This window comes from Marinobacter sp. CH_CUG1437-1 (genome assembly GCF_037029655.1).
GTDB classification, from domain to species: domain Bacteria; phylum Pseudomonadota; class Gammaproteobacteria; order Pseudomonadales; family Oleiphilaceae; genus Marinobacter; species Marinobacter salsuginis.
In genome coordinates, this window is record NZ_JAYMEW010000002.1 from 114,635 (window position 1) to 228,334 (window position 113,700).

Consider the following 113,700-nt stretch of genomic DNA (forward strand, 5'->3'; position numbering starts at 1 on the left):
ACTTGATGAGATAAGGTTACTTCCGTAGTCAACTACGGAGTCAAGCAGCATGTCGGTTAAAGCCAATTCAATGACTATTGGCGGCTTGGCCAGGGCGGCCAACGTAAATGTAGAGACGATCCGCTATTACCAGCGGCGTGGTCTGTTATCGGAACCCAAGCGGCCTCCGGGTGGCATTCGACGCTACGGTTTCGCCGATATTGATCGGTTGACCTTTGTGAAAACGGCGCAGCACCTGGGTTTCAGTCTCGATGAGATAAGCGACCTCCTACGGCTGGAAGATGGCACCCACTGTGAGGAAGCCAGTGCGCTCGCCGAGCACAAGCTGAAGGATGTGCGTGAAAAGATCGAAAGGCTGGTCAAAATTGAGATGGCTCTGAGCGATATGGTCAGTCAATGCCACGCACAGCCGGACAGCATCGCGTGCCCGCTCATTGCTTCGTTACATGAGGGAGGTATTGGGACAAGAGGCCAAAAGGGTTAGCTTCTGAACCAATCAACCTCTTGGGTTCTACCCGGTTTCCAAGGACGGCTTTAAAACGTCCGTGGACTTACCCCGGTGCAGTAATTGAAAACCAGAAAGACCTTTTCAGCGCGCGGCTCAAGATGGGATCACCGGACGTATACCGCTTTTTGGTCAATTCGATTGTTTCTGAATGTCCGCTTTTGTTTAGGTGGCGCATGGGATGCAAGATGGTCGCAAAGCGAACGTTCAGGCAAATAGATTTTGGAATATGCGCAGTAGACGGGTAGGCACTCTGCGAATGATCGTGATAACCGGTAAAGACGTGATAGCAAGGTGCCAGGCCGAATCTTGGCACCTTGCTATCGGCGTTACTCACCAAGAGTTCGCTGTTTCCAGAGATAAAAGAGCACAGGAATCACCAGCAGCGCCAGAATGACAGCGGAAATCATACCGCCCACCATAGGTGCCGCAATCCGGCCCATCACCTCCGACCCTGTACCGGTGCCAATCATAATGGGCACAAGCCCCCCGATAATGGCGGCCGCCGTCATCATGATTGGCCGAACCCGCATACCGGCACCGTGTAGTACGGCATGGCGGAGGGTTTCTCGCCTTGGCGTCAGCCCTTTGTCATCACACGTTTCCAGCATTGCGTTATAAGCCTGATTCAAATACACCAGCATGATCACCCCAATCTCTACCGCAACGCCGGCCAGCGCAATGAAACCGACACCGACGGCTACCGAAAAATTATAACCAAGCAGATACATCAGCCAGATAGCACCGATCATCGCAAACGGTAGCGTGCCCATAATAATCCCCACTTCGGCAAAACGGCGGAAGTTAAGAAACAGCAGGATGACGATGATGGCCAGCGTTAACGGCACCACATAGGTCAGTTTTTCCTTCGCACGGAGCATGTACTCATACTGACCAGACCAGTTGATTGAATAACCGGGAGGTAGATCCAGCTCTTCACTCACGGTAACCATGGCCTGTTCAACATAGGTGCCTACGTCGACACCCTCAATATCCACAAAGGTCCAGCCGTTCAGGCGGGCATTCTCACTCTTAATGGCCGGCGGGCCATCCTCCACGCCGATCTCCGCCACATCTGCCAGGGCAATGCGCTGGCCGGATGCGGTCACGATGGGCAGTTGCTCCAGCTTCTCGGGCGAATCCCGGTAATCTTCCGGGTAGCGCAGATTAATTGGGTAGCGCTCAAGCCCCTCGATGGTTCTGGAAACGTTGATGCCACCAATAGCGGAGGCCACTACCTGCTGAACATCTGCGATATTCAGCCCATAACGAGCGGCACGCTCACGATCAATATCCACCTTGATGTAGCGACCCCCGGCGACTCGCTCAGAGTAAACGGAGGCTGTACCGGGGATGTCGACCATGACTTCCTCAAGGCGTTTACCGATGTTCTGAATGACGGTAAGGTCCGGACCGGCAATCTTGATGCCCACCGGCGTTTTAATACCCGTTGCCAGCATATCGATGCGCGTGATGATCGGCATAACCCAGGCATTGGTTACCCCCGGGAACCGAATCAGAGTATTGAGCTCCTGCTTCAGCTTTTCGGTGGTCATGCCTTCCCGCCATTGATCCCTCGGCTTGAGCTGGATGAAGGTCTCGATCATCGTCAATGGCGCCGGATCGGTAGCGGTATCCGCCCGCCCCACTTTGCCGAACACGGTTTCGACTTCGGGTACGGTGGCAATCAGCTTGTCCGTTTGCTGCAACAGTTCCCGAGCCTTACCAATGGAGATGCCCGGGTAGGTGGTGGGCATGTACATCAGGTCGCCTTCATCCAGTGGCGGGATGAATTCACTGCCGATTTTGGTGGCTGGCCAAAGGCCCACAGCCAATACCAGCAACGCAGCAATAACCGTCGTTTTCGGGAAGCGTAACACCAGCTTCAGAACCGGCATATAAACGCCAACCAGCAGGCGGTTCACGGGGTTCTTGTGCTCCGGCAGCACCTTGCCGCGAATGAAATAGCCCATCAGCACCGGCACCAGCGTCACCGCCAGGGCCGCACTCGCCGCCATGGCGTAGGTTTTGGTGAACGCCAGGGGAGAAAACATCCGCCCTTCCTGCGCCTCCAGGGCAAACACCGGCACAAAACTGACGGTAATGATCAGGAGCGAGAAAAACAGCGCGGGCCCGACCTCAGAGGCTGACCGTGCAACGACTTCCCATCGGTTCTCAGACGTTAACGGGGTTCGCTCCATGTGTTTGTGCATGTTCTCGATCATTACAATAGCACCATCAATCATGGCGCCGATAGCGATGGCAATCCCCCCGAGTGACATGATGTTGGCATTGATGCCTTGCCAGTGCATGACGATAAAGGCAGCCAGAATACCCACCGGAAGGCTGAGAATCGCCACCAGCGACGAGCGCACGTGGAACAGGAAGACGATGCACACCAGGCCCACCACCAGAAACTCTTCAAGCAGCTTGAAGCCGAGATTATTGACCGCCCGCTCAATCAGACCAGAGCGATCGTAAACCGTCACCACCTCGACGCCTTCAGGCAAACTGGATTTCAGGTCTTCCAGTTTCGCCTTCACGCCATTAATGGTTGCCTGAGCGTTCTCACCAAAGCGCATCACCACAACACCGCCGACGGTTTCACCTTCCCCATTCAGTTCGGCAACCCCACGCCGCATCTGCGGGCCAACTTCAACGGTGGCCACATCTTTCAGCAATATGGGGGTACCGTTGTCATTGAGTCCTAATGGAATCGACAGAAGATCCTCACGGGACTTTATATAGCCAGACGTGCGCACCATGTATTCCGCCTCGGCCATCTCGATGACGGAGGCGCCCACTTCCTGGTTGCCTCTCTTGATGGCGTTCTGGATGTGAGCCAGAGGAATTCCCAGCGCCCTGAGTTTTTCCGGGCTGACCTTGACCTGGTACTGCTTCACCATACCGCCTAGCGCAGCCACCTCAGAGACACCCGGCACCGTTTGCAGTTCGTACTTCAGGAACCAGTCCTGCAGGCTGCGCAACTGGCTTAGGTCCTGGTTCCCAGTGCGGTCTACCAGCGCATACAGGTAAACCCAGCCAACTCCGGTAGCGTCTGGCCCGAGCTGAGGCCTTGCAGAGTCTGGAAGGCTGGGCGCAACCTGGGACAGGTATTCCAGTACCCGGGAGCGGGCCCAGTACATGTCGGTGTCTTCATCGAAGATCACGTAAACATAGGAGTCACCGAAGAACGAGTATCCCCTGACCGTTTTCGCGCCCGGTACCGAGAGCATGGCTGTCGTCATCGGGTAGGTCACTTGGTCTTCCACCACCTGCGGCGCCTGGCCCGGGAAACTGGTTTTGATAATGACCTGCACATCGGACAGATCCGGCAGAGCATCCACCGGCGTTTGTTTCAGCGAATAAAGGCCGAGCCCTGTGATAAGCAACGTCGCCAGCAACACCAGGAAGCGGTTACGAATAGACCAGTGAATAATAGCGGCAATCATGACTCGCCCCCGCCATGGCTCATGGTGCTGTGATCCATGCCTTCATGATCCATCCCCTGCTCATCCATATCCTGAGGGGATGACATCCGTTGGAAGTCCGAGGTTTTGCTGGATTCCGAATCGATCAGGAACTGGGCGGATGTGACCACCGTGTCGCCTGGCGAGAGGCCATTGAGTATTTCCGCATACTTGTCGCCGACGCGCCCAACGGTCACGTTAACCGACTTGAAGGCGCCCTCTTCCATCGCCAGAACCAGTCGGTCGCTCTGTCCGGTGCGGATGACCGACTCCCGTGGCACCAGAAACTGCCGCTGTCCCCGTTCGCCCTGAACATCCAGGCGAGCGAACATGCCTGGCATCAGGACACCATCATCGTTATCAAAGCGCATCCGCACTTGCGCCGTTCGGGTTTTCGGGTTCACTTCGGGGTAGACGTAATCCACGTTTCCGCGCCACTCGCGACCGGGCATGTAATCCAGTGTCATCTGCACCCGGTTACCAGCCTCTACGGCGGAAAGCTGGCTTTCAAACACTTCGCCGATCACCCAGACCTCATCCAGCGCGGCAATCGATAAAACCCGGTTTCCGGGCTTGATGAACATACCCTCACGAACATTCAGATTCTCGATCACCCCGGAACCCGGAGCGTAAACCGTCATGGTTCTCTGCACTTCGCGGTTTTGGCGCAGTTGGCCGATCAGACCAGCCGGTACGTTCAGCGCCAACAATCGCTCGGTAGCAGCATCAACCAGTCTCTGATTGCCACGGTTCATCGCGAGAAGCAGTTCTTCCTGCGCATTCACAAGGGTGGGCGAGTAAAGCGTGTACAAAGGCTTGCCTTGCTCAACAGGCTCGCCCTCGGCTTTGACATAAAGCGCTTCGATCCAGCCTTCAACACGAGGGTGCACATGGGCCATCTCGTCTTCGTTGTACTGCACGTAGCCTACGGTAGTAATGTTGTTAGGCAGGCGCCCCTGAATCACCGGCTCCGTTCGAACCCCAAGGTTGTTGACGACCGTTGGTGAAATTCGGACCGTGCCGGCTGGATCCTCAGCTGACCCACCCTCCTCGTATACCGGGATTAGATCCATCCCCATCGGGGATTTTCCGGGTTTGTCACTTTTGAAATTGGGGTCCATCGGGGCTACCCAATGCAGCGGCTCCTTTTGGCCAGAAGCAGTCATTTCAGCTGCAGGCGTCGAAGTCGCGCCAGTGTCAAGCCAGTACGTGGCCCCTGCACCGGCGAGGCCGCCGAGCAATACAAAGCCCAAAGGGCGAGCAAAATTAGCCATGATGGTCAGTCCTGGTAACGATTCAGTGAAAAGGAAGGTATGTCGGAAGTGTCGGACGTCAGATAACGGAAACTCGCCAGATTCTTGGCCCGCTCGGCCATCATCTGTATCAATTCAACCTGGGTATTAAGCTCTGCAATTCGCGCTCGTACCGCTTCGGCGAAGTCGCCGTCATCGTTGTTGTAAGCAGTCAATGCTGCGCTTGCCTGCGCCTCCATTTGCGGCAGCAGGGTCTGTTCATAGAGCTCTATGCGGTCATCCAGTCGTTCGATCCGGGCCACGGCCGCACGGGCTTTGGCCTGAAGTCCCCGGATCTGCAAAATACGTTCTGTTTTTGCCGCCTCCAGTCGCGCCACTGATGCATTCAGTTTTCGATCCTGCCGGTTGCCTGTAAAGATCGGGAGATCAAAGCCAATGCCTACAGAAAACAGGTCGGCCCTGTCCTGACCGTTTGGTGCCCGCTCCCTGTATCCATATTGTGCAGATACTGACCATTCCGGCTTGTAGGCCTGGCGAGCCAGGTCAACGTCAACACTCTGGGCATCAATCAACTGATCAGTCGCGCGGATTGACGGATGACGGATCAGTGCCTCTGCGGATGTTTCAGCCCAGCCCAGAGGAAACACTCTCAGCAACTCGTTGGGTACATCTTTACTGACAGCCAGCTTGGCTTGGTCCGGGCCTATCCACTCTGCCAGCGCCTCGCGGTTCGATGCCTGTTGCAAATGCAGCACCGTCAGCCGGTCCTCAAGTCGCGTCAGTTCCAGCGAGGCACGGATTACATCCTGCTGCCTGGAACCTATGCTTGCTGAGGTATACCCGGCCTCGGCGACATCCTCTAACTGCTGAAACAGAGCACGATTATCTTCAATCAGTTCGATGCTTTGCTGGGTTCGCCAGACCTCAAGCCAGAGATGCGCTACCGATTCCATGACCTGCGCCCGGCGGTTCTCGCGCCGAAAAGGCTGAACGCCTGCCATTTCCTGCTTTTTTTCACTGGCCAGCTGACGGCTATCACCTCGCGGAATTTGCTGGGTAAATCCAATGGTGGCCTGAGTCATTGCCTCCTGTCCGGTATCGAAAGTATCCGTGGGCAAATTCGCGGCACCAAGCGTCATCCGGGGGTCCGGGAGTGCCCCATCGGCAACAGCTTCTTCCAACAGCGCATCTTGCATCTGCACACTCTGACGCAGCCACGGATCGTTCTCGATGGCCGCATCAATCGCGCCGGTTAACTCAAGTCTGGTTGCCGTCCAAGCGGGCAAACTGGTCAAAACCAGAGCACCGAGAAAGGCCGGCTTTATAAGGTGAGGAAGAAATGACAACGTTATATCTCCATTGAAATGTTTCTGAATCGCAATCTTATAGCGCTTATCTGAAACCAAACTGAATTGCAGAACGAAAATGCACAATTTGATTTATATCAAGATACTGTTATTCCTGAAAAAAATTACTTTATTTTAAATTTTCTTGTTTCTTTCAGGATCAATTCAGAAACCGATGTTTTAATTAAATCACCAACCAACTAGGAGGTGTAAAAATGAAAAATTTACTTATATTTGCAGCAGCAGTTACTGTTTCAACGTCCGTACTCGCCGGAAACATGTCAGACAGTAAGGACATGAAGGCCATGCACAGCCAAATGATGGACAAATCATCCATTGAAGAAATACTTAAGAATGAAGAGATGCAGCGCTTACACAGAGACATGACACGTAATGCGATGTCCGAAGGGGGCTTTGAGGCTCGCGTGCAAATGATGACGGAAGAAGGCCGGGCTTATCACAAAGCTCTGAAACAAAGGCAAAAAAATACCGCAGGGTAATCCCTGCGGTAAAGTCAACTCGTGGAGACGCAAGCGTCGGCTGGCTCGGGCTTCGAGCAGTCGACGTCCTGATCACGCTCAAGTAAATCACAGAAAACTGAAACTGAACTGAATTTATTGAACGGTTTAAGGCAATTAAGGAGAGCATCATGAAAAAAATCATTATCGCTGCCGCAGCTGCCACTTTATTTTCTACCATGGCCACTGCCAATTCAGGATTGGCCGATCGGATTAATGAAGCGCGCACTTACCCGAACAAAACAGTCGACACGAAAACCAGAATGATGACCTGTATGAAATACATGCAATCTCAAAAAGATATGAAGGGGTCAAATATCAATCAACAAGAAATAAGATCAGGTAGAAATGCACATCACAATCATACTTAAATAATTCCAGAACGTCAGAGCAAAATCAGTAGTCGACTGTCTCTTAGAACGACAGTCGACTATTTATTCAATTTTTAACATCCAGAAGATACTTTATTTCACTTCCACGGCGCTTCTTCATTTGGCTCTCAGAGTCAACCATCCAAGAAACATCCATTTGACAACCAGGACCGTTATCAGTGGCAAGAAAACCCATTGTGCAAGAGGAAGTACCCCTGTGCCTGTCCATGTGACTACCGACAATAACTCGCTATAATTCCATCTTAAACCTGCCGAACCATCCAGGCCTCCAGGTCCAGAATTCGGTTTCGATACGCATGGTGAAACGGCCGTGGTTGCTGTCCGACCACAGGGTGGCCTCCATCCCCTCAATCAATGATTCCGCCGAGGGCGCACCACCCAGCGCATTGCCCGGAAAAACACTTAGAAAAGCCACCACCCATAAGCATTTCATACACTGGCTCCTTGAGTTAATCGTCTGATTACCCAGAGAAATCAGAGCCCACTCCTTTCAGACCACGCCTCATAGATCCGCTTGTCCCATTTGCTCTGGAAATAGGCGATAGCGGCTTTTTGATCGTCCCTGGAGAGCTCGTCTGCGAAGGCCGGCATTTTCCCACCCATGGGGGCGCCACCTTGACTAATTGTACCCATCAGCGTGTCGAAGGAATGGTGCCAGGCATGGCCTGTTCCGTTGAGCGGTGGCGGCGGGTAAGAGCCATCCTTCAGAGCCTTTTTCCAATTGAAAGCGCCTTGGGCATTGCCGCCATGGCAGCTTGCGCAGTTGTCGTCGAACACCACTGCGCCGCGCTCGACCTCAGCCTGTGTGTACCAGCGGTCATCCACCGCCTGTTTACCGCAGCCGCTGATCAGTGCGACTGCAAGAACGCCTACTGAGATAGTTGCCCCATGCATCATTCTTGTTCCTCGATTTCCTTGCGCCTCAAATTCCTCAATTGCGGAATAAAACGGGGAGTTCTGGCTGCATAGGCCCGCCAATCGGAGCCGAACGCTTTTTCTGTTTCACGCTCCTCGTGAATAGACAGGCGCGAGTACATCCACACCAGCACCGGGAACATGGCCAGCGTCAGCAGAGTTGGCCACTGCAGCAGAAAACCGAACATGATGAGCACGAAGCCGGAATACTGGGGGTGGCGAACGTGGGCATACAGGCCGGTTGTGGCCAACTGCCCTGCCTTTTGCGCGGCATACAGGGTACGCCAGCCAGCCGCAATCAGATAAAACCCGAGGCCAATAAACACTGTGCTCAAGAGATGAAACGGCCCAAAGTGTGGGGAACCCTTCCAACCAAACAGCATTTCCAGCAAGTGGCCACTGTCGTGAGCCAACCAGTTCACGTCGGGATACTGGCTCTGCAGCCAGCCGGAGAGGAAGTAGAGCGTCAGCGGGAACCCGTACATCTCGGTGAACAGTGCCACCAGAAACGCGCTGAAGGCACCAAACGAACGCCAGTCCCGGCGGGTCTGCGGTTTGAAAAAACTGAAGGCGAAGAATATGAAAATCGCCGAATTCAGCACCACTAGGCTCCAAAGGCCATAATCCGATGCACCATCAGTCATCACGCTGCTCTCCACTCTTTCCCGGTTTCTCTGCCTGGTGGTTATGTCCTCCATGTCCTCCGTGCCCTCCGTGCATAAAAATATGGATCAGCGGACAAGCAAGCAGTATCAGCCAGGGCAAGGCGCCAAGCAGATGAACCTTGTGTTCTCCCCAGAGTAGAACCAGTGCGATAACGGCAAACATTGCCAAGGTAATTTTAAAGCGTCGATCCATGAGCGGTTCCTTTGCGAAAAAGCCAGTGTCAGAACAGGGTACTAATGGGCCTCAAGGGATATCTGATGGCCTATGCCGCTCAGCGCGATCTCATCAACCACATCGAGGGATTCCGGGTCGAGCACCCAAAGCTTGTTCTCTGCCCGACTGGTCACCAGTAGCTGGCCATCGTAGGGAGAGACCGCAAGATGATAGGGCGCAGGAGCCAGCGGCCTGGTGTGGCGGGCGCCGCTGGCTAGCTCAATCCGGACCACCTGGTTGCCGCCCTGGCTGGTGGCATAGAGGGTCTGGCCATCTGCGCTCAAGCCAACGCCATGGGGCGCCTCCCCAACCTCGTACCGGTTCGCCACCGCGCCTTTGGCAAGCTCAAGGACAAGAACCTGGCCGGATGCAGCATCATTCACGTAGAGCCGCTGGTTGCCGGGGGCAAGCACCATATGCTCTGGGTTGCCGCCAACTCGCAAATTGCGCTCGACGAACCAGTGCTCGGTATCCACTTCGCTGACCGTGCCATTACCGGTATTGCTGACCAGAAGGGATTGGCCGTCGTCGGTTTGCACCAGATAGTTGGGGGCCGGCCCCGTCGCCACAGTTTTGACCAACTGACCGGAATCCAGATCCACAACGCTGATACTGCCACTAGCAGGATGCGTGGAAACGGCATAGCGACCGTTGGAAGTCACCAGCACATGGTGCACCGGCCCCGGCACTTCCAGTTTGCGGTCAATCGTCTTTGTGGCCGTGTTCACCAAATAGAGCAGCCCGGTACTCCCTGCTTCCAATTCAGTAGACTTCCCGCCCCCATGATGAGCGGCGTGTTCATCTTCTGAAACGCCTTCGGGGCGACTAACCGGCTCCTGACGATCATGCGCCGACAAACTACCCACCACCAGATGCCGGCCATCCGGGGTCAGTGCCGAACCGTGGGTATTCAGTGTGCCGCCAATGGACGACGTCACCTTGCGGTTTTCCAGATCAATAACGCCGACGGCATCCGCTGTGCCCATGGGAACAAATGCCCGGTTTGTGTCTGCGGCCACCATCAGCGAAAAACTCATAGCGACACTGGCCGTAATTCCAGCAATCCACTTCTTGCGCAACGAATGTTTCATAGCGTGCCCTTTTTGGTCAGAGGGTTTCAGTAAGATTTCCTCGCCCGGTAAGCAAGATCCCGAACAGGCATGGTCATTACTTGGCAGTCCATCACACCAAGCTGAAACAGGCCTGAAAACAGTTGCGAAACATGCATCCGTTTGACCAGAATCAAGGTGGAACGATTCACAATAACCTTGGACGACCAATGCAAGACGTGCCCCAGGAAAACCAGCGAACAACCAAAACCCAAGCCGACCAGCTCAACCGGCAGTGTTACTGCATCACCCTTGACCGAAAAGCGCTCACTGACAGCCTCCGGAAGCAGTTTTCAGACACTGGGAACGAGGCGCCGGCCACTCCCGAGATCCATCATCTCTTTTCAAACACGCCGGTTTTTGTTCCCCAGGCTGACATCGCGACGATGGAGCGGATCGTTCAGGCGATCGAATCCGCAGCCGAGCTTCCGCCCTATAAGGAAAGAGCTCTGTCCTGGGCGCCGGACATCGCCGGATTTGATCCAGGCCCCATCGGGGCCTTCATGGGCTACGACTTTCACCTGGGCCCAGACGGCCCTCAGCTAATCGAAATCAACACCAACGCCGGCGGCGCATTTCTGAACACGCTGCTGGCCCGAGCTCAACACCGATGCTGTGACCCATCCCAGCAAACCGCTGACACCAACCGAGCACTGAATGGGTTCGAGGACGCGGCATTTGCCATGTTTAAACAGGAGTGGCAAAGGCAAGGTCGCAACTCAACGCCTCGTCGCCTGGCCATCGTGGACGATGCGCCAAAGTCCCAGTTTATGTTCCCGGAATTCCAGCTGGCCCAACAGTTATTCCAGGCCAGAGGCATAGAGACCTTGATTCTCGACCCATCGGAGCTTGAGTATCTCGATGGCGCCTTAAGCGCCTACGGCATGCCTATCGACATGGTGTACAACCGGCTGGTGGATTTTGCCTTGGAGGCCCCGGCTCTTGGGGCACTGAGGCACGCCTACCTCGACGGCGCGGCGGTCGTAACGCCCAATCCCCGCGCCCATGCGCTTATGGCCGACAAACGGAACCTGACCCTGCTATCTGATGCCCATACCCTGCGCGACTGGGGACTTAGTGAAGCCGAGGCAGGATATCTGGACAGAGCCGTACCGAAGACCTTGCTGGTTTCAGCAAGTGATGAGGCGGAGTTGTGGAACAACCGGCGTAAACTGTTTTTCAAACCGGTGGCGGGCCATGGCAGCAAGGGTGTCTACCGGGGCGAAAAGCTGACCCGCCGCGTTTTCGAAGAGATCCTGAAGGGTGATTACATTGCGCAGAACTTCGTTCCGGCCGGAGAACGCACCCTGAGAGTGGATGGCACGGTCACCACCAGAAAGGTCGATATCCGTTTGTACACCTATGCCGGGCAACATCTGCTTGCCGCTGCCCGTGTGTACCAGGGCCAGGCCACCAACTTTCGAACGCCGGGAGGTGGCTTTGCGCCCGTCTTTGAGGTGTGAAGGTGAGCCTCAATTGGAAACATTCAAAGGGATTAAGCCGTCAGCAAAAGTGCTCGGATCTCATAGATCCTGCATTCGGCCAACCTGACGAGCCAGTCTCATCGACTCATTTTCCTCCATCGCCAAAAGAGATTCGAACAGCTCTTTTGCTTCTGGAATTTCGGCTTTTCCAATCAGCGTTTTGTAGAGATCAATAATCTGATCATGAAAGTCGAACACTTCCCGGCAGATACCATCAAAATCAAGCTTCGCGTAAGGCTCGTCGCAGGTTCGATGAGTTTTGATCGGATTATGGGACAGGTAGTCGTACACCCGAGTTTCCAGTGCCTTCTTATCCCCTTGGTGCTCAAACTCGTTCACGATCCGCTCTATTTCCGATTCATGATCTGCCAGATAATCCAAAAGCGCACGGGCCCGTTCTTCCTCGTGCTTTGTTGCGCAATGGGACAGACAGCTCGCCAGATGTGAGTGCAGATCGCGCGTCCAGTCGATCAGTTGTCCAAAAGTCTTTATATCCATATCTTTTTTCCTTTTTTCTTCTCCACAATATGACTGACATCAAATAGGTATCCCGTCGTCAAATGAGGAGTCCTATTTGCATTTCCAGTGTTCAGTTGGGCTATGCGCTCGCCTGGCTAATTCGCTAATCCATTGCAAACCGCAGGCACTGCAGCAAATCGACGCCTCTACCGGCTTCAGATCGATTCCACAACCTCAGAGAGCATATCCCTGACCTTCCCGGCAACCTGCTTGAGCTCGTCATTATCGATGGCGCTCATGGAAGCCAATGGATCCACTGCACTTACCTCAATGCCCTCCGAAACCTCACGAAGAATAACGTTGCAAGGCAGCATGGCACCCACGCGAGGCTCCACACCGATGGCTTCCCACGCCATGCCAGGATTGCAGGCCCCGAGAATCCGATAGGCCTGCATATCCTTGTCCAGCTTTTTCTTCATGGTGGCTTTGACATCAATTTCTGTCAGCACACCGAAGCCGTGATCAGTGAGGGCCTGACGCGCTCTTCTGTCCACGTCCTCGAAATCGACATCTTTGATAACTCGATCGATTGTGTATGACATAGCTACCTCCAATGATTCAGAAGTTCATTACTTTGACCCGAGTTTCACCACCCTCAAACGCAGCGCATTCACAATCACGCTGACCGAGGACAGCGACATGGCGGCCGCTGCAAAAATGGGCGACAGCAGTATCCCGAAAAACGGGTACAAAACCCCTGCCGCTATCGGAACACCGGCGGAGTTGTAAACGAAGGCGAAAAACAGGTTCTGACGGATATTGCGCATGGTCGCCAGAGACAAACGGCGCGCCTCGACAATGCCCATCAGGTCGCCGCGCAGCAGCGTAATGCCGGCGCTTTCGATGGCGACATCGGTCCCGGTGCCCATGGCCACACCGACATCCGCCGTTGCCAGTGCAGGCGCATCGTTTACGCCGTCACCCGCCATCACGACAACACGGCCTTCGTCTTTCAGGCGCTGGACGATCTTGCCCTTATCTTCCGGCAGGACTTCCGCTTCCACTTCATCGATATGCAGTTTTCGGGCAACTGCTTCAGCTGAAGTGCGGTTATCGCCGGTCAGCATGACCACCCGGATGCCGTCTTTTTGCAGCGCGGAAATAGCGGCTTCGGTGGTTTCCTTGACCGGATCGGCAATCGCCAGCAACCCTGCGACGTTTCCGTCGACAGCAGCAAAAATCACGGTAGCACCATCTTTTCGGAGCTGGTCGGCGTCGCCGTCAAATCGCGTGGTGTCAACATTTTCCGACTCCATGAGAAGGCGGTTACCAAGTAGCACCCGCTTGCCGTCTATTCGACCGGTAACCCCTTTACCATTCGGAGAGTCAAAGTCTTCCGCATCCGGAAGCTTCAGGTCCATGCCCTTGGCTTTATCGAGTATGGCGTGAGCCAGTGGGTGCTCACTGCCTTTCTCCAGGCCGCCTGCATAACGCATGAGACTACTGTCATCGAACCCGTTGGCCGCGACAAGCCGGGTGACTTGCGGCTTGCCCTCTGTCAGCGTGCCGGTTTTATCCACCACCACGGTGTCCACCTTCTCCATACGCTCCAAGGCTTCCGCATCGCGAATCAGAACGCCACTTTGAGCACCGCGTCCGACACCCACCATGATGGACATGGGCGTCGCCAAGCCAAGTGCGCAAGGGCAGGCAATGATCAGAACACTGACCGCTGCAATCAGCCCGAACGCCATAGGCGGTGCGGGTCCAAAGAAGGACCAAGCAATAAAGGCGACAATAGCAATCACAATAACTGCCGGCACAAACCAGCCTGCTACCTTGTCAGCCAGCCCCTGGATCGGTGCGCGGCTACGCTGGGCGCTGGCCACCATCTGGACAATCTGGGACAGCATGGTATCGCGGCCAACTTTGTCGGCCCGCATGATGAAGCTGCCCTGCTGGTTTATGCTGCCGCCGATCACCTGGTCGCCGGATTTCTTGCTGACCGCCAGGGGCTCGCCGGTCACCATGGACTCATCCACGTTGGAGCTGCCTTCAAGCACCTCGCCGTCCAGCGGCACCTTGTCACCGGGGCGCACCCGCAGGCGGTCGCCCACCTTGACCTGATCAAGCGACACATCGGATTCGCTGCCATCGTCGTCCAGTTTTCTGGCCGTCGCCGGTGCCAGATCCAGCAGGGCCTTGATGGCACCAGAGGTTTTCTCTCTGGCGCGCAATTCCAGCACCTGCCCCAGCAGCACCAGCACCACGATGACAGCAGCCGCCTCGAAGTAGACGGCGACCGACCCGTCTTCCTGCCGGAAGGCGCCTGGGAAGATCTGCGGCGCCAGGGTCGCAACCAGGCTGTAGATCAGCGCGACGCCGGTACCAATGGCAATGAGCGTAAACATGTTCAAGTTACGGCTAACCACGGATTTCCAACCCCGGACGAAGAAGGGCCAACCGCACCAGAGCACCACAGGCGTTGCCAGCACCAGTTGAATCCAGTTGGACATCTGCGGGGCTATAATGTGATCGAGTCCGGTGAGGTGCCCACCCATCTCCAGCACCAGTACAGGCAGGGCCAGCACCAGGCCGATCCAGAATCGGCGGGTCATGTCTTTGAGTTCTTCCGAAGGCCCGTCGTCCAGGCTTACCTGCTCGGGCTCCAGGGCCATGCCGCAGATTGGGCAGTCCCCTGGCCCTTGCTGCCGAATCTCGGGGTGCATGGGACAGGTATACATAGTGCCCGGCGCTACCGGCTCTTGCTGTTTCTTTTCCCAATCGAGGTACTGCTCAGGGTTCTCGTCGAATTTGGACTGGCAACGCGACGAGCAGAAGTACCAGGTTTTACCGCCATGCTGGCTGCGGTGTTCCGCGGTATGCGGATCCACTGCCATGCCGCAAACCGGATCCTTGGCGGTGTGCTCACCAGGTTCTTTATCGGTGTGGTGATCGTGGTCATGGGCGTGATGGTGCTCAGCCATTGCGATCTCCTTTTTTGTCGGCGGGCCAGTCTGCAAATGCAATAAAATACAGCAGAACCAGATTGACGATGGGGATCAATATCAGCACACCCATCCACCCCGGATACCCGGTGCGCTGACAAATACGCCAAGCCGGAATGACCACCACAATGGCAATCACCAGCATCCACAGCCAGTGGCCTGCCCACATGGTATTCCCGAACATGTTATCTCCCATCATGGCAATAGCCTCTCTTCCTGATTCAGATTAATGATGATGCGCATGACTCTCTTCCTGTTTCGCTTGCGCCGATTCCGGTGATCTTTTAAGGAAAATCTGCTCGAATACTGCAATCACGATCATGGTCACGACTGCCACGCTGATAACGAACGGGTCCGTATTAAGCTTTACCCAGACGAAGCCGCCCAGCGCCAAAAGATCCAACAAGATGGCTGTTGCTGGCACCCAGGTGTTGGCCTTAATGTCTTTGCGTAGATAACGGAGCACACCCCAGTGAATGGCAATGTCCATAATCAGATAAAACACGATACCCAACGCAGCAATGCGTGACAGGTCAAAGAAGGCGGTCAGAATCAGACCCAGGACAACGGTATACACCAGTGTGTGTTTCTGAATGCTGCCGGGCATCCCGAAATGCCGATGAGGAACCAGTTTCATCTCCGTCAGCATGGCCAACATGCGGGACACAGCAAATACACTGGCCAGAATTCCTCCCGCCGTGGCCATCATGGCAATGGCGACAGTAAACCAGACACCGTAATCGCCGAGAGCAGGTCGCGCAGCAGCCGCGAGGGAGTAGTCCTGCGTCTCGATAATCTCAGCCAGTGACAAATTACTGGCCACGGCAAATCCCACCAGCGTGTAGATCACCACACAGGCGGCAATGGAAATCACGATGGCGCGCCCAACGTTTCGCTTTGGGTCTATTACTTCCGAACCACTGTTGGTGATGGTCGTAAAGCCTTTGAACGCAAGAATGCCCAACGCGGTCGCGCCCAAGAAGTTGCCCAGCGTTCCGGCTTCACCGGGCTCCGAAAAATCAACCGAGACTGAGTCGGCAATCCAGATCCCGACCAGACCGAAAATCAGTATGCCGCCGATCTTAAGAATGCCTATGAAAGACGCCACCCCTTGAATCATCCGGTTACCCAGAAGATTGATCAGAAACGCGGCCAGAATCAGTGAGACGCCAAGAATGGGCACCATGCGGCCACTGTCATCCCCGCCAAAAAGTTGCATGGTGTAAGAGCCAAAGGTCCGGGCCAGGAAGCTCTGGGCGATGACCATGGAAAAGTACATCAACAGGGCGTTGAAAGCCGTTGGCAGCCGGTTTCCGTAGGCTTTATGCAAGTACATGCCAATGCCCCCGGCGGACGGGTAGGCGTTGGAGATCTTGATGTAGGAATAGGCGCTGAAGCTCACAATCAAGGCCGCCGCGAGAAAGGCCAGCGGGAATAGAACACCGGTCATCTGGGCCATTTGCCCTGTCAGCGCAAAAATACCGGCGCCAATCATGACGCCGGTACCCAGCATCACCGTCCCTGGCAGAGTGAGACTACCTTCCTGGTAGCGAGTGCTTCGATCTTCCTCCCTGCTCATTCAATCTCCTTTATTTTTTCATGGGTGGAATCTTGGAACAGCAGAACGGCTCATGCTTGGCATTTGCCCGGACGTTGTCGTCGGTAAACCGGTACCACGCCAGTTTGCGCCGGGCCCACCATCCGGATTTTAATCGGCCACCGTAGGCCTTTATCAGTTCCAGTAATTCATCGACGGACCAGTGGGTTCCATCGTACGTCACCTGCAATGTGCCATTTGGCCTACGCTCGGCGAAATCAACGCAGGGGTGGTGATTCAGATCGTGGATGAGTCCCTCCCACTGATCCTCTCCAAGCCCCTCGACGGCCATTTTTCGGCCCAACAAAAACTGCTCCTGATTGGTTGCTTTGTGTGCTTTGGTCATGGGGCGACACCTCTCTTCCTGATGACTTCTCCCTGTATCAAAACACTTCAACCTGAACTGCGACTGAAAATGGACACAGGCTTTCGGTGGATTTGAGTTACATCAAATCATAGACGAAAAAAGGCCATGGGTTTCCCATGGCCCTTCAGCATCAGAATGCGATTCGAGCGCCGATTACGGCAAACCAATCTTCTGTGCCGCCGCCGCTCGCCTCGGCCAGGTCGGCACTATCGCCATACTTACGCTCGTGCACCACACCCACATAAGGCGAGAACGCACGGTCTATCAGGTCGTAGCTGAGCCGGAGGCCGGTTTCGGTGGAAACCAATCCTTTGCCGACACCAATCTCTTCATCCTCACTGAACGCTACCGAGGCATCCAGAGTTGCCGCCAGGATCCAGTAATTGGTGAACAGCAATTCGTACTCAGCGTCCAGTTCGGCTGACGTATCACCATCGTTGCTGACGTACAGGTTTGCATCGATCTCAAACCATTGGGGCGCCAGGCCGGCGACACCGAGAACGGCGTATGTCCGGTCCGGCCCTTCCGGAGTATCGAAACGCACGCCCGCTTTGGCGTCGAAGAACTTGGAAATGGGGATCTGGCCGACCAACTGGTTTTCCAGCGTTTCGTAGGCCTGCTCCTCTATTTCGTATTCGCCGGTTGTGAGCAACCGGACTTTAAAATCGTCAGTGCCATAGAAGGCATCCGCATTCCAGACGCCCAGCTCCTCGTCATCGTCGCTGTAGCGGTACTCAAATTCCTCGAATTGAACACCCCAGGTTGTGAGCGGCTGTTTTCGAGCGGTCGTGTCGGAGATCATTTCCTGAGCTGTCACCGCCGTTGAGACACCAATAGAGGCAAGGAAGCTGACTGCGACAATTGATCGAATACAGCTCATACCTCACCTCCATCTTTGGCAATCACGTCTGTTTTGGCCTGCGTCGACTCTGGCCCACCTTCAACAATGACCTTGCGGAACATACCAGCGGCCGCGTGATAGGAAAGGTGACAGTGGAACGCCCACTGACCGGGCTCGTCGACCTCGGTTTCCATGTAAACCGTGGTGCCTGGCTGCACACTGACCGTGTGCTTGATCGGGTTCAATTGGTCTGCACCAACATCGAGAATGGACCACATACCGTGCAGGTGCATAGGGTGAGTCATCATGGTCTCGTTCACGAATTTGAAGCGAACTCGCTCACCGTATTTGAGACGAATTGGGTCTGCGTCTTCGTACTTGACGCCATTAATGCTCCAGGTATAACGCTCCATATTGCCGGTCAAACGAAGCTCAATTTCCCGGGTCGGTTCGCGGTCTTCATACAGTGGATCTTGGGCCTTCAGGTCAGCATAGGACAGGAACTTGCCGCCATTGGCTGCCGTGGGTACAAGGCCACTTCCCTTGGCGTAAAAGGGGTCGCTTTGGCCGCCTTTTCCCATCGCCATGGAACCATGATCCATGCCTTCCATGTTGGAATGATCCATTCCGGACATCCCTTCTGAGCTATTCATATCCATGTCGCCATGATCCATACCGGCCATGTTGCCATGGTCCATGCCGGGCATACCGCTCATGTCTGCCATAGTCAGGCGCGCCGGATCACGCAGTTGCGGAACAGCCGCTTCCATACCTTCTTCGGGGGCCAACGTTGCCCTGGCATAGCCGGAACGCCCCATGGATTCAGCGAAAATGGTGTAGGCCTGCTCATCTTTCGGGCGGACGATCACATCATAGGTTTCCGCCACACCGATCCGGAACTCGTCCACGTTAACGGGCTGAACGTTGTTGCCATCGGCCTGTACAACCGTCATGTCCAGACCGGGAATCCGTATGTCGAAGTAGGTCATGGCCGAGGAGTTGATGAACCGCAGCCGGATGCGTTCTCCGGGCTCAAAAAGGCCAGTCCAGTTCTGCTCGGGACCTTTGCCGTTGATCAGGCCCGTAAAGCCCTGCAAGTCCTCAACGTCCGCTTTCATCATCCGCATGTCACCCCAGGCCATGCGGTCCCGAATGGTGTTCATCAGACCGTTTTTGGACGCGTCCGAAAAAAACTCCCCCACGGTTTGCTGCTCACGGTTGTAGTAATCCGGTATCATTTTCAGGTTGCGCATGATGCGGTCACCGGAATGGGGGTGCTTGTCAGTCAACTGCACCACGTACTCGCGGTCATAACGAAACGGCTCACGTTTTTCCGGTTCGATCACAATGGCACCATAGGCGCCATCCGGCTCCTGAAAACCAGAGTGGCTATGGAACCAGTAAGTGCCTGCCTGCTGGATAGGAAATTCATAAGTAAAGGTTTCACCCGGCTTGATGCCCGGGAAACTGATACCAGGCACACCGTCCTGGTTAAAAGGAAGGATCAGGCCGTGCCAGTGAATGGACGTCATCTCATCCAGGTTGTTGGTCACGTTGATCCGGACGTTCTCGCCCTCCTTGAAACGCATTACCGGTCCCGGAGATGCGCCGTTGTATCCAATGCCTTCCTTCACAAAATCGCCGGTATCAATTTTTACCCGGTCGACCGTAAGGTCGTACTCACCGGCCATAACCATGGCTGGCATCAGCAGGCTCAAAAGCCCTGACAAAAAGCGTGTTTTCATCTGTGTTGCTCCAAACTACACGTCATTGAAGCCGGGCCGAGAAACGTGTCTCAGCCCCGCGCTCGCGGACCTCAGTTAAGCGAGTTACTCGAAATTGACCTCACCGTACATCCCGGCCTGATAGTGGCCCGGCACGTTGCAGGCAAATTCGATATTGCCTTTATCAGAGAACTTCCAAACCACTTCTTTACTTTGGCCCGGTTCCAGCAAAACACTGTTTGGATCGTCGTGTTTCATGGAATGGCCATTCCCCATATCCATATTCATCATGTCGTGGTTCAGCTTGCCGCCCTGGATGACGCCATGCTCAACCATCATCATCATTTCCTCTTGATGAGCTTCGTGCATGTCGGGAGTGCCAACATTGAACTCATGGACGAGGTTTCCCTTGTTCTCCACCACGAAGCGAACGGTTTCACCCGGCTTTACACTGATTTCTTCGGGTTCGTAGTAGTTGTCGTACATCTCGACAGTTATGGTTCGGCTGGCCTCCGACGCTTTGCCAGGTTCACCGCTTGTAGCGCCGTGCCCGTGGCCACCATCATGGGCGCCAGCCGCAAACGCTGTTGCCGACATTGAAAGCGCCATACCCGCTACGAATAGTTTTGATGCATTCATCTTTTTATCCTCTGTAAAATAAAACTCGCGAAAACACTGCTGGATTGAGCCCCAATCTTGAGCAATGTCCAGAATCGGTTGTTACCTTCTCTCACTAACCTGAATTCTTTCTGAAAAACTCGAACTATTTTCCGTTCAGGCTGAATTCAGGTTAATCAGTCACACTTTCGACCGCGGACCATACAGAGAAGGAAAAACTCATGCGTTTACTGCTCGTCGAAGATGACCGCTTGCTTGCTGAGGGTCTGGTCAGGCAGTTGGGAAAAGCAGGTTTCAGCGTTGATACAACTCCCAGTGCCCGAGAAGCCGTCGTTCTGGGTGAGCAAGAGGATTACCGTGCTGTTGTTCTGGACCTGGGTCTACCTGATGGCAACGGGCTGGACGTATTGAGAAAGTGGCGAACGAATCACGTCAGCTGTCCGGTCTTGATTCTGACCGCGAGAGGCGATTGGCAGGATAAGGTTAACGGCTTGAAAGCCGGGGCAGACGATTACCTGGCAAAACCTTTTCAGACAGAAGAGCTAATCGCACGCCTCAACGCACTCGTGCGTCGAAGTGAAGGAAGGGTCCATGCTCAGGTTAAAGCCGGCCGCTTTGAACTGGACGAAAACCGCCAAAGCCTCAAGATGGACGACGGCGTGGAACATACACTTACCGGCACCGAATTCCGGCTGCTACGTTGTTTGATGAGCCGCCCTGGCCACGTCTTTTCCAAAGAACAACTAATGGAACAGCTTTACAACTTGAATGATAGCCCGAGTGAAAACGTCATTGAGGCGTATATTCGGAGGTTAAGGAAGCTAGTGGGCAGCGAAACCATCTCAACACGACGCGGCCAGGGGTACATTTTTAATGCGATTCCTTAAAAAGCCTGCGTCCGTAAAAGGAACCTTGCTTGCGCTGTTACTGCCCGCCGGAATTGGTCTAATGGGGGTAGCGTGGTTGGTCCATGGTTTGCTACTCGACCGAATGTCCCGGGAGTTCGTTGAAAGCCGACTGAAAGATGAAGTCGCTTTCCTTGAACACCAGATTCGCGACGCGAATGGTGAAGTTGACACTCTCCAGACGGGCGATTATTTCCAGGATGTTTTTCATCATGCCTTTGCCATACATACACCCGAACAGACCATCATTTCACCCGATACTTGGGAGCCCTTGTTAACGCCTCTGATTGAAAACGAAGAAGACGGAACCGTTCGCGTAGAAGATGCCGAAACCACTGATACTCCCTTAGACATCCTCGCCTACCGAAAGTCTTTTCAGGTCGGTGAAACACCCATCGTCGTAATCGTTTCTGAAGATCTGGGTGCGCTGAAACGCAGCCAAGCTGCACTTCATGCCTGGACCGCCGTAGTATCAGTTCTGTTGATTATGCTCTTGGTCGCCGTGCTCTGGTTCGGTATCACGATGTCCATGCGACCGGTTGTCACACTCAAAGCCGCATTAAAAAGACTCCAGGACGGAGAGATCTCCCGAATCAACGTTCAGTCGCCAGAGGAGTTCCACCCGCTGGTTCTTCAACTAAATCAGTTGCTGGACTCCTTAGATCAGCGACTGGAGCGCTCCAGGGACGCTCTCGCAAACCTGTCTCATAGCGTCAAAACCCCCATCGCAGCCGTCCGGCAGATACTGGAAGACGACACACGTCCCCTCGACACTACTCTTAGGCACCAGATGGTGGAGCGACTAAGCGATATCGATAGGCAATTAGAGGCTGAAATGCGTCGAAGCCGTTTTGCAGGGCCCCAGATTGGGAAAAGCGCCTACCCCATAAAACAGGCACGGGATCTTTTGTGGATGCTCGGTCGTTTATATCCGGAAAAGTCGTTTGAACTATCGAGTTCTCTGCCTGAAGACAGCCGATGGCCGATAGAAGAACATGATCTTAATGAAGTATTGGGCAACTTACTGGACAATGCTGGCAAATGGTCTTCGAGATGCGTAGAGCTCTCTGTGGAACAAGGCAGCGGCTTCAAGCGAATAGTTGTTGCTGATGATGGCCCAGGGGTTAATCACAAGGATTTAGCCAGTTTGGGCCAAAGGGGTCTGCGGCTAGATGAGCAAACACCTGGGCACGGTCTCGGCCTTGCTATCGTTCGAGATATAGTGACTCGCTATGAAGGTAAAATCAGCTTTTCGACTAAGTCCTGTAGCGGTTTACGCGTTTCTATCGAATTATTAAGATAAAATCGAATGTTCGCTTTTGTTTAGTAGCAGACCGATCGTAGCGTTCGGCGGAGGCCGTAGGCCGGCAAGGTCAGGTATCGGTGGACCTATGAGAAACACATAGAAACTGCTTTTTCTCAGTGGCCGACGCCGGGCAAAAAATTGAGGCCTGGAGAACGTTCTATAATCAAGTCAGACGCCACTCCGTTCTGTGATATAGCCACACTCTCTGACTAAGCCCGAAAACGCAAGGTTTTATGCCACCTGACGCTGCTATTAAAAGCGGATTTTTCTGATAATGAATTGTACTTAAACGGCGTCAGGGTCAAATCAGAAGGCTACCCGTTGATTTGAGACTTCCACATGATCTGAAACACCAGGGGCGAATCCTTCGTGACACAATGCTTAATGAAACTCGACGCGCTTAATCATTTCATGGTCCGAGACTGTCAGCGCCTGTTCGTAAATCGCGGTGGACGCCAGATGTTTGTGCCCCAGAAGCCGAGCGACAGCGCTGAGTGGACACCCGTGCACAAGCAGGTTGATCGCGAAGGAGTGTCGAAACGTTGTGGCGGTAATCCAATGGGCGGGGAAATCGATAGCGTCCGCGAGCCGATGGATGTGACGATTAAGGGTCTGTGGTGCGATTGCAAACAACCGCTGTGTTGCTCGGAAATGGCCGCCGCAGAGGTATGTTTGCAAGCGATCCTGAGTCCACTCATCTATCAGGGGCACGCATCGCTGCCGGCTTCGAAGCGCCGTCAGTTTCCCGGGTCTACCCGCCCCTGTTCTTTTTGCCTTCAGTAATACGTCAAACCGATCATTGCCCCCAAGGATGCGTTCCGGCGTGAGTGCGAGCACTTCCGAGACCCGTGCTCCGGTGCTCCACATAATATCGATCAGGAGCCGGTACATGGGGTGCTTGTCGGCCCGCAATAGCGCGAGCACCTCCGGCATCAATAGGTAATAAGGCATCGTCTGGCTGCTGCGGACGACCGCCGGCCTCATGCGAATCAGTTCGTCCCAGTCGATGATGACCTTCTGGATCGGGAACAATTGTTCGCTGCATGCCAGAGCCTCTGGCCCAATATCGCACGTGTAACGCATGTGTACGTTTTTCCCATAGGAAACGGTGCGCGTTTAAACCGTTTTCTAATGAGCCTCCCCAAAGAACTGTCTACAACCTATTGTAGCGCATTGTTTAAAAAGAGGTTTTCATGTTGGTATATTATTCAGCTTTTTGAGTAAATCGAATGTGCCCCGCTCTATTTCGGTGGGACCACTGGCGGCAAACTGACGGCATGACATCAGGGAGGGCTAGTCATGCCAAAACCTAAACCTAAACCGAAACCGCGACCCGCTGTTCGTGTTGATACGCTCGAACCGCGCCAACGGGCTACCCGGCAATCTATGCGCATCGCCACGGAATTTTCTGTCCAGTGGATGCTCAAGCACCCCTACCGCAGCGAGTTTCATTGTCGGGCGGAACATCTGTACGCCGGTCTACTCGAGGGTGATCCCGACGTACTTTCCTATGTGCCGCAACCCTTCACGTTTCAGGTCGGGCGTGCCAGGTACACCCCGGATTTTTTCGTTCAGGCCAAAGATCGATCCTTCGTGGTCGAACTAAAGCCCGAAGGGAATGCCGATACCAGGCTAACCGAACCGACAGCCCAATATCTCAAACGTTATGACATCGATTTTAAGGTTGTTGCCAATGAGTCCGTCACCGAGCGGGCGATCGAAGCGGAGAACTGGCTGGAGATTGTTCGGTCGTTGCATGTCCATCGAGAATTACCGACCGAACGCGAGGAACACCGGTTGTTGGAGACCTTTTACAACGAACCGGAGTGTGTCCTTGGAGATGTGATCAACCCAGGTGATCGCCGCGCCTCCTCGGATAGAGAGATGGCTTTGTTTAGGTTGCTGTATCGGGGGCTGCTGCGTGCCGAGCTGTCGAAACATCCCCTGGATTTCAACACCAAGGTCTGCCTGTCATGAGTTGGCGTCAAAGGCTCGATCAGGAACCTTCCTTACGGTCTTTTTCCGAATGGCCAGCGATCGATTATTCGTTGATTCCGCCAGAGCGGCGCTCTGTCTTCTTGAGGAATCGGCGTGTCGTTTCAAAGGTGCTGGCCGGTCATACTCTGCGAGACGTCGCTCAAAGTGATGGCTTAAGTACAGGTCGGGTCAGTCAGCTCCTTGAACGCTGCCTCGGCGGAAACCTCGACGAACCACCCTTCCTGACCGAAGGCCTGCTTCCCTACGTTCAGTTGACTCCACCGAAGCGGATCAGCCCTCTGCCTACGCTTCAAGCAAACTCGGCCTGTACGGGCGCGTTTAATCAGTTGCTGTCCGAACTACCGAAACTAAAACAAGAACTTGACCGGGCCATTGACGCGGACTTTAGGCGCCAGGTCGCCTCCGAACGTTTGACGGCCACATCCTTGCACAAACGATTTCTCTTCAAACTGGCCGCGCTCAATTGGCCACTGGATTGTTATCCTTACACTACGTCATCACGCGGCTATGAATCCGTCCGACGCTACTGGCTATTACGTAAGCAGGGGCTCAAGCACGCGACCTATCGCGATCAAAACGCTGTTCCTGCTGAATCGCCTTCCCCAAAGACTTTTCGTGCTTTGTCGACCATTCAAATCGATGAGCACTTAATGGACGTTCATTCCCGGATTTCGATGGAACTGGGCGGAGAGCTGATTCATTTGCGGCTTTCCCGCTGCACACTGATGCTGGCCATCGATGTTGGGACCCAGTGTGTGTTGGGATTCAATCTGGTTCCAACCGCCACCTCCAATCAGCAGGACATGCTGGAACTGCTTGAACGTTGCCTGAACCGAAGGAACCCACTACGGTTCTCAACGCCGCAATTTCACGCACCTGAAGGGCCCGCCTTCCCCGCAGAATTGGCTCCTCCATTGGCGCTCAGCTTCGGAACTGTGCTCTTTGACAATGCTTGGATGCATCACAGCAACTCGGTCGTGAATTTTCTGACCAATACAATGGGGGCGGGCGTTCGTTTTGGATACCCGGCCCTACCCAAGTCCCGCGCCTTGGTCGAACGGGTCTTTAATTTCGTCGAACAACGTCTGGGACATCGGTTCGATTCCACCACAGGCTCCTTTCCGACGGACTCGGTCAAGGAGTCACAAAAAAATGCAAAACTTCCCCCAATGGTGACCTTTCAGACTTTGGAGGAAGCGCTCTATTTGACGCTGCATGAGTTCAACCATCGCCGCCGACCTCACCTGGGAGGTTCGTCACCGATGGCACTCTTCCGACATCACCTCCAGAACCATTGGGTTCGCTATTTTGCAGAAGCGCAGTCCGCGGAGTACCGCCCCCTGCTCTCGCAGAAACGGCTTATCGTGCATCGACCGCAACCCGGTGGTGGCACACCTTACGTCTACTTGGAATATTGCCGCTACCGAGGACCAGGGCTTGTCAGTCTGCCGCCAAGCCAATCTCACGTTTTCGTTGAATACGATCGTCGTGACATTCGGACGATTCGCGCAAAAAGCGTTAAAGGCCAGGAACTGGGGGAGCTTCAGGCTCCGCAGAGCTGGCGACGCTTCCCCCATTCGGTTTCAACACGTCGATTACTGTTCAAGCAGAAACGGGTTTATCGAGACGATCAGCACGATCCTTTGTCCGGGTATTTTTCCGACCTCCTAGAGAACAGAGAAAAACCGAAAGTGGCGTCACAAATCCTACGGATTTATCAAGAAATGACGAACGGCGGCCATTTGGAATTTGCCAGCCATCCTGAACAGCCACCTTCACACAACCCAGAACTGCCAATCGAGTCTGACAAGGCTCCACGACCAGAAATGGCGCCCGAGCACCGTTTCAAATGGTCGCCAATGACGACATCGTTTCGAGAAGGAGATCAATCATGAATTCCATTGCAAAAGTCGACCCGCAACACCCCTTGCTACATCCATGGAAACTTGTACTCGACACACCGGCCATGTCTCAGTTGCGCGAGGACCTGACACAATGGCTTTGGACCGGAATTCCCGGGGCTGTGGTTGCCGGGCCAGCCCGGGTGGGCAAAACAACCGCGTTAGAGCAGGTGTGCGATCAGCTGGTCGATCGTACTGACTCCCCTATTCCAGTGCTAAGAGTGAGCATCCCCTTGCGCGATCAATCAACCGTGTTGTCCGTATACCGGCAACTTTGCTGGTCAGCAGGTCTCAGCGTGTCCAACCGTGACAGAGCGGACCAGCTGGCTGACCGCTTCATTCATTGCATTTGCGATACCATGTGCGAGGCCGGCGTCGCCCAGGCACTGCTTGTTGTGGATGAATGCCAGCGCTTGTCGCCGCGACAGTTCAACGTGTTCGCTGAACTCTACGATAAACTCCGATCCATTGAACGAGCACTGCTTGTGCTCTTTGTTGGCAACGATGTTGAGACCTGGTCCTTGATCAACAGCATGGATCCGGACTGTTTTGCACACCTCCACGGTCGATTTTTTCGCATTCGAAGGCTCTATCGGGGCATCGCGTCCGCTGACGAAGTGAAATATTGTCTCGCCCAATACGATCGGCTCCAGTTTCCCCCGAAATCTGGTAACACCTTCGTTGCACAGTATCTGCCTGATGCTGTCAACTCAGGTTTCAGGCTCGCCGGTGCAGCGACAATATTCTGGAGGGTTTTCCGAGGATTCCAGAAGGACCACAAGCTCGACTCTTGGGGGATGCAATCTTTTTCTATTACGACCAACACCTTGTTGACCGATTTCTTGCCTCGCTATGGCGCCGAGGCTTTGGATGATGACATGGTAGAGGAGGCTGTTCGGATGTCTGGATTGATCCCGTCACTCGTGAAGCCCCTCAAATAGGCGTCGGCGTGGCTTTTACCGAGGCACTTCCCCTCAATTCAGGTTCTTGGATGAGAAAAGCCTGCCAGAGCGATTACGCTACCGCTCGTCAGATCCTGGTGGCGAATCCCGGCTTGTCACCGCTTCGGGTCGGCAAAGCGCTTGGAAGCGATTTCCCAACGCCCAAAGCGATCGCGAGTAACATCGCGCGTCAATGTCCGGCCTGCGCATGGCGCTTGTTCCATTCCGATCTCTTCCGGTTGGAATGGGTGACGGCATGCCCTCTCCATGGCGAGCCCTTGGTCGCTCTGTGCCCAAAATGCGAGAGGCCCTGGCCGGACATCCACTCATTGAAGTTCAATGACTGCGAAGTATGCGGCTTACCTAATGTTGCCGAATTGCCGGGACGAATGATCCCCGATTCCGAGATGGGAGCCTTTGAAAGGCTAAGCGCGTTCCGCCACTCTCCGGCCCCGGGTTTAGAGCTTGGGAAGGTATGGGAGTGGGCGGATCAGTTGGATGCTTTATACTGGCAGAATCGCCAGGTCAAATGTTGTTTTTGCCCTGTGACGCCGGAATCGCCCTACTTCCCCGCTTTTCAGGCTTTTTGGCATCCAGAATTTACGCCCTGCGAGTTAAAGACACTAGGCGTAGAGATGGCCGAGGTTCCCATCCGGGAATTCTCCGCTCCGGTAATGCCGTGGCGTGCGCCTGAGATCTCTGAGCGAACGTGGTGGCGTCACAATGGGAAAATCGAAGGGTTGATAAGGTCGCCCCTTCCAAAAAGAATTGCGATCATAGGGCGAGTAGCTCGCGAGATTACCTTATGGATTCGGCGGAACGCGCCCCACAATCACGCTCTACGAGTCGGCCATTTCACGGGGACTCTGGAAAGTTACGTCGAAAGAGGGGCAGTGCCCTGCCCTTTTTGCCTGGCGTTCAGCATGTGGTGGAGCGTCGTCACTCAGCGCTATTGCAATCCCAAAGGTGCATTACGGTCTGCACACCTTATGTTCACAGCAAACCTGCGATATCGGCCTTGGCCGGCACTCCTTGAACGAGTGGTGCTTGAGGCAAGAGAGCCGTCTGATCTGCGAGGACAAACACAATTTTTCAGGCCTGCCCTGTGGTTTCAGCAATGGTTCTTTGAGCGCAGTCTGAAGCTGATTTTCCGCGAAATGTTCGACCTTTCGTCTTTCCTTGTCAATCGGTTCGTGGCCTGTCAATCAGAGCAGAATCCTACCGCCTGGGACCCCAAAAACCATTTCCATGGCGCAACCAGCTCCAGTGCGATGCTGGCATTGGCGATGGTAAAAGATCGAATCCTGGTTTGGTCTCCCCAAGAAGACCCGCTTGAAAACCTCGTGCCGACTACTCCAGAGCAGTTGCCTACCATCGATCAAGACGGCTTGTACATCGATTCTCCGTTATGGGGGCTCAAATGGACGGTGGACAGAAAAGAGCTATGGGGGCCAGAAATGTTCGTGAAGACCTTTGAGCAGGTAGCAATTACCCTCCAGGAGTTTGGTTGGGACCGGGGCTGGTACCGATCAAGTTGGTATCGCCTCCAACTTTAAAAGCAACCGTTAGTCAGAAAGGATTGAGTTCAAGGCCCACTTATAGACTGGGTCATCTTTACCTAGTGGTTGCGCCTTTTCATCGAAGTACTTCCGGGTCAATCGAAGCCCTTCTGTTCCGGTCATCATCAGATCCAAGGGAGAGCGGCCATCAAATGGGAAATCACTATTTGGGCGGCGAAGGTGCTGCACTGCTCGTTTTGGATCGGAAAAGCAAATATAAACGGCTATCAATATTCCCAGCACGTAACTTACTTTGATTTGGTCTAAACCACGACCGCCGGAATCTCTGTCGATCCCTTGTGAGGCAGCCGAGAACAGCTGGTATTGCTCATCCGCCGACAGTTCGAGCTTTTCAGAAATCCGACTTGCGAGTTTTTGGCAGGTAACTTTAATTTCGGTCATTTCTTTCAACTCCCCGGGACCGGTGTTCCCAAGTCGAGTTGCATCAGGGCGAAGGCTAGTTTCTCTTCGGCGTAACAGGATTGAATCATAGCTTGATCTCCCGCTCAGAGCTCTATCATGCCCGAATCCCCAGTTTCGCGTAGAGCATTTTTAGGGTGGGGTCGCTGTGGATTCCCCCACCCTAAACTACAACATGCGCCCCAAAACATCTGTCTCTTCAGGGAATGCTTGGATTTCGGCAGGCGTCATTCTGGGAGAGGAAGCACCGCGCCGAATGTAGGCTTCGTTTTTTTGGAGTAAATAATTTATGCCATTGGCCTTTTGAACTTCGACAACCAACACATATTTTTTGTCATCTTCGATCAGATAGGTATCGAAGCACTGGTTCTTTACCAGTGATTCTTGCAGCCGTTTTTTGACTGCATTTTGATAGAACCTAACACCCTCTTGAAGATCACAGTTGTAGTGCCGTTGACAGCCTTCATTGATTCCGATGATGCCCGTGTCGTCATCCACACCGATAAACAGCTTACCTCCTTGGTGGTTGGAAAACGCGCAAACTGTTTTTTCAAGTTCCAAGGCCTTGTTATTTTTGCATGCGACAAGGTCAATGTACGGCTTAAATTCGCAATGTTCACTCTCTCCCGATTTAATAATCTGCAACAACTTGGCCATATCAACGTTGGGATCAGATTTAACCAGTCGGTACTCCCATTCGGATGAAGAACGGTAGTCAACAATCTCATCACCGTCAGTTACCAACCACAGCTCAACAGATGAAGCCTTTTCCCGCTCAAACTTGAACTTCTCGCCGCGTTTGATTTGCACTGGCTTACCGTCAATTTCTCCGACCAGCATAAGCTCAGCTGCACTTTCACCACGACCATCACTGAATAAGGCTTCCCGATCAGACAGGGTTATGTGCCCCCGCCGGTCTGGAATTTTGATGGACAGCTCGCCTTTACGCCCGTCACTATTACCGTGAAACGTATCCAACCCAAGAAACTCTCTGGCGTATTCGAGAGCAGACATGTGAAAAGGAAGTCCATAGGCGATGAGCTTACTGTCGTGGAAGTACACATCTGAGCACACCCTGCTTGTAAAACACCTTTCTGGTGAGAGGCCTTTGCTTGCATGACTAGGAGTCAATGACTCCGTCCAATTCGCATTTCCTCGTTCGAATACCACGTCAGCCAAGCCAGGTATCGAGAGTCGACCCTCTTCACTGAGACCAGCGATCAAATCTAACGGGGTTATCTCCCCACTGAGCCCGCTGATAAACCGAAAATCTGGGTAATGCTGCTGGCAAGTTTTCGCTTCCTGCTCATCGCAGTCATCGTTTTCGTAGAAAGTCAGCGTGCCCATTAGTAACGACCAGTCGCCGGTGTGTCTGGTGAGAACACCCTGAAAAACAAACGGAAGGGAGGTGTCTAAGTCGACAAACTGTGCCATACGCTCAATTAGTTCAGCTTGTCCGAAGTTTGATATTTGCTTTAACGACATAGATTGGAGAGTCTGACCCGATATTTTTTTTGAACCAACAGCATACGCCCAACTAGTGGGAATCAAAACCGTTGGCCAGAGCCACTACCGAGCTGGACGACGAATTTAGCACTTGGTGTGGAAACCCAAGTGAGCGCTCTATTCTGGGATTTACTTTAGGTTTGTTTAGGACTTAATGTGAAAATCAGGCGCTAACTAGTTGAGTTTTGATTAGGGAGGTTCAGTGCTTTCTGAAGTCGTCCATACAGTCGTTATACTCTACCAACCCAACTCACCCTTCCGGCTTTCAGGTGTTCGTTAATGAAGTGGTACCGGCGGCTGTTTCTGTTTTCCCTGTTGTTATCCTTGATACCGCTTGGACCGGCTGCGGCCAATCAGGAAACTATTCGGATCACTACCGGCCAGTGGCCTCCCTACCTGGATGAGAATCGGACGGATGGCGGCTTTCTGGCGCAGATTATCCGTGAGGCGTTTGCCTCTCAGGATATTGATGTTGAGTTTTCTTTTTTCCCCTGGTCGCGTGCGTTAGCGCTGGTGAAATCCCGCGAGTACCAGGCGTCGGCCGTCTGGTCATGCACTACAGAAAGAAAGCGCGAATTCCTCTACTCAGCACCGATTTTGCCGTACCAGTACGTTTTCTATCATCGTCAGAAAATGCCATTCGATTGGGATGCCCTCTCAGACCTCAGGGGTATGAATGTCGGGCTAACCCAGGATTACAGCTATGGCGATACACTCAGCGGGGCCATCGAAAGTGGTCTGGTAAACGCCGATGTCACCACGTCAGATATCGCCAATTTCCGGAAGCTATTGCTAGAAAGAATCGATCTTTTTCCGATGGATCCGATCGTTGGTGAAGCAATGCTTGCCGAACAGCTTGGTCCGGAGGCCAGAGAGAGCCTGGAGTTCCATCCAAGGCCACTAAGAAGTGCCCTCTACCATGTTCCGTTCTCGCGTGACGATCCGGAGGCGGGTCGCCTGAAGCGAGCCTTTGATCGGGGGTTGGCAAAACTTCGTGAAAGCGGCCGCTATCAGGAGATTATTGAAAAAGCCCTGAAGGCTCACAGTTCCCCGGCGGCCGCCGAAATACTGGAAGACAAACTGGTGAACTGGGATGAGGATCCCAGCACTTGCGGTTAGGCGTCCGGATCGATTTCCTCGACCACACTCTCGGCATGCCTCGTTGCCAGCTCTTCCAGCGTCATGTATTCACATTCTTTTTCGGCCATAAACGCGTCCGCCGAGTCGATGAGAATGTTGTCATCGCGCATGAATCGCCGGCCCAGCAGCGCCGGATAGGAGAATTTGCCGCGGTCTGTCAGTGAAAACTGTGTGGTATGGGTGGTTCCGGCAATGCAAAAGTCCATCATGACCACGTAGCGCTTCTGGGACGGCGCGCCTTTGCGCTTGATCAGTACGGTTCGTTCCACCGGCCTTTCAAATTCGAGGATCACGTCTTCGTGGTCCAGTTCGCCTTCGGTGGGCTGATCTTCGTGGTCACCAAGCGGGATCTGAAAGCTCACCCATTCGACGCCATCCTTTTCGAAGGGTTCGACGTTTACAGCGTGCAATGATGAGGTTTTTGCGCCGGTATCCAGCCGTGCCTTGAGACGAAGGCTGGTGTCCTGCATGACTACCCATTCCACGTAGCCAAGCGTTTCCGGTGGACGCTGGTCATTTTTGGCCTCCGATTCGGCGGAAAGCGCCATCGTTGATGGCAAAACCAATGCTGCGGCCAACAACGCCCTTTTAAGAACCTTCATTCAATACCTCCTGCAAATTCCTGTAAATCCGGGAAAAAAGATAGAAACCTGAATTCCAGTTCGTCGTGGTTTTCGCGGACCTCCGTAATAATGCCGGCGAATTCGTTTCTGAAGCGTATGCGTCCCGCAACCCGGTCCAGAGCGTGCCCGATGTTCTCAAGGTCCTCGTAGGCTCCAAACCAGTCATTCCAGACCATGCTTCGGGTAACCCGGGCCATCTTGTCCGGCATCAGATACTCATTTTGCTGCAACTCATTGTAAATACGGCGAATAAACGCCTCTCGCTCAATGTCACTGAATTGGTCCCAGTGCTTGAGAAGAAAATGGTCGTAGAGGATATCGAGTGCAACCCCGGCAAATCGGCGTCTCTGACGTGAGAACACCTGCTTGCTCGCAAGTACATCCGGATGCTGATCGGTAAAACTATCCACCGCCCGGTGATGGCGAACGCCGTGTTTTACCGAGTCCGGGAGTGCCGAGAGATCGACACCCCGGGTAAAGTCACCGAGGATGCTCCCCACCCTTGCTTCAGGCGAGTCCGGCGCCAGAAATACATGAGCCAGATGGTTCAAACAGTCTCCCCGGTGGTCTGGTCTCAGAAGTTGAATTGAATGCCGACACCCAGACCATCGATTTCAGCATCACTGTCTTCATAGTAACGCATGTACTCGAGGTTGCCGGACAGGTTCGGTGCAAATTCCATATTCATACCGATGCCGTAAGAGACATCCGTTTCATCCTCGGTGGCCGTGCCAAGGAACGAAGAGGCCTCGAGTTCAACCCGGGTGAAGCCGAGTATGGCGTAGGGCGTAATCGGCGATTCGTTGGCCAGATTGAACGTGGCGTAGCCGCCGAAGAAATTGTCCAGTGAATAGTCGACGCCGCCGACGCGCTCATCATCCACTCCGAAACCGCCACGGGCTTCGATCCCCAGGTAAGGCGTCGCCATTACGCCCACCTTCGCAGAGAGAGTGCCGACATCGGCATCGGCGTTATCGCTTTCCAAATTTACGAAGGTGTAGTTAAGGCCTGTATACAGTCCGCCAACGCCAGACTTGTACATGTCCTGGGCCGAAGCCGTGCCGGCAGCTGCCAGACCGGTCGCAAAAATGACGGCAATTGAACGTACGTGTTTCATTCTGGTATCTCCTTAACCGAATCATTCGGTGTACATCGCTGAAGTTGCACCAGCCTCACGGATTTTTCCATCGGAAAGATCCGCATTTACGCGTTATTTACACCGATTTAATTCGCCGGTAATTTCAGTATCCGCGCGGTGTTACCTTGCGGAAGCCGGAACCCACAGGTATTCTGACGCCGTCTCCCGGTATCAGCTGGCTCGAGCATCCATTGAGAAATCTCTACCCCGTCATTTTTATTGTCAGCGTCATGTTTGTGCTTTTGAGCATTTTCATGACTTTGCCTGTCATTTTACTTGCGGGCTCCGAGACGCCGAATGCCATGGCGTTTGCGGAATCGGCCGCTATTGTCTGCGGCCTGGGCATCCTCGGGATGGCCGCCACCTACAGCAAGCCACGGGATCTCAAACCGCGCTACATGTTTGTGCTCACGGTTTCTTCCTGGTTCATCATCGCACTCTTTTCGTCCCTTCCTTTCTATCTGAGCGACCTTGGAATTTCCGCCGCGGACGCTTTCTTCGAGGGCACCTCCGGGATTACCACCACCGGGGCAACTGTTCTCAGTGGCCTGGACGACATGGATCGGGATCTGCTGATCTGGCGTTCCATTCTGCAATGGATCGGCGGCATCGGGATTATCGGCATGTTCGTTGCGGTGCTTCCGTTCCTTCGCGTCGGTGGCATGCGGCTGTTTGCCACGGAGTCCTCGGAGTGGACCGACAAGGCATTGCCGAGAATGAAAACTCTCAGTCGCGGTCTGCTGGTGGTTTACCTTGTTTTCTCGATCATCGCGGTGGTCACCTACTACTTCTCTGGCATGACACTGTTCGATGCCTTTAACCATGGCCTGACCAGTATTGCCACCGGCGGCTTCTCCACGTCGGATATGTCCATGGGTAAGTTCAATGATCTGATTCTCATGGAAGCGACGCTGTTCATGATAATCGGCAGCCTGCCCTTCTTTCTCTTTGTGCGCGAAATGCATGGCCAACATGGCGTGCTTTTCAGGGATCAGCAGGTTCGGCTCTTCCTGGCCATCCTGTTCTTCGTGCCGCTGTTGTTGACCCTCTACCGCTGGATGGTGTCTCCGGTACCTTTTGATCCCATCCACAATTATGCGTCGACTCTATTCAACGTTACTTCGGTGGTAACAACCACGGGCTACGCGTCCGAGGATTATTCAGCCTGGGGCCCGCTGGCATTCGTGTTGTTTTTCTTCCTGATGTTCGTGGGTGGCTGTTCAGGATCCACCGCCGGCGGTATGAAGATTTTCCGGTTCCAGCTGTCCCTTATTATTCTTCGTGAACAGCTGATGCGGCTTCTGCACCCGCGAGCGGTGCTTACCCGGAACTACAACGGGCGGGCAGTGAGCGATGAGATCATCTCGTCCATGATTGCCTACACGTTTATATTCCTGTTATGTCTGCTGTTGATTACGATTGCCCTCGCCGCAATGCAACTGGACTTCGTAACCGCACTGTCAGGCGCCCTCACCTCGCTGACCAACGTTGGCCCCGGTCTTGGTGACATCATCGGTCCGGCCGGGAACTTTGGACCACTGCCCGACGCGGCGAAATGGGTCCTGTCTGTGGGAATGTTGATGGGGCGTCTGGAAATTCTGAGTGTTGTAATCGTTCTTTCGCCCGCGTTTTGGCGAAGCTGACGCTTACTTGAGCCAGAGTATCGCCGGATTTTCCAGCGGCAGGTTCAGGCGCTCATCACGCACTCGGAGCCTGGGTGTGTAGTGTCCTTGCGGCCTTGAGGGCACTGTGCACTCGTATAGATAGGTGTGTGCAGAACCGCCCAGGGGATGCTTCATTTCCATCGCCACCACCGTTCTGGGCCCCTGCTCTGATTCTTCCGCCACCAGGTCAACGGCAATCCGCTGCTCGTCGATTCCATCCAGGTAGACTTCCACTTTGCAGAACAGGCCGTCTGGGGTTTCAATGGCATTGAAACTGTTGAACCTCAATCGAGGCCAGTGCTGCGCGATTGCGTTGCATTCCGCCAACAGTTCCTTCGAGGTTTCCATCGTCCGGTTTCTGCCTTTTTCGGCCATGGGCAGGTAAAACTGCTCCACGTACTCTCGCACCATGCGATTGGCAGAATACGCAGCTGTCAGCTGGTCCATGCTGGCACGCATTCGCTTCAGCCATTGCCGGGGAATGCCCTCTTCGTCCTCATTGTAGAAGTCGGGAACGACCTCTTTTTCAAGCAGATCAAACAGTTCACTCGCGTCTGAAAGGTCGTGGTCGTGATTGTTGGAGCCACTGAGTTCCCTGAACGTAGCGCCGGGTCGAATGGCCCAGCCCACATCCCGGTTCCAGGCCTCCGCCCACCAGCCGTCGTACTGGGACAGGTTCAGGCCACCGTTCACCAGTACTTTCATACCACTGGTGCCGCAGGCTTCCCAGGGGTGTCTCGGGCAGTTGAGCCAGACATCGACTCCCTGAACCAACTGATTGGCCACACCCAGGTCGTAGTCTTCAATGAACACGACCTTGCCCTCCACATCCGGTCGACGTGAGAATGCTTTCCACCGGCGGATTATGTCCTTCCCGACGAGATCATAGGGATGAGCTTTGCCGGCAAGAACGATCTGGAGTGGGCGGTCCCGGCTTGCCAATAGCTTTAGCAGTCGGTCCTGATCCTTGAGCAGGAGGTCCGGTCGTTTGTATTCGGTAAAACGCCGGGCAAAGCCCACGGTCAGGGTTTCATGGTCCAACAACAGCCCGCAGGCAGCAGCATGGTCGAAGCCAGGATTCTGCTCGCAGTGCTGGCTTGAAAGCCGTCTGCGAAGGTAGCCGACCAGCCGTGTCCGCTGCAAACGCCTCATCTCCCACAACGCCTCATCGGTGATGTCGGTCATTGGGCAGGATTTCTGGAGTGGTCTGCGCCATCTGTCCTTGCCGCAGGCCTGTGTCCAGATGGCATCGGATTCCGGTGAATCCCAACTGGGCGTGTGAATGCCATTGGTTACATAGTCTGCGGGAATATCTTCTGCCGGCCAGCGGGGGAAAAACGGCTGAAAAATGGTCTGGGTGACTTTCTGGTGGATTCGGCTGACCCCATTAAACCGTCCGCTCATGTTCAACGCCAGCAGGGCCATGTTGAGCTTCTGGCTGCAAGACTGATCTTGCGAATCCTGGTTTTCGCTGCCCAAATCCATCAACTGGTCGATATTGAGGTCGCGCCCCTCCAGCCAGGGAGCCAGGTACAACCGGAGCAGCGATCGGGAAAAATGATCAAAGCCAGAGGCCACCGAGGTGTGCGTGGTGAACAGATTGGTTGCCCTGGTCGCGGTACGGGCGAGCTGGAAATCGGCGCTGTATTGATCCTGCCAGCTGAAGGCCCGTTCAATCAGTGCCAACGCGCAATGTCCCTCGTTCAGATGGCACAGTCTAGGCTTTCGGCCCAGCTGTTTGATCAGGCGCCAGCCACCAATGCCAAGCACCATTTCCTGTTGCAGGCGTTTTTCCGGGTCGCCGGTGTATAGCTCACTGGTAATCCCCCGGTCGCCGGGTTCATTCCGCGGGTCGTTGCTGTCTAGCAATAGCAACTCGCAGCGTCCAACCTGGGCCTTCCAGGCGCGTAGGCGAACGTTTCGCCCCGGGAAAGGCACAACCACCCTCACCCACTGGCCTTCGTCATCTCTTAAGGGGGAAACCGGCAGCATCGTTGGGTCGTTGTAGGGATAGAATTCCAGTTGCTCTCCATCGGTGCTGATGGCCTGGCGGAAATAGCCCTGCTGGAAAAGCAACCCGACAGCCATCACGGGCACACCAAGATCGCTCGAGGCTTTCAGGAAATCCCCCGCCAGGACACCCAGTCCGCCACTGTACAGGGGCAGAGATTCGCTCAGCCCATATTCCATGCAGAAATAGGCGATGCCCTCACCAAGATCCCCGGAGCATTCCGACGTATACCAGGTATCAGCCTGAATAAACTCACTATGTGCTGATATCTGGTCACGGTAGCGTTTCTGGAAGTCAGAATCGGCGGCCAGTTCTTCAAGCCGGTCGCCGGAGACACTGTTCAGCACCAGCCAGGCGTTCCGGGTGGTATCCCAGATTTCCTCATCAAGGGCGCGCCAAAGCTCATCAGTGCCATGGTGCCAGGTCCATCGTAAATCGAGGGCCAGCTGAAACAGACCGGCCAAGGAGTCCGGCAAGGATCGCGTGGTATAAGCTGCCAGCGTCAAAGTAGGACTCCGCTCAGGTTGGCCGGTATATTAGAGGGAGCTCCATGAGAGATCTCCCCCATCAATTCAGAAGGCTTGCTGACGACGAACCGGAAAATAATTGACGGGCATATGGTGCTTTTTTAGCCATTGCACCAGAGAGGAGATGGTGAAGCTGTCGTTCTCAACTCCCTCAAAGTCGACACCCAGCCCCCGGTCGGATTTGCGGACTACGTGTGCCTTGAGGCGACGAAACCGCTTTTCCTGCTGGTCTGGGAAACGAAACTCAAGCTCTACCGTCTGGTTTAACTGCACGTCCGTGTAATCGGTCGCGATGAAGAGCCCTCGTTTGGACGCATCCCGAATCTGTCCGGTGGCCACCGGCATCCCTCGTTTGTATACCAACAGGCCAAGTTTTCCCTGAACGCGTTTACTGAGTCTGTGTTCCATGTTTCCCCCCCGGTGACTCATCAAGAACGGCAATTGTTGATACTGCCTGTGTTTTATATCGAAGGTTTGCGAGCGCCTCTTTGATGCTGATCAAAAAATGGTCAGTCTTGGGGTAGACGCCCATGTCGCCGTACCGCATCAGAGATGATTTTGGACAGATCTTCTTCAGGAAAATTCCAGTCCAGCTGCCAAACCCAGTTATTTGTAATGGTGCCCGGCGTGTTGAACCGCGCCTCCGTTCCGAGGCTCAGAAAATCCTGCATTGGCACAACCGCGAGAGTGCAAACGGATCGGAAAGCGGCCTCAATAACTGGCCACGGCATACCGTCACCGGTGGTACCCAGGTAGTCATCCACATAGCGCCGTGTATGATCGTCCAGGCTTTGGTACCAGCCGAGCGTGGTGTCATTGTCGTGTGTGCCGGTGTACACAAGATCCCGGGTGTGGTGGTTATGCAGAAGGTGTGGGTTATTGGGGCTCCCGTCAAATCCGAACTGCATAACGGTCATTCCCGGCAAGTGGAACCGTTTGCGAAGCTCTTCCACATCGTCGCCGATAATACCCAGGTTTTCGGCTACCAATGGCAAATCCGGGAACCGGTTGAAACAGGCCTGGAGAAAATGATCGGCTGGGCCGGGAACCCAGTAGCCAAATCTTGGTTGCGGCGTTTCGGCCGGAATTTCCCAGTAAGCTTGCAGGCCGCGAAAATGATCGATTCGGATCAGGTCGAAAAGATGACGCTGGCTTTCGAGCCTTTCCAGCCACCATTGGTAACCATCTCCCGCCATGGCCTGCCAGTTATAGAGCGGGTTTCCCCAGTGCTGTCCGTCAGGGGAAAAGTAATCAGGCGGTACACCAGCAACGACGGTGGGTTCGCCTCGGCCATCCAGTTTGAACAGATGTCGATTGGCCCAGACATCGGCACTGTCGTGGGCGACGAAAATAGGAATGTCTCCAAAAAGCAGGATGCCCTTGTCCCGCGCATAATTGCGCAGTGCCTGCCACTGATGGTTAAACAAAAACTGCTCAAACCGTATCCGGGCCAGACGTGTCTGGTTCTGGTCAATAAATGACTGCAGCTCGACGGAATAGCGGTCTCTCAGGGGCTCTGGCCATTGAAGCCAGCCCGGTGAATCCTGAACCTCCCGGATTGCGCAAAAAAGGCAGAAATCATCCAGCCAGTGGTCGTTTTTGGTCCGGAATTCCTCGAAAGCGGCCAGATCAAGGCCTTTCGGGGCTTCCCCTATGCCATCGAAAAAACGTTGGGCCGCAATGCCCAGTAGCTGTTGGCGGGATTCGGCAATGGGCTGGGCAATTTCTGAATCCACCAGCAGGCCGACCTGCAGCAGCTCCGCCAAGTCGATGAAATTCGGATTGCCCGCGTGGGCGCTGAGGGACTGATAGGGGGAAAGATCGGAATGTGTTGGGCCGATAGGCAGAGTCTGCCAGACGGTGATACCACTTGCGGCCAGAAAATCGACGAAGCGGCGGGCACCCGCCCCTAGCACACCCAGGGTGCCCGGAAGGCAGGTCGGATGCAGAAGGACACCCGCCCTTCTAACACTGAACAGGTCGTTGGCGTTGGCTGACGTCATGCCTGTTTTTCCGCGTCATGGCCCGGACGCATGGTTCCGCCCCGGGCTGGTTCTCCGCTGCCCTGGCTTAGCTGCTGGAATACCGAGGGCGGCGCCGGGTACCCGATCATTTCATAGAGGTTGACCAGGTGGCGGCGGAAGAGATGTTCAAAGTCACTGACGATCTGAGCCGGGTTGTAGTCGCCAAACCACCAGAACCAGTCGGAGCCTTCACAGATCGCCAATTGTTGCATGGCAGCCTCTTTTTGTTCTGAATTGAGGCTGCCGTTATCCATCACACGGTCAAAGTGGACTTTCGCCTCGCAGAGCAGATCCCAGGCGCGGTTCTTGTCCGGGTCACCAATCCAGGTAGAGAAAGTGCCGTAAATCCAGCTCCCGGCAACCAGATGTGGCAGCTTGATGGGCTCGGTGACGGGGTTGGCTACCAAATCACTGTAGGTGGTCAACTGCAGCTTGGGGTGGTTCGCCAGAACCCGATAAAGCTCATCCAGAAAATGAAAACCGTTTTCCGGGTAATACTCCCAGGCGTTTTCACCATCCATGATCACCGAAATCACCGGCCGTGTTTTGCCTTTTCCCTGACCGGCGATGTTTTCCATGTGATGAACAAGGTCGCCGACGGCATCCTTGGCGTGCCAGTCCGCGTAGGTAAACCCGATGAGATCAGACAGGCCGTCGTCCCGAAAGAACACGAACGTGCCCGATTCACCAAAGGTATACGGCCGATGAATGCCGTAATCGGGCAGTTCCGGGTTGGTTTCCCGCGCTCGGTTCAGGCTGTTGTGCACCACCGAATCCCCGCTGGCCGTCCAGCGGAATTGATGGTCCTCCAGCAAGCCCAGTGTGGCGGCGCTGAGGCCACCCTCTGACGCCCAGCAGCCGCATGGTTCAAGGCCGAAGAATCGCTGGAAGACGGTTTTCGCCTCTTGGAGCTGCCAGCCGGCCCGCGCCTCACCTCCCGGATAGTCACTGTGCGCCGGCAAAATGATGTCTGGCATGGCCTCCCTGGCGGAAGCCAGGTCGATGAGCAGAGGCAGCATGGCATGGGTGTAGGGGCTCACGGAGAGTTCAACCTGGCCCTTCTGGGCAAGATGGCGGTATCTCGGGCCGATGCCGGATAACACATCAAAGATCACGTCCAGCAAAGCTCGCCGGTCGTCCATCGAGAAATTATGGCCTTTTTCCTGAAGGCTCTGGATGCAATGGCTTTTCCTGCGAATCGTCTCCCCCATCCAGCCGAGGTGATACCAGACCAGCAGATCCGAGAGGAATCTGCGGGAAATATACCTCTGTAGCTCCGGTTTCCGGCGGAAGACGTCAGCCAGTTCCGCAAGACGCGCGAACGCAGGGTAGCGATTGATTATCCGCTCGCGGTTCGCCCGAAGGGACTTTTCCATCAGGCCAAGAAAAGCCGGTGTGCCGGTTTCGGGCAACTCCTCCGCGACAAGGGCAGCCAGCAGAGGATCACCGATCTCACCTGCTCCATGCCGCCAACGCTCGATCTGGATCAGATAGGTCTCGATCTGCTCAAGCAGAACGGGCGCGAAATTGACCACTGCCCTGGCCTCCGGATTGCTTTCCAGATGGGCAGCCATGTCGCTGTAATCCTTAATGGTATGCAGGTATACCCACGGAAACAGGAATTGATTGGTTCGCATGTCCTGATAAGACGGCTGGTGCATATGCCAGCAAAGTACTACCGGCGTTTTTGTGTCAGAGGCCATGGGGATAATCCTGCCCGAGCATCTCGGGCGTGATCAGCACAATACCTTTTGGAGAAACATGGAACCGCTTCCGGTCTTCCTCGGCATCAAAGCCAATCCGGGTGCCCTCCGGAATCCGGCAGCCACGATCAATGAGACAGTTTCGAAGGCGACAATGGCGGCCTATCTGCACATCCGGATAGATCACTGAATCTGATATTTCACTAAAGGAATGCACCATAACCTGCGAAAAAAGCAGGGAATGCTTCACCAGTGAGCCGGAGACAATGCACCCGCCCGCCACCATGGAATCCACTGCCATTCCGCGCCGGTTGTCGTCGTCGAACACGAACTTGGCCGGTGGCAGTTGCTCCTGATAGGTCCATATCGGCCAGTGAGAATCGTACAGGTTCAGTTCCGGGCTTATACTGATGAGCTCAAGGTTCGCCTGCCATAGGGCATCAACGGTACCCACGTCGCGCCAGTAGGCAGGTTTGTTCTCGACCGGGTTCCGAAATGGAAATGCCACCACCCGCAAACGTTTGATCACCGATGGAATAATATCCTTGCCGAAATCGTGGGAGGAATCGCCATCCATCTGTTGATCACGCATCAGCTCATCAAACAACACCTGGGTGCTGAACACATAGATGCCCATAGAGGCAAGCGCCTTGCCGGGTTGGCCGGGCATCGGCTTTGGCTGCTCCGGCTTCTCGACGAATTCAGTGACTCTGAGTTCATCGTCCACCGACATAACGCCGAATGCCGAGGCTTCATCGAGTGGCACCTCGATACAGCCGACGGTGATATCAGCATCGTTTTCCACGTGGTGGGCCAGCATCGTGCCGTAGTCCATCTTATAGACATGGTCACCTGCCAGGATCAGCACGTACTCCGGCTGATGGCTGCGGATGATGTCGAGGTTCTGGAGCACAGCATCCGCTGTTCCCTCATACCAGGAGGTTTCGATCCGTTGTTGTGCCGGCAGGAGTTCGACGAATTCATCCAGTTCCCCGCGGAGAAACCCCCAGCCCCGCTGGATGTGGCGAATCAGGGAATGAGATTTGTACTGGGTAATCACACCAACCTGGCCAATGCCCGAGTTGATGCAGTTCGAGAGGGGAAAATCAATGATCCGGAACTTGCCGCCAAACGGAACCGCCGGTTTGGCCCGCCATTTGGTGAGATCATGAAGGCGGGAGCCCCGCCCTCCGGCAAGTACCAGTGCAAGAGTCTGACGAGTGAGACGACTGACGAAACGCTTGGCCGTTTGCATAGCTGCTTCCCTGAAGAAAACCTTCCCTCGGACCGATCGTTCAACCGCTAGGGTTTGCCACGTTTTTGACGCCTTAAACGATATTAGAACACTAGCACGGAATTATGACGTAAACTTGTTTTGGGTCATTTTTTAAACAGGCCCTTTCGCGTCCAATGAACGGACGCCCAATGCGCTTTACCCGGTCAGGAACAGCACGGTCTATGGACAGTCCAACGCTCAGCGAATTTGACCTCCACCTCTTCGGCGAAGGCCGTCACTGGCACATTTACAATGTCCTTGGGGCCCACGTTTGCCGGAGCAAGGGAGTGGAAGGCGTTCGATTTGCGGTCTGGGCACCCCACGCCAGGGCCGTCAGCGTTGTCGGGGATTTCAATCACTGGGCCACCGGCGCCAACCCCATGGCCTCCAACGGGGACACCGGTGTCTGGTCCTGCTTTGTTCCCGGCATAGGTACCGGCGCTTTCTACAAGTACTCCATCACGACAGAAAGAGGCGACCAGCTTCTAAAAACCGATCCCTACGGGCAGGCCTTCGAATTGAGGCCCTCCACCGCCGCTGTTGTGACCGAACGCGGCCGTTTCGGCTGGGGCGACGGCGACTGGCTTGCCCGCCGTGGCCGCTGGAACTGGCAACAGTCCCCCATTTCCATTTACGAGGTGCATGCTGCCTCCTGGCGACATCACGGTTCCGGTCGCTGGCTGACATATAGAGAGCTGGCCGACCAACTCGTTCCCTATGTCCTGGAACTGGGCTTTACCCACATTGAGCTTTTGCCGGTAACGGAACACCCGCTGGATGAATCCTGGGGTTACCAGACCACCGGTTATTACGCCCCGACCAGTCGTTTCGGCAGCCCGGACGATTTCCGTTACCTGGTAGACCAGTGCCATCGGCACAACATCGGCGTGATCCTGGACTGGGTGCCAGGGCATTTTCCCACCGATGAGCACGCCCTGGCCCGGTTTGATGGCAGCGCGCTCTACGAACATGAAGATCCCCGCAAGGGGCGTCATCAGGACTGGGGTACCCTTATCTACAATTACGGGCGTCATGAGGTACGGAATTTCCTGATCGGGAGCGCCCTCTTTTGGCTGGACGCCTTCCATATTGATGGTTTGCGGGTAGATGCAGTGGCGTCGATGCTCTATCTCAATTATTCCCGCAAGGAAGGCGAATGGCTGCCCAATGTCCACGGCGGACACGAAAACCTTGAAGCCATCGAGTTTCTCCGCGAGTTGAACCGCGTTTGCCAGAGCCGCTTTCCGGGAACGTTGATCTGTGCGGAGGAATCCACGTCCTGGCCCCGTGTTACACGGCCGCCCGAAATCGGTGGTCTGGGGTTCAATCTGAAATGGAATATGGGCTGGATGCACGACACCCTCGATTATCTGGCTCAGGACCCGGTATACCGACAGTACCACCACGACAAACTGACCTTTGGGCTGTTGTATGCGTTCTCGGAGAACTTTCTCTTGCCGCTGTCCCACGATGAGGTTGTTCATGGCAAAGCCAGCCTGATCAACAAGATGTCCGGTGACGACTGGCAGCAGCGGGCAACCTTAAGGCTGCTCTTCACCTATATGTTCTGCTATCCCGGCGCAAAGCTTCTTTTTATGGGCGGGGAGTTTGGTCAGCGCCGTGAGTGGAGCGAATCCCGGGAGCTGGACTGGTCTCTGCTGGCGCACCCGGAGCATCAGGGAATCAAGAAGCTGGTCCAGGACCTCAACGGCGTTTACCGGCGGGAAGTTTCGCTAAACGGCGCCTGCTTCACGCCGGATGGATTCGAGTGGATCGATTGCCATGACTCCCCACAATCCGTTATCAGTTTCCTGCGCACGGCTGGAGGCGAAACCTCGGTGATTGTGGTCAATTTCACCCCGGTGCCCCGGCACCATTACCGGATCGGGTTGCCCCAGGGTGGCAACTGGCGGGAAATCTTCAATTCCGATTCGGAATACTACGGCGGCAGCAATCTCGGTAACCCTTACACCATGCCAGCGGATCAACAGCCGTGGATGAACCGTGACTGGTCACTGGAACTCACGCTGCCACCGATGGGCGCGATAATCCTGAGGCCAGCGTTATGATCCGGGTTCTTTTTGCCACCAGTGAAGTCTATCCACTGGTGAAGACCGGCGGTCTTGCCGATGTTTCTGCCAGCTTGCCCGAAGCGCTCTGTCGTCTTGAATACGATGTTCAGATTCTCCTGCCTGGTTACCCGGACGCGATAAAGGCCGCCAGAAAAGCCGGTTCCCGCAGAAAGGCCCGATTCCAGCTTGGCCAATACAATGTGAGCCTGTGGCAGACTCGGCTGCCAGGCACCGCGGTTACTCTCTGGTTGGTTGACTGCCCGCCCCTTTTCGATCGCCCCGGCAACCCCTACAAAAACGAGGAAGGGAGAGACTGGTGGGACAACGCCCACCGGTTTGAGCTGTTTGGCAAAGTGGGGGCCATGATCGCCATGGGCGAAGCCGGTCTGAACTGGAGGCCCGATCTGGTGCACTGCAATGACTGGCAAACCGGGCTGATACCGGTATTCCTGGAAGCCTATCAGGAGCGGCCGGGCACCGTGTTTACCATTCATAACCTTGCCTACCAGGGGCTCTTCTCAAACGAGACGTTCCGCGCCCTCGGTCTGCCCGACACCCTCTGGAGGTTTGAACAACTGGAGTTCTATGGCCAGCTTTCGTTTATCAAGGGCGGCCTGGTATTCAGTGATCGGATCACCACCGTCAGCCCCACCTATGCACGTGAGATTCAGACTCCGGAATTCGGCAATGGCCTCGATGGTCTGCTCCGGCACCGGCAACACGCCTTGACCGGCATTCTCAACGGCATCGACACCCGGGTCTGGGACCCGGAGGAAGATCAAGAGCTGGCCTTCCACTACGGACGCGACCATCTGAAGAACAAAGCACAGTGTCGGGCAGCGCTGCAACACGAGCTTGGGCTGGAAGTGAACGGCGCGCCGCTTCTTGGTTTCATTGGCCGACTGGTGGAGCAAAAAGGGGTGGACTGGATAGTGTCCGTGATGCCGGATTTGCTGGAACAGGGCTGCCAGTTTGTGATTCTCGGTTCGGGAGAGGACCGTTACGAGGAGCCGCTGAAACAACTGGCCCGTCAATGGCCCGGGCAGTTCTCACTCACCCTGGGCTACAACGAAGGGATGTCCCATCGCATCACGGCGGGCTGTGATCTCTTCATGATGCCGTCCAGATTCGAACCCTGTGGGTTAAACCAGATGTACAGCCTTCGGTACGGGACAATTCCGGTGGTGCACGGTGTCGGAGGGCTGGCCGATACGGTACAGGATCCGCAGCAGGTGGGAATCGACAAGGCCAACGGATTCGTGTTTGCCGGTGCCAGTGCCGCATCGCTGCTGGCTGCGATACACCGGGCACTGCAGGTGTTTGAAAAGCGAAAACAATGGCGGCGATTGCAGGAAAACGGCATGGCCATCGATTATTCGTGGAAGCAGCGCGCTCGCACCTATGGTGACCTGTATCAGGGCATTCTCAAAGAACGTGATCAACAACAGCTGGATTAGTGCGAGCGTTTGCCCGCCTGGAGGCAACCAACATGCATAAAGCAACGGAATTTCGACTCGAAGCCCATCCCTTGATTCCAGAACCCCTTGAGCGACTGGAAGAACTTGCCAACGATCTGTTCTACAGCTGGGACCATGGCGTCCGTAGCCTGTTCGCCAGGATTGACCTGCGGCTCTGGCAGAAAGTGGAGCACAATCCCAAGCTGTTCCTGCGCCGGGTCGCCCAGGACCGACTGGACGAAGCATCGGAAGAGCGAGCGTTTCTGGCTGAGTATCGCCGGGTTCTGAGCAGTTACGATGCTTACCTCGAAGCCGGCCCCGGCCCGGAAGTCACCGAAAAACTGGATCCGGAGCAGGCTCTGGTGGCCTACTTCTGCGCCGAGTTCGGTTTCCATGAGAGCTTTCCGATTTATTCCGGCGGCCTTGGCATCCTGGCCGGGGACCACTGCAAGGCCGCCAGTGATCTTGCCCTGCCGTTCGTGGCTGTGGGCCTTCTGTACCAGCAGGGGTACTTCATCCAGAGTATCGACGCCCACGGCCAACAGATCGCACGTTACCAGTCCCATTCAAGCGATGAGCTGCCGATAACACCCGTGGAAATGGATGGCCAGGTTCTGAAGGTATCGGTTCCCTTCCCTGGCCGTGATGTGGTCGCACGGGTCTGGGAGGCTCGGGTTGGTCATATCCGGCTGTACCTGCTGGACAGCAACACCGAGGAAAATAACCAAGAGGATCAGGACCTCACACTACAGTTGTATGGTGGTGACGAGTCCACCCGCATCAGCCAGGAAATGCTCCTTGGCATCGGTGGAACCCGGGTTCTGGAGGCATTGAATCTGAAGCCGACGGTCTGGCACATCAACGAAGGGCATGCCGCGTTCCAGATCCTCGAACGCTGCCGAAGCACCATGTTGAGTTCGCAACTCGGCTTTGAAGCGGCCCTGGAAGCAGTTGCCGGTGCCACCCTCTTCACCACCCATACGCCTGTACCCGCCGGCCACGATATTTTCCCCAGGGCTCTGGTGCATCATGCCCTTGGCCGTTACCTGGAGGAGTCCGGGCTGGATTTCGAGCAGGTGTTCGCCCTCGGTTCGAAAGATGGCGGCGACAGCTTCAACATGACCAGCCTGGGGCTCCGTGGCTCCCGCTATCACAACGGCGTCAGCCGCATTCACGGAGGCGTCGCGTCGCTGATGGAGGGCGATGTCTGGCCCCAGGTTCCACCAGCCGAGAACCCTATCGGTTACATTACCAATGGCGTTCATGTACCCACCTTTCTTGCGCCGGAATGGTCCAGCCTGTTTGATATACAGGCGCCCACCTGGAAAAGCGAACTCAGGAATCCGGATTTCTGGGAATTTATCGACCAGATTCCCGATTATCACTACTGGAGCGTGCATAAAGCGCTTAAACAGCAAATGGGCGAGTATATTGTCCAGCGCCTGAAGCGCCAGCATAAGCGCAATGGCACCGGCCACTCCGTGACAGACCGGATGACCCGGCAGATTATGTCCTCGGAAAAGGACACGCTGGTTATCGGTTTTGCCAGACGCTTCGCCACTTACAAACGCGCGACGCTGATTTTTTCAGATCTGGAACGGCTTGAGCGGATTCTTACAAATCCGGACAGGCCGGTGGTGCTGGTCTTTGCTGGCAAAGCTCACCCGAAAGACAAGCCTGGCCAGCAACTGATCAAGGTTATCCACGATCTGTCCATGCATCCCTCCCTGCTGGGGCACCTTATTCTGCTGGAAGATTATGATCAGGCCATGGCTCGCCGGCTTCTCAGTGGTGTGGATGTCTGGCTGAACACCCCGGAATACCCGAAGGAAGCGAGTGGCACATCCGGTGAAAAAGCCGCCCTGAACGGCGCCCTCAACCTCAGCGTGCTCGATGGCTGGTGGGGGGAAGGCTACAACGGCAAGAATGGGTGGGGTATTCCGCCACGAGATACCGAACTGGACCCGGAGTTCCGGAACGAGGAGGAGGCCAGAGACCTGATCGATCTGATCGAGTTGGAGGTGGTGCCCCTGTATTACGATCGGGCATCCCAGGGCTTTTCGAAGGGCTGGGTCAAGCGCTCCAAAGCGTCGATGAAATCCATAACCCCCAGGTTCAATGCCCAGAGGATGGTGATGGACTACGTCAATAACTATTACCACCCCGCCTCCAGTCAGGGCGCGCTCCTGATGGCCGACGGAGGCCGGGTTGCGATTGAACTCGCAGACTGGAAAGCAAGGGTGCGGCAGGCCTGGAACGGGGTTGAACTGCGGGTGGTGGGCTGCGTGAAATCCTCATGCCCCCACGATGGCGCCGTGGAATTACGGGTTGAGGCGGCGCTTAACGGCCTGACTGCGGAGGATGTACGGGTGGAGTGCCTGGTCAGCCCTGAGTGCACCGGCACTGATGGCAGCCCCGGGCCAAACAGCTTCCTTCTGGAAAAAGAGGGTGAAGAGGATGGCCGAACCCTATTCGCCACCCATGTTCAGCCACCCTACCCTGGCTTGCAGACCCTGAGGCTGCGGATGTATCCATACCATGAGTCGCTGACCCACCCGCTGGAAATGGGCGCCATGCTCTGGGTCTGACCCGGAGCATGGCTGAGCCTTAAAGCAGGTGTCGGCGAATGAACCGGCCAATATCCTGTATTTCCTCCAGGCACACGCTGTGTTCCATGGGGAAGGTCTGGTAGGACGGGTCGTAGCCCATTTCCTTCAGGGTTTCGACACTGCGAACGCCCAGAGACTCCGGCACCATCGGATCGAATGTTCCGTGATACACACTGATCGGTACATCCGCATTTGCCTCTGAACACTGAACTGTCTTCGCGGTGGCGAAGTAGGTGGAGAGCGCCAAAATGCCGCCCAGACGTTCCGGGTAGCTGAGCCCCAGTTCGTAGGCAACCGCCCCACCCTGGGAGAAGCCGGCGATGATGATCCGGTCTGCCGGAACACCTTTCTCCTTTTCGCGCTCCACCAGTCTGGCGACGGAATCGGCAGAGGCCCGCAGTTGTTCGGTATCCACCACCCGGTCAATGTCCATTGCCTTGATGTCGTACCAGGCCGGCATGGACATTCCACCGTTGATGGTCACAGGCAGGTTCGGCGCGTGGGGAAAGATAAACCGCACCGCGGCATCTTCCGGAAGGCCCAGTTCAGGCACGACCGGCTCGAAGTCGTGGCCACTGGCACCCAGGCCATGAAGCCAGATCACGGCCGCGGTCGGGTTTTCTCCGGTTTCAATCTCGATGTACTGAAGATCCTGCACGGTATACCTCTTTTCTGAAAATTGGGTGCCGAATTACTCGGAATGGCCGGATTTTTCGGCATTGGCCTCAAGCGCGGTAACTACCGGATTGGCATACATATCCAGTAGATAGGGCCGGATGGCCGGATCGCAGGCTTCCAGGCGCCGCTCCATCTCCGCCTCGGCCGCTTCCATCTCCGCCGGTGACCAGGTTTCGGCGGTGACCACCGCATCGCTGACGGTATCAGGCGTGTCGTGAGCCTGGGGATGAAGGCCGCGTTGCTGGTAGGCCACCAGGTTCGAGGCATGCAGGTGGTAGTTCGCATGCATCTCGCGGTCTATACGCTGGGCCAGATCCTTGGGGTTATCCGGTGAATCATGAATGGGCGCGCCGAAGTGCACATGCACGTGCCCCTTGAATCCGGTCAAACCTTTCATGATCTGCTCGGTGTCCTCGCCCTCACGCTTGATGTATTTGCCGGTTCTGGCGCGGGTTTCCAGTTCCTGAGCCTTGTCGGCATCGCATGGGTCGTACTCATAGGCGATGGAAACCGGCACGATGTGCAGCCGGCTCATGGCCTCGCCAAAATCCAACCCGCTCTTCTTACGGCTCATGTAGAACATCTTGATGATGGCCGGATCGGTGAAATCAAGGCCGTCCTTCGCCCTGCCTTCCCGTTGGGCAATCCAGATACTGTGATTGGTATCAATGCTGTGGTTGATGAAGCCGGAGAGCGTTATGTAGGCATCGCGCATCTCCCGCGGGCTGGTCATGCTACGACGTACCACAAAGCTCTTGTTCAGCCGCATCATTTCGGCGAACACCCGGTTTGCCAGCAGATTGTCGCCTATGGCAATTCGGGTGGTGTGGAAGCCGTTTTGAAACAGCAGGTAGTTCACCACCATGGGGTCAAACACGATGTCCCGGTGGTTTGAAATGAACAGATAGGCGCCGTGTTTATCGAGTTTATCCAGGCCGCTGGTCGTCACTCGTGTGGTGGTGCTGTCGACCAGTTCACCGACGTAGCCGGAAAGCCCAGCCTGGAGATCATCAACACGCGTATAGCGACCAAAATGGCTGGTGAGCCATCGGCGGGTAAACACACGCAACATGGCCGGTGCCCAGCGTGCCAGTGTCGGAGACTTGAAGCGACCGACCATATCCAGAAATTCCCGGTCGTTGACCAGGCGGTTAATAGCAGCGCCGGTTTCTTCGTCCGAATACGGACGGATGGCATCAAATTCCTGCATGGAAGCCCTGTTATTATCAGTGTCTGTCACAGTATGGCGTGAAACGGTGGTTCAAAAACGCGGTATTGTAGCGTTTCTTACACTGCTTTGCCTCCATCTGGCACATGGGTTTGCTGGCCAACCCTCAGGGTTAATCTGGTATCATTGCCCACCGTGCCGACCCCGGCTTTCCACCCGTCTCAATAAAGCGGCTCCACGTCGACGAACCGGTTACCCTATGTATCTTGATCAGGACTTCGAACAGCTTTCCACCGAGCGCCCCACCACCTCGGGAAGGGATCCGGAACAGGTGCTGCACGAAGTCTTCGGCTACGAATCGTTCCGGCCGCTGCAGGGTGACATCATCCGGGAAGTGTCGGAAGGCCGCGACGCCCTGGTGCTTATGCCAACGGGCGGGGGTAAATCCCTGTGTTACCAGGTGCCGGCACTGGTTCGCTCTGGCACGGCGATTGTGATATCCCCGCTAATCGCCCTGATGCAGGATCAGGTGGCAGCGCTCAAGGAGCTCGGGGTAAGAGCTGCGTTCCTCAACTCAACCATGGATTTCGAGCAGGCCCGAGCCACCGAGTACGCGCTGATGACCGGTGAGCTGGACCTGCTGTACTGCGCGCCGGAGAGGCTGATTCAACCTCGCACGATTGAACTGCTTCATGATGCCTCGATCTCGTTGTTCGCCATAGATGAAGCCCACTGTGTGTCCCAATGGGGCCACGACTTCCGGTCAGATTACCTGCAGCTCAGCATGCTGGCCGAGCAGTTTCCCGGCGTACCCCGCATTGCGCTGACCGCAACAGCCGATGAGCGGACCCGGAAAGAGATCGCGGAACGTCTGTCGCTGACCGGGGCAAGACACTTCGTCAGTGGCTTCGATCGCCCGAACATTCAATACCGTATCGCGCCAAAAACAAACGCAAACAAACAGTTATTGGACTTTATTAAAGCCGAGCATGAGGGCGACTGCGGCATTGTGTACTGCCTGTCCCGCAACAAGGTGGACGCTACCGCGAAAACCCTCGCCCAGAAAGGCTACACCGCTCTGCCCTACCATGCCGGCCTGTCCTCGGAGCAACGCGCTTATCACCAGGAGCGCTTCCTGCGGGAAGATGGCGTGATCATTGTTGCCACTATCGCCTTCGGGATGGGTATCGATAAACCCGACGTGCGCTTCGTCGCTCATCTGGATCTCCCAAAGAGCCTTGAAGCCTACTACCAGGAGACCGGCCGCGCCGGACGGGACGGCAAACCTTCGACGGCCTGGATGGTGTATGGCCTTCAGGATGTGATCAAACTGCGGCAAATGCTGGAAAGTTCCCAGGGCAACGACCATTTCAAACGGGTGGAGCGCCAGAAGCTCGATGCCATGCTGGGTCTCTGCGAGGTCACCAGTTGCCGTCGTCAGGTAATGCTGCGGTATTTCGGGGACGAACTGGAGCGGCCCTGCGGCAATTGCGACACCTGCCTGAATCCTCCGGAAACCTGGGATGGAACAGTGGCCGTCCAGAAAGCGCTGTCCTGTGTGTTCCGCACCGGGCAACGCTTCGGTGTGACCTATCTGATCGACGTACTCCGTGGCTCAGAGAACGAGCGGATTCTGCAGGCCGGCCATCATCAGGTTTCCACTTATGGCATTGGCACCGAGCTCAGCGCCAATGAGTGGAAATCTGTCTTCCGCCAATTGGTCGCCAACGGCTATTTGCGGGCAGATCCGGAGGGCTATGGCGCACTTCAGCTTACAGAAGAATGCCGGCCGCTGCTGAAAGGTCGGCAAACCATTGAGCTGCGCAAGGATCCGGTGGTCAAGAAGACAGCAGGCCGGGCCTCCGGTGGCCGCTCAAGCGCTCCGGTTAAAGACCAGATAACGGATCAGGCCGGCTGGGACGCCCTGCGGGCCTGCCGCAAGGAGTTGGCTGATAAACAGGGCGTGCCTCCTTACGTTATCTTCCATGACACGACCCTGTTCGGAATGCTTGAACGCAAGCCCCGCACCCTTGAAGAGCTGGCCGAAGTCAGCGGCGTGGGGGCTGCCAAGCTTGAAAAATATGGCGAGATCTTCCTGGAAGCCATTGCCGGCCTTGATCCGGCCTGATCTTCAGGCCTCTGCTTTAAAGCCTTTCTTACGTACCCGGTAATGAGCAATGGAGGTAGCCACATGGTTGCCCTCCTCGTCTTTCAGTGTCCCCTCCAGGGTGAACTTGGCCCGGCCGGTTTCGTCGGCGTCTGCAAGGATGCCTGCCACCGTTTCCGGCGGCAGCGTAAACTCCACGGTGACATCACTATTGGCCGGTTGCAGGAATTGCAGGGTCATTTCCTTGAGGATCGGGGTGTACGCAGGGCCCAGGTCAAACAGCGTCAGGACGCCACCGGGAATTTCAGCCACCAGAAAATAGGCGCCGGCATACAGGCTTCCAAAGTGGTTCTTGTTGCCTTTGAGCCGGATTTTTGCCCGCACATAGCCCGGCCTTACTTCTTCAACACTGAAGTTGTTCCGCGGCGCAAAGGGTATGGACAGGCCTATGATCTTGTTTACCGCCGCATAACCGCTAGTTTTCTTCAGCCAGGCCAGTGGGCTGGCCAAGGTGGCCTTTGGGTCTGTGCTGGCGACCCACTGGCCAGTGGCGCCGATAAGGTTGTCGATAATTGCCATTCACTCGCTCCGAATTCTTGGTCGAAGCCGATGATTACAATGGTCTCTGGCAGCCGCAAGAATCTTTTACAATTTTTTTGGACATCGTCCGATTTATTTTTGAATTTATGTTCTAAAGTGAGGGTGGCTGCCTGAATTACGGCTGCTTTTTTGCCGGTTTTTCCAGTATTAAGAAAGGATTTCTGATTTGGAATATTCTCTGCCTGCCTTCAGGGTCGTGCTCCGGTTGCCCAAACTGGCCATCTTTCTCGCGCTGCTCGGCCTGTGCCTTGAAGTGGCTCCTATCGCAGCCTCAACCTCAACGTCCGCCATTACGGGGGCAGCCAGTCGTGACTATGTTCTCTGGTACAGGAATTATGACAGCCCGGCTATTCGTGCGCTTGTCGAGCTTGCATTAGAGAAAACGCCGGAATATGGCGACTCCCGGGTTATTCGCAGTGAAGAACTGAGTCAGGGGCGCGTGCTCCGCGAACTGGCAGATGGCCAGTCTCGCCTGGTTGATATCGCCAATGTAGCCACCTCGGCCGAGCGGGAAGAGTTTCTGACTGCGATCCCCTTCCCGGTTGATGGTGGCCTTCTCGGCTTTCGCGTCTGCGTGGTGTTGCCGCAATCTCTGCCCAAGTTCGCCGACATAAAGAGTCTGGATGATTTCCGAGCCAGCCAGATCTGGATCGGTCAGGGTTCACACTGGCCAGACACGCCGGTGCTGGAGGCAAATGGCATTCCGGTGGTAACGCACTCCCGATACGAGATACTGTTTGGCATGCTCCGTAATGAACGCTTTGATTGTTTCGCCCGCGGCGTCAGTGAGGTCCTGTACGACCTGGAAATGGAGCAGGATCCCAACCTGGTGATCGAGCCCAATCTCCTGATCGCCTACCCCATGCCGTCCTATCTGTTCGTTGGCCCAGACGACCAGGAGACCGCCCATCGTCTGCAGCTGGGCATTGAGCGCGCCATCCACGACGGCAGCTTCAGCGAGTTCCTGAGGCGCTACTACTCCCGTGCCGTCAAGGAGCTCAACCTGAGCCAACGCCGGGTAATTGCCCTGGAGAACCCGTACCTGAGTGAGGAATCCCGATACATAGGGCGCAGCACCCTTGAGAATCTGCGCCGGCGCCTCGAGGTCCTCAGCCGCTAGGTTTTCCTGCTATACCCGGAACCGGGAGACGTTCTGGTTCAGGGCCTTGCCAATGCTCTCTATCTGCCCGCTGTAAACGTCATTTTCGGTGGCTGCGGCGGCCGCTTCCTGCCCCTGATCCGCGATTCTCGTAATCGACGAGTTCAGCTCTTCGGTCACCGATGTCTGTTCTTCGGAGGCCGTGGCAATCTGCGACGTCATCTGGCTGATGGAAGTGATAGCCTCGGCAATCCGGTTCAGGGCCTCCATGGCATCCTGGGCTTTTTCCATGCTGACACTGGAAACCGCAGTTGACGCTTTCATTACATCAACCGCATCGTTAGCGCCTTTCTGCAGACGCTCGATCATATTGTTGATTTCCTCGGTACTGGATTGGGTGCGTTGGGCAAGGTTGCGCACCTCGTCGGCCACCACCGCAAAGCCCCGCCCTGCCTCGCCGGCCCGTGCGGCTTCAATAGCAGCATTCAGCGCAAGCAGGTTGGTTTGTTCGGCAATGCCCTGAATCACTTCCAGGACCGTCGTGATTGAAGCAACATCCTTGCCGAGTGTGTCGATGACTTCAGCCGCCGCGTTGACCTCCCTCGAGAGCTTCTGCACCGCATCCCGGGAGGCGGCGACGGTCTCAAGCGATGCCCGGCTGTCGCCGTCGGCAGTATTGGCGGCGTCGGCTGTCTGTTGGGCGTTCTGTGCGATTTCGCCTGCGGCCGCCGACATTTCGTTGATGGCGGTGGCCACCATGTCGATCTCGACCTGCTGGCTCTCCACGCTTGAACGGCTGGTGCTGGCTGTGTCTCTCAGGGAACTGACATTCTGGCCCAGCTCCGCACTGCCCTGCTGTACGTCCCGGACTACGTTCTGAATATTCTCGACAAACCGGTTGAAGCTTCTGGCCAGCTCACCAAATTCATCTTTTGCACTGTCGTCCAGGCGCTGGGTCAGGTCTGCATCGCCACTACCGATGTCGCCCATGGCCTTGTTCAGACGGCGAACAGGCGCCATAAGGACCTTGATGCCCAGATGGAGAATTACTAGTGAAACGATCAGGCCAATGACCGCCATGATCAGACCGGTCATGCGGGCACTCTGAACCGGCGCGTTGATCTTGTCTGCATTCACAAAAGTGCCCAGATACCACTCCACGCCGCGGGCATCGCTGATTGGATGGAAGCTGGCCTCCCAGTTCCCTTCGTCATTGGTGTATTCGTGGGCAGCCCCACCGAGGTCCGGGCTGCCGCCAATCAGAGCACTGATGTTCTTGCCCACAAGCGCCTGCTGAGGGTGGAACAGAACGGTTCCGCGTTCGTTGATCAGGGCGGCGTAACCGGTATCCGCCAGGGTCACGGTAGACAGGGTTTCCGCAATGGCGCCCAGACCGATATCTGCGCCGGCCACGCCTTCGTAGTCACCGCGCTTCACGGGTGCAAGCGTGGAGATAATCATGTCGTTGGTGCTGGCGTCCTGGTACGGTTCGGTAAATGAGGCGCTTCCAAGGCTCATGGCCTTCTTGTACCAGGGACGTTCGCGGGGGTCGTAATCAGACGGCAGGGTTGCATTGGCTTCCGGCGATTTCATCAGCATATAGCCGTCGGTGCGGCCCACATAGACATCGCGGAACCCGCCACCGGTCGTAATGGCCTGGAGGATAACACGGGCCTCTTCGTCATTTTTGGCACTTTCCAGCGCTTTGGCGGTGGATTCGGTCATCACCAAACGGGTATTGAGCCATTCGGCAATGCTTGATGTGCTTTGCTGCACGGTATCGTCGATTAGCGCGTCTACATAAGTTTTCGTGGTGTTCTGCAGCCGTAAATCGCCAGAGAGGGTGAAAGCCCCCATCACCAGCAGCAACAGAATACCGAAAGCAGTCAGGAGCTTTTGCCCGAATGTCAGCTGCACGGTCGAATCCTCAGCAATGAAAATTGATATTCGTTAATTTGTCTTTCGGCCTGCGGTGCGAAGTCTTTAGCGGCTTCTGTTAAACTTTCTAAGTATTGACGCAAATGCCGAGCTTGTCCTACTCCATAACGAACGGGAGCCGAACTGAATGGCCCATGAAGAACTGCACCTCAACCTTCGGAACCTGCAGCTTGACGATTACGAACAGCTTCAGAAGCTTATGGACCGAGTTTATGACGACATCGGAGGCGCCTGGCCCAAGGACACGATCAAGGCCCTGGTGGAACAGTTTCCGGACGGCCAGATCTGCATTGAGGAAAGTGGCCAGCTGATAGCAGTCGCGTTGACTGTTTGCGTGAAATACGACCGCTTTAGCAACCCTCATACCTATGACGACCTGATCCTCCGCAACGAGAAAATCTGGCACAACGCCAATGGCGATTCGCTTTACGGGCTGGATGTTTTCATCCACCCGGATTATCGGGGTTACCGACTCGGGCGTCGTCTCTATGAGGCCCGGAAAGAGCTCTGCCGCTCCATGAACCTCAGGGGCATCCTTGCTGGCGGTCGCATACCCAACTACTTCAAGTACGCCGAGCAGTACTCTCCTGAGGAGTACATCCAACGCGTGGATCGTAAGGAGATCTACGATCCGATCCTGAGCTTCCAGCTTTCCAATGATTTCCAGGTCACCCGGCTGATGCACAAATACCTGCCGGAGGATGAGAAATCGATGGGCTACGCCACCCTGTTGGAGTGGCGCAACATCCTTTACACCCCGCCTTCTCCGGTCCTCAGCGTCAAGAAGACGCAGGTGAGGCTTGGTGCCGTGCAGTGGCAGATGCGGGAATTCACCTCCGTTGAAGAAGTTCTAAAGCAGGTGGAATACTTCGTGGATGCGCTGTCTGATTACAAGAGTGACTTCGCTATCTTCCCGGAATTCTTCAACGCGCCGCTGATGGGGCTTACGGACCAGATGGACCAGACCCGCGCCATTCGCTTCCTCGCCGGGTTTACCCAGCAGTTCAAGGAAGAAATGTCTGAAATGGCGGTGAGCTACAACATCAACATCATCACGGGCTCCATGCCGTTGATCGAAAATGACCGGGTGTACAACGTTTCCTATCTCTGCCACCGGGATGGCCGAGTGGACGAGCAGCGCAAGGTTCACATTACGCCCCATGAACGGCGCGACTGGGTTATTGAAGGTGGTAACCAGTTCGAGGTCTTTGAAACCGACGCCGGCCGGGTCGCTATCATGATCTGCTACGACATAGAATTCCCGGAGCTGGGGCGAATTGCTGCCAGCCAGGAAGTCGATATCATCATGGTGCCCTTCTGGACCGATACCAAGAACGGCTACTTGCGGGTTCGCCAGTGTGCACAGGCGCGGGCGATCGAAAACGAGTGTTATGTCGTAATCACCGGCAGCGTGGGCAACTTGCCGAAAGTCGAAAACCTGGACGTCCAGTACGCGCAGTCCTCCGTATTCTCGCCATCGGATTTCGCCTTCCCCCACGATGCGGTGATGGCCGAAACCACGCCCAATACGGAGATGATCATGTTCTCCGATATGGACCTGGAAAAGTTGAAGCTGGTTCGCAACGAGGGGTCTGTCACTAACCTGAAAGATCGCCGCGTTGATATGTACGAGCTGAAAACAAAGTAAACTGGCCTGATCTGCCGTAAAAGATTGTTAAAAAACTGCCTTAGCGGTGGAGCGTATGGCACTGATGGCGTTGCAAAACCAAAGTCCAGTGTCTATTGTTTAATCAATATCCAGCCTGTCTCCCCATGAGACAGGTTGCTGTGGATACGGACATCACCAGAGAAGCTGATTCATGAACGAAGCATTGCCGGATCTTGTCGCCCGATTTCGAATCAGACAGGGCCTTTTTCGAAAGGAACTTGTCGAGGCAGCCCTCTACGAACTGGACGGCTATGGGTGCGTGATGAAAACCGACAAGGTGTTCAACCCCGGTGATACCGTGGTGCTGGATCTCGTGATGGACATGCCCTTTGACAAGATCCGTGCGGAAGGCCTGTCCGGGCTGGTCACCGAACGCAGAAAACACTGCAGCAATTTCTTCTATTCCATCGATTTTGTGGAACTCGACTCCAACGGTGGCTCGTCCCTGGCGGAGAAGCTTCGCAGAATTCGGGAAGTGGTATCCAAGAAGCAGTCACTCAAGTCACGTCGTTCCCCAGGCTCCATTTCCGGTTTCCGGCAAATGGCCTGATTCTGATTTTTCGTTGAAACCTGTCCGTAAGGAGACAATCCATGGCGAAGAAAGCCAAACAGAACGTTGATAAGATCGTGAAGAAGGTCAACAAGGAGTTCGAAAAGACCTCCGCCCAGATCGAAGGTCTGGTGAACGATGCACTGAAGCAGTTCGACAGTCTGCAGAATCAGGTTCAGGAGCCGGTGCGCAAACTGCTCAAGGAAATTGACGAACTTCGCGACCGTGAGATGAAGCGTTTCCACGAAGAGTTTGAACGCCGCCTTGATGAATTTCACGAACTTCAGAGCAGTATTCTTGAACGTCTGGGTGTTGCCTCCAAGGAGGCGGGCAAGGAAGTGAAGAAACTCACCGACGAAGTGAGCAAAGAAGCCGGCTCCGCCGCTAAAAAAGCAGCCCCGAAGAAAGCCGCCAAAGCAAAAGCCGCTACCAGCAAACCTGCTGCCAAGAAGCCGGCTGCCAAGAAACCTGCCGCCAGGAAAGCGCCTGCGGCCAAAGCGGCCAAGCCGGTGGACAAAAGCGACCTGACACTGGTTAAAGGCATTGGTCCTGCCACTGCCAAGAAGATGAAGGACGCTGGAATCACTTCCATCGACCAGATCGCAAATCCTTCTGCAGCAGACCAGGAAAAGCTGAAGGCTTTCTCCAACGTCAAGGGATACAGCCAATTTACAGCTGAAGCCAAGAAAATCAGCTAATGCGAACGCCTGACCAGCCTGTATTACGGGACATTGTCCTGATTGGCGGCGGGCACAGCCACGTCGGGGTACTGAAACGGTTCGCCATGGACCCGGTTCCCGGCGTGCGCCTGACCCTCATCTGCCGCGACACCCACACTCCCTATTCCGGCATGCTGCCTGGCTATGTGGCCGGCCACTACAGCTATGATGATGTCCATATAGATCTGAGCCGCCTGTCAGAATACGCAGGTGCGCGCTTTTATCGTGCCGAAGCCATGGGCATCGACCGGGAACGCAAGCGGGTTATCTGTCGGGGGCGTCCGGACGTGCCCTACGACATCCTTTCCATCAACATTGGTTCTTCGCCGCGGGTTAACGAAGTGGAAGGCGCCTCCGACCATGCGGTGCCAGTAAAGCCTATTACCGGTTTCAACAACCGCTGGCTTGCGCTGCTCTCCCGGATCGAGAACTACGAAGGCCCCCTGACGGTGGCGGTTGTCGGAGCGGGTGCCGGTGGTGTTGAGCTCACCCTGGCAATGCAGTTCCGGCTCAAGAACGAATTGAAACAGCGTGGCAAAGACCCTGGGCAGCTCCACTTCCACCTGTTTGACGCAGCAAACGAAATCCTTCCCACTCACAACCCGAAGGTTCGCGGGGTTTTCCGCAGGACGCTTGCGCAACGCGGTGTGAAGGTGCACCTGGGGTCTCCGGTAAGCAAGGTTCAGGAAGGGCTATTGATCACCGAATCCGGTGAAACCCTGCAAACCGACGAAGTGCTCTGGGTAACGCGGGCTGGCGGACCGGAGTGGTTGAAGGATACAGGTCTCGCCGTGGACGACGGGCTGTTCCTCCGTGTGCGGGATACCTTGCAGCTGGAAAACGACGACAGCATATTCGCTGCCGGCGACATCGCCAATGTACTGAACCATCCTCGGGAGAAAGCGGGTGTGTTCGCGGTAAGGCAAGGTCCCCCGCTGGCTGACAACCTCAAGCGCCTGGCGACTGGCAAGGATCCAAAGGATTTCTACCCCCAGAAAAAATGGCTAGCGCTGATCAGCACCGGCGATAAATACGCGGTTGCTTCCCGTGGGGATACCCAGTTTGACGGCGCCTGGGTGTGGCGATGGAAGGACTGGATCGATCGCCGGTTCATGAAAAAGTTCAACGATCTCCCTCCCATGGAGGAAGAATCCAAATTGCCGGATACCGCGGCGGCCCAGAATGCCGAGGAGGCTTCCCAGGCAATCTCAGCCGTTGCCATGCGCTGCGGGGGTTGTGGTGCCAAGGTGGGCAGCACAGTGCTTTCGCGGGCCCTGGGGGAACTCAAGCCCATCGAGAGAGACGATATCCTCATCGGCCTTCACGCCCCGGACGATGCAGCCGTCCTGAAGGTACCTCCAGGCAAGGCCGTGGTTCACACCGTGGATTTCTTCCGCGCATTTATCGACGATCCCTACATCTTCGGGAAAGTCGCTGCGAATCATAGCCTGGGTGACGTGTTTGCCATGGGCGCCGAGGCGCAAAGTGCTACCGCTGTTGCTACCGTGCCCTACGGCATTGAATCCAAGGTAGAGGACGTGGTCTACCAGATGATGTCCGGTGCCGTGGAAGTGCTGAACGAAGCCGGTTGTGCCCTTGTTGGCGGGCATACCGGTGAAGGCAAGGAATTGGCCCTGGGCTTTGCGGTAAACGGCCTGATCGACCCGGAAGAGGTTATGAGCAAAGGTGGCCTGAAAGCCGGAGATGCTCTGATCCTCACCAAGCCCATCGGCACGGGTACCCTGTTCGCTGCTCACGCAAAGCTGGCTGCGAAAGGCCGGTGGATCGACTCTGCCCTCGCCTCCATGGTGCAGTCCAACAAGGCGGCGGCGGATTGTCTCCGTAAGTTTGGCTCCAAAGCGTGCACAGACGTGACCGGGTTCGGCCTGCTTGGGCATCTGGTTGAAATGACCAAACCTTCGGGCGTCGATGCCGAGCTGGACCTGTCTGCCATACCCATCCTTCCGGGCGCCGAGGAGACTGCAGCCGCCGGGATCCTCAGCTCCCTGCAACCGGCCAATATCCGTTTGCGCCGGGGGATCCGGGATCAGGAAAAGTGGGTTAACCACGCAAGGTATCCGCTGATCTTTGATCCGCAAACCGCGGGAGGGCTGCTGGCAAGTGTTGCTGCAGACAAGGCCGAGGAATGCGTACGGGAGCTGAAAGCACTGGGCTACCCACATACTGCAATCATCGGCCGCATCACCGCCCAGGACGAATCGGGGCCCATCGAGCCCATTTCCCTGCGGGATTAACGTCTCTCTGAGTAGCGCTGCATCGCCAGTTGTAGCGCCTGCTCCAGGGATGCCTGCTCCTTTTCTGGAAGAAAACGCTCTGCCAGCTTTCCAACCTGTTGCGCCAAAGTAGCCAGAAACCCGGGATCGGTCTCGGCGCGATTCAGCAGCTCGGCCAGTGCCTCCTCGTTGCCAACTGGGAAATATCCACCATAGTCCGGCCCCAACAAACCGACGTTGCCCGGAATATCGGATGCCAAAACCGGTAAGCCAGCCCGACAGGCCTCGGATACCACGTTTGCTCCGCCTTCCATGATGGAGCTGATCACCATCACCTGGCTGTTTGCCATCAACTGCCGGGTATCGGCCTGATCCAACTCTCCGAGCCAACGGAAGCGAAGGTTCTCGGCCATTTCCCGTTCCGCTTTGCGTTGCCACTCGTCGTTGTGAGCCTTGCCGGCGCAGACAACCTCGATCCGCGAGTCCCCTGGCAGCAGCCGCGCAGCATAGGCCGCCCGGAGAGAGTCCTTTTCGTGCCGCAAATGACCGATTACACACACGCCGAACCGGTTGCTCTTGGAGTCCATTTCCGGTTCTGGAAAGGACTCTGGACCCTCGGCCGACTGATACAGCGTTACCAGTTTCTCCGCCAGACCGGCCGGTATGTCGTCGGCTACCAGACCGTGCAGTCCGATGAGCGCATCCGCCACGTTCATGGAATAGAGGGTTTGTTCAGGATACTCGTGCTGGTGGTGATAGATATCCGTACCAGTCAGCGCCACTATGAGTGGCTTTTCGGGCCAGGTTTCACGGAACCGCCGGATGGCACCAGCGCTGCGCCAGGCATGCAACGCTATCAGGGCATCACAGGGCTCACCGTCGTATTCAGTAACCACACGTACGGAATGACCGGCATTTGCCAGCAGGGTTTTCCAGCGCTCAGCCGTTGCCCGGTTCCCTGCTTTCGATCCCGGCTTCGCCGGTGTAACCAAGATTAAACGCATTCTAATCGCCTGAATTGGTCGGCCGTCTTGAGCCATTTAAAAACGTATGCCGTATAGCTGTTCAGAGTTAACGTGAATACAGGTATCCTTCTGTAACAGGAGCCGCTCGTTCAGACTCCCCACTCTAAATATCCGTTTCAACAAGGAAAAACCATGACCCACAATCTTATACGGAAATTGCTGATTATTGGTCTCTGTTCTCTGTTCTCTGCAGCCGCATCGGCCCAGACGTTTATTTTCACGGCCATCCCCGATGAAGACGAAACCAAGCTCGTCGAGCGTTTCCGCGGCATTGCGGACTACCTGTCCGAGGAACTGGATGCGGATGTAAAGTACATCCCCGTCAAGTCCTATGCAGCCGCCGTATCTGCATTCCGGAACAATCAGGTGCAGTTGGCATGGTTCGGCGGCCTGTCCGGCGTTCAGGCCAGATCCCTGGTACCCGGTTCGCAGGCGATCGCGCAGGGCACCGAAGACCAGGCCTTCTACGTTTATTTTATTGCTCATGAGAGCACCGGCCTGGATCGCGCAGACCGTTTGCCGGAAGATGTGCGTGGCAAGACATTTACCTTTGGATCGAAAGGCTCGACTTCCGGGCGATTGATTCCCGAGTACCACATCCGCGAAACCTTTGGAGAAGCTCCTGAAGACGTATTCTCCCGCGTGGGTTACAGCGGCAACCACACCCGCACCCTCCGCCTGGTAGAGTCCGGCACTTATGAAGTGGGCGCCATGAACTTCGCGGTCTGGGAAAAAGAACTGGAAAACGGAAACATCAATACCGATGCGGTGAAGGTGATCTGGAAAACGCCAAGTTTCCCCAACTATCAGTGGAGCATCCGTGGCGACGTGGATGAAAACTACGGCGAAGGCTTTACCGATCGCGTCCGCGAGGCCCTGCTCTCCCTGGATGATCCTGAGTTGCTTGAAAGCTTCCCGCGCTCTGCGTTTGTTCCCGCTTCAAACGATGATTACGAGCCGATTCGCAAGGTTGCAAAAGAAATCGGAATCATTGATTGATGGCAGGCTTTGATCTCTCGGGCCTGACGGCCTCTTTTGGGGGTGAGCGGGTTATCGGCCCGCTCACCCTTACTGTTAAGGAGGGAGATCAGGTCGCCCTGGTTGGGAAGAGTGGTGCCGGAAAATCCACTCTGATCCGGCTCATTCACCAGAGGGTGGATCGGGAATCGTCTCTTGTGCCACAAGAGCTTGGCCTGGTTAACGCCCTACCGGTATTCCACAACGTTTTCATGGGGCAGCTGGACAAGCACGCCACCTGGTACAACACCGTTACCCTGATCCGGCCCTTCAAGCAGGATAGAATGCAGATTGCAGAACTGCTGGACGCGCTGAGAATGTCAGAGAAACTCTGGATCCCGACGGCGTCCCTTTCCGGCGGACAGCGCCAACGGGTGGCCATTGCCAGAGCCCTTTATCGCAACGCTCCCGTGTTACTGGCAGACGAACCGATCTCCGCACTGGATGGGCCAATGGCGCATCACGTCATGAAACTGCTGAAAGACCGCTTCAAAACGAGCGTTATTGCGCTGCACGACGTGGACATGGCCATGAAGTACTGTAACCGCATTGTTGGCATCCAGGATGGCCAGGTCGCCCTGGATGAGCCTACAGAACGATTGACGGCTGCAGACATCATGTCGCTGTACTAGGATCTGTCCTACGATGCTCTCCTACCCGACGGTACGCACCAGCCTGATTTTTCTTGCGATTGCGCTCGTGGGGTTGCTGTTTGCCGACATAGCGATAACCGCCAACAATCCCTGGCGCGACCTCGGCAATTTTTTCCTGGGCGTACTGACCCCCAATTTCTTCAGTAGCGAAGGGCTGCTTACCGCCCTGTTACGAACCGTGGCCTTTGCGTTCGTGGGGGTGACGGTTGGCGCCATTTGCGGCTTTCTGTTGGCACTGGTGTATCGCTTTCTCCCGGTGCGTATATTCTGTGCCTTTATCAGGGCCATTCACGAGCTGTTCTGGGCTCTGATTTTTCTCCAGTTTTTCGGCTTCCACCCGCTGACGGGCGTACTGGCGATCGCAATTCCCTATTCCGGCATTTTTGCCAAGGTTTACTCCGAGATTCTTGAAGAGGCAGATCCGGAACCGGGCAGGTTATTGCCTCCGGGCACCGGCACCATTGCAGCCTTCCTGTACACCAAGATCCCGGATTGCTGGGTTCAGCTACGGACCTACACGGCCTACCGTCTTGAGTGTGGTCTTCGCTCAAGCGCTATCCTCGGTTTCGTTGGCCTGCCAACACTGGGGTTTTATCTGGAAACCTCATTCTCGCAAGGCATGTACTCCGATGCCGGCGCGATGCTGATCCTGTTCTATGTGCTTATTGCCACCATTCCCCTCTGGGTGAAACCCAAGTTGTTGCCCGTGTATATCCTGGGCGCTCCGTTCTTCCTCGGCGATGGCTTGCCCATTGTCTGGGGCAACGTTGAGCGGTTCTTCACCCAGGACATTGTGCCCAGCCCATTGAGGGATGGTGAGGGCCTTGTTGGCCTGATGCCGTGGCTCAATGAATTGATGATTGAACAGGCCCTGCCCGGTATCTGGAATACCGTGATTCTCACGCAGATCGCGCTCGTGGCCACCGGCATCCTCGCATTACTTGCGTTCCCGCTGATATCGAACCATTTTGGCGGCCCAATACGCCGGACCTCCGGGCATGTTTTCCTGGTGATTGCGCGCTCAACACCGGAATACATCCTGGCCTACATTCTCCTGCAGCTATGGGGGCCCTCCATGCTGCCGGCCGTAGTTGCATTGGCGCTGCACAATGGCGGAATCATCGGCCATCTCATTGGCCGGCAAACCAACACAATCCGGTTGAGATCCGACGCTCCCCACGGCTTCAATCGTTATGGCTGGGAGCTGGTGCCTCGAATCTACCGCGCATTCCTGGCCTTCCTGTTCTACCGCTGGGAAATCATCATGCGTGAGACCGCCATCCTGGGCATTCTTGGAATCTATACCCTGGGTTTCTACGTCGATAGTGCCATTCAAAGCATCCGTTTTGATCAGGCAATGGTGCTCATACTAATCACCGCCATGCTGAACATTGGCGTAGACATCCTTGGCCGATTCATTCGCCGCAAGCTGGCCCTGCAAACCATGCCTACCTGCTAGCCGCAGCCGCTGCGATCCCCGTCACAGTTCCGTCATTTCAGTCAATCCTCGGCCGGGTAATGGGGACGGGTTGGCGGTATTGACGGGATACATTCCGTTACACTCCGATAACCTCTTGCAACATTCAGAGTTCTGGTGATGATGGCAAACGGATTGATTCTCTTGGTTCAGCTTGGGCTGCTTGCACTGCTTGTTCTTCTGGCTGTGAAGATGATCTCGCTGATGCGCGCCGAGCCTCTGGCTGCCGGTCATCAGGAAGACTGGGCAGGCAAGCATCCGGGAACCCATCAGTCTGAACCAGCCTCACGGCATTCAGAGTGGCCGGTCGCAGTGCGCAAACCGGTTGTCGACGCTGCCCCGGACCGCGCCGAGCTGATTACCCAGCTGCTTATTCTGGCGGGCCTTCAGGAAAGGGATTGTCGAGTGAACGGCGTGGATCTATCAACGGCGCCGAATGCGGTTAAAACGTACGCGGCGGTCTGGCTCTATGGCGCCGGTTGTGCCCTCAGCGATAAAACCAATCGGCACTCTTGCGCTCTGGCAACCACCGTTGCCCAGATTGCCAGTCGAAAAACCGGAATTCGTCAGTCAGAGATTGTTGAGGCGATCGATACCTTGACGGCCAGTACGGTTTACCTGGCGTGTTTCAGGGCGGGGTTGGAAGGAGCGGAATTCTGGCGGTTCAACCACTATGTACCGCCGACTTCGAGCCTTTACGAGGCCATTACCGCTAACGCGTTTATTTAGCAGCCTGCCCGGAGGCAGTCTCAAGTACCCAATCGGTGCCCAGTGCCACAGGTTCTGCGTGATCCTGTTCGTCAGCACGGGTGCCGGTGATCTCGGGCCGGCTGAATCCACCATCGTCCGTATTGGCCATGCTGTCCACGTCGACAGAACGAACCACATAGGCCACGCCATCGGACAACACTTTCGCCCGGTGAGTTAATCCGAAGACAAACCGGCAGTAATCCAGTTTGAGCTGAATCAGATCCTGCTCCGCTTTGCGGATTTTTCTCAGCAGTACCTTCTGAACGCTATCTCCGTAATCCATCACGTTGTCCCTGGTAGTGGCGGTATGGTGATTTTACACAATCCGGGTCCGTTGTCAGCCGACTGACGTCCGGTTGCCCGTGTCTCAGTGTGGCTCGGCCTGAAATACCAGCTTTGCCGGAATGCCCTCGATAGGCTGTTGCCCCTGCTGCAGATCAATCCGCCAGGTCATGGTAGCGTCTACGGTACAGAATGGCGCCGTAAAACGCGCGGAGTATTCGTTTCTGTCCCGGTTGCCCAGTGGTACGGGATACTCGCCCATGTACATGGACTCTCCCCGAAGAACGGCGAGAAAACGCTCCGGCCGCTCTGGTGTGACTACCGTGAGTTGGTACTCCATGCCCTGGGTGCCCTCACCCAGTTCGCTCAGGCTGATTTGCCACTCGCCCGAACCGTCTGACCAACTGCAAGGGCCCTCCTGAAGCAAATCACAACGGGCAAGGGGCGCGGCACTCCCTTTGGCAGTAGCACTTTCCAGATCCCCATTGGCATCCTTAAGCAAGCCCGGACCAAACATTGCCACGGCAACAAGCCCCAGAATCAATCCTGCCACTGCTATTACACGTAACATAACGGCACCCCGAACAAACCTGCCGGGCATTATGGGGATTTCTCCCGCCAAGGCAAAGGTTTCTAAACTGGCGCCAGTCATGAGAAAATACCGCGCCTTCAATTCGACCCATTTTGACCACAGGACACGCCCGTGCAGCCGGATATTTCCGTTAAGCACCTGAGCAAGGTATATGGTGACGGTTTCCAGGCCCTGAAGAACATCAACCTGGACATCCGCCGTGGCGAAATCTTCGCCCTGCTCGGCCCCAATGGCGCCGGCAAGACCACGCTGATCAGCATCATCTGCGGCATTGTTAACCTCTCCTCAGGCGAGGTGAAAGCCGCCGGCTACGACATTGTCAAAGACTACCGCAAGGCCCGCGAGACCATCGGCCTTGTGCCCCAGGAACTGAACACCGATTCGTTCGAAACCGTGTGGGATGCCGTTTCCTTCAGCCGCGGTCTGTTTGGCAAGGCGCCGAAGCCGTCCCACATCGAGAAGGTGCTCAAAGACCTCTCGCTCTGGGACAAACGCAACAACCGCATCATGTCGCTGTCCGGCGGCATGAAACGCCGGGTGATGATTGCCAAGGCACTCTCCCATGAACCGCAGATCCTGTTCCTTGATGAGCCGACGGCCGGTGTGGATGTGGAGCTGCGGAGGGACATGTGGGATATGGTCCGCAAACTCCGGGAAAGTGGTGTGACCATTATCCTCACCACCCATTACATCGAAGAGGCCGAGGAGATGGCCGACCGGATCGGCGTGATCCGGCAGGGTGAAATCATTCTGGTTGAGGACAAGACCCAGCTGATGACCAAGCTGGGCAAAAAGGAGCTGCGCCTGCACCTGGCGCACAAGCTCGACAAGGTACCGGGCGAACTGACCCTGGAACCGGTGGAGCTGTCCGAGGACGGCTACCAGCTGATCTACACCTTTGACTCCCAGCAGGAACAGGCCGGCGTTGCCCGGCTGCTTCGGACACTCGGGGATCTGGGCATTGAATACCGGGATCTGCAAACCCGGGAAAGCTCCCTTGAAGAGATTTTTGTCGGCCTGGTGCACGAGTAAGCCCGCCGGCCCAACGGAGAAAGGCATGAACCTTTACGGTATCCGCGCAATCTACAAATTCGAAATGGCCCGCATGCGCCGAACGGTTATGCAGAGCGTGCTCTCACCGGTGATTTCCACCTGCCTGTATTTCGTGGTCTTTGGCTCCGCGATCGGCTCGCGCATGGGTGATATCGACAACATCGCCTATGGGGCCTACATCATTCCAGGGCTGGTGATGCTGTCCCTGCTGATGCAGAGCATCTCCAACGCCTCGTTTGGCATCTACATGCCCAAGTTCTCCGGCACCATCTACGAAGTGCTCTCAGCACCGGTGTCCTACGTGGAAGTGGTCCTGGGATACGTTGGCGCCGCTGCCACCAAATCCGTGATCCTCGGGCTGATCATACTTGCTACGGCGAAGTTCTTTGTGGATTACGACGTACTGCACCCGTTCTGGATGTTCTCGTTCCTGGTGCTGACCTCCATCACCTTCAGCCTGTTCGGGTTCATCATCGGGATCTGGGCGGATGGCTTCGAAAAACTCCAGATTGTCCCGATGATGATCATCACCCCGCTGGTGTTCCTCGGCGGAACCTTCTACTCCATCGATATGCTGCCGGAGGTCTGGCAAACGGTTAGCCTGTTCAATCCGGTGGTTTACCTGATCAGCGGCTTCCGCTGGGCATTCTACGGCGTGTCCGACGTTCATGTCGGCATCAGCGTGGGCATGACCCTGGTGTTTCTCACCGCGTGCATGGTGGGCATCTGGTGGATCTTCAAAACCGGGTACCGGTTACGCTCGTGACAGCGACACCGCAACGCCTTCGAGGCCTGAAAGTCTGGGTCGTACTGGCGGTCAGCTCGCTGATTTACGGGTGCTCTTCAGGCATCGCAGCGCCGCAGGAAGGTCTTCCGGTTGTCGACGCCTGCTTTGTGTCCGCAGCGGGCACAGTGCCGGTAAAACTGGAAGTGGCCAATAGCTCTGAACAGCGCCGGAAGGGATTGATGGGCCGTACGTCTCTCGCTCCCGACGCCGGTATGCTGTTCGAGTACAGCGAGCCCAGGGAAGCGAGCCACGGCTTCTGGATGTACAAAACCCTGATTCCCCTGGACATTGCCTACCTCAACGAGGATGGCGTGATCGGCAGTATCCGGCAGATGGTGCCCTGCGCCTCGGCGAGCGGTGCTGGCTGCCCCACCTACCCCGCCGGCGTGTCGTTTATCCAGGCCGTTGAGATGAACGCCGGTTTTTTCCAGGAACATGGAATCCGGACCGGCGACGGGCTATTCATTGGAAACGGTAATTGCCCGACCCAGTAGGCCGGGCTGATACTCCCAGGCGATTCTAGCTGTCCTGCCACTCCGGCTTACGCTTCTCCAGGAACGCGCAGATACCTTCCTGGGCATCGTTGGCCATCATGTTGTCGGCCATTACTTTCGATGTGTACTCGTAAGCATCTTCAAGCGGCATTTCCAGCTGCCGATAGAAGGCTTCCTTGCCAATTTTCAGTGTATGGCCGGATTTGTCGGCAATGGTGCGGGCCAGCTTGTAGACCATCTCGTCCAGGTGCTGCTCATCGACAATCTGATTAACCAGCCCGATGCGTTCCGCCTTCACGGCGCCGATCATTTCGCCGGTCAGCAGCATTTCCATGGCGTGCTTGCGGGACACGTTCCGGGACAGAGCCACCATCGGTGTGGAACAGAACAGCCCGATGTTCACGCCCGGGGTGGCAAACCGCGCCGTATCCGCCGCTACCGCCAGATCACAGCTGGCCACCAGCTGACAGCCCGCGGCCGTGGCAACACCCGCTACCCGGGCAATCACCGGCCGGGGCAGATTGACGATCTGCTGCATAACCTTGCTGCACTGGTTGAACAGCGCCAGCTGGAATTCATGGCTATCAAACTGCTCCCGAACTTCCCGAAGATCGTGGCCGGCACAGAACACATTGCCATGGGCCGCGAGCACCACAACCCGGGTTTCCGTATCGGAGGCAATAATCTCCAGCTCTTCAGACAGCGCCTCCAGCATGGCCATAGACAGGCTGTTTTTCTTCTCCGGCTGGTTCAGCGTGAGCGTGGTAATGCCATTTTCGCTGTACTTGTGAACCAGTTCTGCGGTTTGTTCAGTCATGAGGACACTCCATTTTTAACGGTGCTGCACCAGGCAACCTGCAAACTTACCCTGAGTATTGCTGACTGCGTCTATACTGTCGAAGCGACTTTTGTAGGATGCTCAGTTTTCGGGGCTTTGCGGTTGTTATAGCCCTCTCCCGCCCATAGGCTGTTTGTATAAGCCAGAACGCAGAGAGGAAGAACGCATGTCGAAATCGATAATCCTCAAAGCCATCTTTGCCATCGCGGTTATTGGCGGCGCTATCTTCATTATCATTGAGGACGAACCGGCAACACCAACTGGCGACATCAATAGCATCCAGCCGCTGCCAGAGCAGGATAACCCCTGAACTGAACAACACACCTCACCAGAACAGGCGAACACACATTGCAGACAACCCGAATCAAAGGACTGACCATCGCCGCCCTCGGCGTGCTGTTTATCGTTCCGGATGCGCTGCTTGTGAAAATCACCTCCGTGGACCCGGTGGTGTTCCTGTTCTGGCGGGGCTTATTGCTGGCCCTCAGTTTCTTTGTGATCAGCTGGGCCCGTTACCGTTCCCGGCTGGTGCCTGAAATTCGCAAATGTGGCCGCAAAGGCCTGTTCTGTGCCGGTGCCTTTGCAATCAGCACCCTCGGCTTCGTAGTCGGCATGAAAAACACCGCCGCCGGCAACGTGCTGGTGATTCTCAACACCGCCCCGGTTATCGCCGCCGTGATCGCCTGGGCGGTCTGGAAAGAAACCCTGCCCCTGCGAACCTGGGTCGTCATCCTGGTATGTGTGACCGGGGCCACCTTTATGGCCGTGGGGGAGTTTGGCAAAGGCGATCCCCTGGGCCTTTTGATGGCGGTGGTTGCCGCTACGGCCCTGGCCTCCAACCTCAATGTGGCCCGCTCCAAACCCGACAGTGACATGAGCGTGATGCTCATGTTCGGGGCCCTGGTGTTGGCCGCTGTGGCCGCTCTGTTTGGCGGGGCCCAGATGCCCTCAGGCCGGGACTTTTTCTTCATTGCACTGCTCTGCCTTGTATTCCTTCCGACGGCCTGCATCCTGATCCAGATTGGCCCGCGCTACATACCCGCGGCAGAGGTCAGCCTGATGTTGCTTCTGGAGACGGTGTTCGGATCCTTCCTGGTGTGGCTGTTCCTGGGCGAGGTACCGCCAAACCTCAGCCTGGTGGGCGGTGTCATCGTATTCTCGGCTCTAGCGGTGCACGGCTGGACGGAAGTCAGCCGCTACCGAAAGGCGCGGCTATTAGTTGATTAATCCGGTTCCCGCGCGCGAAGATACGCGCTGATCAAAAACAAGGAACCGCATTCATGACCAACGTACCCAAGCTCACCGACGCACTGCTCACCCTGGAAAACCGGGTAGCCACCCTCACCCTGAACCGTCACGACCTGCGCAATGCGCTCACAGGCTCACACCTGATCGACGACATCGTGACCACCGCAGAATGGGTGAACCAGTGCGACGACGTGTCGGTACTGGTGATCACCGGGGCTGGCTCTGCCTTCAGTGCTGGTGGCAACATCCGGGACATGGCCAACCGAAGCGGTGATTTTGCCGGCGACGTGGCCGAATGCGCCGACCGCTACCGCAAGGGGATCCAGCGCATTCCCCTGGCCCTGCAGAACGTCGAAGTGCCCATCATCGCCGCCGTGAACGGCCCCGCCATTGGTGCCGGCTTCGATCTGGCCAACATGGCGGATATCCGCATTGCCTCGGAAAGTGCCAAGTTCGGCGAAACCTTCCTCAACCTCGGCATCATCCCCGGCGACGGCGGCGCCTGGTTCATGCAGCGCCTGATTGGCTATCAGCGCGCCTTTGAGCTCACACTCACCGGCCGCGTGATAGACGCCGCCGAAGCCAAAGACTTGGGTATTGTTCTGGAGGTGGTGCCAGCAGACGAATTGATGAATGCCGCAAACGCCATGGCAAGCCGCATGGCCAGCCAGCCGCCGAAAGCCACACGCCTGACCAAACGCCTGATGAAAATGGCGCCGAGGATGGAACTGAAGGATTTTCTGGATGTGTGTGCCAACTTCCAGGGCATGTGCCACAACGAGCCAGAGCACCTGGAAGCGGTGAATAAAATGCTGGAGGCGATGTCGAAGAAATAGTGGTGCTCCGGGCCGGAATCGAACCGGCACGACCTTGCGGTCGAGAGATTTTAAGTCTCTTGTGTCTACCAATTTCACCACCGGAGCATTCGGGGGGAGGTTTTGACGGGCAGAATTGTATAAGTCTGCGTGGGGTAACGCAATTCGGATTCTGCCCGCGCCCTCAGGCGGCCGGGCTGGCCTCTGCAGGCTTGGTTGCCCTGCCCTTGTAGATGTATCCGGCGATTTTCGGCGCCTTGGGGATGTAGAGGTTTTCCAGTTCCTGGATTTCGAAGCCGGCGTGTCGGATCAGGTCGGCGATGTGTCGGTTCAGATGGCAGCCGCCGGCGAGCTTTTTCCACCCTGGGGTGATGCGGTGTTGCCACTTTCGGGTGCCGTCGTCGGGGGATTCGCCGTGTTCGAGGAACAGGAGCTCGCCGCCCGGTTTGAGCACCCGCCACATTTGCTGGAGGGCTGCATGCCAGTCCGGGATCGTGCACAGGGTGAAGGTCAGAAGAACGGTATCGACAGCGTGGTCTTCCAGGGGGATTTTCTCGCCCGGCAGATCCAGCCATTCTACCTTGATGGGGGATCTTGCCAGATTCGGTTGGGCCTTGCGTCGCATGCCTTCTGAGGGCTCCAGCCCGTACACCATGTCAACGTGTTCGGAATTGTAGAATTCCATATTGATGGCCGAGCCCATGCCCACTTCCAGCACCACGCCTTTTGCATGGGGTACTACCTGGCTACGAAGCTTCATCACCTGGCCCATGGAGCATGCGCGGTCTATGATGTGGGGGAGAATCCTGTCTTCGTAAAAGCTCATCGGCAACACCATAATTGTTTTAAATCAAGGGTGCGGCAAAACGCCCTATCGAATTTGCTACCATGTTTAGTAGCATAGTAAGTATCTGCCGGTAATAACAATATAACAAACAGAGCTAAGGCAGCGGCTGAACGGGTTCGCTGGGCCCGTTTGTTATGATGTGACCGTTACCGGAGGGTTCCCATGGAACTTGATCCTCTCATTCTATCGCGAATCCAGTTCGCGTTCGTGGTGTCATTTCACGCCATCTTTCCGGTGTTTACCATCGGCCTTGCCTCCTACATTGCGGTACTCGAAGGCCTTGCCTTCAAAACCGAGAATCCTGTGTGGGTGAAGCTCTCTGCCTTCTGGACCAAGGTGTTTGCCGTGGTGTTCGGTATGGGGGTGGTGTCGGGCATCGTGATGTCGTTCCAGTTCGGAACCAACTGGAGCAATTTCGCGCAGGCCTCAGCCAACTTCCTTGGCCCTATCTTGAGTTATGAGGTGGTTACGGCGTTCTTCCTGGAGGCGGCGTTCCTCGGGGTGCTGCTCTTTGGTCGGGATAAGGTGCCGGCAGGCGTTCACCTGTTTGCCGCCATCATGGTTGCGACGGGTACCTTTATTTCTTCCTTCTGGATTCTCTCGGCCAACAGCTGGATGCAGACTCCGGCCGGCACCGAGCTGCGCGACGGCGTGTTCTATGTGACTTCCTGGAGCGAGGCGATCTTCAACCCCTCCTTCCCTTACCGCTTTGCCCATATGGCGCTGGCGTCCTTCCTCACCGGCGGCTTCGTGGTGGCCGGCGTGAGCGCCTGGTATCTCCTGCGGGGTCGCGAGGTGGAGGCCAACAAGAAAGCGCTGTCCATGTGCCTGTGGCTGTTGCTGTTCATTGCGCCTGCTCAGGCGGTGCTGGGTGATTTTCACGGCCTGAACACCCTGGAGCATCAGCCCACCAAGGTTGCGGCCATGGAAGGTAACTGGGAAACCTCCCGCAATGTGCCGTTGCTGCTGTTCGCCATTCCCGATCAGGAAAACCAGCGGAACCTTTACGAGATTGGTATTCCCAGCCTGGCCAGCTTCATTCTGACCCATGAATGGGACGGAGAGGTGCCCGGTGTGAGCGCAGTGCCGGTTGAAGAGCAGCCTCCGGTGGCGATTGTGTTCTGGTCCTTCCGGATCATGGTAGGTATTGGCCTGCTGATGATCGCCTTCGCGGTAACCGGCCTGGTTCTGCGTGCCGGCGGCAGGTACTGGCGCACCAACTGGTTCCTGCAGGGGATGCGTTTTATGAGCATTGCGCCCTTCTTTGCGGTACTCACCGGCTGGTTCGTAACAGAAGTGGGCCGCGCGCCCTGGCTGGTGTATGGCCAGATGACCCAAGCCGAGGCACTGACCCCGTCACTGACCGGCGGCATGGCGTTGTTCACGCTCATCGGCTATATCGTTGTGTACGCTCTGGTGTTTTCTGCCGGTGTCTACTACCTCATGCGTGTGTTGTATGTCGGTCTTGAAGACCGTGATGAGGACGAACACGAGGCAGATCGACCCAAGCGTCCGTTCTCCGCTGCACATGTGCCTTTCGAAATCGAACACGATTCTGACGATACTGTTGGTACTGCCAAGCCGGTCAACCAGGGAGGTCACTGATTATGGAACTGTTTGATCTGCCTCTTATCTGGGCATTCATTATCGGCTTCGGCATTATCATGTATGTGTTGATGGACGGGTTCGACCTGGGCGTGGGTATTCTCTTCCCCTTTGCACCGAACGAGGAAGCCCGCGACACCATGATGAACTCGGTGGCCCCGGTGTGGGACGGCAACGAAACCTGGCTGGTGCTCGGTGGCGCCGGTCTTCTGGCCGCCTTCCCCATGGTGTATTCCATCTTCCTGCCGGCACTCTATATCGGTGTATTCCTACTATTGGCCGGGCTGATCTTCCGTGGCGTGGCCTTTGAGTTCCGGTTCAAGGCCCGTACGTCACGTTATCTCTGGAACTGGGCGTTTGCCGGCGGCTCCACCGTTGCATCGTTTGCCCAGGGCGCCGTGGTCGGGGCCTATATCCAGGGCTTTGAAACCGCCAATGGCGTCTATGTTGGCGGCGCGCTGGACTGGCTGACGCCGTTCACCGTGCTCACGGGGCTGGGTATGCTGGCCGGCTATGCCCTGCTGGGTTCCACCTGGCTGATCATGAAAACCGAGGGGAATCTGCAGCAGTGGGCCTACAAGATCACCCTGCCCTTGCTCCTCGCGGTGTTGGTGGTCTTCGGCATCATCGGTGTCTGGACCCCCTTCGTGGATGAAATGGTGCGTGAGCGCTGGTTCTCCAACTTGAGCATTATCTGGGTCCTGCCGGTTCTGACACTGCTTTGCGCTATCCAGATTTACCGTTCGGTTCGTGATCGCAAAGACGGCATGCCGTTCGTGGCCACCATGGGCCTGTTCATCACCACCTATCTGGGCCTGGTGGTCAGCCGCTGGCCCTATGTGGTCCCGCCGGAATACACGCTTTGGGAGGCAGCCTCCGCCTATGAATCCCAGCTGTTCCTGCTGTTGGGCCTGCTGTTCGTGATTCCGATTGTGCTGGTCTACACCGCCTGGACCTATTGGGTCTTCCGCGGCAAGGTACGCGCCGGCGAGGGATATCACTAAGTGGCGGAGCCATCGGCCAATGGGGACGGAGAGAATACCTCCGCCACCGATCAGAAAGCCGTCAAAGGATGGCTTTCTGATCTGGCCCGTGGCAGTCGCCTGTTGATCCGGAGTACCGTGGCTGCCGGCACCGTTGCCGGCATTGCCACCATTATTCAGATGGTTTTGCTTGCCCGGATTATCCATCTGGGCATCATTGACGAGGTTCCGGTTGCGGACCTCACTCCTCTTTTTCTGGGTCTGATTATCGCCCTCGTTGTGCGCGCACTTGGCCAGGGCTACCAGACCCGCTTCGCCGCTCGATGCAGCGAACAGGTTCGCCGTGACGCCCGCCGGCAACTCCACAAGCACTGGCAGGCCACCGGCCCCGTTGAACTGGGCCAGTCTTCGGCTGGCGCTCTTGCCCGCGAATGGATAGATCACGTGGAAGCCCTGCATGGCTACTTCGCCCGTTTTCTGCCGCAGATGACCCTGTCGATGATTGTGCCACTGCTGATCCTCGCCCTGGTGTTCTGGCTGGATTGGCTGGCCGGCATCTTCCTGCTGCTGTCTGCACCGCTGATTCCCCTGTTCATGGCGCTGGTGGGTATGGGTGCGGAGAAACTGAACCAGCAGCATTTTGAAACCATCAGCCGACTATCCGGCCAGTTCCTGGACAAGGTACGCGGCCTGACTACGCTGCAGCTCTTCGGGCAGACCGAGGGGGCAGCCGAGCTGATTCGCAAGCGCTCGGATCATTACCGACGCATCACCATGAAAACGCTCCGGGTCGCGTTTCTGTCCTCGGCGGTTCTGGAGTTCTTTGCCTCGGTGGCCATCGCCGTTATCGCCATCTACATCGGGTTTGGTCTCCTGGGGTACATCACATACGGCCCTTCCGAAGATCTGACCCTGTTTTCCGGGCTGCTGATTCTGTTACTGGCCCCGGAGTTTTTCCAGCCGCTGCGCACTCTTTCCCAGCATTATCATGATCGTGCCGCAGCGATGGGTGCTGGTACCGAAATTCTTGAGCGGCTGGCATCCCCGGTAAACCTTCAGAGCGCGAGTGAAACCGTGTCTGTGGAGGGCGCGGAAGACCGGATCGAGCTGCGTTCCGTCAGCAAGAGCTTCCGGTCGGGTCAGAAGGTGTTGAGTGATCTCACGCTGACCATCCGCAAAGGCGAAGTGGTTGCCCTGACAGGCCCCTCCGGCGGCGGGAAATCTACCCTGCTGCATCTATTGGCCGGCTTTCTTGCACCGGATGCCGGTCAGATCCACCTGTTCGGCGAGGCACCGGGCAGTTTCCGCTTTGGCTGGCTGGGCCAGAAAGGGTTTCTGGTTCACGGCACCTGGGCCGATAACCTCAGACTGACCACTCCGGATGCCTCTGATATCGCCATCGAGACGGCCCTGCGTAATGTAGGCCTCGGTTCCCTGCTCGACAGTCGCCAGCAGGGTATTTACAGCCCGGTATCCGAGGAGGGCCAGGGGCTTTCCGGCGGCCAGGCAAGAAGGCTGAGTCTGGCGCGTATTTTCCTGGCGGATTACGACCTGATTCTGCTCGATGAATCCACTGCCGGCCTGGACAGCGACAGTGAAGTGTTTGTGCTGGAGGCCCTGCATAAACTGGCGGTGGCCGGCAAAACCCTGATTTTCTCCACCCACCACCAGGCCCTGCTGACTCTTGCCAATTGTGTATTGCTGGTCTCCGACGGGGAGGTGCGCGATGCGTGAACTGAAGCCCTGGCTGGACCTGATCTTCAAACGCCCGGGGCGCCTGGTTGTGGGCGGTTTCCTGATTTTGGCTACCCTGCTCTCCGGCATAGGTCTGTTGGCGGTATCCGGATGGTTCATTACTGAAACTGCGCTGGTGGGCCTGCTGTTGGCCGCCGGCGTGGCGGCGACCATAAACCTCTATGTACCCGGCGGCGCGATCCGGTTTTTCGCCGTTTCCCGCACGGTATTCCGGTATCTGGAGCGGGTCTACAACCACGATACCGTTCTGAGGTTGCTCACAGACATCCGTGTCGCTTTGTTCAAACGTTTGTCCCGCGCCAGTCGCGTTCGCCGTGGCGAGCTGAGCGGCGCCCAGTGGCTATCCAGGCTCACCACCGATGTGGATGCCCTGGACACCCTCTACCTGCGCCTGATCGCACCCACCGCCCTTGCGGGCCTGGTTACTCTGCTGGTGGTGGTTCTGGCTGCCTTGCTCTTCGATATCGGCACGGCATTGCTGGTGGGACTGTTGCTGGTCATTGCCCTGGTAATCGCCACTGCAGGGGTTTATCTGAGAACCTGGCGCCTGGCGGCCCGGCAAAGCGACCGGCAGGAAGACCTTCGAACGGCGGTGATCGAGCACATCGAGGGTTTCCCGGAGCTAACCGCGGCCGGACGTACCGGAAAACATGCGGCCTGGCTCATGCGCCAGGCTCATCAGGTAACTGCCGAGCAAGCCAGGGCCGATACCCGGGTAGGCTGGCATCTGGCTGGCTCCCATCTTTTCGTCAACCTTACCGCGGTTGTGGCCCTTTGGGCAGGCTTTGCCCTGTTCCAGTCAGGTTCGGTGTCCGGTCCGGTGTTGGTGTTACTGCCCATTGCCCTGCTCGGCCTGGCCGAGGTCTACGCCATGCTGCCGGATGCCTTTGGCAAGCTCGGGGCAACCGTTGCGTCTGCGGCGCGGTTGAACCGGGATTGCCGGGAGGATGACCGGAACGCCGCGCCCAGCGCCTCAGAACTGCCGCCGGGAAAAGCCCTTCTGGCGGAAGATATTGTCGTAAAACACGAGGGTTACGCGCCTTTATTTACGCACTTCAACCTTGGGATTGAGGATGGAGAGCACATCGGCATTCTCGGGCATTCGGGCAGCGGCAAATCCTCCCTGGCGGATGTGCTCGCCGGCCTGCTGCCCACCGCCAAGGGCAATCTGGCGAGGAGGGAGTGCGTTTACCTCACCCAGAAAACCGTGTTGTTTGAGGATACCCTCCGGGCCAATCTGCTGTTGGGCTCGCCCGAGGCCTCGGACACCGAACTCTGGAGCATCCTGGAGCAGATGGAATTGGCTGAACGTTTTGTCACCGAACCGGATCGCCTCGATACCTGGCTCGGCAGTGCCGGCAGCCGACTCTCCGGCGGTGAAGCGCGGCGTGTGGCCCTGGCGCGTGTGCTATTGAACCCCGCCCCGCTGGTGATAATGGATGAGCCGTTTACCGGCCTGGATGCCGATACCCGGGCACGCATTTCAAAACGGATGGAAACGCTTCTGGAAGGAAAAACCGTGGTTAGCCTGGCACACGGGTCGGATGCCCTCCCGGACACCGACCGTGTGATTTACCTCAGCGGTTAACGGGTCTCGAGTACCTCGAAAGTCAGGCCCGCCTTGCTGGTGAGACGGTCCATCAGCTTGCCATCGAGCAGCGAAGACGGCGTCCAGAACCCGCCGGGCTGATCCGCCGGAATATCGAACGCCAGACACATCCCTGCTTCACCCAACATCTTGCCGGTGGAACCGTAGCCCGGGTCCTGATCACCGGTCACCTTGGTGATAATGGTTTTGCCATCCTCTGTGCGGCCAACAAAACGAAGGTCATAGAACCCGGCCTTCTGGGCTTCCGGGCTGGGTCCTTCGCCCGGCTTGGGCACGAACTTCTCAACCAGCCAGCGGGTGGGTTTGACGGCAGAGGCCATCAGGAATGCCCCCAGACCGCCGGTGACGGCATACGCTGCCAGACGGCCCTTGGTACCACGACCGGTCATCATGGCTTCGTCGTAGGTGAACTCCTTGCCATAACGCGCGTTCTGCAGGGCGTTGGAACGATGAACCACGCGTGTGTTGATCGCTGCCATCACAAAAGGCGCGAGCCAGGCGTTGAAGGTCTTGTCGTACTCTGCACCTTTCAGGCTCGGCTGACGGGTCTTGGAGCGATGATCTGGCGGGCAGATTGAAAACGGATTGGCCATTTGTTTCCGCAGTTTCGGATCGGCCGCGGCTTCCTTTACCGCGTTCATCAGGGAGGCAACGGTCCCACCCGAGAATTCGCCTTTGGCGGTTTTCACCCGCATGCGGACATCCCGGCATGGCGCACCGAAGGTCTGCTCTGCCTGGTTCTGAAGGAACCACACGCCCATGTCGGAAGGAATCGAATCGAAGCCGCAGCAATGCACGATGCGGGCACCGGAGGACTTGGCTTCTTCCTCGTAGCGCTCCACCATCTTGCGGATCCACTGCACTTCGCCGGTCAGGTCGCAATAATCCGTGCCACTGCGCACGCACGCCTGCACCAGAGGCTCACCGTAAAGCGCGTAGGGGCCAACGGTGGAAATAATGACTCGGGCTTGCTCGCACATGGCCTTCTGGGCGGCCTCGTCGGACGCATCCGCCAGGATCACTGGCAGGTCTTTGGCTTTGGAGCCAAGCTCACCCTTCAGGGTGTTGAGCTTGCTCTCGGAGCGACCGGCAATTGCCCATTTCACCGACTGGCCCACTCCGTAGGTTTCGAGCAAGTAACGGGTGAGAATCTGGCCAACGAAACTGGTGGCTCCGAAAACCACAAGGTCATAGGCCGTTTCTGAGGATTTGGTCATTGCTCTTCCTTAGTCAAAATTATCTGGAAAGTTGATAGAGAATTAACAGAGCACTGGTTCAGGGTTCAACGAACGGCTGCGGTTGCCTTGGTGCCCATCAGGCGCATGAATACGGCCACACCCAGGCCCCAGAACCCGTTGAGGATAAGCCCGCCAACCCAGGTCTGAGCAGAGACATCGAGCCCTTTAAGAGGAAACACCACCAGCATGGCAACGGCTGTGGGACCAACTGCCCCTACAATGACATGCCCCAGCCAGAACTTCATCCCCGCAAGGCGACCGAGAATCAGCCACAGCAACATACCCCAGAGGCCACCAAAGAACGCCAGTGATACAACCTGCGGAACGCCCAGCGGTGGCACCGGTGACATGTTGAACGGCGCTGCGGGCACAACACCGCCCAGCCAGAACAGTGCGAACAGGCCCTGATGGAATACCAGGGTCGCGAGAAAACCACTTGCAAACGCCTTGAACCAAACCATGAACAATCCTCTGTTGGTGTGAATAGGTGGCCTTAACTCGTTGATTCTGCGTAGCTCATCCTACAACTGCAACCGATATTAGCAGTTTTGAGCGCTCGTTCTACTTTCCCCGCCGCGCTATTGGATCCGTCGTCACGGCCAATCGTTTGTCATACTTCATGGGGCACACTGCAACACAGTGCACGACACGATTTCCGGAGGTTCGAATTGATCACCTTTTTGATGGTACTGAGCATCTTGCTTGTGCTGTTCAGCGCTTTCGTCTGCTGGCAGGTTCTTGAACAGCGCAAAGTGATCGCACAGATGATGGAGAATGACGACATCGCAGATTCCGAGCAGCAGCCGGAAATGGTTATTACGCTACGGGTACTGGATCCGATTGCCCTGGCCAAACGGGAATCACGCTCTGCCCGCGTGCTTGCGGACAAACTCCCCGTGATGGTCCGCAAAATGGTGTACCAGGAAGTGTTAAAAGAACTAGAGAACGAAATGGCAGAGCGTGAAATCGAGGTCGACATGCAGCTCGAGTATCGATGATTTGGGTAGTCACTCCGGTTGATGGAAGCGCATTAACATGATCACCACCGCGATCGTATCTTTTCTCCTGCTACTGGCCTTCATGGGCTTCGGCATCGCCTATTGGCAGCTCCTGCTGTGCCGCCGTGAAGCCCGGATTCTCAATTCTCATCGGGTGGCGGCACACAGCGCCCTACAGAAAAGCAGAATGGATCTTCTGGAAGTACGGAACCGTGCCCGCCTGCTGGAAGATTCCGTCTCAGGCGGTGCCAGCGCAGTGGAGAAAGTTCACAAGGCGATTTCCAACACCACGTTCGGGCTGATTGATCTTTTCTCGAAAGATGAAGAATTCCGGCAGACGGCCCGAAAAGCGCGAGCCACCCATGACCAGACCAGTCAGCAGATCTACCGAACGGTGCGCACCACCAACAAAGCGCTGCACATCCTTGCCGATACCCTGATCATCGGCAAGGCCGAAAAGCGGCTGGCGTCCCGCAAGCGTGACAAGGGCCAAGGTTCCGACGATCAATAGCTTTTGGGAGGTTAGCTCTTTTCCCAGGATTTGAGCACCACGTCGACGGTCACCTCCAGTGAGTCAAGCGCCGCTGCCTTCTCAAGTCCCTCGGCGCTGGCCCGGTACAGATGCGGTGTCATGGCCAGAAGATCGGCAATACTTTCCTGATCCGGGAGTGTCACGGAGAAACGCACGACGGTAGAGTCCAGTTGTCGGAAGCCCTCCGGTGCTGCGCTGTCGGTCTTTCCAGGCGATTTCAGCTCGGGATAGATGATTTCTCGCAGCTCCCGAAGATGATCGGCACCGGCATCCACCTGGATCACCTGCCCACCGGGCTTAAGCACACGGGCAAATTCGCCATAGACCGGAAAACCAAACAGGCAAAGCACCAGATCCAGTGATTCCGGCAGAACCGGCAGGTTTGCATTGCTGCCCACTACCCATCGGGTCTGTTTATCCTGTTTTGCCGCTGCGAGGACCGCCCATTTCGAAATATCGACACCAATCATCGCAAGGTCTTTATCGCCAGCCTTGCCTGCCAGGTGCCGTAGGTAATAGCCTTCTCCTGAACCGGCGTCCAGCACCGACCCCTTCCCCTCATCGGGCAGCGACTGCAGCGCCCGATCGCTAACCGACTCGGCGATCCTTGCGTAGAAGCCGGCATTCAGGAACCGTTGTCTGGCCGCCACCATCGCCTTGCTGTCGCCCGGGTCCAGGGTACGTTTCTTCTGGACCGGCAACAGGTGCACGTAGCACTGCCGGGCGACATCAAAACTGTGCCCGTTCTCGCACCGCCAGGACGTTCCGCTGGCGGTGAGCGCGCACCCGTCCAACGGGCAGCCTAAAGCATCAAAGGGTGTGGTGGTCATGGTGTTTGAATCCGGTTCAACAGTCGGGCCGGGTATCATGGCAGGTATTGGGGTTTCACCCAACGCAAAAAGGCACCCGAAGGTGCCTTTCTGGATGAAGAACCGAAAGTTACAGAACTTTCTTCAGCTCTTCTTCAAGCTGCGGAACCGCTTCAAACAGGTCCGCTACCAGGCCGTAATCGGCAACCTGGAAGATCGGCGCTTCTTCATCCTTGTTGATCGCAACGATCACCTTGGAATCAGACATACCGGCCAGGTGCTGAATGGCACCGGAAATGCCCACGGCGATATAGAGCTGCGGAGCAACAATCTTACCGGTCTGGCCAACCTGCATGTCGTTCGGTACGAAGCCGGCGTCAACAGCAGCACGGGATGCGCCAACAGCGGCACCCATCAGATCGGCAACCTGCTCAAGCATCTTGAAGTTGTCGCCGTTTTGCATGCCGCGACCACCGGAAACCACGATACCGGCGCTTGCCAGATCAGGACGGTCAGACTTGGCCAGCTCTTCGCTAACGAACTGGGACAGGCCAGCGTCTTTTACAACGTCCAGCTGTTCAACGGCAGCGGAGCCACCTTCAGCAGCAACCGGGTCGAACGCGGTCGGACGAACAGTAACGACTTTGATGCTGTCACTGGATTTTACAGTGGCAATGGCGTTACCAGCGTAGATCGGGCGAACGAAGGTATCTTCGGACTCCACGCGCATGATGTCGGAAACCTGGGCAACGTCCAGCAGTGCAGCAACACGTGGCATGAAGTCTTTGCCCACGGTGCCAGCGGCGGCCAGGATGTGGCTGTAGCCCTTGCCAACTTCGGCAACCAGCTCACCCAGGTTCTCGCCCAGGAAGTGACCATAAGCAGCGTTGTCGGCAACCAGTACCTTGTTAACGCCTTCGGCCTTGGCAGCTGCTTCAGCAACGGCACCACAGTTCTCACCGGCAACCAGTACGTCGATGTCTCCGCCGATGGCCTTGGCAGCCGCTACAACATTCAGGGTAGCCTGTTTCAGGCTGCTGTTGTCATGTTCAGCAATTACAAGGATGCTCATTTAGATCACCTTCGCTTCGTTCTTCAGTTTATCGACCAGCTCGGCAACGTCGGCCACTTTCACACCCGCCTGACGGGAAGCAGGCGCTTCTACCTTCAGGGTGGAAAGGCGCGGAGCGATGTCGACACCCAGATCGGCCGGGCTCATGTTGTCCAGCGGCTTCTTCTTGGCCTTCATGATGTTCGGCAGAGAAGCATAGCGCGGCTCGTTCAGACGCAGGTCGGTGGTGACAACCGCAGGCAGATTCAGGGAAACGGTCATCAGACCACCGTCTACCTCACGGGTTACGTTAACCTTGTCACCCTCAACAACCACTTCAGAAGCGAAAGTGCCCTGACCCATGCCGGTCAGCGCGGCCAGCATCTGGCCAGTCTGGTTGTTATCGGAATCGATGGACTGCTTGCCAAGAATGACCAGCTTCGGCTCTTCTTTCTCAACAACAGCCTTCAGCAGCTTGGCCGCTTCGAGAGACTGAACCTCCTCGTCGGTTTCGACGTGGATGCCACGGTCTGCACCCAGCGCCAGCGCAGTACGGATCTGCTCCTGAGAGGCTTTCGGACCGATGGATACCACCACGATTTCACTGGCAACACCCTTCTCCTTCAGGCGAACGGCTTCTTCTACCGCGATTTCGCAGAACGGGTTCATTGCCATCTTGACGTTGGCGAGGTCAACACCGGTGTTGTCCGGCTTGACGCGCACCTTTACGTTGTAGTCGATTACTCGTTTTACAGCGACCAGAACCTTCATAGATTCCTCGTTCTTCTACGATGGGTTTATGACTTGCAGTCCTCGCGCAGAGCCTGCCGACATTCAATGCGCATTAATGATGGAGGCAACACTCGGCAGAATCAATAGCCTCAAACGACGCGCCAGGACTGAACTTTCAGCCAATTCCCCGGTATTGACCGGGAACGGCAATGAGACGATACTAGATTTCGACTCAAAACACACGATGTTTCAGTGTGCTCTTACAATGCCAAAGGTCAGAGTGAATTTCAAACAAACGTTTGTTTGATTCTTCAAATACGGTATCCTTTTGGTTATGCAAGTCGGGACAAACGGCTTGGGGCGGTCGTCTATACGCAGTTTTACCGGTATGATGGCGGCCCAGAATAATTGGCCTGCGGGCACATAATTTCCATTAAAGATGTTTGAGGAGACCAACGTGGAACGCGAATCGATGGAATTTGATGTTCTGATCGTCGGCGGCGGCCCGGCGGGCCTGTCTGCAGCGTGCCGTGTCATGCAGTTGGCACAGGAATCCGGCGAGGAACTCACCGTATGTGTGGTAGAGAAAGGTTCTGAGATCGGCGCGCACATTCTGGCCGGTACCGTATTCGAGCCCACTGCCCTCAACGAACTCTTCCCGGACTGGAAAGAGAAAGGCGCTCCGCTGAACACGCCCGTTACCCGTGACGACATTTTCCTGCTGAAAAACCAGGATAGCGCCACCAAGATCCCCAATGCCTTTGTGCCCAAGAACATGCACAACCATGGCAACTACATCATCAGCCTGGGCAACCTGTGCCGCTGGCTGGCCGAACAGGCCGAGCAGCTTGGCGTTGAGGTCTATCCGGGCTTTGCGGCCGCCGAGACCATCGTTGAGGATGGCCAGGTAAAAGGTATTATCACCGGCGATATGGGCGTGGCCCGCGACGGTTCCGAGAAAGACGGCTACATGCCGGGCATGGAACTGCGCGCCAAGTACACCCTCTTCACCGAAGGCTGCCGTGGCCACCTGGGCAAGCGCCTGATCAACGACTTCAAGCTGGATGAAGGCAAGGATCCCCAGCACTACGGCATCGGCATCAAGGAGCTGTGGGACATCGATCCGGCCAAACACGAGCCAGGCCTGGTCGTCCATACCACCGGTTGGCCGCTCAACGAGACCGGCTCCACCGGCGGTTCTTTCCTGTATCACCTGGAGAACGGCCAGGTTTACGTGGGCCTGATTACCGATCTGTCCTACAGCAACCCGCATCTGAGCCCATTCGAAGAGTTCCAGCGCCTGAAGCTGCACCCGGAGATCAAGAAGCACCTGGAAGGTGGCAAGCGGGTGTCTTACGGTGCGCGCGCCATCGCCAAGGGCGGCTACAATGCCCTGCCGAAAATGAGCTTCCCGGGCGGCCTGCTGCTAGGTTGCGACGCCGGCACCCTGAACAGCTCCAAGATCAAGGGCTCCCACACCGCCATGAAGTCCGGCCTGTTGGGCGCCGAAGCGGTCTTCGAGGCCCTTAAGGAAGGCAAGAGCGGTGAGGAAATCACCAGCTTCCAGAAGCGCTTCGAGGATAGCTGGCTGTACAAGGAACTCTACGCCGAGCGTAACTTCGGCCCGGCCATGCACAAGTTCGGCAACGTGGTGGGCGGCGCCATTGCCTTCTTCGAGCAGAACATCCTGCGTGGCAGCCTGCCGATCACCTTCCACGATACCACTCCGGACTACGCCACCCTGAAGCCGGCGTCCGAGTGCAAGAAGGTGACTTATCCCAAGCCGGATAACACGCTGACCTTTGACCGCCTGTCCTCGGTGTTTATCTCCAACACCAACCACGAGGAAGACCAGCCGGTACACCTGAAGCTGACGGATCCGGAGCTGCCGATTCGTGACAACCTGCCGAAATACGACGAGCCTGCGCAGCGTTACTGCCCGGCCGGCGTGTACGAAGTGGTCGAGAAAGACGACGGCAGCGGCAAGCGTTTCCAGATCAACGCCCAGAACTGTGTTCACTGCAAGACCTGCGATATCAAGGATCCTGCCCAGAACATCAACTGGGTGACTCCGGAAGGGGGCGGTGGCCCGAACTATCCGAACATGTAAGTTCGGTTCCCCGTAAAAAAAAGCGGCCCTTTTGGGCCGTTTTTTATTTTCGGACATAAAAAAACGGCTCCCTGAGGAGCCGTTTTTCGTTGCGCTTCTGAAAAGCTTAGTGAGCGTGACCGTGCTCTTGCTCTTCGTCAGTCGCGTCGCGAGCTTCTACCACTTCTACGTCGAAATGCAGAGTCTGCCCCGCGAGCGGATGGTTGGCGTCGATGGTGACGGTTTCGTCGCCAACTTCAACCACGCGAACAACCTGGGGGCCGCCCGGGGTCTGCGCCTGGAACTGCATGCCCGGCTCGATGGTGTCGACGCCTTCAAATGCAGAACGTGGAACCGGCTGGATCAGTTCTTCGTTTACTTCGCCGTAGCCTTCTGCAGGTTCTACAGAAACCTTAACCTGATCGCCTGCGTTCTTTTCGTTCAGTGCACTTTCCAGTCCACCGATAATGTTCTGTGCACCTTCCAGGTAAGACAGAGGCTCGCGACCTTCTACACGGGAGGAATCAAGCTGCTCTCCCTGATCGTTGGTGAGCGTGTAATGGATGGTGACAACACGAGGTTGGGCCATGTGATCTCCTTGCGTGTCCGCAATGACTGTTTAATTGATTTAGGCAATCGAAAGTGATCGTGAACAGCCAGACTGAACAGAGGGACTAACGACCACCGGGCCTCGTTAGAGAGCCAGGCTCATAACAAGTATGAAAACACAGTTTAACAACTGAGTTGATGCGTTTTCTACCGTAATTCTGGGGCCGCGGTACGGGTTTTCAACCACCCTGCCCGATTTTATAGAAAATTCCGTGGCTAAAGACGCCGAGGGTCGGATGACCACCCTCGTTTCGCTCGACCACATGGTCAGCCAGATCATAATAGGCAGCCGTGACCAGGCGTGCGTCGACGCCATGGCGAACCTTCACAACCGGGCGAGGCTCGTCGGAGCCCGGATAGGTTCCCACTTCCAGCGGGTGGTTCTGGCCGATCTCCAGGGTTTCGCCCACATTGGTAGTTAATGAGATGACCTGCCGGTCGCCCTCTCCGGTTACCTGGAGCGAGTGCGCCAGAAGCGGTGCATCCTCAACCTGGATTCGCCACTTCTCGACCGGGGTTACCAGGTAGTACTCGCCATCTTCTTCCTTGCGGAGAATGGTGGAGAAGAGACGCACGATGGCTTCCCGCGCCAATGGCTCACCCTTGAATATCCACTGGCCATCACGGGTGATGCGCAGGTCCATATCGCCCGAGAGCTCGGGGTTCCACTTATCCAGGGGCGGGTTTCCGGCATTCTTCACGGTTTCCTCCACCTGTTTTGCAAGATTATCCGGATTCATGCTCATAACCGTGGCTCCCGGTCCGGTAAATTACAACCCGCGCATCCATTCCGCACGCAGCGGCGCCGCACCGGGATTTGTGATGGCCAGGTTCACCTGGTCCAGCATCTTCTGCTTGTCCCTGCCCAGCGTCCCTTTGAGGACGAGATAGTTGGAGGCGTGGTCACTTCGGAAGATGGTTTTATCCAGTTCCAGGTGCTCCAGGAACAGGCGGATTTCCTCGAACAGCCCTTGCTGTGACAGTGGAACGAAATCGTCACCGAACCCTTCCCGGAAACGCCCCTCCCCCTGCGGGAAGCTCACTACCAGGGTCGACAGGTAGTCCGGCTGGGTCTCATTACAGAGGGTGGCGGTGTTGATCGCATGCTGACGGGAGAGACTTTCACCGCCAAGCCCGTTCAGCACCATCACAGAACTGGTAAGGCCCGCTTCGCGAATCTTGACCAGCGCCGAGCGGGTAGATTCCCAGGTTTCGCCTTTGTTGACGCGGCGCAGAACCTCATCATCGCCGGATTCCATCCCGACGTAGAGAATCTGGAGGCCGGCTTCCTTCAGCTGTGCCAGCTCTTCCACGGTTTTTTTGGCAAGATTACGAGGCAGGCAGTAGCTGGAAACCCGCTGGAGGTCGGGGAAAGCCTCCCGTAATTGCCCGAGAATCTCCAGCAGGCGACGGGTCGGCAACACCATGGCGTCCCCATCCGCCAGGAAGACACGGCGCACACCACCCAGGCTGCGAGCTGCATTCTGGATATCCTTAAGCACGTCGTCGGGCTTGCGGGCCCGGAATTTCTTCTGGGGCTGGGTGTACATCTCACAGAAGGTGCATTTGTTCCAGGAACAGCCGTTGGTAACCGGAAGGATCAATGACTTGGCTTCACTGGGAGGCCGGAATACCGGCTCTACGTAGTCAATCGGAAAGCTGTACATAATCAGGCTCGGATTTGAGAATTCAGAAATCGGATAAACCGAGTATCAGGGCAGAAACTGCGCTTTCAAGTCTGCGCAGCCCGGGCCAACCACCGGCATATCGAGCATCACCGCCTGGGAAGTCATGAACGGAATGCCCCGGCGGTGGGCATCTACCAGGAGGGTGGCAAGACTACCGACCAGCGGCATGTGGGAGACAATCATCAATGGCGACTCGTGCTGCTCAATCAATGCATCGAGGCACGCGCCGGGATCGTCGTCCGGGGTGATAAACAGCTTTTCTTCAACGGGACAATTCAGGATCTCGGAAACAATTGCCGCCGTTTGCCGGGCCCGGACGTAAGGGCTGCTCCAGATCAGTTTTGGGCGCCAGGGAGACTCGGCGATGCGGGCAGCGACCTCGGCCGCGCCCAGGCGGCCGGATTCTGTCAGTTCACGCTCCTGATCCAGAGTGTGCCAGCCGGCTTCGCCGTGACGCATGATGAGCAGTTGCAAGGGCTCTCTCCTTTCAGACCGTCTCCGGCCTTTGCAAACCGTTTTACTGGCTGATGGTACGCGGCAAGATGAACTCTACGTCGGAATTCTGGACCGACATCATCAGGCTGTTGATCACCGCCTTGATGGATGCGTTCTCGTAGAGAATCTCGTAAAGACCACGGACCAGCGGCATATAGATACCGATCGCCTCGGCCTTTTCCTTAACCAGTTTCAGGGTATAGATACCTTCGGCTACCTGCCCGAGCTCTGCCACTGCATCATCCAGCTTCTGGCCCTGGCCTACTGCATAGCCCACTCGGAAATTTCGGCTCTTGGATGAGGTACAGGTGACAATCAGGTCACCAACGCCCGCCAGCCCCATGAAGGTCATCGGGTTGGCACCGAGGCTGACGGCGAACCGGCTCATTTCCGCAAGCCCCCGCGTGATCAGCATGGCCTTGGCGTTCTCCCCCATCTCCAGGGCAGAGGCGAGGCCAGCAACGATTGCATAGATATTTTTCAGTGCTCCGGCGAGTTCTACGCCATACACATCCACATTGGCGTATACGCGGAAGTATTCACAGCCCAACAGATCCTGAACGGAACGGCGCACGTCCGGATCCTTGGCGGCGATAACGGTAGCAGTCAGATCTCGATTGACGATTTCTCCTGCCAGATTGGGACCACTGAGCACGCCTGTGCGGCAACGGGGAATCTCCTCCTGGAGAATCTCGCTCATCAACTTGAAGCCGTGCTCTTCAATGCCTTTGGTCAGACTGATCACAATCTGGTCATCGCGGAATTTTTCACAGTTTTCGCGAATAACGGCCCGAAAGGCCTTGCTGGGAATGGCGACGAAGACAATTTCGGCCTTGCTGACGGCATCCGCAAGGTCCGTGGTGGGCTGAATATCTCCGGACAGTTCAACGCCGGGCATATAGCGGCTGTTCACCCGGGTGGTACGAATTTCCTCGGCCTGGTCCTGGCCGCGCATCCAGAAGTGCACGCGGTGGCCATTTTCACCCAGTACCTTGGTCATTGCGGTGCCGAAGCTGCCACCGCCCAGAACCGCTACGTCGTGCACCGGTCCGGTTGCCCCGGTGTCTTGAGGCGTCGATTGTTCAGACATAGTTCTTCCGTTTTGTCAGATCAGGTGTGAAACCGGCAGCGCCTCACATCGAGGCAAGGAGGCATTAACCGGGCTCTTCACATTCCAGAGCGCGCACCAGATTCTTGAATTCTTCCCTGTTTCGGTTGTTCAGGCCCATCAGTACCTTGTGGGCATCGAGCACCTTGTCCCGAACCTGCTGTTCACTGGCTCTGAGTACAGGTATCTCTTCAAGCTCTTCAATACGGGACGCGGGTTCTCGAACGATGATGAATATCTTGTCGAACCCCATGGAAGTGATAATGCGGGTAATGTCAGGGTTGGTCGAAATCAGTGTGGGCAGGAAGTGGCTTTGTTTCTGGGCCGCCATGGCTATTTTGGCAAGCAGTCCGAGCGTGGTGCTGTCGATGATCTCGGTTTCGGTCAGGTCGATTACCACAGTCTTGAACTGTGGGTCCTGGGTAATGGACTCAACCAGATTGTCCAGCGTCGAACACAGGTTCAGCCGGATTTCCCCGATAAACTTCAGGACATAAATGCCCTGTTTTTCAGCTTGCAGGATCTTGTAACCAGCCATGTCTCACACTGCCACTAATTCGACGGGGTGTTATCTGATGTCCCAATGGTATCAGTAACCGATACGATAGCGATATCGTCCGGCAGCTCTGTGATCTGGTCGAGATTCAGAGCATCGCTCAGAGAGGCGATAGTGTGACGACCTCCCGATACGAGTTCAAGTAGTGTCCGTTCCTTTTCATCCAGACCTTTTTCCCGGATAACTTCCAGAATTCCATCCGAAAACAGGGTCAGATGAAACGGTTTGTTCAGGGGGACTTCGTACACCTCCCACTCAGGGGTTTCAAACAACCCGACCGGTAGCCCGCTCCCCTCCAGGAAAGCCGTCTTCCCTCCCTCGAAGGACAGGATGGGCATCGGGAAATGTGCGCCCACTGCGTAATTCAATTTACGCTCACTCAGAGAAATGATGCCAACGAATACGGTTACGTGTTTGCCGAGACCGGTATCCAACAATTCCGAGTTGATTCGTTCCAGGAAGCGGTCCGGGTGCAGGATATCCTCACTGGAGCCCCGGCGGAGGTTGCGCTGGAGGCGGTTGGTCAGGTTTTTCAACAATACCGTCACGAAGGCTGAGCTGGCGCCATGGCCGGAGACATCGGCGATGTAGACCAGTACCTTGTCGTCGGAAATGCGGAAATAATCCAGAAAATCGCCGCTCAGATAGAGCGATGGCTTGATCATGTGGTCCACGTGCAGGCCGCTCATAACCTGCTCGTGCTCCGGCAACATCCGTAACTGGACTTTCCTTCCGGCACGCTGGTCTGCCCGTAACTCGGCAATGCCGTCACGGAGATCCCGGTTGGCCTCCTCCAGTTCCTGTCGGTACAGCTGATTCAACCGATTGACCCGAACCCGGTCAAACAGTTTCCCAAGGACATCATCCAGGGCACCTTTGTCGTCGTTGCAGGGTTTCAGGACAAAATCGGCCGCCCCGGCCCGGAGCGCATTGACCACATCGGCACTGGATTCACTGGAGGAACAGGCCACGATCGGGGTGAAGGTTTCGGCTTCTTCGAGGCGGCTGGCAAGGTCCCGGATGGCCTCCGGAGACAGATCTGCAAAGATGACATCGGGAATGTTATCGTCAAACAGGGCCTTGGCGCCGGCGAGATCCGGATACCCCGTTACGTAGAACCCCCGCGCTTCGAGGTATCGGGCGAGATCCGTACGGGCCTTTTCATCGGCGTCTATTATAAGTATGCGCTCGGTGCGCGAGGTCATGGCGACTGCCCTAAACTACCAGCGATAAACGATAAATTGGCTTGAATAAGCCTATTCTGGCACGCCCCTGTGATATAACAAGGCCAAGTTCATGAAATCGGAGGATTCCAGCTGATGCGACGTGCCGTAAACGATCTACTCGGAGCCTATGACAAGCTGATCATGGATCCGGTTCATGGAGGCATTCCACTCTACCGGCACGAAATCCAGGTGATCGACCATCCGCTGTTCCAGCGGCTTCGAAACATCTGCCAGAACGACATCCTCAGCCTGGTCTTCCCCGGAGCAACCCATTCCCGGTTTCTGCACAGCATCGGCGTGATGCACGTGGGCACCCGTATGTTCCGCTCGATGATTGACGCCTATCTGCGGGAACGCCAGCTGAGTGAACAAACGGATCTGAGCCTGAGCCAGCTCGACGCCATCGACTACCTGGCAAAAACCATCCGTCTGGGCTGTCTGCTGCACGACAGTGGCCACTCCAGTTTCTCGCATCAGTTCACCCAGGCTCGACGGATTCGGGAGTTGATGTCCCGGCCGGGACGATTCCGGGATCTCTGGCACGGCGTGGATTATTCCACGTACCACCCGAAAGAGCCCGATGAACTCGAACACGAACACTACTCCGTGCGAGTCGCCCACGATGTACTAACGGCCGTGGATCTGGAGAGTGCAGGCCTATACGCCCGGGATGTCATCGGCATCATGGAAACGACCGAAGTAAGGCCCAGCGAAACATTCTGCCGCCACGCTCGAACGTTCTGGGCCTTTATCGCGGGAGAGGATGCGGCCGCCGGTTCTCCCCTGAGCGAAGACATTCCGGGCCTGGTAATGGATCTGCTGTCATCCATTGTATCGGGCGAAATCGATGCCGACCGCGCTGATTACATGTTGCGGGATGGCTTCCACTCGTCGGTGACCATCGGCGGCTTCAATCTGGACCACCTGCTGAGCAACCTGCGCTTTGGCTGGGATGTTTCTGAACCCTGGCTGGGGCTGGCCATTACCCAGAAGGGGCTGGGGGCGCTGGAAGACTTTGTCTACAGTCGCCACCAGATGTACCGGAAGGTGTATGCCCACAAGACCGCACTCGGCTTTGACTGGCTGCTTCGGGAAGCGATCAATGAGGTACTTGATGACCCGGAGAACTTTGAATGGGTGGATACCTGCCTGAGCGACATGGCCTATTTTGCAGAGCTGACCGACAACTTTTTCTGGGAGGCCTTCCGGAAAGTGGCCCGCAAACACCCGAAGAGCTTTTCCTTCTGCATCGTAAACCGGGTGAAGCTGAACCACCTGGATACCCGTGAAGACCTGTCCGCCAGGGGCATTGAGCGGCACAGCGCCTGGCTGGCTGGCGAGCTTTCGCTCAACCCGGCCCAGGTGGTGACCTGCTCCATGCGGGCACGCTTCTCGAATATCCAGGACAATTTCAACGGCATCAAGGTGCTGGTGCGCGAGCCCATTCACCGTGGCCGTTCACTGAAGAAGATCACCGATGTGAGCGCCTTCTTCAGCAAATTCAGCGACGGCACCATCACCCATTTCTACACTCGCCCGGATGTTACTACGGGCAGCCAGGAGGCTCTCACTGAGTAACAGCCGCAGTGGTCAGTTCGGCAACCAGGCCGCTGGCGCTGTCGAAGGCGCCTTCAACCCGTCCGCCACTGAGCCAGTCGCCGGCAAGCCCCAGCCCGTAATCCGGAAACCATAAGTGCCCAGGCTGGTCGCCACCCTCGGAGCGGGCATAGAGCCAGCGGTGCGTGACCCATTCGTCTGGCGGGGTTTCAAAGCCGGTCAATTCCCGGAATGCGGCCAGGAGTTTGTCGGCGACTTGTTCGGCAGGCGCATCCACATGCTCTTCGGTCCAGGCCGGACTGGCGTGCAAAACCCACCACTGCCCTTTGTCTTCCCGACCGGGTTTGCTGGAATTGTTGGCCACCCAGAACAATGCCGGATGCTGGCAGCGCATTCCCTCATGGTGCGGCCAGGGCGACTCGGGGAAATGAGCAGCGACAGCCCAGCATGGCAAAACCCGACTCACCGGATCATCAAGTTGCGAAGCAAGCTCTTCCAGACCGCTGTCGGCGAGAAGATCCCGGGCCTGTGCCGGCGGAGCGGTAATGATCACCTGGTCAAAGTCGCCAAGTTGGGTGCCAGAGGTATCCAGGAGGCGCCAGGACTGGTCGTTTCGGGCCAACTTACCCACTCGGGTTTCAGCAACAACGGTTGCGTGGACCGACAGGGCGCGGGTAATGGCCGTCATGCGCGGGGTTCCAACGAAACGCGTTTCGTCCGGAAATGGCTCCCAATTGCCTGCTTCGGTCTGGAAACCAAACCGCCCTTCCCACGGTCCGAAACTTTCCGGGCCGGCGAAGTTGCGGAGAAACGGCAGGAAATCCGGATTCCGGGAGGTGAAGTACTGCGCCCCGACATCTGCCGAACCGCCGGTTACCCGTTTTGCCGCGAGCCTGCCACCGGGCCCCCGGCTTTTCTCGAAGACCGTAACGTCATGGCCCAGGCTTCGTAACTGGATCGCCGCTGTCAGCCCGGCAAGGCCTGAACCAACGATAGCGATACGGCGTATAAGTGGTGAATCAAAGGTTTGATTAAACATGGTTTATCGTGCATCCAATTCCGGTAGTCAGATCGTACAACATCCCATGAAACGGCTTCGGCCAGAGGGCTGAGCGTGCGATCAAGGTTCCATACAAGAGAAAGGGCAATCAGGGTATGACCCGAATGCAGCATTGGTTTACAAACATTCTGAGGTGGTTCGATTCCGAGGCGGGTTCGGATCACATCGACACGACATCCAGATCATTCAATTTTTTGCGGGTTATCCCGTTCATAGCGCTTCATCTGGCATGTTTGCTGGCGTTTTACACGGGGGCAAGCGCATTCGCCATCGGGTTTGCGTTTGCGTTTTTCCTGGTGCGGATGTTCGCGATTACAGGATTCTATCACCGGTACTTTGCCCACAAAACGTTCAAGACCAGTCGCCCTGCCCAGTTTGTCTTCGCTGTTCTGGGCGCCAGCGCTGCCCAGCGTGGCCCCCTGTGGTGGGCAGCGCATCACCGACACCATCATCAGCACTCCGATGACGAACTGGACCTTCATTCGCCTCACCAAGGCGGTTTCTGGTGGTCACACATGGGCTGGTTCACCTGTGACGCCGGGTTTGCAACGGACGAACGCCGCGTTCGCGACTGGCTCAAGTTTCCAGAGCTCAAACTGATCAACCGGTTCGATGCGCTGGTTCCTGCCCTGGCAGCCGTCGGCATCTATGCCCTGGGCGAAGCTCTGGCAGCCTGGGCTCCGGGCCTGGGCACCAATGGGCTGCAGTTGTTGGTGTGGGGTTTCTTTATCTCGACCGTGGTGTTGTTCCACGCCACTGTGTCGATCAATTCCCTCTCCCACGTCTGGGGCAAACGCCGGTTCGAGACATCCGACGACAGCAGAAACAATTTCTGGCTGGCTCTGATTACCCTCGGGGAAGGATGGCACAACAACCATCACCGCTGGCCACAGTCTGTCCGGCAGGGCTTTCGGTGGTATGAAATCGATATCACATGGTATGGACTGTGGCTGATGTCGAAGCTGGGAATCATCTGGGAGCTTAATCCGATTCCCAAGCATATTCAGGAGGAGACACGCGAACTGGATAAAGCGAGGAGGAGCAACAAATGACAACCGCCTCAAAGATCGAAGTCGGTAAGCGGAACTCGGCGCTTCCGGCGGCGCTCGACCATTTCAGGGCGCTCTTCAACGAACTCGATAAAGGCAATCTGAACAAACTTTCAGAGGTCTACAGCGAGGATATCCGCTTTCAGGACCCGCTGGAGACAGTACAAGGGCTTGATGAGCTCACCCGCTATTTCGCCGGTGCCTATGCAAACGTTATTTCCTGCCGCTTCGATTTTGGCGAAGCGATTGTACAGGGAGAATTTGCCGCCGTGCCCTGGGTGATGCACCTCCGCCACAAGCGGATTCGCAAGGGGCGGGAGGTCCAGGTTCGGGGCATAAGCCATCTGGAGATACGTGATGGCATGGTGTGCTACCACCGTGACTACTTTGACGCAGGGGAAATGCTCTACGAAAACCTGCCACTAGTTGGCAGGGTCATTCGCTGGATCAAGGATCAGGCAGGATGAGTGATCGACTTCAGGAAACCTCGAATATCTGGATAACGGGTGCCAGTTCCGGCATTGGTGAGTCCGTTACCCGCGCACTTGCACGCGGCGGTCATCGGCTCGTTATTACCGGGCGACGCAAGGGAGCGCTCGAAGAACTGGCATCCGTGGCGCCCGACAGGATTATCCCGGCTGCAGCGGACACCACCAGCAAGGAGGATCTTCAAGCCATTGCGGGGTCGCTTGAGAACCACGGCGACCTGAACATGGTGATTCTCAACGCCGGTACATGTGAGTATCTGGAGATAGCACACTATGACAGTGATGTTATCGAGAAGAACATCCACACCAACGTGATTGGCACGGCCAGGTGCCTGGAGATTGCTCTGCCCGCTCTGCGCCGCAGCCGGGCAAAGGGGCAACCGGCCACCCTGGTAATTGTCAGTTCGTCTGCCTGGTGGTTCCCGTTTGGCCGGGCCGAAGGTTACGGCGCGTCCAAGGCTGCGCTGACCTACTTTGCCCAATCCCTCAGGGCGGATCTCGCGGCCGAGGGTATTGATGTGGTCGTAGTCTCTCCTGGCTTTGTAAAAACCCCTCTGACCGACCGCAATGATTTCCCGATGCCCTTCCTGGTCTCGGCCGAGGACGCGGCAGAACGGATTGTAAGCGGGCTGGCACGTGGTAAAAACGAAATCGCTTTCCCGAAGCGATTTACCTGGATGCTCAAAGTGCTTGGTGCCCTTCCCCGGCCCCTGATTGACCGGATGTCGGCCTCCATGGCCCGTAAAAGTAACGCCGAACAGGAAAACAATGGATGAGTAGTGAACGTCAGCGAATTGCTGTCATTGGGGCCGGCGTTTCCGGCCTCACGGCTGCCTGGCTTTTGGCCGAGAAACACGAGGTTCAGGTTTTTGAGGCCGGCGACTACGCCGGTGGTCATACCAACACCGAAGAGGTAGAGGCCGGTGGTCGTACCTGGCCGGTAAACACCGGGTTCATCGTGTTCAACGACTGGACCTACCCCAATTTCATCAAGCTGATGGAGCGGCTCGGAGTTGCATCTGAGGTCAGCGATATGAGCTTCAGTGTGGATTGCAGCAGCACCGGCCTGCAGTATAACGGCACCAGCCTCAATACCCTGTTCGCCCAGCGGAAGAACCTGCTCAACCTGCCATTCCTGAAGATGGTCCGGGAGATTCTGCGGTTTAACAAGGAAACGCGGGCTGACCTGGAAGCGGGCAACATCAACAACCAAGAAACCCTGGGCGAATACCTGAACCGGAATGGCTATTCCCGTTACTTCCGGAACTACTACATCGTGCCCATGGGAGCGGCCATCTGGTCAGCCCCGGAAATCGTACTGGAACAGTTTCCAATCCGCTTCTTCCTGCAGTTTTTCAACAATCACGGCATGCTTTCGGTGGATGACCGCCCCACCTGGCGGGTGATTTCAGGCGGCTCCGCCCAGTACGTAAAGAAAATGATGTACAGGCTCGGTGATGGCATGCATCTGAACAGCCCTGTTGACAGGGTTGTCCGGAATGAAGGCGGCGTTACGCTTACTGTGAAAGGCGAGGAACACCACTTCGACCAGGTGATCTTTGGCTGTCACAGCGACCAGGCGTTAGCGATGCTCGCCGACGCAACCGACAAGGAACGCGACATTCTGGGCGCCATGGCCTACCAGAATAATGATGTGGTACTCCACACCGACAGCAGTGTGTTACCGGATAATCGCCGGGCGTGGGCGGCCTGGAACTATTTCATCCCGACCCATAGTACCGAACCGGTCTCGGTTACCTACAACATGAATATCCTGCAGAATTTCCACGATGCCCCGGAAACTTTCTGTGTGACCCTGAACCGCAGCCGTGATATTGATCCCGACAAGGTTATTAAACGCTTCGAGTATGCTCACCCGGTATTCACACTGGACGCGGTGGCTGCCCAGGAACGCTACGACGAAATCGGCAATCAGAATCGGACCCATTTCTGCGGTGCATACTGGTTCAACGGGTTCCACGAAGACGGTGTTCGCAGTGCGCTGCGGGTAACCGAAGCCTTCGGGGTGGAGCTTTGATCATGAACAGCCAGTGGCTGGAGGGTACTGTCCGGCACAGACGGAAGTACCCGGTGCAACACGAATTCAGCTACAGCACGGGCATGCTGGCCCTGGACACCGACGAGTGGGACACGGTTTCAGGGGTCAGTCCGCTCTTCTCCCTGGAACGTTTTAACTGGATTTCCCTGAAACGCAGGGATTATTTCCGACCGGACACCGGGGACCTCTCGGTTGCGGTTCGCGATCACGTTGAGGAAGCCACGGGCTGGCGCCCCGACGGCGAAGTGGAGCTGATCACCCATCCCCGGTATTTCGGTTATGTGTTCAACCCGGTCAGTTTCTACTTTTGCTACCGGTCCGGGGAGCGCCCGGCTGATGGCGTGGTTCCCAAAGTGATCGTTGCCCAGATTACCAACACCCCCTGGCACGATCGCCATGTCTATTGTCTGGAAACCATGGGGGCAGAACCTAACCAGGCCGGGTGGCGCACCGAGCGGTTTGGCTTCAGCAAGCGTTTTCACGTCTCGCCATTCAATGGCATGAACCAGCACTACGAATGGACATTCAGTTTCCGCGGCCCGGATCTCAGAATTCACATGAATGTTCTTGAGGGCGACCGAAAACATTTTGATGCCACTCTGGTAGTCCAACGCACACCTCTCAATCGTAAAGATGTGCACAGAAGTCTTCGAAAGTTTCCGTTGGAAGCGTTCAAGGTTGTGGCCGGCATTTACTGGCATGCGCTGCGCCTCAAGCTGAAGGGGGCGCCATTCTACAGCCACCCGGACAAGCTTCCCGAAGACGACAGCGCCTACCGCCGTGGGCACGATGATTCCGGGCTGGATGTCACCAGCTCCGAGACCAATGACAAGATCCGTGGAAGGGTAAGCTCATGGAGAACCTGAATACCTCAGTTGAAAACACCTCATCCGACTCCGGCAGCCTGCCGGTTCTTAGCCGGTTTGCAAGGACTCTGGTGATTCAGCAGCTCCGTCTACTGGGCGAAGGCAAATTGACAGTCAGGGAATCCGGTTTTGAAGATCTGGTATTCGGAGATGATAACAGCCAGTACCAACCTGCCGAATTGATCGTTCACGATCACAGTACCTGGCGTGATCTTCTGACCGGCGGAAGTGTCGGTGCTGCGGAGGCCTTTGTGGCCGGTGACTGGTCCACGCCCGACCTGGTTGCCCTGCTCCGTTTCTTTACACGTAACGTTGACCGAATGAATGAGTTTGAAGACCGGTTCAGTTGGGTTACCAAACCGGCCCTGAAAGGGTTGCATTGGCTAAACCGGAACACCAAGGAAGGCTCGCGGAAGAACATCAGCGCCCATTACGATCTGGGTAACGATCTGTTCGAGGCGTTCCTGGACCCAACCATGATGTATTCCTCAGCCATATACCCAAGTGCCGAATCCACGCTCGAAGAAGCGGCTGTGCACAAGCTGGATACCATTTGCCGGAAACTCGATCTCCAGCCTGGCGACAAAGTGATTGAAATCGGCACCGGCTGGGGCGGCTTTGCGATCCACGCCGCCAAACATTACGGCTGCCACGTGACTACCACGACCATTTCCAGGGAACAGCTGGAGTTGGCGAAGGCGCGGGTTCAGAAGGAAGGCCTGGAAGACCGTATTACCCTTCTGTTTGACGATTACCGGGATCTTGAAGGCCAGTTCGACAAGCTGGTATCCATCGAGATGATCGAAGCCGTCGGCCCGCAGTTCCTGGACAGCTACTTCTCCCAGATCAACGCGCTGTTAAAGCCCGATGGGCTGGCACTTGTGCAGGCCATCAACATGCCGGAGCAGAGGTACCACAGGGCCCTGAAAAACGTCGATTTTATTCAGCGCTTCATCTTCCCGGGCAGCTTTATTCCCTCTTTCGGCGCGATACTGGAGTCCGTCCGCAATGAGAGCAAACTGGTGCTGACCCATGCCGAAGACATCGGATTTCACTATGCCCGAACGCTTCACGACTGGTGTGAACGCTTCATGGCTCAGCGTGACAAGCTGGATTCCATGGGCTACGACGAGGCCTTCCGTCGCCTGTGGCACTTCTACTTTGCCTATTGCGAGGCGGGCTTCAGTGAACGTGCCATTGGCGTGGCGCAGCTGGTTTTCGCCAAGCCCGGCAACAAACGTGAGAACATCCTGAGCGTATGATCGCCTCTGAAACTGCCCGTAACATCCTGAACTTTCTGCTGTTCCAGGCAGGATGGTTTGCCTGCGTGTTTTATCCGGGCCTGATCGGAGCTGGCGTGGTGGTGGTGTTTCTGGTGCTGCACTTTGTGCTTGTGAGCCAGAACCGAATGACAGAGCTGCAGTTCATCGGCCTGGGAACCGTGGTTGGCTCCGTTCTGGACGGCATCTGGTTCCGGACCGGAATTCTGGACGACGGAACCGGACAGGTGATGCTGACGCCACCGTGGTTGGTGGCCATCTGGGCCATTTTCATGACCACTCTGAGCCATTCTCTGGACTGGATCAGCAAGAAGGCGTGGTTGCCGTTCGTTCTTGCACCCTTCGCTGGCCCGTTCGCCTACTGGTCCGCCAGCCAGCTCGGCGCCGTGCAGCTGCCGGAGTTGATGCCCTCACTGATCGCACTCGCATTTGGCTGGCTAGTGGTTTTTCCATTGCTTTTGTACGCCCGCAAAACGCTTTATCCGGAGCTGGTGCAATGAGAACCAGGCCTTTGGTCGTTTCCTTTGCCTTGATGACTGCAGCGTTGCCGGCGGTGGCACAGGATTTTCGCTTCACCGGTACCGCGACCACCGACGGCGGTAACGTCATCTACGAGGAACGGCATGCCGTTGATGGAACCTGTGAGGAAGGAATCTTCCGGCCCCGACAGCATGAAGTGGCCTATCACAAGCCTGGCTATGAAGAGTCGTTCGCGCGTAAGTCCCTGGAATATGGGGCGTCAGTTCTGCGACCGACCGTGGATTTCTTGCAGCCCACGTTCGACGAAAAGATGGAGATCACCTATCCAGAACCCGATACTCTGATGATCAACTGGCAGACGCCTGGGGGCGATTCGGAGCGGTTCCAGGTGGAGTACCCGTCCAATACGGTTGTCGATGCGGGTTTCGACAACTTTGTCCGCCAGAACTGGCAAAGCGTACTGGCCGGTGACCCGGTGGAATTCCGTTTCCTAGGGCCTACCCGGGGCGAGCACTATGGCTTTGTGCTGGAACGTGTCGAGAACGAACAAATAGACGCCGACCATGTAGTCCAGATACGTCCGACAGGCATGGTGCTGAGGTTCCTGGTGGATCCTATCGTGCTGGGTTACAACAACGCCGGTGCCCTTTCCGATTATCTTGGCCTGACCAATATCCGGAAAAACCAGGACGAGAACTACACCGCACATATTCGCTATTCCGTGCAAACCAGCCCGGATTGTGAACTGACCCCCTGAAACTGTCGCCCCTGCCAAGGCAGACCCAGGGGGTCAGTGTGTTAAACTCCGCCGGGAACCAACGCCGGAGAGTTTTTCGTAATGATGTTCGTCTCTTTCAACGTCAACAGTATCCGAACCCGCCTGCATCAGCTTGAGGCCGTCATCGACGCCCTGGCTCCGGATTTTATCGGTCTTCAGGAAACCAAGGTCCAGGACGACGACTTTCCCGTCGAAGCAATCCGCGAACTCGGCTACCACGTCCACTTTCATGGCCAGAAGACCCACTACGGCGTTGCGCTGCTCTCAAAGGCTGAGCCGGACGAGATTGTCAAAGGCTACCCCTGGGACGGCGAGGACTCCCAGCGCAGATTGATCACCGGCCAGTTCACCGTAAATGGTGAAAAACTGACAGTAATTAACGGCTACTTTCCCCAGGGCGAGAGCCGCGACCACCCGGTGAAGTTCCCTGCCAAGGAAAAATTCTACGCCGATCTGATGCGCTACCTGGACGAGCTCAAGCAAGCCGGAGGGCATGTCGTGGTCATGGGCGATATGAACATCTCTCCAACCGACAAGGACATTGGCATTGGCGCAGACAACGCCAAGCGCTGGCTGCGCACCGGCAAATGTTCCTTTCTGCCCGAGGAGCGGGAATGGCTGGGCCAGGTTGAGTCGCGCGGCTACACCGATGTATTCCGCCACCTGCACCCGGACGAGGCGGACACATTCAGCTGGTTCGATTACCGCAGCAAGGGATTTGAACGGGATCCCAAGCGCGGTCTCAGGATTGATCTGATCATGGCCAGCGACAGTCTGCTGCCCAAAGCCCGCCAGGCAGGCGTTTCCTACGACATTCGAGCCATGGAACGGCCGTCCGACCATTGTCCGGTCTGGGCGAGCTTCGAACTCTAGGGGCTGGCCGGGCGCGACATGAAAAAAATCAAAACCCGCGACCGTATTCTTCAGACCAGCCTGGCGCTGTTTAACAGCATTGGCGAGCCCAATGTCACAACACTGCTGATCTCAGATGAGCTGGATATCAGCCCGGGCAACCTTTACTACCACTTCAAAAGCAAGGGCGACATTGTCGAGGAGCTGTTCGACCAGTTCGAGCACGACATGGTGGATCTTCTGGCGGTTCCGGAAGACGCCGACATCAGCCTCGATCAACAGGGGTTTTTCCTGCACCTACTGTTTGAGACCGTCGCCCGCTACCGGTTTCTCTACCAGGATCTGGTGAACGTTCTGTCCCGCTACGATCAACTGCAGGTTCGTTTCAAGCGCATCCAGAAGAAGAAAATCGTCGCGTTCAGAACCATTTGCGACAGCTTCCGGCGCCAGGAAATCATGGCAATAGAACCTGAAGAACTTGAGTCTTTGTGTGAGCAGTTAACGCTAACTGCCTGTTACTGGAGTGCTTTTGACACCCTATCCCACTTGGATGACAGGGAATCAGTCGATCCGGGGCGTGGGGTCTACCAGATGATGCACCTGATCCTTCCCTACCTCGAACCCGGCCACCGCGAAGAAGCCCGACTGATGAGCCGGGACTATCTCTGAGGGGCGCGATTATTCCTCTTCATCGTCACCGGCACGATTGCGCAGGCGGGCAAGCTCTGATTCAAGGGCTTCAATCCTCCGTTCCAGGGATTCGATCTCTTCCCTGCGGTGGATCCCCAGGCGCCTCAGTGCCCCGGAAACCCGTTCATCAAACATGTGCTCAAGCCGGTCCCAGGTACCGGTGGCACGTTCACGAACCCCTTCGACCCGGTCTTCCACGGACTTGATCTGCTTCTCGACCACACCCCGGGTTTTGTTCTCCAGTTGCTCACCTTCCTGAACAAGACGATCGAAGAATCGGCCGGTGTCCTCTTCGGCTTTAGTATAGGCACCCAGCCCGGCCAACCAGATCTGGCGGGCGGAATCCTTGATTTTTGCCGCCAGTTGCGGATCATTCTCCGGCTTATTGTCGTTCTCGTCAGACATGTAACAACCTCGGGGGTACGGATATTTCTTTCGACGACCTATTGTATTACAGGTTTGGCCGGATTTCAGTCGGCCTGAGAGCCGCACAGTGAAAGGCCGCAGTATAAAGACGTATCCGATATGAAAAAATGTTTTCAAACGAAAGTGACTCTCGCTTGAAGTGTTCAAAATATAGTCAATACTTCCCAATACCGGCGTCCCTGCTGATGCCGGTTTGTCTGGAAGTCTTTCATGGATACTACTCGCACGCCTCTGCCCGGCATCCTTTGCCGGGCTTTTTTTTGGTATTATCGCCCCCAGATATATGCTTATTCCAAAAACCACGTTTAACGTTCGGAGTAACAGATGATTGAAATCGCCTGGAGTAACTTCACCCCCTGGTCCGCGCTTCTGGGGGGCATTCTGGTGGGCATCGCCGCTGCCAGCTTTCTGCTTCTGAACGGTCGTATTGCCGGCATCAGCGGAATTCTCGGTGGGCTTCTTGCGCCGGCAAAGGGCGATATCGCCTGGCGCCTCGCGTTTCTGTTGGGGTTAATCGGTGCTCCGGCTGTCTGGGTACTGGCTACTGAACTTCCCCCCATTGAAATCGAAGCCGGCTATCCGGCTCTGATTATTGCCGGACTGCTTGTCGGTATCGGCACGCGATACGGTTCCGGCTGCACCAGTGGTCACGGAGTTTGCGGGCTGTCGCGGCTTTCACTTCGCTCGTTGGCCGCCACCCTCAGCTTCATGGCAGCCGGATTTGTCACTGTTTATGTCATTCGTCATCTTCTGGGAGTCTGACGCCATGAAATTTTCACTTGCCTCCCTGTTTGCCGGCCTGGTTTTTGGTCTGGGCCTGATCGTGTCCGGTATGGCAAATCCCGAGAAGGTGCTCGGCTTCCTGGATATTGCCGGCGCCTGGGATCCTTCACTCGCCTTTGTGATGGGCGGAGCCATCATGGTGGGCGTGGTCGCGTTTGCCGTTGCCCGTAAACGTACCCTCTCCTTTCTCGGCTTCCACATGAAGATGCCCACCAGCAACCATATCGACAAACGGCTGATCCTGGGCGGTCTGATGTTCGGCATCGGCTGGGGCATAGCCGGTTTTTGTCCCGGCCCCGGGCTGGTCGCGCTCGGTGCCGGCGAAATCAAGGCGGCGGTGTTTGTGGCCGCCATGGTCGCGGGTATGGGCATCTTCGAGGTGATTGAGCGCAGCCGCGCGAAAGCATAAGTAGTTTCTGTTAATTTTCCTGCCGCCATTCTGACACAGCCCGGAGGCTATGCGATCATGGCGGCAGCCCCACTACTCGATCCGGAGAGGACATCCATGGATATCAGAAAGATTGATGACAACATTTCAGTTGCACCCCAGATTTCCGTCGAAGATGTGGCAGAGGCCGCCAGGCTGGGTTTCAAGACCCTGGTAGCAAACCGCCCTGATCACGAGGAACCCGGCCAACCGGCAATGGCAGACATTGAAGCGGCCGCGCGGGAACAGGGCCTTGAGTGGGTCTATATGCCGGTGGAGTCAGGCAACATCACCGATGACGATGTAAACCGATTTGCGCCAATGATCCGGGACGCGGAAAAGCCCGTACTGGCCTTCTGCCGCTCCGGAACCCGCTCCACCGTGTTGTGGGCACTGAGCTCGGCCAGAAATACATCAGCCAATGAAATCTTTACCAAGGCACGCAACGTCGGCTACGACATCTCAGGCCTTGCGCCGAGGATGGCACAGCAGGCCGCCGGTAACAGCTGATAATCCAACCGTTTCATCTACGTTCAGGATTCACCGCATGCAATACAAAGGTTCAGAGAATTTCAGCCACAACCAGCCTGACCGATTGGGAGTGCTGGTCACCAACCTTGGCACCCCGGACGCCCCGACCACCTCTGCGCTCCGGCGTTACCTGGCTGAATTTCTCTCGGACCCGCGAGTAGTGGAGCTGCCGAGGCCACTGTGGTGGCTGATCCTCCACGGGGTTATCCTCCGCATTCGGCCCAAGCGCAGTGCGGAGGCCTATTCCAGTGTGTGGCAGCCAGAAGGCTCTCCCCTGCTGCTGCACACCGCAAAGCAGGCTGAGGGCATCCGGGAGGCCCTGAAGCGCAAGTATGGGCCCAACGTGGTCGTCGGGTTTGCCATGCGGTACGGCAATCCGTCGATTGCACGGGTTCTGGATGAGATGCGGGAACAGGGAGTGCGGAAGCTGCTGGTTCTGCCACTGTACCCCCAGTACTCCGCCTCGACCTCTGCATCCACTTTCGACGCCATCGCCAGGGATTTCACCAAGAGACGCTGGCTGCCGGATTTCCGGTTTATTTCCCACTACCCGGATTACCCGCCGTACATTGAAGCCATGGCGCGCCACATCGAGGCCCATTGGTCGAACCACGGGCGGAACCAGAAGCTGGTGTTCTCCTATCACGGGGTGCCACTGAAATACCTGACCAAAGGCGACCCCTACCACTGTGAATGCCACAAAACCTCACGCTTGCTGGCGGAACGCCTTGGCCTGAGCAAGGAAGACTACATGACCACCTTCCAGTCCAGATTTGGCAAGGAAGAGTGGCTCAAGCCCTACACGGATGAAACCCTGAAATCTCTGCCGGGCAAGGGCGTGAAATCCATCGACGTGTTCTGCCCCGGCTTCTCATCGGACTGCCTGGAGACCATTGAGGAAATCGACGAGGAAAACCGCGACTACTTCATGGAAGCCGGCGGTGAAGGGTTCAGCTATATCACGGCACTGAACGCCACGCCCGGGCATATCGAAGCTCTGGTGAAACTGATCGAGGAAAACCTGGAAGGCTGGCAGGTACCCAGGAACGAACCTGATGCCCTGGCTGCACGGCAACAAAGAGCCGATGAGCAGAAAGAAATGACCTATCCGGGCCGGGATCTTTGAGCGGTCCCAGGCTTACAACCGGGGCAGTATCAGCTGCTCCGGTCCTCCCCCTTCTCACGCTCATTCGCTGAAAGATCCGGTACTGACTGACAGAACGTGCATTCCTCAGTATCAACCGCGGCACCGCCTGCCTCCACGTAACGCACCCTGTGACTGGCCTTACCCCGATTTGCGGAGACAGAGAACTTCCGATCGCGGCGCTCCTTTAAACCGTCGCACGATGGGTAAGTGTTCTGGAAGTTAGTCATGGTTGGCCCTCATACGTTCGATAACTGGATAGTGAGGGTGACCTGGCGCCAAACCAAGTAGGGATAAACACGACGATCCGTGGGGAATTGGTGCTAAAGAGTTCTTCGGGGAGACAAGGGATAGAAGGAAAAATGGCGGTGGGCCAGGGATTCGAACCCCGGGAAGGCTACTAACCTTCGGCGGTTTTCAAGACCGCTGCATTCAGCCACTCTGCCAGCCCACCGGTTTTTCCATTCGCCGCCATTGCGACAGCGGTGTGCATGATACCGGAATTGCCTGTGCTGTCAACGCTCTGCATAAAACCCGCCGTATTTTTCAACATTAACGGTTTTTAATGGAATCCGGGAGCCGGTTTCCTGTCGTAAATGATTGAAAGTTGCGTATCTGACACTATTATGGGACACAGTATCCAGTCGTTATAAACGGAGATGACAATGGAAGACAGACGATTCGGCGTTCAGAACTCTCAGGGAGCCTATTCGACTCCCCAGACCGAGCGCGCGACCACTGGTATCAGCGATGACGCGATGAAGGTGTTGCGCAACACCTACATGCTCCTGGGCATGACCCTCGCCTTCTCGGCGCTCACCGCATTCCTGAACATGAACGGAACCCATCCGGGCTTCCTGATCACCATTGTGGGATACATTGGCCTGCTGTTCGCAACCTATAAGTTGAAGAACAGCCCGTGGGGCATCGTGACCACGTTCGCGCTGACCGGCTTCATGGGTTACACCCTGGGCCCGATCATCGGCGCATTCGTAGCCGCCGGCGCTTCCCAGATTGTTGCCCAGGCTCTGACACTGACGGCTGTCGCCTTTGTTGGCCTGTCTGCCACGGCAATCATTACCAAAAAAGACTTCAGCTTCATGTCGAGCTTCCTGACCGCTGGTGCCTTCGTATTGATCGGCGCCATGCTGCTGGCCTTCCTGATGGAGAGCTCTGCTCTGCATCTGGCAGTGTCTGCTGGCTTCACTATTTTCGCCTCCATCATGATCCTGTTTGAAACCAGCCAGATCATCAAAGGTGGAGAGCGCAACTACGTGATTGCCACCGTTGGACTGTATGTATCCATCTACAACCTGTTCGTCAGCCTGCTGCACTTGCTGTCTGCGTTCAGCGGCGAAGATTGATGCCAGACTGATTAAGCTGGCTCGAAACCCCGGCAGTTGCCGGGGTTTTTGCTTTCGGTAAACTGAAAGCCCTGAACGACAGATCAGGAACACACAGGAAATATGGCCGAAACTGCTTCTGAAAGCTTCACCTTGGTAATTACCGGCGCACCCTACTCGTCCCAGGCGCCCCAGACCGCCCTTGGCTTTGCTCAGGCTGCCGTTAACGCCGGGCATCGCATCGACCGGGTTTTTCTCTACGGGGATGGCGTGCATCTTGCGTCAGCACTGTGCGCACCGCCATCGGACGAAACCCACTGGCCCGAGGCGTGGTCGCAGTTTCTCACCGAGCACAGCATTCCCGTTGTTGCCTGCATTGCCTCTGCGCTGCGTCGTGGGCTGGTAAACGAAACCGAGCAGAAACGCTACGAGTTGCCCGCATCCAATCTGCGCGCCCCGTTTGAAATCGCAGGGCTCGGCGAATGGGTCGAAGGACGGATAAAGTCCACCCGAACTCTCTACTTTCACGCTGGAGACTGACCGTGAGCACTCTGATCATGATTGACCAGGCTCCTTACGGCACCTGGAGCGGGCGGGAAGCACTGGATATGGCGTTTTCGCTGGCAGCTTTTGACCAAGCGGCGTCACTCCTATTCACCGGAGCTGGCGTCAACTGGTTAAAAAAGGGCCAGGAAGCCGGAGGCATTGGCCAGAAGTCAGTGGACAAGAATCTCGCGGCTGCGCCTATTTTCGGTATAGAAGCCATCCTGGCGGATCGCGCCGCATGCCGCACCTACGGACTGGATGAGAACTCGCTCATTGAGGGCGTAACTCTGGTAGATGCAGACGCCGCCCTACTTGCCGCCTATGACCACACCGCTTTCGCAGGTTGATCCATGACTGCCATCCAGACATTGCACATTCTGAACAAGTCTCCGGACCACCCGCGTGCAACCCGCTGCCTTGAGATGGTCGCTGAGGAGGATTGCCTCTTGCTGATCGGCGGGGGCGTTCTACTTCTTGCAACGGATAATCTGCCTGGGATCAGCAGGGTATTTGCACTCACGCAGGACCTCGATGCCCGGGGACTGGCCAATCTGGCAGGTAACGTCAGCGCTGTGGATTACGCGGAGATGGTTTCGCTGTCAGTTCAAGCACAACGGGTAATCAGTTGGTAAGCCATGACCAATACCACAATGCCGGAACGAAATAACGAAGGTTTTCTTGAAGACGCCCGAGACTGGACGGAAGATGTCGCGGCTACCATAGCCGCTGAGGACGGAATGGAGTTGACCGAAAAACATTGGGAAATCATAGAGTTTTTGCGGTCTTTTTATAAGGAACATGAAATATCGCCACCCTCGAACCGCCTGTTCGTGAAAGCGGTCAAAGAGGCCTTGGGCGAGGACAGGGGCAACAGCATTTATCTGATGCAACTGTTTCCCGGAACCCCAGCCAAGACCGCCTGCCGGATAGCGGGGCTTCCCCGCCCCACCAATTGCCTGTAGCGCCGCGCAGCAGCTCACATACCGACAAAGGATAGGAACTGAAGCAGCCCTGCCAGGGCACCGAAAATACCGCCCACGAGCATCAGTTGGAGTTCCTCTTCCCTGAACGCCGGGCGAAGAATGTCCTGGAATTCATCCGGTTTCAGTGCCTTCATCTGCCCCGACAACACTTCCGCCACCACCGGCGCCCTCTCCCGGTTAAACGCGGGGTCGCTAAAGACATCTCCGGTGGCCAGAACCGCCTTCTGGTTCATCACCCGTTGCAGTTCGGTGTAACCCGTCATGCCCATGGTCACCTGCGCTGTCAGTTTCATGATGACGGAATTGTCCAGCAAGGGGCGAAGATGTTTCTGGATGATCGCCCGGGTCCTGTCGCCCTGACTGCCATTGATCATGGCATCGGCAACTTTCTCAACCGTGATCAGTTCTTCGGCCACCAACTTTGCCCAGACATCGCTGATCTCTGGTTGCCTGCGCAGAAACAGTCCCTGGATTTTCCAGAACAGAAACCGGCGCGGCCTGAGCGGGGAGAAGATCAGGTTGATCGCAATCCAGTTGGTTACGAACCCGACCACAAAGCCCCCGAGGGGCAACAGCCAGGGTTCTGGATAATGGGTCCACAAAGGCACGAGGACTGCCCCGAGGATGCCGCCGATAATCGCGCCACGGTTGATCACGGACTGGAGTTCCATCGCCCCGGCTTGCTGGAAGATCCGGTTCATCATATCCGGGTGCTTCTCCAGTTCCCGGCTGAGCAACGCCTTGAGATCCACCAGCTCATCCAGATCATCGCCAAAGTCCTCGACCAGCTCCTCCACCCGGGACGGCAATTGCTCCCGTGCCCACTGGTAAATCCGATTCCTCAGAAACAGGGGGAGATTGTCCCAGAGGACCGGCTGAATCTCGTACATGACTTCATCAATGTACTCATCCATTCTGGGTGCGACCTGGGAAACAACCTGCTCAACGATGCGCTGGGGTTCGAGCTTCTGATAGACGGCGTTGAGGTCGCCGAACTGCTGGAGGGTCCTGTCGATGCAGATGTGCGCCATCTTTTCCGCCTTGCGGGGAATAACTCCCTGCCAGCCCACTATACCCACGCCGATGAATTGAACCGGGTAAAAGGACATCTGGATGGCAAGCCAGTTGGTCAGCCAACCAACAACGGCCGCCATGAGTGGCACAGACAGAAGCGCAACGTCGTACAAGTTTGACCCCGGTGTAAGAGTGTAATCCGTTCAAGCCGGTGATAATGCTGTTAACAGGCAGCCAGGATGGTACATGCCTGATGTTTCTGTGTATGTGACGAATGATGAAGTAATTGAAATGTCACAACATTGGCCGTGTAGCCAGGGGGATGAGGGTACTGCGGCAGTCTTGAGTGGGCGCCGCGCCCTGAGGGCGCGGTCCACGGGAAAGAAAAGATCTTGGCGCTTACTGGTAGTAGGCGTTTTCAGTGTAGGAGTGGTCGGTCACATCCCGTACGGCAGTGATTTCCGGAACACGCTCCCGGAGGGTGGTCTCAACGCCCTGTTTAAGGGTCAGACTGACTGCAGAGCAACCCTGGCAGCCGCCACCAAAACGCAACACCGCCACTGATTCGTCAACGATCTCTACCAGAGACACCTCGCCCCCATGGGCCGCCAGGTTGGGATTGATTTCGGAAGCCAGAATGTAATTCACCCGGTCCGGAAGCGGCGCATCGTCATCAATCTTCGGCACCTTTGCGTTCGGTGCCTTGATGGTGAGCTGGCCACCCATCTGGTCTTTGGAGTAATCCACGTACGCTTCTTCAAGGAACGGAACGGAATTGTGGTCCAGATAAAGAATGAACTTGTCCAGATCCACCTGCTCGTCCGTCGGTACCACTTCGTTGGGTGGGCAGTAGGCCAGACAGGTCTCGGCGTTCTTGGTGCCGGGCTGGGTAACGAATATACGCACACCCATGCCTTCCACATCCTGTTTTTCGATAAGTTGTGCAAGATAGTCCCGTGCGGGATCTGTCACAGTAACCTGAGCCATGTTTTCAACCCGTTTGAAAGTTTGAGGTTATTTTAAGGGAGTTCGCGGGAACATGAAAGACCAAGTAAAATAGTCGGGCTTTGCGAAGGTAATCAATTTCCCGTATTGGCAGGTATTTGCAGAAGGCAGTTGATAATCGTCATTCGTACTAAGACGGGCTCAGGCATTTTTGCTATGATCCCGCGCCATTGACATTAATACTGCGTTATTAACGACATCCGGAAGTACTTCTATGACCGATCGCACCACCCGTCTCGACCAGCTCCATAAGGCCCTGCAGGAACGCATTATGATCCTTGATGGCGGCATGGGCACTATGATCCAGAATCTCAAGCTGGACGAGAAGGCGTTCCGTGGTGATCGGTTTGCCGACTATGATCGGGAAGTCCAGGGTAACAATGATCTTCTGAACCTGACCCAGCCTGCCCTGCTCCGCAATATTCATGCGGATTACCTGGATGCCGGCGCAGATATTATCGAAACCAACACCTTTAACTCCACCCAACTGTCCCAGGCAGATTACGGACTGGAGGCAATTGCCAAGGAACTGAACGTGGCCGCTGCCAGGCTGGCCCGTGAGATTGCAGACGAATACACCGCCAAAAATCCGGACAAGCCCCGTTTTGTGGCTGGCGCCGTCGGGCCCACATCACGCACCGCGTCGATTTCACCGGACGTGAACAACCCGGGCTACCGGAACGTCGATTTTCAGACCCTGGTCGATAACTATTATGAAGCTGTCGAAGGCCTGGCCGAGGGTGGTTGCGACCTCATCCTGATCGAAACCATATTCGACACCCTGAACGCCAAGGCAGCGATCTACGCCACGCAGCAATACTTCGAGGACAGTGGCATCACCCTGCCGATCATGATTTCCGGCACGATCACCGATGCCTCCGGTCGGACCCTTTCCGGCCAGACCACCGAAGCCTTCTGGAACTCGGTAGCGCACGCCAAACCCATTTCAGTAGGCCTCAACTGTGCGCTGGGTGCAGACGCTTTACGCCCATATGTGGAGGAGCTATCTGACAAGGCGGAAACCTACGTCAGCGCGCACCCGAACGCTGGTCTTCCCAACGAGTTTGGCGAATACGACCAGACCCCCGAGGAAATGGCCGAGATTATCGAAGGCTTTGCCCGTGATGGCTTCCTGAACATCATCGGCGGCTGCTGCGGTTCGCGACCGGACCACATTGAAGCGATTGCCCAGGCGGTGGCCAAATACCCACCCCGGAAGATTCCCGAACGCCCGAAGGCGTTACGCCTGTCTGGCCTCGAGCCGTTTACCGGGGACGACAATGTTCTGTTCATTAACGTGGGGGAGCGAACCAACGTCACCGGGTCCAAGCGTTTCCTGCGTCTGATCAAG

General features: G+C 56.2%; 113 protein-coding genes and 2 tRNA genes (1 of these 115 running past the window's edge). 60 read left to right on the plus strand and 55 right to left on the minus strand.

What is annotated here, in order from left to right:
• Positions 1-49: 49 nt before the first annotated feature.
• The gene (gene merR, locus WA411_RS05920; RefSeq protein ID WP_062785079.1) at positions 50-484 is read left to right on the plus strand and encodes an Hg(II)-responsive transcriptional regulator; all 435 of its coding nucleotides are present in this window, start codon (positions 50-52) and stop codon (positions 482-484) included.
• Positions 485-834: 350 nt separating this feature from the next.
• Here merR and WA411_RS05925 read toward each other — a convergent pair whose 3' ends face one another.
• The 3 genes from WA411_RS05925 to WA411_RS05935 are packed head-to-tail and all read right to left on the minus strand — an operon-like array spanning position 835 to position 6,514.
• On the minus strand, positions 835-3,957 hold the full coding sequence (locus WA411_RS05925; RefSeq protein ID WP_062785081.1) for an efflux RND transporter permease subunit: 3,123 nt from the start codon (positions 3,955-3,957) through the stop codon (positions 835-837).
• On the minus strand, positions 3,954-5,249 hold the full coding sequence (locus tag WA411_RS05930) for an efflux RND transporter periplasmic adaptor subunit (RefSeq protein ID WP_062785083.1): 1,296 nt from the start codon (positions 5,247-5,249) through the stop codon (positions 3,954-3,956). The genes WA411_RS05925 and WA411_RS05930 overlap by 4 nt, the downstream gene beginning before the upstream one ends.
• 5 nt (positions 5,250-5,254) lie before the next feature.
• Positions 5,255-6,514: a TolC family protein gene (locus WA411_RS05935; protein ID WP_336119291.1), complete on the minus strand. Its 1,260-nt coding sequence runs from the start codon at positions 6,512-6,514 to the stop codon at positions 5,255-5,257.
• A gap of 275 nt (positions 6,515-6,789) precedes the next feature.
• On the opposite strand from WA411_RS05935, the gene WA411_RS05940 reads away from it, so the two are divergent.
• Both WA411_RS05940 and WA411_RS05945 read left to right on the plus strand, forming a co-directional pair.
• On the plus strand, positions 6,790-7,074 hold the full coding sequence (locus WA411_RS05940; protein ID WP_062785085.1) for a hypothetical protein: 285 nt from the start codon (positions 6,790-6,792) through the stop codon (positions 7,072-7,074).
• A 149-nt stretch (positions 7,075-7,223) separates the two neighbouring features.
• The gene (locus WA411_RS05945; protein WP_062785087.1) at positions 7,224-7,463 is read left to right on the plus strand and encodes a hypothetical protein; all 240 of its coding nucleotides are present in this window, start codon (positions 7,224-7,226) and stop codon (positions 7,461-7,463) included.
• Between the two features lie 250 nt (positions 7,464-7,713).
• On the opposite strand, the gene WA411_RS05950 is transcribed toward WA411_RS05945, so the two are convergent.
• The 5 genes from WA411_RS05950 to WA411_RS05970 are packed head-to-tail and all read right to left on the minus strand — an operon-like array spanning position 7,714 to position 10,369.
• The gene (locus tag WA411_RS05950) at positions 7,714-7,917 is read right to left on the minus strand and encodes a hypothetical protein (protein WP_062785089.1); all 204 of its coding nucleotides are present in this window, start codon (positions 7,915-7,917) and stop codon (positions 7,714-7,716) included.
• 41 nt (positions 7,918-7,958) lie between these two features.
• On the minus strand, positions 7,959-8,378 hold the full coding sequence (locus WA411_RS05955) for a c-type cytochrome (protein ID WP_062785289.1): 420 nt from the start codon (positions 8,376-8,378) through the stop codon (positions 7,959-7,961).
• Positions 8,378-9,043 (minus strand): isoprenylcysteine carboxylmethyltransferase family protein, encoded by a 666-nt coding sequence (locus tag WA411_RS05960; protein ID WP_064226816.1) that lies wholly within the window; start codon positions 9,041-9,043, stop codon positions 8,378-8,380. The genes WA411_RS05955 and WA411_RS05960 overlap by 1 nt, the downstream gene beginning before the upstream one ends.
• Entirely contained in the window at positions 9,036-9,257 is a 222-nt protein-coding gene (locus WA411_RS05965) for a DUF2933 domain-containing protein (RefSeq protein WP_370385359.1), read from the minus strand. The genes WA411_RS05960 and WA411_RS05965 overlap by 8 nt, the downstream gene beginning before the upstream one ends.
• Before the next feature lie 41 nt (positions 9,258-9,298).
• Positions 9,299-10,369 (minus strand): YncE family protein, encoded by a 1,071-nt coding sequence (locus WA411_RS05970; protein ID WP_062785095.1) that lies wholly within the window; start codon positions 10,367-10,369, stop codon positions 9,299-9,301.
• A 188-nt stretch (positions 10,370-10,557) separates the two neighbouring features.
• Between WA411_RS05970 and WA411_RS05975 the strand changes: the two genes are divergently transcribed.
• Positions 10,558-11,850, plus strand: coding sequence for a hypothetical protein (locus WA411_RS05975; RefSeq protein ID WP_291909149.1), 1,293 nt, complete (start codon positions 10,558-10,560; stop codon positions 11,848-11,850).
• Between the two features lie 60 nt (positions 11,851-11,910).
• Here WA411_RS05975 and WA411_RS05980 read toward each other — a convergent pair whose 3' ends face one another.
• The 9 genes from WA411_RS05980 to WA411_RS06020 form a co-directional block, all read right to left on the minus strand.
• Entirely contained in the window at positions 11,911-12,369 is a 459-nt protein-coding gene (locus tag WA411_RS05980; protein ID WP_062785099.1) for a hypothetical protein, read from the minus strand.
• A 176-nt stretch (positions 12,370-12,545) separates the two neighbouring features.
• Complete coding sequence (locus WA411_RS05985; RefSeq protein WP_062785101.1) at positions 12,546-12,932, minus strand: DUF302 domain-containing protein; 387 nt, start codon at positions 12,930-12,932, stop codon at positions 12,546-12,548.
• 27 nt (positions 12,933-12,959) lie between these two features.
• On the minus strand, positions 12,960-15,317 hold the full coding sequence (locus WA411_RS05990) for a heavy metal translocating P-type ATPase (RefSeq protein ID WP_366831879.1): 2,358 nt from the start codon (positions 15,315-15,317) through the stop codon (positions 12,960-12,962).
• Complete coding sequence (locus WA411_RS05995) at positions 15,310-15,537, minus strand: hypothetical protein (protein WP_223133761.1); 228 nt, start codon at positions 15,535-15,537, stop codon at positions 15,310-15,312. The genes WA411_RS05990 and WA411_RS05995 overlap by 8 nt, the downstream gene beginning before the upstream one ends.
• 27 nt (positions 15,538-15,564) lie before the next feature.
• Positions 15,565-16,917, minus strand: coding sequence for an APC family permease (locus WA411_RS06000; RefSeq protein WP_291909139.1), 1,353 nt, complete (start codon positions 16,915-16,917; stop codon positions 15,565-15,567).
• Positions 16,918-16,927: 10 nt separating this feature from the next.
• Positions 16,928-17,281 carry a hypothetical protein gene (locus WA411_RS06005; protein ID WP_062785105.1) on the minus strand — a complete coding sequence of 118 codons (354 nt, stop codon included), beginning with the start codon at positions 17,279-17,281 and terminating at the stop codon, positions 16,928-16,930.
• Positions 17,282-17,432: 151 nt separating this feature from the next.
• Entirely contained in the window at positions 17,433-18,182 is a 750-nt protein-coding gene (locus tag WA411_RS06010) for a copper resistance protein B (protein ID WP_062785107.1), read from the minus strand.
• A complete protein-coding gene (locus tag WA411_RS06015) occupies positions 18,179-19,888 on the minus strand; it encodes a copper resistance system multicopper oxidase (RefSeq protein WP_291909131.1) in 1,710 nt (569 codons plus the stop codon). Before WA411_RS06015 ends, WA411_RS06010 begins: the two co-directional genes overlap by 4 nt.
• An 84-nt stretch (positions 19,889-19,972) precedes the next feature.
• Positions 19,973-20,506, minus strand: coding sequence for a cupredoxin domain-containing protein (locus WA411_RS06020; RefSeq protein WP_248236799.1), 534 nt, complete (start codon positions 20,504-20,506; stop codon positions 19,973-19,975).
• 200 nt (positions 20,507-20,706) lie between these two features.
• Between WA411_RS06020 and WA411_RS06025 the strand changes: the two genes are divergently transcribed.
• The 3 genes from WA411_RS06025 to WA411_RS19080 all read left to right on the plus strand — a co-directional run bounded on the left by WA411_RS06025 (position 20,707) and on the right by WA411_RS19080 (position 22,887).
• Positions 20,707-21,372 carry a response regulator transcription factor gene (locus tag WA411_RS06025; protein WP_022990681.1) on the plus strand — a complete coding sequence of 222 codons (666 nt, stop codon included), beginning with the start codon at positions 20,707-20,709 and terminating at the stop codon, positions 21,370-21,372.
• On the plus strand, positions 21,359-22,693 hold the full coding sequence (locus tag WA411_RS06030; protein ID WP_064226805.1) for an ATP-binding protein: 1,335 nt from the start codon (positions 21,359-21,361) through the stop codon (positions 22,691-22,693). Before WA411_RS06025 ends, WA411_RS06030 begins: the two co-directional genes overlap by 14 nt.
• Positions 22,694-22,812: 119 nt before the next feature.
• Positions 22,813-22,887, plus strand: a complete 75-nt coding sequence (locus WA411_RS19080) for a hypothetical protein (RefSeq protein ID WP_366673637.1) — start codon at positions 22,813-22,815, stop codon at positions 22,885-22,887.
• Positions 22,888-23,077: 190 nt separating this feature from the next.
• Here WA411_RS19080 and WA411_RS06035 read toward each other — a convergent pair whose 3' ends face one another.
• A complete protein-coding gene (locus tag WA411_RS06035; protein ID WP_291909101.1) occupies positions 23,078-23,779 on the minus strand; it encodes a tyrosine-type recombinase/integrase in 702 nt (233 codons plus the stop codon).
• 216 nt (positions 23,780-23,995) lie between these two features.
• Here WA411_RS06035 and WA411_RS06040 point away from each other — a divergent pair, with 216 nt between their 5' ends.
• From WA411_RS06040 to WA411_RS06055, 4 genes are all read left to right on the plus strand, one after another.
• Positions 23,996-24,673 (plus strand): TnsA endonuclease N-terminal domain-containing protein, encoded by a 678-nt coding sequence (locus WA411_RS06040; RefSeq protein ID WP_291909099.1) that lies wholly within the window; start codon positions 23,996-23,998, stop codon positions 24,671-24,673.
• Positions 24,670-26,589 carry a hypothetical protein gene (locus WA411_RS06045; RefSeq protein ID WP_291909095.1) on the plus strand — a complete coding sequence of 640 codons (1,920 nt, stop codon included), beginning with the start codon at positions 24,670-24,672 and terminating at the stop codon, positions 26,587-26,589. Before WA411_RS06040 ends, WA411_RS06045 begins: the two co-directional genes overlap by 4 nt.
• Positions 26,586-27,536 carry an ATP-binding protein gene (locus WA411_RS06050; RefSeq protein WP_291909093.1) on the plus strand — a complete coding sequence of 317 codons (951 nt, stop codon included), beginning with the start codon at positions 26,586-26,588 and terminating at the stop codon, positions 27,534-27,536. Before WA411_RS06045 ends, WA411_RS06050 begins: the two co-directional genes overlap by 4 nt.
• A 923-nt stretch (positions 27,537-28,459) precedes the next feature.
• Complete coding sequence (locus tag WA411_RS06055; RefSeq protein WP_291909091.1) at positions 28,460-29,092, plus strand: hypothetical protein; 633 nt, start codon at positions 28,460-28,462, stop codon at positions 29,090-29,092.
• Positions 29,093-29,101: 9 nt separating this feature from the next.
• On the opposite strand, the gene WA411_RS06060 is transcribed toward WA411_RS06055, so the two are convergent.
• Together WA411_RS06060 and WA411_RS06065 are read right to left on the minus strand one after the other, a co-directional pair.
• Positions 29,102-29,497 carry an MbcA/ParS/Xre antitoxin family protein gene (locus WA411_RS06060; RefSeq protein ID WP_291909089.1) on the minus strand — a complete coding sequence of 132 codons (396 nt, stop codon included), beginning with the start codon at positions 29,495-29,497 and terminating at the stop codon, positions 29,102-29,104.
• 186 nt (positions 29,498-29,683) lie between these two features.
• Positions 29,684-31,000 carry an AlbA family DNA-binding domain-containing protein gene (locus WA411_RS06065; protein ID WP_291909087.1) on the minus strand — a complete coding sequence of 439 codons (1,317 nt, stop codon included), beginning with the start codon at positions 30,998-31,000 and terminating at the stop codon, positions 29,684-29,686.
• A 300-nt stretch (positions 31,001-31,300) separates the two neighbouring features.
• Here WA411_RS06065 and WA411_RS06070 point away from each other — a divergent pair, with 300 nt between their 5' ends.
• Positions 31,301-32,140, plus strand: coding sequence for a substrate-binding periplasmic protein (locus WA411_RS06070; protein WP_291909084.1), 840 nt, complete (start codon positions 31,301-31,303; stop codon positions 32,138-32,140).
• Here the strand turns inward: WA411_RS06070 and WA411_RS06075 are convergent.
• From WA411_RS06075 to WA411_RS06085, 3 genes are read right to left on the minus strand one after another with little or no spacing between them, the layout of a single operon-like run.
• The gene (locus WA411_RS06075) at positions 32,137-32,763 is read right to left on the minus strand and encodes an ATP-dependent zinc protease family protein (RefSeq protein WP_291909081.1); all 627 of its coding nucleotides are present in this window, start codon (positions 32,761-32,763) and stop codon (positions 32,137-32,139) included. The genes WA411_RS06070 and WA411_RS06075 overlap by 4 nt on opposite strands.
• Positions 32,760-33,335 (minus strand): acyl carrier protein phosphodiesterase, encoded by a 576-nt coding sequence (locus tag WA411_RS06080; protein ID WP_222464492.1) that lies wholly within the window; start codon positions 33,333-33,335, stop codon positions 32,760-32,762. The genes WA411_RS06075 and WA411_RS06080 overlap by 4 nt, the downstream gene beginning before the upstream one ends.
• A gap of 23 nt (positions 33,336-33,358) precedes the next feature.
• Entirely contained in the window at positions 33,359-33,901 is a 543-nt protein-coding gene (locus WA411_RS06085; protein ID WP_291909077.1) for a porin family protein, read from the minus strand.
• Between the two features lie 251 nt (positions 33,902-34,152).
• Between WA411_RS06085 and WA411_RS06090 the strand changes: the two genes are divergently transcribed.
• Complete coding sequence (locus WA411_RS06090) at positions 34,153-35,565, plus strand: TrkH family potassium uptake protein (protein ID WP_174805027.1); 1,413 nt, start codon at positions 34,153-34,155, stop codon at positions 35,563-35,565.
• A gap of 3 nt (positions 35,566-35,568) precedes the next feature.
• Here the strand turns inward: WA411_RS06090 and glgP (WA411_RS06095) are convergent, their stop codons facing one another.
• From glgP (WA411_RS06095) to glgC, 5 genes are all read right to left on the minus strand, one after another.
• Positions 35,569-38,103: an alpha-glucan family phosphorylase gene (gene glgP / locus WA411_RS06095; protein WP_291909074.1), complete on the minus strand. Its 2,535-nt coding sequence runs from the start codon at positions 38,101-38,103 to the stop codon at positions 35,569-35,571.
• A gap of 66 nt (positions 38,104-38,169) precedes the next feature.
• Positions 38,170-38,532: a PilZ domain-containing protein gene (locus WA411_RS06100; RefSeq protein WP_136629485.1), complete on the minus strand. Its 363-nt coding sequence runs from the start codon at positions 38,530-38,532 to the stop codon at positions 38,170-38,172.
• A gap of 101 nt (positions 38,533-38,633) precedes the next feature.
• On the minus strand, positions 38,634-40,127 hold the full coding sequence (gene malQ / locus WA411_RS06105) for a 4-alpha-glucanotransferase (protein ID WP_291909071.1): 1,494 nt from the start codon (positions 40,125-40,127) through the stop codon (positions 38,634-38,636).
• Positions 40,124-41,851 carry a glycoside hydrolase family 57 protein gene (locus WA411_RS06110; RefSeq protein ID WP_291909069.1) on the minus strand — a complete coding sequence of 576 codons (1,728 nt, stop codon included), beginning with the start codon at positions 41,849-41,851 and terminating at the stop codon, positions 40,124-40,126. The genes malQ and WA411_RS06110 overlap by 4 nt, the downstream gene beginning before the upstream one ends.
• Positions 41,841-43,106: a glucose-1-phosphate adenylyltransferase gene (glgC, locus tag WA411_RS06115; protein WP_291909066.1), complete on the minus strand. Its 1,266-nt coding sequence runs from the start codon at positions 43,104-43,106 to the stop codon at positions 41,841-41,843. Before glgC ends, WA411_RS06110 begins: the two co-directional genes overlap by 11 nt.
• Before the next feature lie 203 nt (positions 43,107-43,309).
• Here glgC and glgB point away from each other — a divergent pair, with 203 nt between their 5' ends.
• The 3 genes from glgB to glgP (WA411_RS06130) are packed head-to-tail and all read left to right on the plus strand — an operon-like array spanning position 43,310 to position 49,244.
• Positions 43,310-45,196: a 1,4-alpha-glucan branching protein GlgB gene (glgB, locus tag WA411_RS06120; protein WP_291909064.1), complete on the plus strand. Its 1,887-nt coding sequence runs from the start codon at positions 43,310-43,312 to the stop codon at positions 45,194-45,196.
• A complete protein-coding gene (glgA, locus tag WA411_RS06125) occupies positions 45,193-46,656 on the plus strand; it encodes a glycogen synthase GlgA (RefSeq protein ID WP_291909061.1) in 1,464 nt (487 codons plus the stop codon). The genes glgB and glgA overlap by 4 nt, the downstream gene beginning before the upstream one ends.
• 32 nt (positions 46,657-46,688) lie before the next feature.
• Complete coding sequence (gene glgP, locus WA411_RS06130; RefSeq protein ID WP_291909058.1) at positions 46,689-49,244, plus strand: alpha-glucan family phosphorylase; 2,556 nt, start codon at positions 46,689-46,691, stop codon at positions 49,242-49,244.
• Positions 49,245-49,263: 19 nt separating this feature from the next.
• On the opposite strand, the gene WA411_RS06135 is transcribed toward glgP (WA411_RS06130), so the two are convergent.
• Entirely contained in the window at positions 49,264-49,923 is a 660-nt protein-coding gene (locus WA411_RS06135; protein WP_291909055.1) for an alpha/beta hydrolase, read from the minus strand.
• Positions 49,924-49,956: 33 nt separating this feature from the next.
• Positions 49,957-51,153 carry a 1-acyl-sn-glycerol-3-phosphate acyltransferase gene (locus WA411_RS06140; protein ID WP_069183632.1) on the minus strand — a complete coding sequence of 399 codons (1,197 nt, stop codon included), beginning with the start codon at positions 51,151-51,153 and terminating at the stop codon, positions 49,957-49,959.
• Positions 51,154-51,370: 217 nt separating this feature from the next.
• Between WA411_RS06140 and recQ the strand changes: the two genes are divergently transcribed.
• On the plus strand, positions 51,371-53,239 hold the full coding sequence (gene recQ, locus WA411_RS06145) for a DNA helicase RecQ (protein ID WP_291909051.1): 1,869 nt from the start codon (positions 51,371-51,373) through the stop codon (positions 53,237-53,239).
• Between the two features lie 3 nt (positions 53,240-53,242).
• Here the strand turns inward: recQ and WA411_RS06150 are convergent, their stop codons facing one another.
• Entirely contained in the window at positions 53,243-53,797 is a 555-nt protein-coding gene (locus WA411_RS06150) for a PaaI family thioesterase (RefSeq protein WP_209397349.1), read from the minus strand.
• Positions 53,798-53,984: 187 nt separating this feature from the next.
• Here WA411_RS06150 and WA411_RS06155 point away from each other — a divergent pair, with 187 nt between their 5' ends.
• Positions 53,985-54,938 (plus strand): hypothetical protein, encoded by a 954-nt coding sequence (locus WA411_RS06155; protein WP_291909048.1) that lies wholly within the window; start codon positions 53,985-53,987, stop codon positions 54,936-54,938.
• 9 nt (positions 54,939-54,947) lie between these two features.
• Here the strand turns inward: WA411_RS06155 and WA411_RS06160 are convergent, their stop codons facing one another.
• A complete protein-coding gene (locus WA411_RS06160; protein ID WP_291909045.1) occupies positions 54,948-56,834 on the minus strand; it encodes a methyl-accepting chemotaxis protein in 1,887 nt (628 codons plus the stop codon).
• 148 nt (positions 56,835-56,982) lie between these two features.
• Here WA411_RS06160 and WA411_RS06165 point away from each other — a divergent pair, with 148 nt between their 5' ends.
• From WA411_RS06165 to selD, 4 genes are all read left to right on the plus strand, one after another.
• Complete coding sequence (locus tag WA411_RS06165; RefSeq protein ID WP_291909042.1) at positions 56,983-58,503, plus strand: bifunctional GNAT family N-acetyltransferase/carbon-nitrogen hydrolase family protein; 1,521 nt, start codon at positions 56,983-56,985, stop codon at positions 58,501-58,503.
• 172 nt (positions 58,504-58,675) lie between these two features.
• The gene (locus WA411_RS06170) at positions 58,676-59,074 is read left to right on the plus strand and encodes a hypothetical protein (protein ID WP_069183626.1); all 399 of its coding nucleotides are present in this window, start codon (positions 58,676-58,678) and stop codon (positions 59,072-59,074) included.
• A 41-nt stretch (positions 59,075-59,115) separates the two neighbouring features.
• The gene (locus WA411_RS06175; protein ID WP_291909040.1) at positions 59,116-59,772 is read left to right on the plus strand and encodes a helix-hairpin-helix domain-containing protein; all 657 of its coding nucleotides are present in this window, start codon (positions 59,116-59,118) and stop codon (positions 59,770-59,772) included.
• Complete coding sequence (gene selD / locus WA411_RS06180) at positions 59,772-62,048, plus strand: selenide, water dikinase SelD (RefSeq protein ID WP_291909037.1); 2,277 nt, start codon at positions 59,772-59,774, stop codon at positions 62,046-62,048. The genes WA411_RS06175 and selD overlap by 1 nt, the downstream gene beginning before the upstream one ends.
• Here selD and senB read toward each other — a convergent pair.
• Positions 62,045-63,031 carry a selenoneine biosynthesis selenosugar synthase SenB gene (gene senB, locus WA411_RS06185; RefSeq protein ID WP_291909033.1) on the minus strand — a complete coding sequence of 329 codons (987 nt, stop codon included), beginning with the start codon at positions 63,029-63,031 and terminating at the stop codon, positions 62,045-62,047. The two genes, selD and senB, sit on opposite strands and share 4 nt — an antisense overlap.
• 153 nt (positions 63,032-63,184) lie before the next feature.
• Between senB and WA411_RS06190 the strand changes: the two genes are divergently transcribed.
• The 4 genes from WA411_RS06190 (at position 63,185) to WA411_RS06205 (ending at position 66,928) form a co-directional block, all read left to right on the plus strand.
• Positions 63,185-64,051: a putative selenate ABC transporter substrate-binding protein gene (locus WA411_RS06190; RefSeq protein ID WP_069183622.1), complete on the plus strand. Its 867-nt coding sequence runs from the start codon at positions 63,185-63,187 to the stop codon at positions 64,049-64,051.
• Positions 64,051-64,701, plus strand: a complete 651-nt coding sequence (locus tag WA411_RS06195; RefSeq protein WP_291909030.1) for a phosphonate ABC transporter ATP-binding protein — start codon at positions 64,051-64,053, stop codon at positions 64,699-64,701. Before WA411_RS06190 ends, WA411_RS06195 begins: the two co-directional genes overlap by 1 nt.
• Positions 64,702-64,714: 13 nt before the next feature.
• Positions 64,715-66,181 carry a PhnE/PtxC family ABC transporter permease gene (locus tag WA411_RS06200; protein WP_291909028.1) on the plus strand — a complete coding sequence of 489 codons (1,467 nt, stop codon included), beginning with the start codon at positions 64,715-64,717 and terminating at the stop codon, positions 66,179-66,181.
• 138 nt (positions 66,182-66,319) lie between these two features.
• Positions 66,320-66,928 carry a hypothetical protein gene (locus WA411_RS06205; protein WP_291909187.1) on the plus strand — a complete coding sequence of 203 codons (609 nt, stop codon included), beginning with the start codon at positions 66,320-66,322 and terminating at the stop codon, positions 66,926-66,928.
• Here WA411_RS06205 and WA411_RS06210 read toward each other — a convergent pair.
• Entirely contained in the window at positions 66,921-67,232 is a 312-nt protein-coding gene (locus WA411_RS06210; RefSeq protein WP_291909025.1) for a hypothetical protein, read from the minus strand. The two genes, WA411_RS06205 and WA411_RS06210, sit on opposite strands and share 8 nt — an antisense overlap.
• A gap of 84 nt (positions 67,233-67,316) precedes the next feature.
• Positions 67,317-67,802 carry a hypothetical protein gene (locus WA411_RS06215; protein WP_291909022.1) on the minus strand — a complete coding sequence of 162 codons (486 nt, stop codon included), beginning with the start codon at positions 67,800-67,802 and terminating at the stop codon, positions 67,317-67,319.
• 132 nt (positions 67,803-67,934) lie between these two features.
• Between WA411_RS06215 and WA411_RS06220 the strand changes: the two genes are divergently transcribed.
• From WA411_RS06220 to WA411_RS06230, 3 genes are read left to right on the plus strand one after another with little or no spacing between them, the layout of a single operon-like run.
• Positions 67,935-68,855: an ABC transporter ATP-binding protein gene (locus WA411_RS06220; protein WP_069183617.1), complete on the plus strand. Its 921-nt coding sequence runs from the start codon at positions 67,935-67,937 to the stop codon at positions 68,853-68,855.
• A 25-nt stretch (positions 68,856-68,880) separates the two neighbouring features.
• Positions 68,881-69,642 (plus strand): ABC transporter permease, encoded by a 762-nt coding sequence (locus WA411_RS06225; RefSeq protein ID WP_136632317.1) that lies wholly within the window; start codon positions 68,881-68,883, stop codon positions 69,640-69,642.
• Entirely contained in the window at positions 69,639-70,157 is a 519-nt protein-coding gene (locus tag WA411_RS06230; protein WP_291909015.1) for a DUF192 domain-containing protein, read from the plus strand. The genes WA411_RS06225 and WA411_RS06230 overlap by 4 nt, the downstream gene beginning before the upstream one ends.
• Positions 70,158-70,182: 25 nt before the next feature.
• On the opposite strand, the gene WA411_RS06235 is transcribed toward WA411_RS06230, so the two are convergent.
• Entirely contained in the window at positions 70,183-70,974 is a 792-nt protein-coding gene (locus tag WA411_RS06235; RefSeq protein WP_069183615.1) for an enoyl-CoA hydratase, read from the minus strand.
• Positions 70,975-71,161: 187 nt separating this feature from the next.
• Here WA411_RS06235 and WA411_RS06240 point away from each other — a divergent pair, with 187 nt between their 5' ends.
• Genes WA411_RS06240 through WA411_RS06250 form a run of 3 tightly spaced genes read left to right on the plus strand, consistent with a single transcriptional unit; the run spans position 71,162 to position 73,079 of the window.
• Positions 71,162-71,305, plus strand: a complete 144-nt coding sequence (locus WA411_RS06240) for a hypothetical protein (RefSeq protein WP_167352695.1) — start codon at positions 71,162-71,164, stop codon at positions 71,303-71,305.
• Between the two features lie 38 nt (positions 71,306-71,343).
• Positions 71,344-72,222 (plus strand): DMT family transporter, encoded by an 879-nt coding sequence (locus tag WA411_RS06245; protein WP_153633465.1) that lies wholly within the window; start codon positions 71,344-71,346, stop codon positions 72,220-72,222.
• Positions 72,223-72,275: 53 nt separating this feature from the next.
• The gene (locus WA411_RS06250; protein WP_291909008.1) at positions 72,276-73,079 is read left to right on the plus strand and encodes an enoyl-CoA hydratase-related protein; all 804 of its coding nucleotides are present in this window, start codon (positions 72,276-72,278) and stop codon (positions 73,077-73,079) included.
• Here WA411_RS06250 and WA411_RS06255 read toward each other — a convergent pair.
• Positions 73,080-73,166 (minus strand) — tRNA-Leu (locus tag WA411_RS06255).
• 76 nt (positions 73,167-73,242) lie between these two features.
• Complete coding sequence (locus tag WA411_RS06260) at positions 73,243-73,884, minus strand: class I SAM-dependent methyltransferase (RefSeq protein WP_291909005.1); 642 nt, start codon at positions 73,882-73,884, stop codon at positions 73,243-73,245.
• Between the two features lie 183 nt (positions 73,885-74,067).
• On the opposite strand from WA411_RS06260, the gene WA411_RS06265 reads away from it, so the two are divergent.
• Genes WA411_RS06265 through cydC form a run of 4 tightly spaced genes read left to right on the plus strand, consistent with a single transcriptional unit; the run spans position 74,068 to position 79,836 of the window.
• Positions 74,068-75,510 (plus strand): cytochrome ubiquinol oxidase subunit I, encoded by a 1,443-nt coding sequence (locus WA411_RS06265; protein ID WP_291909003.1) that lies wholly within the window; start codon positions 74,068-74,070, stop codon positions 75,508-75,510.
• Positions 75,511-75,512: 2 nt separating this feature from the next.
• Positions 75,513-76,514, plus strand: coding sequence for a cytochrome d ubiquinol oxidase subunit II (gene cydB / locus WA411_RS06270; protein ID WP_069183608.1), 1,002 nt, complete (start codon positions 75,513-75,515; stop codon positions 76,512-76,514).
• Positions 76,515-78,227: a thiol reductant ABC exporter subunit CydD gene (gene cydD / locus WA411_RS06275; RefSeq protein WP_291908999.1), complete on the plus strand. Its 1,713-nt coding sequence runs from the start codon at positions 76,515-76,517 to the stop codon at positions 78,225-78,227.
• A complete protein-coding gene (gene cydC, locus WA411_RS06280; RefSeq protein ID WP_291908996.1) occupies positions 78,220-79,836 on the plus strand; it encodes a thiol reductant ABC exporter subunit CydC in 1,617 nt (538 codons plus the stop codon). The genes cydD and cydC overlap by 8 nt, the downstream gene beginning before the upstream one ends.
• Here the strand turns inward: cydC and WA411_RS06285 are convergent.
• Together WA411_RS06285 and WA411_RS06290 are read right to left on the minus strand one after the other, a co-directional pair.
• The gene (locus WA411_RS06285; protein WP_291908993.1) at positions 79,833-81,074 is read right to left on the minus strand and encodes a saccharopine dehydrogenase family protein; all 1,242 of its coding nucleotides are present in this window, start codon (positions 81,072-81,074) and stop codon (positions 79,833-79,835) included. The two genes, cydC and WA411_RS06285, sit on opposite strands and share 4 nt — an antisense overlap.
• Before the next feature lie 65 nt (positions 81,075-81,139).
• Positions 81,140-81,556, minus strand: coding sequence for a hypothetical protein (locus tag WA411_RS06290; RefSeq protein WP_136632219.1), 417 nt, complete (start codon positions 81,554-81,556; stop codon positions 81,140-81,142).
• Between the two features lie 207 nt (positions 81,557-81,763).
• Between WA411_RS06290 and WA411_RS06295 the strand changes: the two genes are divergently transcribed.
• The gene (locus WA411_RS06295; RefSeq protein ID WP_141697202.1) at positions 81,764-82,093 is read left to right on the plus strand and encodes a hypothetical protein; all 330 of its coding nucleotides are present in this window, start codon (positions 81,764-81,766) and stop codon (positions 82,091-82,093) included.
• Positions 82,094-82,130: 37 nt separating this feature from the next.
• The gene (locus WA411_RS06300) at positions 82,131-82,604 is read left to right on the plus strand and encodes a hypothetical protein (RefSeq protein ID WP_209397301.1); all 474 of its coding nucleotides are present in this window, start codon (positions 82,131-82,133) and stop codon (positions 82,602-82,604) included.
• Positions 82,605-82,615: 11 nt separating this feature from the next.
• Here WA411_RS06300 and WA411_RS06305 read toward each other — a convergent pair whose 3' ends face one another.
• The 3 genes from WA411_RS06305 to WA411_RS06315 form a co-directional block, all read right to left on the minus strand.
• Positions 82,616-83,455, minus strand: coding sequence for a putative RNA methyltransferase (locus tag WA411_RS06305; RefSeq protein WP_291908985.1), 840 nt, complete (start codon positions 83,453-83,455; stop codon positions 82,616-82,618).
• Positions 83,456-83,564: 109 nt separating this feature from the next.
• Entirely contained in the window at positions 83,565-84,506 is a 942-nt protein-coding gene (locus WA411_RS06310) for an electron transfer flavoprotein subunit alpha/FixB family protein (RefSeq protein ID WP_069183602.1), read from the minus strand.
• Complete coding sequence (locus tag WA411_RS06315) at positions 84,507-85,256, minus strand: electron transfer flavoprotein subunit beta/FixA family protein (RefSeq protein WP_069183601.1); 750 nt, start codon at positions 85,254-85,256, stop codon at positions 84,507-84,509. It lies immediately after the preceding gene.
• A gap of 418 nt (positions 85,257-85,674) precedes the next feature.
• Here WA411_RS06315 and WA411_RS06320 point away from each other — a divergent pair, with 418 nt between their 5' ends.
• Positions 85,675-87,327, plus strand: coding sequence for an electron transfer flavoprotein-ubiquinone oxidoreductase (locus WA411_RS06320; RefSeq protein ID WP_069183712.1), 1,653 nt, complete (start codon positions 85,675-85,677; stop codon positions 87,325-87,327).
• A gap of 106 nt (positions 87,328-87,433) precedes the next feature.
• On the opposite strand, the gene WA411_RS06325 is transcribed toward WA411_RS06320, so the two are convergent.
• The 7 genes from WA411_RS06325 to WA411_RS06355 all read right to left on the minus strand — a co-directional run bounded on the left by WA411_RS06325 (position 87,434) and on the right by WA411_RS06355 (position 92,967).
• On the minus strand, positions 87,434-87,895 hold the full coding sequence (locus WA411_RS06325) for an FKBP-type peptidyl-prolyl cis-trans isomerase (protein ID WP_008171631.1): 462 nt from the start codon (positions 87,893-87,895) through the stop codon (positions 87,434-87,436).
• 199 nt (positions 87,896-88,094) lie between these two features.
• Positions 88,095-88,661: a DUF1285 domain-containing protein gene (locus WA411_RS06330; RefSeq protein WP_291908973.1), complete on the minus strand. Its 567-nt coding sequence runs from the start codon at positions 88,659-88,661 to the stop codon at positions 88,095-88,097.
• A 24-nt stretch (positions 88,662-88,685) separates the two neighbouring features.
• Entirely contained in the window at positions 88,686-89,582 is an 897-nt protein-coding gene (locus WA411_RS06335) for a radical SAM protein (RefSeq protein ID WP_153633477.1), read from the minus strand.
• A 45-nt stretch (positions 89,583-89,627) separates the two neighbouring features.
• The gene (locus tag WA411_RS06340; RefSeq protein WP_069183597.1) at positions 89,628-90,077 is read right to left on the minus strand and encodes a SixA phosphatase family protein; all 450 of its coding nucleotides are present in this window, start codon (positions 90,075-90,077) and stop codon (positions 89,628-89,630) included.
• 43 nt (positions 90,078-90,120) lie between these two features.
• Complete coding sequence (locus WA411_RS06345) at positions 90,121-91,188, minus strand: NAD(P)H-dependent glycerol-3-phosphate dehydrogenase (RefSeq protein WP_209397289.1); 1,068 nt, start codon at positions 91,186-91,188, stop codon at positions 90,121-90,123.
• 64 nt (positions 91,189-91,252) lie between these two features.
• A complete protein-coding gene (locus WA411_RS06350; RefSeq protein ID WP_064230439.1) occupies positions 91,253-91,744 on the minus strand; it encodes an STAS domain-containing protein in 492 nt (163 codons plus the stop codon).
• Positions 91,745-91,758: 14 nt separating this feature from the next.
• Positions 91,759-92,967 carry a PP2C family protein-serine/threonine phosphatase gene (locus WA411_RS06355; protein WP_069183595.1) on the minus strand — a complete coding sequence of 403 codons (1,209 nt, stop codon included), beginning with the start codon at positions 92,965-92,967 and terminating at the stop codon, positions 91,759-91,761.
• 114 nt (positions 92,968-93,081) lie between these two features.
• On the opposite strand from WA411_RS06355, the gene WA411_RS06360 reads away from it, so the two are divergent.
• A complete protein-coding gene (locus tag WA411_RS06360; RefSeq protein WP_153633479.1) occupies positions 93,082-94,566 on the plus strand; it encodes an HD domain-containing protein in 1,485 nt (494 codons plus the stop codon).
• Here WA411_RS06360 and WA411_RS06365 read toward each other — a convergent pair.
• Positions 94,556-95,584: an NAD(P)/FAD-dependent oxidoreductase gene (locus tag WA411_RS06365; RefSeq protein WP_153633480.1), complete on the minus strand. Its 1,029-nt coding sequence runs from the start codon at positions 95,582-95,584 to the stop codon at positions 94,556-94,558. The two genes, WA411_RS06360 and WA411_RS06365, sit on opposite strands and share 11 nt — an antisense overlap.
• 116 nt (positions 95,585-95,700) lie before the next feature.
• On the opposite strand from WA411_RS06365, the gene WA411_RS06370 reads away from it, so the two are divergent.
• The 10 genes from WA411_RS06370 (at position 95,701) to WA411_RS06415 (ending at position 104,126) form a co-directional block, all read left to right on the plus strand.
• Entirely contained in the window at positions 95,701-96,657 is a 957-nt protein-coding gene (locus WA411_RS06370; protein WP_069183592.1) for an acyl-CoA desaturase, read from the plus strand.
• Positions 96,654-97,121, plus strand: coding sequence for a nuclear transport factor 2 family protein (locus WA411_RS06375; RefSeq protein WP_291908952.1), 468 nt, complete (start codon positions 96,654-96,656; stop codon positions 97,119-97,121). The genes WA411_RS06370 and WA411_RS06375 overlap by 4 nt, the downstream gene beginning before the upstream one ends.
• A complete protein-coding gene (locus tag WA411_RS06380) occupies positions 97,118-97,918 on the plus strand; it encodes an SDR family NAD(P)-dependent oxidoreductase (RefSeq protein ID WP_291908949.1) in 801 nt (266 codons plus the stop codon). The genes WA411_RS06375 and WA411_RS06380 overlap by 4 nt, the downstream gene beginning before the upstream one ends.
• Positions 97,915-99,180 carry an NAD(P)/FAD-dependent oxidoreductase gene (locus WA411_RS06385; RefSeq protein WP_069183589.1) on the plus strand — a complete coding sequence of 422 codons (1,266 nt, stop codon included), beginning with the start codon at positions 97,915-97,917 and terminating at the stop codon, positions 99,178-99,180. The genes WA411_RS06380 and WA411_RS06385 overlap by 4 nt, the downstream gene beginning before the upstream one ends.
• A gap of 2 nt (positions 99,181-99,182) precedes the next feature.
• Positions 99,183-100,067 (plus strand): DUF1365 domain-containing protein, encoded by an 885-nt coding sequence (locus WA411_RS06390; RefSeq protein ID WP_069183588.1) that lies wholly within the window; start codon positions 99,183-99,185, stop codon positions 100,065-100,067.
• On the plus strand, positions 100,055-101,329 hold the full coding sequence (locus WA411_RS06395; RefSeq protein WP_291908943.1) for an SAM-dependent methyltransferase: 1,275 nt from the start codon (positions 100,055-100,057) through the stop codon (positions 101,327-101,329). Before WA411_RS06390 ends, WA411_RS06395 begins: the two co-directional genes overlap by 13 nt.
• A complete protein-coding gene (locus tag WA411_RS06400; protein ID WP_136632205.1) occupies positions 101,326-101,847 on the plus strand; it encodes a DUF2878 domain-containing protein in 522 nt (173 codons plus the stop codon). The genes WA411_RS06395 and WA411_RS06400 overlap by 4 nt, the downstream gene beginning before the upstream one ends.
• A complete protein-coding gene (locus WA411_RS06405) occupies positions 101,844-102,584 on the plus strand; it encodes a hypothetical protein (protein WP_291908940.1) in 741 nt (246 codons plus the stop codon). Before WA411_RS06400 ends, WA411_RS06405 begins: the two co-directional genes overlap by 4 nt.
• 81 nt (positions 102,585-102,665) lie before the next feature.
• Positions 102,666-103,478, plus strand: coding sequence for an exodeoxyribonuclease III (gene xthA / locus WA411_RS06410; RefSeq protein ID WP_136632203.1), 813 nt, complete (start codon positions 102,666-102,668; stop codon positions 103,476-103,478).
• 18 nt (positions 103,479-103,496) lie between these two features.
• Positions 103,497-104,126: a TetR/AcrR family transcriptional regulator gene (locus WA411_RS06415; protein ID WP_291908935.1), complete on the plus strand. Its 630-nt coding sequence runs from the start codon at positions 103,497-103,499 to the stop codon at positions 104,124-104,126.
• 9 nt (positions 104,127-104,135) lie between these two features.
• On the opposite strand, the gene WA411_RS06420 is transcribed toward WA411_RS06415, so the two are convergent.
• Complete coding sequence (locus tag WA411_RS06420; protein ID WP_069183582.1) at positions 104,136-104,552, minus strand: phasin family protein; 417 nt, start codon at positions 104,550-104,552, stop codon at positions 104,136-104,138.
• 345 nt (positions 104,553-104,897) lie between these two features.
• Here WA411_RS06420 and WA411_RS06425 point away from each other — a divergent pair, with 345 nt between their 5' ends.
• The 4 genes from WA411_RS06425 to hemH all read left to right on the plus strand — a co-directional run bounded on the left by WA411_RS06425 (position 104,898) and on the right by hemH (position 107,440).
• Complete coding sequence (locus tag WA411_RS06425; RefSeq protein ID WP_069183581.1) at positions 104,898-105,335, plus strand: YeeE/YedE family protein; 438 nt, start codon at positions 104,898-104,900, stop codon at positions 105,333-105,335.
• Between the two features lie 4 nt (positions 105,336-105,339).
• Positions 105,340-105,765, plus strand: coding sequence for a YeeE/YedE family protein (locus WA411_RS06430; protein WP_153633487.1), 426 nt, complete (start codon positions 105,340-105,342; stop codon positions 105,763-105,765).
• 96 nt (positions 105,766-105,861) lie between these two features.
• Positions 105,862-106,293 carry a TIGR01244 family sulfur transferase gene (locus WA411_RS06435; protein ID WP_291908929.1) on the plus strand — a complete coding sequence of 144 codons (432 nt, stop codon included), beginning with the start codon at positions 105,862-105,864 and terminating at the stop codon, positions 106,291-106,293.
• Positions 106,294-106,330: 37 nt separating this feature from the next.
• A complete protein-coding gene (gene hemH, locus WA411_RS06440) occupies positions 106,331-107,440 on the plus strand; it encodes a ferrochelatase (protein WP_291908924.1) in 1,110 nt (369 codons plus the stop codon).
• 381 nt (positions 107,441-107,821) lie between these two features.
• Here hemH and WA411_RS06445 read toward each other — a convergent pair.
• Positions 107,822-107,912 (minus strand) — tRNA-Ser (locus WA411_RS06445).
• Positions 107,913-108,123: 211 nt separating this feature from the next.
• On the opposite strand from WA411_RS06445, the gene WA411_RS06450 reads away from it, so the two are divergent.
• The 5 genes from WA411_RS06450 (at position 108,124) to WA411_RS06470 (ending at position 110,309) form a co-directional block, all read left to right on the plus strand.
• A complete protein-coding gene (locus WA411_RS06450; RefSeq protein ID WP_069183578.1) occupies positions 108,124-108,822 on the plus strand; it encodes a Bax inhibitor-1/YccA family protein in 699 nt (232 codons plus the stop codon).
• Between the two features lie 102 nt (positions 108,823-108,924).
• Positions 108,925-109,341: a sulfurtransferase complex subunit TusD gene (gene tusD / locus WA411_RS06455; RefSeq protein ID WP_291908918.1), complete on the plus strand. Its 417-nt coding sequence runs from the start codon at positions 108,925-108,927 to the stop codon at positions 109,339-109,341.
• 2 nt (positions 109,342-109,343) lie between these two features.
• A complete protein-coding gene (locus WA411_RS06460) occupies positions 109,344-109,694 on the plus strand; it encodes a DsrE family protein (protein WP_069183576.1) in 351 nt (116 codons plus the stop codon).
• A 3-nt stretch (positions 109,695-109,697) separates the two neighbouring features.
• The gene (tusB, locus tag WA411_RS06465) at positions 109,698-109,979 is read left to right on the plus strand and encodes a sulfurtransferase complex subunit TusB (RefSeq protein ID WP_136632245.1); all 282 of its coding nucleotides are present in this window, start codon (positions 109,698-109,700) and stop codon (positions 109,977-109,979) included.
• 3 nt (positions 109,980-109,982) lie between these two features.
• Positions 109,983-110,309 carry a TusE/DsrC/DsvC family sulfur relay protein gene (locus WA411_RS06470; RefSeq protein WP_069183574.1) on the plus strand — a complete coding sequence of 109 codons (327 nt, stop codon included), beginning with the start codon at positions 109,983-109,985 and terminating at the stop codon, positions 110,307-110,309.
• Positions 110,310-110,323: 14 nt separating this feature from the next.
• On the opposite strand, the gene WA411_RS06475 is transcribed toward WA411_RS06470, so the two are convergent.
• Together WA411_RS06475 and nfuA are read right to left on the minus strand one after the other, a co-directional pair.
• A complete protein-coding gene (locus tag WA411_RS06475) occupies positions 110,324-111,517 on the minus strand; it encodes a hypothetical protein (protein ID WP_291908908.1) in 1,194 nt (397 codons plus the stop codon).
• A 226-nt stretch (positions 111,518-111,743) separates the two neighbouring features.
• On the minus strand, positions 111,744-112,331 hold the full coding sequence (gene nfuA / locus WA411_RS06480; protein ID WP_069183573.1) for a Fe-S biogenesis protein NfuA: 588 nt from the start codon (positions 112,329-112,331) through the stop codon (positions 111,744-111,746).
• 232 nt (positions 112,332-112,563) lie between these two features.
• On the opposite strand from nfuA, the gene metH reads away from it, so the two are divergent.
• Positions 112,564-113,700, plus strand: the beginning of a protein-coding gene (gene metH, locus WA411_RS06485) for a methionine synthase (protein ID WP_291908901.1). 2,562 nt of this gene lie beyond the right edge of the window; 1,137 of the gene's 3,699 nt are visible here — the first part of the coding sequence; the start codon lies at positions 112,564-112,566; its stop codon lies beyond the right edge, outside the window.

Coding starts and splice junctions, on each gene's coding strand:
- WA411_RS06385 (WP_069183589.1), top strand. CDS start 97,915: ATGAGTAGTGAACGTCAGCGAATTGCTGTCATTGGGGCCGGCGTTTCC.
- WA411_RS05985 (WP_062785101.1), bottom strand. CDS start 12,932: ATGTCATACACAATCGATCGAGTTATCAAAGATGTCGATTTCGAGGAC.
- WA411_RS06175 (WP_291909040.1), top strand. CDS start 59,116: ATGGCGAAGAAAGCCAAACAGAACGTTGATAAGATCGTGAAGAAGGTC.
- WA411_RS06190 (WP_069183622.1), top strand. CDS start 63,185: ATGACCCACAATCTTATACGGAAATTGCTGATTATTGGTCTCTGTTCT.
- WA411_RS06140 (WP_069183632.1), bottom strand. CDS start 51,153: ATGCAGGAATTTGATGCCATCCGTCCGTATTCGGACGAAGAAACCGGC.
- WA411_RS06395 (WP_291908943.1), top strand. CDS start 100,055: ATGGAGAACCTGAATACCTCAGTTGAAAACACCTCATCCGACTCCGGC.
- xthA (WP_136632203.1), top strand. CDS start 102,666: ATGATGTTCGTCTCTTTCAACGTCAACAGTATCCGAACCCGCCTGCAT.
- selD (WP_291909037.1), top strand. CDS start 59,772: ATGCGAACGCCTGACCAGCCTGTATTACGGGACATTGTCCTGATTGGC.
- WA411_RS06400 (WP_136632205.1), top strand. CDS start 101,326: ATGATCGCCTCTGAAACTGCCCGTAACATCCTGAACTTTCTGCTGTTC.
- WA411_RS06085 (WP_291909077.1), bottom strand. CDS start 33,901: ATGAAACACGTACGTTCAATTGCCGTCATTTTTGCGACCGGTCTGGCA.
- cydB (WP_069183608.1), top strand. CDS start 75,513: ATGGAACTGTTTGATCTGCCTCTTATCTGGGCATTCATTATCGGCTTC.
- WA411_RS06070 (WP_291909084.1), top strand. CDS start 31,301: ATGAAGTGGTACCGGCGGCTGTTTCTGTTTTCCCTGTTGTTATCCTTG.
- WA411_RS06330 (WP_291908973.1), bottom strand. CDS start 88,661: ATGAGCATGAATCCGGATAATCTTGCAAAACAGGTGGAGGAAACCGTG.
- cydC (WP_291908996.1), top strand. CDS start 78,220: ATGCGTGAACTGAAGCCCTGGCTGGACCTGATCTTCAAACGCCCGGGG.
- WA411_RS06415 (WP_291908935.1), top strand. CDS start 103,497: ATGAAAAAAATCAAAACCCGCGACCGTATTCTTCAGACCAGCCTGGCG.
- WA411_RS06265 (WP_291909003.1), top strand. CDS start 74,068: ATGGAACTTGATCCTCTCATTCTATCGCGAATCCAGTTCGCGTTCGTG.
- glgA (WP_291909061.1), top strand. CDS start 45,193: ATGATCCGGGTTCTTTTTGCCACCAGTGAAGTCTATCCACTGGTGAAG.
- WA411_RS06250 (WP_291909008.1), top strand. CDS start 72,276: ATGACCAACGTACCCAAGCTCACCGACGCACTGCTCACCCTGGAAAAC.
- WA411_RS06315 (WP_069183601.1), bottom strand. CDS start 85,256: ATGAAGGTTCTGGTCGCTGTAAAACGAGTAATCGACTACAACGTAAAG.
- tusD (WP_291908918.1), top strand. CDS start 108,925: ATGGCCGAAACTGCTTCTGAAAGCTTCACCTTGGTAATTACCGGCGCA.
- WA411_RS06050 (WP_291909093.1), top strand. CDS start 26,586: ATGAATTCCATTGCAAAAGTCGACCCGCAACACCCCTTGCTACATCCA.
- senB (WP_291909033.1), bottom strand. CDS start 63,031: ATGCGTTTAATCTTGGTTACACCGGCGAAGCCGGGATCGAAAGCAGGG.
- WA411_RS05990 (WP_366831879.1), bottom strand. CDS start 15,317: ATGGCTGAGCACCATCACGCCCATGACCACGATCACCACACCGATAAA.
- WA411_RS06405 (WP_291908940.1), top strand. CDS start 101,844: ATGAGAACCAGGCCTTTGGTCGTTTCCTTTGCCTTGATGACTGCAGCG.
- WA411_RS06045 (WP_291909095.1), top strand. CDS start 24,670: ATGAGTTGGCGTCAAAGGCTCGATCAGGAACCTTCCTTACGGTCTTTT.
- WA411_RS06195 (WP_291909030.1), top strand. CDS start 64,051: ATGGCAGGCTTTGATCTCTCGGGCCTGACGGCCTCTTTTGGGGGTGAG.
- WA411_RS06300 (WP_209397301.1), top strand. CDS start 82,131: ATGATCACCACCGCGATCGTATCTTTTCTCCTGCTACTGGCCTTCATG.
- tusB (WP_136632245.1), top strand. CDS start 109,698: ATGACTGCCATCCAGACATTGCACATTCTGAACAAGTCTCCGGACCAC.
- WA411_RS06020 (WP_248236799.1), bottom strand. CDS start 20,506: ATGAATGCATCAAAACTATTCGTAGCGGGTATGGCGCTTTCAATGTCG.
- WA411_RS05925 (WP_062785081.1), bottom strand. CDS start 3,957: ATGATTGCCGCTATTATTCACTGGTCTATTCGTAACCGCTTCCTGGTG.
- glgP (WP_291909058.1), top strand. CDS start 46,689: ATGCATAAAGCAACGGAATTTCGACTCGAAGCCCATCCCTTGATTCCA.
- WA411_RS06470 (WP_069183574.1), top strand. CDS start 109,983: ATGACCAATACCACAATGCCGGAACGAAATAACGAAGGTTTTCTTGAA.
- WA411_RS06225 (WP_136632317.1), top strand. CDS start 68,881: ATGAACCTTTACGGTATCCGCGCAATCTACAAATTCGAAATGGCCCGC.
- WA411_RS05945 (WP_062785087.1), top strand. CDS start 7,224: ATGAAAAAAATCATTATCGCTGCCGCAGCTGCCACTTTATTTTCTACC.
- WA411_RS06435 (WP_291908929.1), top strand. CDS start 105,862: ATGGATATCAGAAAGATTGATGACAACATTTCAGTTGCACCCCAGATT.
- WA411_RS06060 (WP_291909089.1), bottom strand. CDS start 29,497: ATGACCGAAATTAAAGTTACCTGCCAAAAACTCGCAAGTCGGATTTCT.
- WA411_RS06005 (WP_062785105.1), bottom strand. CDS start 17,281: ATGACCAAAGCACACAAAGCAACCAATCAGGAGCAGTTTTTGTTGGGC.
- WA411_RS06450 (WP_069183578.1), top strand. CDS start 108,124: ATGGAAGACAGACGATTCGGCGTTCAGAACTCTCAGGGAGCCTATTCG.
- WA411_RS06425 (WP_069183581.1), top strand. CDS start 104,898: ATGATTGAAATCGCCTGGAGTAACTTCACCCCCTGGTCCGCGCTTCTG.
- WA411_RS05970 (WP_062785095.1), bottom strand. CDS start 10,369: ATGAAACATTCGTTGCGCAAGAAGTGGATTGCTGGAATTACGGCCAGT.
- WA411_RS06310 (WP_069183602.1), bottom strand. CDS start 84,506: ATGAGCATCCTTGTAATTGCTGAACATGACAACAGCAGCCTGAAACAG.
- WA411_RS06420 (WP_069183582.1), bottom strand. CDS start 104,552: ATGTCTGACGAGAACGACAATAAGCCGGAGAATGATCCGCAACTGGCG.
- WA411_RS06345 (WP_209397289.1), bottom strand. CDS start 91,188: ATGTCTGAACAATCGACGCCTCAAGACACCGGGGCAACCGGACCGGTG.
- WA411_RS05950 (WP_062785089.1), bottom strand. CDS start 7,917: ATGAAATGCTTATGGGTGGTGGCTTTTCTAAGTGTTTTTCCGGGCAAT.
- WA411_RS06110 (WP_291909069.1), bottom strand. CDS start 41,851: ATGGCCTCTGACACAAAAACGCCGGTAGTACTTTGCTGGCATATGCAC.
- WA411_RS06430 (WP_153633487.1), top strand. CDS start 105,340: ATGAAATTTTCACTTGCCTCCCTGTTTGCCGGCCTGGTTTTTGGTCTG.
- WA411_RS06065 (WP_291909087.1), bottom strand. CDS start 31,000: ATGTCGTTAAAGCAAATATCAAACTTCGGACAAGCTGAACTAATTGAG.
- WA411_RS06100 (WP_136629485.1), bottom strand. CDS start 38,532: ATGGAACACAGACTCAGTAAACGCGTTCAGGGAAAACTTGGCCTGTTG.
- WA411_RS05975 (WP_291909149.1), top strand. CDS start 10,558: ATGCAAGACGTGCCCCAGGAAAACCAGCGAACAACCAAAACCCAAGCC.
- WA411_RS06040 (WP_291909099.1), top strand. CDS start 23,996: ATGCCAAAACCTAAACCTAAACCGAAACCGCGACCCGCTGTTCGTGTT.
- recQ (WP_291909051.1), top strand. CDS start 51,371: ATGTATCTTGATCAGGACTTCGAACAGCTTTCCACCGAGCGCCCCACC.
- WA411_RS06355 (WP_069183595.1), bottom strand. CDS start 92,967: ATGACCTCGCGCACCGAGCGCATACTTATAATAGACGCCGATGAAAAG.
- nfuA (WP_069183573.1), bottom strand. CDS start 112,331: ATGGCTCAGGTTACTGTGACAGATCCCGCACGGGACTATCTTGCACAA.
- WA411_RS05995 (WP_223133761.1), bottom strand. CDS start 15,537: ATGATGGGAGATAACATGTTCGGGAATACCATGTGGGCAGGCCACTGG.
- WA411_RS06030 (WP_064226805.1), top strand. CDS start 21,359: ATGCGATTCCTTAAAAAGCCTGCGTCCGTAAAAGGAACCTTGCTTGCG.
- WA411_RS06360 (WP_153633479.1), top strand. CDS start 93,082: ATGCGACGTGCCGTAAACGATCTACTCGGAGCCTATGACAAGCTGATC.
- WA411_RS06335 (WP_153633477.1), bottom strand. CDS start 89,582: ATGTACAGCTTTCCGATTGACTACGTAGAGCCGGTATTCCGGCCTCCC.
- WA411_RS06325 (WP_008171631.1), bottom strand. CDS start 87,895: ATGGCCCAACCTCGTGTTGTCACCATCCATTACACGCTCACCAACGAT.
- WA411_RS06165 (WP_291909042.1), top strand. CDS start 56,983: ATGGCCCATGAAGAACTGCACCTCAACCTTCGGAACCTGCAGCTTGAC.
- WA411_RS06390 (WP_069183588.1), top strand. CDS start 99,183: ATGAACAGCCAGTGGCTGGAGGGTACTGTCCGGCACAGACGGAAGTAC.
- WA411_RS06240 (WP_167352695.1), top strand. CDS start 71,162: ATGTCGAAATCGATAATCCTCAAAGCCATCTTTGCCATCGCGGTTATT.
- WA411_RS06235 (WP_069183615.1), bottom strand. CDS start 70,974: ATGACTGAACAAACCGCAGAACTGGTTCACAAGTACAGCGAAAATGGC.
- WA411_RS06380 (WP_291908949.1), top strand. CDS start 97,118: ATGAGTGATCGACTTCAGGAAACCTCGAATATCTGGATAACGGGTGCC.
- WA411_RS06205 (WP_291909187.1), top strand. CDS start 66,320: ATGATGGCAAACGGATTGATTCTCTTGGTTCAGCTTGGGCTGCTTGCA.
- WA411_RS06015 (WP_291909131.1), bottom strand. CDS start 19,888: ATGAAAACACGCTTTTTGTCAGGGCTTTTGAGCCTGCTGATGCCAGCC.
- WA411_RS06000 (WP_291909139.1), bottom strand. CDS start 16,917: ATGAGCAGGGAGGAAGATCGAAGCACTCGCTACCAGGAAGGTAGTCTC.
- WA411_RS06025 (WP_022990681.1), top strand. CDS start 20,707: ATGCGTTTACTGCTCGTCGAAGATGACCGCTTGCTTGCTGAGGGTCTG.
- WA411_RS06285 (WP_291908993.1), bottom strand. CDS start 81,074: ATGACCAAATCCTCAGAAACGGCCTATGACCTTGTGGTTTTCGGAGCC.
- WA411_RS05965 (WP_370385359.1), bottom strand. CDS start 9,257: ATGGATCGACGCTTTAAAATTACCTTGGCAATGTTTGCCGTTATCGCA.
- WA411_RS06170 (WP_069183626.1), top strand. CDS start 58,676: ATGAACGAAGCATTGCCGGATCTTGTCGCCCGATTTCGAATCAGACAG.
- WA411_RS05980 (WP_062785099.1), bottom strand. CDS start 12,369: ATGGATATAAAGACTTTTGGACAACTGATCGACTGGACGCGCGATCTG.
- glgB (WP_291909064.1), top strand. CDS start 43,310: ATGGACAGTCCAACGCTCAGCGAATTTGACCTCCACCTCTTCGGCGAA.
- WA411_RS06055 (WP_291909091.1), top strand. CDS start 28,460: ATGTGGTGGAGCGTCGTCACTCAGCGCTATTGCAATCCCAAAGGTGCA.
- WA411_RS06305 (WP_291908985.1), bottom strand. CDS start 83,455: ATGACCACCACACCCTTTGATGCTTTAGGCTGCCCGTTGGACGGGTGC.
- WA411_RS06090 (WP_174805027.1), top strand. CDS start 34,153: ATGTTTGTGCTTTTGAGCATTTTCATGACTTTGCCTGTCATTTTACTT.
- WA411_RS06215 (WP_291909022.1), bottom strand. CDS start 67,802: ATGTTACGTGTAATAGCAGTGGCAGGATTGATTCTGGGGCTTGTTGCC.
- WA411_RS06210 (WP_291909025.1), bottom strand. CDS start 67,232: ATGGATTACGGAGATAGCGTTCAGAAGGTACTGCTGAGAAAAATCCGC.
- WA411_RS06260 (WP_291909005.1), bottom strand. CDS start 73,884: ATGAGCTTTTACGAAGACAGGATTCTCCCCCACATCATAGACCGCGCA.
- WA411_RS06035 (WP_291909101.1), bottom strand. CDS start 23,779: ATGCGTTACACGTGCGATATTGGGCCAGAGGCTCTGGCATGCAGCGAA.
- malQ (WP_291909071.1), bottom strand. CDS start 40,127: ATGACGTCAGCCAACGCCAACGACCTGTTCAGTGTTAGAAGGGCGGGT.
- WA411_RS06350 (WP_064230439.1), bottom strand. CDS start 91,744: ATGGCTGGTTACAAGATCCTGCAAGCTGAAAAACAGGGCATTTATGTC.
- WA411_RS06365 (WP_153633480.1), bottom strand. CDS start 95,584: ATGTTTAATCAAACCTTTGATTCACCACTTATACGCCGTATCGCTATC.
- hemH (WP_291908924.1), top strand. CDS start 106,331: ATGCAATACAAAGGTTCAGAGAATTTCAGCCACAACCAGCCTGACCGA.
- WA411_RS06010 (WP_062785107.1), bottom strand. CDS start 18,182: ATGAGCTGTATTCGATCAATTGTCGCAGTCAGCTTCCTTGCCTCTATT.
- merR (WP_062785079.1), top strand. CDS start 50: ATGTCGGTTAAAGCCAATTCAATGACTATTGGCGGCTTGGCCAGGGCG.
- WA411_RS06150 (WP_209397349.1), bottom strand. CDS start 53,797: ATGGCAATTATCGACAACCTTATCGGCGCCACTGGCCAGTGGGTCGCC.
- WA411_RS06375 (WP_291908952.1), top strand. CDS start 96,654: ATGACAACCGCCTCAAAGATCGAAGTCGGTAAGCGGAACTCGGCGCTT.
- glgC (WP_291909066.1), bottom strand. CDS start 43,106: ATGCAAACGGCCAAGCGTTTCGTCAGTCGTCTCACTCGTCAGACTCTT.
- WA411_RS06290 (WP_136632219.1), bottom strand. CDS start 81,556: ATGGTTTGGTTCAAGGCGTTTGCAAGTGGTTTTCTCGCGACCCTGGTA.
- WA411_RS06075 (WP_291909081.1), bottom strand. CDS start 32,763: ATGAAGGTTCTTAAAAGGGCGTTGTTGGCCGCAGCATTGGTTTTGCCA.
- WA411_RS06370 (WP_069183592.1), top strand. CDS start 95,701: ATGACCCGAATGCAGCATTGGTTTACAAACATTCTGAGGTGGTTCGAT.
- WA411_RS05930 (WP_062785083.1), bottom strand. CDS start 5,249: ATGGCTAATTTTGCTCGCCCTTTGGGCTTTGTATTGCTCGGCGGCCTC.
- WA411_RS05960 (WP_064226816.1), bottom strand. CDS start 9,043: ATGACTGATGGTGCATCGGATTATGGCCTTTGGAGCCTAGTGGTGCTG.
- WA411_RS05940 (WP_062785085.1), top strand. CDS start 6,790: ATGAAAAATTTACTTATATTTGCAGCAGCAGTTACTGTTTCAACGTCC.
- WA411_RS06200 (WP_291909028.1), top strand. CDS start 64,715: ATGCTCTCCTACCCGACGGTACGCACCAGCCTGATTTTTCTTGCGATT.
- WA411_RS05955 (WP_062785289.1), bottom strand. CDS start 8,378: ATGCATGGGGCAACTATCTCAGTAGGCGTTCTTGCAGTCGCACTGATC.